Origin of the sequence: Dermacoccus sp. PE3, from assembly GCF_001021715.1 — a bacterium.
GTDB lineage: Bacteria > Actinomycetota > Actinomycetes > Actinomycetales > Dermatophilaceae > Dermacoccus > Dermacoccus abyssi.
In genome coordinates, this window is record NZ_LDCM01000001.1 from 630202 (window position 1) to 742201 (window position 112000).

119 protein-coding genes, 1 pseudogene and 2 riboswitches (1 of these 122 cut by a window edge) are annotated in these 112000 nt (G+C 68.8%); of the genes and pseudogenes, 60 read left to right on the forward strand and 60 right to left on the reverse strand.

What is annotated here, in order from left to right:
* Positions 1-542: 542 nt before the first annotated feature.
* Positions 543-2996 carry an MMPL family transporter gene (locus tag AA983_RS02915; protein ID WP_231579534.1) on the forward strand — a complete coding sequence of 818 codons (2454 nt, stop codon included), beginning with the start codon at positions 543-545 and terminating at the stop codon, positions 2994-2996.
* A 63-nt stretch (positions 2997-3059) separates the two neighbouring features.
* Here the strand turns inward: AA983_RS02915 and rpsN are convergent, their stop codons facing one another.
* Genes rpsN through rpmB form a run of 3 tightly spaced genes read right to left on the reverse strand, consistent with a single transcriptional unit; the run spans position 3060 to position 3765 of the window.
* On the reverse strand, positions 3060-3359 hold the full coding sequence (rpsN, locus tag AA983_RS02920) for a 30S ribosomal protein S14 (protein WP_047310657.1): 300 nt from the start codon (positions 3357-3359) through the stop codon (positions 3060-3062).
* A complete protein-coding gene (rpmG, locus tag AA983_RS02925) occupies positions 3359-3529 on the reverse strand; it encodes a 50S ribosomal protein L33 (protein ID WP_047310658.1) in 171 nt (56 codons plus the stop codon). The genes rpsN and rpmG overlap by 1 nt, the downstream gene beginning before the upstream one ends.
* Complete coding sequence (gene rpmB / locus AA983_RS02930; RefSeq protein ID WP_047310659.1) at positions 3529-3765, reverse strand: 50S ribosomal protein L28; 237 nt, start codon at positions 3763-3765, stop codon at positions 3529-3531. The genes rpmG and rpmB overlap by 1 nt, the downstream gene beginning before the upstream one ends.
* A 66-nt stretch (positions 3766-3831) precedes the next feature.
* Here rpmB and AA983_RS02935 point away from each other — a divergent pair, with 66 nt between their 5' ends.
* From AA983_RS02935 to AA983_RS02965, 7 genes are all read left to right on the forward strand, one after another.
* Complete coding sequence (locus tag AA983_RS02935) at positions 3832-4083, forward strand: type B 50S ribosomal protein L31 (RefSeq protein WP_047310660.1); 252 nt, start codon at positions 3832-3834, stop codon at positions 4081-4083.
* Positions 4080-5186, forward strand: a complete 1107-nt coding sequence (locus tag AA983_RS02940; RefSeq protein WP_047310661.1) for a GTP-binding protein — start codon at positions 4080-4082, stop codon at positions 5184-5186. Before AA983_RS02935 ends, AA983_RS02940 begins: the two co-directional genes overlap by 4 nt.
* On the forward strand, positions 5186-5386 hold the full coding sequence (rpmF, locus tag AA983_RS02945; protein WP_047310662.1) for a 50S ribosomal protein L32: 201 nt from the start codon (positions 5186-5188) through the stop codon (positions 5384-5386). The genes AA983_RS02940 and rpmF overlap by 1 nt, the downstream gene beginning before the upstream one ends.
* Positions 5383-5505 (forward strand): type B 50S ribosomal protein L36, encoded by a 123-nt coding sequence (ykgO, locus tag AA983_RS02950; protein ID WP_047310663.1) that lies wholly within the window; start codon positions 5383-5385, stop codon positions 5503-5505. Before rpmF ends, ykgO begins: the two co-directional genes overlap by 4 nt.
* Before the next feature lie 150 nt (positions 5506-5655).
* Positions 5656-6693, forward strand: a complete 1038-nt coding sequence (gene bioB, locus AA983_RS02955) for a biotin synthase BioB (RefSeq protein ID WP_047310664.1) — start codon at positions 5656-5658, stop codon at positions 6691-6693.
* A gap of 85 nt (positions 6694-6778) precedes the next feature.
* On the forward strand, positions 6779-7012 hold the full coding sequence (locus AA983_RS02960; protein ID WP_047310665.1) for a hypothetical protein: 234 nt from the start codon (positions 6779-6781) through the stop codon (positions 7010-7012).
* 178 nt (positions 7013-7190) lie between these two features.
* A complete protein-coding gene (locus AA983_RS02965; RefSeq protein WP_082128648.1) occupies positions 7191-8090 on the forward strand; it encodes a type IV toxin-antitoxin system AbiEi family antitoxin domain-containing protein in 900 nt (299 codons plus the stop codon).
* 62 nt (positions 8091-8152) lie between these two features.
* Here the strand turns inward: AA983_RS02965 and AA983_RS02970 are convergent, their stop codons facing one another.
* Entirely contained in the window at positions 8153-8527 is a 375-nt protein-coding gene (locus tag AA983_RS02970) for a hypothetical protein (RefSeq protein WP_047310667.1), read from the reverse strand.
* Positions 8528-8839: 312 nt separating this feature from the next.
* Here AA983_RS02970 and AA983_RS02975 point away from each other — a divergent pair, with 312 nt between their 5' ends.
* The 5 genes from AA983_RS02975 to galK are packed head-to-tail and all read left to right on the forward strand — an operon-like array spanning position 8840 to position 14316.
* Positions 8840-10180 (forward strand): adenosylmethionine--8-amino-7-oxononanoate transaminase, encoded by a 1341-nt coding sequence (locus AA983_RS02975; protein WP_047310668.1) that lies wholly within the window; start codon positions 8840-8842, stop codon positions 10178-10180.
* On the forward strand, positions 10177-11325 hold the full coding sequence (locus tag AA983_RS02980; protein WP_047311160.1) for an aminotransferase class I/II-fold pyridoxal phosphate-dependent enzyme: 1149 nt from the start codon (positions 10177-10179) through the stop codon (positions 11323-11325). The genes AA983_RS02975 and AA983_RS02980 overlap by 4 nt, the downstream gene beginning before the upstream one ends.
* Complete coding sequence (bioD, locus tag AA983_RS02985) at positions 11322-12020, forward strand: dethiobiotin synthase (RefSeq protein ID WP_047310669.1); 699 nt, start codon at positions 11322-11324, stop codon at positions 12018-12020. The genes AA983_RS02980 and bioD overlap by 4 nt, the downstream gene beginning before the upstream one ends.
* Positions 12020-13111 (forward strand): galactose-1-phosphate uridylyltransferase, encoded by a 1092-nt coding sequence (galT, locus tag AA983_RS02990; RefSeq protein WP_047310670.1) that lies wholly within the window; start codon positions 12020-12022, stop codon positions 13109-13111. Before bioD ends, galT begins: the two co-directional genes overlap by 1 nt.
* Positions 13108-14316, forward strand: a complete 1209-nt coding sequence (gene galK / locus AA983_RS02995) for a galactokinase (protein WP_082128650.1) — start codon at positions 13108-13110, stop codon at positions 14314-14316. The genes galT and galK overlap by 4 nt, the downstream gene beginning before the upstream one ends.
* 2 nt (positions 14317-14318) lie before the next feature.
* On the opposite strand, the gene AA983_RS03000 is transcribed toward galK, so the two are convergent.
* Complete coding sequence (locus tag AA983_RS03000) at positions 14319-14741, reverse strand: hypothetical protein (protein ID WP_047310671.1); 423 nt, start codon at positions 14739-14741, stop codon at positions 14319-14321.
* 176 nt (positions 14742-14917) lie between these two features.
* On the opposite strand from AA983_RS03000, the gene AA983_RS03005 reads away from it, so the two are divergent.
* The 8 genes from AA983_RS03005 to AA983_RS03040 all read left to right on the forward strand — a co-directional run bounded on the left by AA983_RS03005 (position 14918) and on the right by AA983_RS03040 (position 21238).
* Positions 14918-15718, forward strand: a complete 801-nt coding sequence (locus tag AA983_RS03005) for a VOC family protein (protein WP_047310672.1) — start codon at positions 14918-14920, stop codon at positions 15716-15718.
* A gap of 139 nt (positions 15719-15857) precedes the next feature.
* Complete coding sequence (locus AA983_RS03010; protein ID WP_047310673.1) at positions 15858-16277, forward strand: hypothetical protein; 420 nt, start codon at positions 15858-15860, stop codon at positions 16275-16277.
* A 67-nt stretch (positions 16278-16344) separates the two neighbouring features.
* Positions 16345-17766, forward strand: a complete 1422-nt coding sequence (gene purB / locus AA983_RS03015; RefSeq protein WP_047310674.1) for an adenylosuccinate lyase — start codon at positions 16345-16347, stop codon at positions 17764-17766.
* Between the two features lie 262 nt (positions 17767-18028).
* The gene (locus AA983_RS03020; RefSeq protein ID WP_047310675.1) at positions 18029-18457 is read left to right on the forward strand and encodes a DUF350 domain-containing protein; all 429 of its coding nucleotides are present in this window, start codon (positions 18029-18031) and stop codon (positions 18455-18457) included.
* An 11-nt stretch (positions 18458-18468) separates the two neighbouring features.
* Entirely contained in the window at positions 18469-18924 is a 456-nt protein-coding gene (locus tag AA983_RS03025) for a DUF4178 domain-containing protein (RefSeq protein WP_052946813.1), read from the forward strand.
* Positions 18921-19421: a DUF2617 family protein gene (locus AA983_RS03030; protein WP_047310676.1), complete on the forward strand. Its 501-nt coding sequence runs from the start codon at positions 18921-18923 to the stop codon at positions 19419-19421. Before AA983_RS03025 ends, AA983_RS03030 begins: the two co-directional genes overlap by 4 nt.
* Positions 19418-19654 (forward strand): hypothetical protein, encoded by a 237-nt coding sequence (locus AA983_RS03035; protein WP_047310677.1) that lies wholly within the window; start codon positions 19418-19420, stop codon positions 19652-19654. Before AA983_RS03030 ends, AA983_RS03035 begins: the two co-directional genes overlap by 4 nt.
* Positions 19655-19693: 39 nt before the next feature.
* The gene (locus AA983_RS03040) at positions 19694-21238 is read left to right on the forward strand and encodes a polyamine aminopropyltransferase (RefSeq protein WP_047310678.1); all 1545 of its coding nucleotides are present in this window, start codon (positions 19694-19696) and stop codon (positions 21236-21238) included.
* A 10-nt stretch (positions 21239-21248) separates the two neighbouring features.
* Here the strand turns inward: AA983_RS03040 and AA983_RS03045 are convergent, their stop codons facing one another.
* From AA983_RS03045 to AA983_RS03055, 4 genes are all read right to left on the reverse strand, one after another.
* Positions 21249-21995 (reverse strand): tryptophan-rich sensory protein, encoded by a 747-nt coding sequence (locus AA983_RS03045; RefSeq protein WP_369798756.1) that lies wholly within the window; start codon positions 21993-21995, stop codon positions 21249-21251.
* Positions 21992-22795: a CPBP family intramembrane glutamic endopeptidase gene (locus tag AA983_RS15760; RefSeq protein ID WP_082128653.1), complete on the reverse strand. Its 804-nt coding sequence runs from the start codon at positions 22793-22795 to the stop codon at positions 21992-21994. The genes AA983_RS03045 and AA983_RS15760 overlap by 4 nt, the downstream gene beginning before the upstream one ends.
* 118 nt (positions 22796-22913) lie before the next feature.
* A complete protein-coding gene (locus tag AA983_RS03050; RefSeq protein WP_047311164.1) occupies positions 22914-23567 on the reverse strand; it encodes a VOC family protein in 654 nt (217 codons plus the stop codon).
* A 71-nt stretch (positions 23568-23638) separates the two neighbouring features.
* A complete protein-coding gene (locus AA983_RS03055; protein WP_047310679.1) occupies positions 23639-24451 on the reverse strand; it encodes an RNA methyltransferase in 813 nt (270 codons plus the stop codon).
* Positions 24452-24516: 65 nt separating this feature from the next.
* Here AA983_RS03055 and AA983_RS03060 point away from each other — a divergent pair, with 65 nt between their 5' ends.
* Entirely contained in the window at positions 24517-25077 is a 561-nt protein-coding gene (locus AA983_RS03060) for a DUF1990 family protein (RefSeq protein WP_197078926.1), read from the forward strand.
* Between the two features lie 15 nt (positions 25078-25092).
* Here the strand turns inward: AA983_RS03060 and AA983_RS03065 are convergent, their stop codons facing one another.
* The 7 genes from AA983_RS03065 to AA983_RS03095 form a co-directional block, all read right to left on the reverse strand.
* Positions 25093-25359, reverse strand: coding sequence for a DUF2283 domain-containing protein (locus AA983_RS03065; RefSeq protein WP_052946814.1), 267 nt, complete (start codon positions 25357-25359; stop codon positions 25093-25095).
* A complete protein-coding gene (locus AA983_RS03070; protein ID WP_369798732.1) occupies positions 25356-26234 on the reverse strand; it encodes an HAD family hydrolase in 879 nt (292 codons plus the stop codon). Before AA983_RS03070 ends, AA983_RS03065 begins: the two co-directional genes overlap by 4 nt.
* Before the next feature lie 132 nt (positions 26235-26366).
* A complete protein-coding gene (locus AA983_RS14595; RefSeq protein WP_052946815.1) occupies positions 26367-27758 on the reverse strand; it encodes a DUF4064 domain-containing protein in 1392 nt (463 codons plus the stop codon).
* A 59-nt stretch (positions 27759-27817) separates the two neighbouring features.
* Entirely contained in the window at positions 27818-29026 is a 1209-nt protein-coding gene (locus AA983_RS03080) for an ABC transporter permease (RefSeq protein ID WP_047310680.1), read from the reverse strand.
* 3 nt (positions 29027-29029) lie between these two features.
* Positions 29030-29926 (reverse strand): ABC transporter ATP-binding protein, encoded by an 897-nt coding sequence (locus AA983_RS03085; protein WP_047310681.1) that lies wholly within the window; start codon positions 29924-29926, stop codon positions 29030-29032.
* Between the two features lie 102 nt (positions 29927-30028).
* Positions 30029-30706, reverse strand: coding sequence for a response regulator transcription factor (locus AA983_RS03090; RefSeq protein WP_082128655.1), 678 nt, complete (start codon positions 30704-30706; stop codon positions 30029-30031).
* Positions 30703-32049, reverse strand: coding sequence for a sensor histidine kinase (locus AA983_RS03095; RefSeq protein WP_052946816.1), 1347 nt, complete (start codon positions 32047-32049; stop codon positions 30703-30705). Before AA983_RS03095 ends, AA983_RS03090 begins: the two co-directional genes overlap by 4 nt.
* Before the next feature lie 258 nt (positions 32050-32307).
* On the opposite strand from AA983_RS03095, the gene AA983_RS03100 reads away from it, so the two are divergent.
* From AA983_RS03100 to AA983_RS15370, 3 genes are all read left to right on the forward strand, one after another.
* Complete coding sequence (locus AA983_RS03100) at positions 32308-32490, forward strand: hypothetical protein (RefSeq protein ID WP_047310683.1); 183 nt, start codon at positions 32308-32310, stop codon at positions 32488-32490.
* Positions 32491-32535: 45 nt separating this feature from the next.
* The gene (locus tag AA983_RS03105) at positions 32536-32790 is read left to right on the forward strand and encodes a hypothetical protein (RefSeq protein WP_047310684.1); all 255 of its coding nucleotides are present in this window, start codon (positions 32536-32538) and stop codon (positions 32788-32790) included.
* Between the two features lie 209 nt (positions 32791-32999).
* Positions 33000-33158, forward strand: coding sequence for a hypothetical protein (locus AA983_RS15370; RefSeq protein WP_156170135.1), 159 nt, complete (start codon positions 33000-33002; stop codon positions 33156-33158).
* A 9-nt stretch (positions 33159-33167) separates the two neighbouring features.
* On the opposite strand, the gene AA983_RS03110 is transcribed toward AA983_RS15370, so the two are convergent.
* On the reverse strand, positions 33168-33827 hold the full coding sequence (locus tag AA983_RS03110) for a DUF1345 domain-containing protein (protein ID WP_047310685.1): 660 nt from the start codon (positions 33825-33827) through the stop codon (positions 33168-33170).
* A gap of 140 nt (positions 33828-33967) precedes the next feature.
* A complete protein-coding gene (locus AA983_RS03115) occupies positions 33968-34447 on the reverse strand; it encodes a hypothetical protein (protein WP_047310686.1) in 480 nt (159 codons plus the stop codon).
* 169 nt (positions 34448-34616) lie between these two features.
* Here AA983_RS03115 and AA983_RS15375 point away from each other — a divergent pair, with 169 nt between their 5' ends.
* Complete coding sequence (locus tag AA983_RS15375) at positions 34617-34934, forward strand: hypothetical protein (RefSeq protein WP_156170137.1); 318 nt, start codon at positions 34617-34619, stop codon at positions 34932-34934.
* Between the two features lie 142 nt (positions 34935-35076).
* Here AA983_RS15375 and serS read toward each other — a convergent pair whose 3' ends face one another.
* The 5 genes from serS to AA983_RS03140 all read right to left on the reverse strand — a co-directional run bounded on the left by serS (position 35077) and on the right by AA983_RS03140 (position 38373).
* Positions 35077-36393, reverse strand: a complete 1317-nt coding sequence (gene serS, locus AA983_RS03120) for a serine--tRNA ligase (protein WP_047310687.1) — start codon at positions 36391-36393, stop codon at positions 35077-35079.
* A 135-nt stretch (positions 36394-36528) separates the two neighbouring features.
* Complete coding sequence (locus AA983_RS03125; protein WP_047310688.1) at positions 36529-37386, reverse strand: hypothetical protein; 858 nt, start codon at positions 37384-37386, stop codon at positions 36529-36531.
* Positions 37387-37455: 69 nt separating this feature from the next.
* On the reverse strand, positions 37456-37716 hold the full coding sequence (locus AA983_RS03130) for a hypothetical protein (RefSeq protein WP_047310689.1): 261 nt from the start codon (positions 37714-37716) through the stop codon (positions 37456-37458).
* Positions 37717-37810: 94 nt separating this feature from the next.
* Complete coding sequence (locus tag AA983_RS03135) at positions 37811-38110, reverse strand: ribbon-helix-helix protein, CopG family (protein ID WP_052946817.1); 300 nt, start codon at positions 38108-38110, stop codon at positions 37811-37813.
* Positions 38107-38373, reverse strand: coding sequence for a hypothetical protein (locus AA983_RS03140; protein ID WP_047310690.1), 267 nt, complete (start codon positions 38371-38373; stop codon positions 38107-38109). The genes AA983_RS03135 and AA983_RS03140 overlap by 4 nt, the downstream gene beginning before the upstream one ends.
* Positions 38374-38543: 170 nt before the next feature.
* Here AA983_RS03140 and AA983_RS03145 point away from each other — a divergent pair, with 170 nt between their 5' ends.
* A complete protein-coding gene (locus tag AA983_RS03145) occupies positions 38544-39590 on the forward strand; it encodes a diacylglycerol kinase family protein (protein WP_197078927.1) in 1047 nt (348 codons plus the stop codon).
* An 11-nt stretch (positions 39591-39601) separates the two neighbouring features.
* On the opposite strand, the gene hutI is transcribed toward AA983_RS03145, so the two are convergent.
* From hutI to hutH, 5 genes are read right to left on the reverse strand one after another with little or no spacing between them, the layout of a single operon-like run.
* Positions 39602-40780 carry an imidazolonepropionase gene (gene hutI / locus AA983_RS03150; RefSeq protein WP_047310691.1) on the reverse strand — a complete coding sequence of 393 codons (1179 nt, stop codon included), beginning with the start codon at positions 40778-40780 and terminating at the stop codon, positions 39602-39604.
* On the reverse strand, positions 40777-42096 hold the full coding sequence (locus tag AA983_RS03155) for a formimidoylglutamate deiminase (RefSeq protein ID WP_047310692.1): 1320 nt from the start codon (positions 42094-42096) through the stop codon (positions 40777-40779). The genes hutI and AA983_RS03155 overlap by 4 nt, the downstream gene beginning before the upstream one ends.
* Complete coding sequence (locus tag AA983_RS03160) at positions 42093-43322, reverse strand: allantoate amidohydrolase (protein ID WP_231579507.1); 1230 nt, start codon at positions 43320-43322, stop codon at positions 42093-42095. Before AA983_RS03160 ends, AA983_RS03155 begins: the two co-directional genes overlap by 4 nt.
* 19 nt (positions 43323-43341) lie before the next feature.
* The gene (gene hutU, locus AA983_RS03165; protein ID WP_047311172.1) at positions 43342-45093 is read right to left on the reverse strand and encodes a urocanate hydratase; all 1752 of its coding nucleotides are present in this window, start codon (positions 45091-45093) and stop codon (positions 43342-43344) included.
* Positions 45094-45121: 28 nt separating this feature from the next.
* The gene (gene hutH, locus AA983_RS03170) at positions 45122-46681 is read right to left on the reverse strand and encodes a histidine ammonia-lyase (protein WP_047310694.1); all 1560 of its coding nucleotides are present in this window, start codon (positions 46679-46681) and stop codon (positions 45122-45124) included.
* Positions 46682-46780: 99 nt separating this feature from the next.
* On the opposite strand from hutH, the gene AA983_RS03175 reads away from it, so the two are divergent.
* From AA983_RS03175 to AA983_RS15605, 4 genes are all read left to right on the forward strand, one after another.
* Positions 46781-47536 carry an IclR family transcriptional regulator gene (locus AA983_RS03175; protein WP_047310695.1) on the forward strand — a complete coding sequence of 252 codons (756 nt, stop codon included), beginning with the start codon at positions 46781-46783 and terminating at the stop codon, positions 47534-47536.
* Positions 47537-47769: 233 nt separating this feature from the next.
* Positions 47770-48711 carry an SDR family oxidoreductase gene (locus AA983_RS03180; RefSeq protein ID WP_047310696.1) on the forward strand — a complete coding sequence of 314 codons (942 nt, stop codon included), beginning with the start codon at positions 47770-47772 and terminating at the stop codon, positions 48709-48711.
* 117 nt (positions 48712-48828) lie between these two features.
* Positions 48829-49305 (forward strand): pyridoxamine 5'-phosphate oxidase family protein, encoded by a 477-nt coding sequence (locus AA983_RS03185; RefSeq protein WP_047310697.1) that lies wholly within the window; start codon positions 48829-48831, stop codon positions 49303-49305.
* Between the two features lie 270 nt (positions 49306-49575).
* The gene (locus tag AA983_RS15605; protein ID WP_187036339.1) at positions 49576-49911 is read left to right on the forward strand and encodes a hypothetical protein; all 336 of its coding nucleotides are present in this window, start codon (positions 49576-49578) and stop codon (positions 49909-49911) included.
* A gap of 22 nt (positions 49912-49933) precedes the next feature.
* Here AA983_RS15605 and AA983_RS03200 read toward each other — a convergent pair whose 3' ends face one another.
* The 6 genes from AA983_RS03200 to AA983_RS03230 all read right to left on the reverse strand — a co-directional run bounded on the left by AA983_RS03200 (position 49934) and on the right by AA983_RS03230 (position 60758).
* Positions 49934-50365, reverse strand: a complete 432-nt coding sequence (locus tag AA983_RS03200; RefSeq protein WP_047310698.1) for a pyrimidine dimer DNA glycosylase/endonuclease V — start codon at positions 50363-50365, stop codon at positions 49934-49936.
* Between the two features lie 739 nt (positions 50366-51104).
* Complete coding sequence (locus tag AA983_RS03210; protein WP_047311175.1) at positions 51105-51341, reverse strand: YbdD/YjiX family protein; 237 nt, start codon at positions 51339-51341, stop codon at positions 51105-51107.
* Positions 51334-53595, reverse strand: coding sequence for a carbon starvation CstA family protein (locus AA983_RS03215; protein ID WP_047310699.1), 2262 nt, complete (start codon positions 53593-53595; stop codon positions 51334-51336). Before AA983_RS03215 ends, AA983_RS03210 begins: the two co-directional genes overlap by 8 nt.
* Positions 53596-53712: 117 nt before the next feature.
* Positions 53713-54300, reverse strand: coding sequence for a GNAT family N-acetyltransferase (locus AA983_RS03220; RefSeq protein WP_225911239.1), 588 nt, complete (start codon positions 54298-54300; stop codon positions 53713-53715).
* A gap of 44 nt (positions 54301-54344) precedes the next feature.
* Complete coding sequence (locus AA983_RS03225) at positions 54345-55229, reverse strand: TauD/TfdA family dioxygenase (RefSeq protein WP_047310700.1); 885 nt, start codon at positions 55227-55229, stop codon at positions 54345-54347.
* Positions 55230-55243: 14 nt separating this feature from the next.
* Positions 55244-55359: riboswitch (SAM riboswitch) on the reverse strand.
* Positions 55360-55964: 605 nt separating this feature from the next.
* The gene (locus tag AA983_RS03230; protein WP_047310701.1) at positions 55965-60758 is read right to left on the reverse strand and encodes a type ISP restriction/modification enzyme; all 4794 of its coding nucleotides are present in this window, start codon (positions 60756-60758) and stop codon (positions 55965-55967) included.
* Here AA983_RS03230 and AA983_RS03235 point away from each other — a divergent pair.
* The gene (locus AA983_RS03235; RefSeq protein WP_197078928.1) at positions 60757-61629 is read left to right on the forward strand and encodes an HTH domain-containing protein; all 873 of its coding nucleotides are present in this window, start codon (positions 60757-60759) and stop codon (positions 61627-61629) included. The two genes, AA983_RS03230 and AA983_RS03235, sit on opposite strands and share 2 nt — an antisense overlap.
* 68 nt (positions 61630-61697) lie before the next feature.
* Here the strand turns inward: AA983_RS03235 and AA983_RS03240 are convergent, their stop codons facing one another.
* From AA983_RS03240 to AA983_RS03270, 8 genes and pseudogenes are all read right to left on the reverse strand, one after another.
* Entirely contained in the window at positions 61698-62999 is a 1302-nt protein-coding gene (locus tag AA983_RS03240) for a cyclopropane-fatty-acyl-phospholipid synthase family protein (protein ID WP_047310702.1), read from the reverse strand.
* Complete coding sequence (locus tag AA983_RS03245; RefSeq protein ID WP_047310703.1) at positions 62996-64390, reverse strand: FAD-binding oxidoreductase; 1395 nt, start codon at positions 64388-64390, stop codon at positions 62996-62998. The genes AA983_RS03240 and AA983_RS03245 overlap by 4 nt, the downstream gene beginning before the upstream one ends.
* Before the next feature lie 87 nt (positions 64391-64477).
* On the reverse strand, positions 64478-65734 hold the full coding sequence (locus AA983_RS03250; RefSeq protein ID WP_047310704.1) for an FAD-binding protein: 1257 nt from the start codon (positions 65732-65734) through the stop codon (positions 64478-64480).
* A gap of 34 nt (positions 65735-65768) precedes the next feature.
* A complete protein-coding gene (locus AA983_RS03255) occupies positions 65769-66035 on the reverse strand; it encodes a M15 family metallopeptidase (RefSeq protein ID WP_255352613.1) in 267 nt (88 codons plus the stop codon).
* A gap of 6 nt (positions 66036-66041) precedes the next feature.
* Positions 66042-67007, reverse strand: a complete 966-nt coding sequence (locus tag AA983_RS03260) for an SH3 domain-containing protein (protein ID WP_047310706.1) — start codon at positions 67005-67007, stop codon at positions 66042-66044.
* Between the two features lie 315 nt (positions 67008-67322).
* Positions 67323-67427 (reverse strand): annotated as a pseudogene (locus AA983_RS15965) (NADP-dependent oxidoreductase); the annotation flags it as partial.
* Between the two features lie 293 nt (positions 67428-67720).
* A complete protein-coding gene (locus AA983_RS03265) occupies positions 67721-68098 on the reverse strand; it encodes a nuclear transport factor 2 family protein (RefSeq protein WP_047310707.1) in 378 nt (125 codons plus the stop codon).
* Between the two features lie 8 nt (positions 68099-68106).
* Positions 68107-69123 (reverse strand): NADP-dependent oxidoreductase, encoded by a 1017-nt coding sequence (locus AA983_RS03270; protein ID WP_047310708.1) that lies wholly within the window; start codon positions 69121-69123, stop codon positions 68107-68109.
* Between the two features lie 59 nt (positions 69124-69182).
* On the opposite strand from AA983_RS03270, the gene AA983_RS03275 reads away from it, so the two are divergent.
* Positions 69183-69647 (forward strand): GNAT family N-acetyltransferase, encoded by a 465-nt coding sequence (locus tag AA983_RS03275; RefSeq protein ID WP_047310709.1) that lies wholly within the window; start codon positions 69183-69185, stop codon positions 69645-69647.
* Positions 69648-69660: 13 nt separating this feature from the next.
* Here the strand turns inward: AA983_RS03275 and AA983_RS03280 are convergent, their stop codons facing one another.
* Positions 69661-70830, reverse strand: coding sequence for an acyl-CoA dehydrogenase family protein (locus AA983_RS03280; protein ID WP_047310710.1), 1170 nt, complete (start codon positions 70828-70830; stop codon positions 69661-69663).
* 333 nt (positions 70831-71163) lie between these two features.
* Here AA983_RS03280 and AA983_RS03285 point away from each other — a divergent pair, with 333 nt between their 5' ends.
* The 3 genes from AA983_RS03285 (at position 71164) to AA983_RS03295 (ending at position 74364) form a co-directional block, all read left to right on the forward strand.
* Positions 71164-72567, forward strand: coding sequence for a hypothetical protein (locus AA983_RS03285; protein WP_047310711.1), 1404 nt, complete (start codon positions 71164-71166; stop codon positions 72565-72567).
* Positions 72568-72714: 147 nt separating this feature from the next.
* The gene (locus AA983_RS03290) at positions 72715-74133 is read left to right on the forward strand and encodes a hypothetical protein (protein ID WP_047310712.1); all 1419 of its coding nucleotides are present in this window, start codon (positions 72715-72717) and stop codon (positions 74131-74133) included.
* An 84-nt stretch (positions 74134-74217) separates the two neighbouring features.
* On the forward strand, positions 74218-74364 hold the full coding sequence (locus tag AA983_RS03295) for a hypothetical protein (protein WP_156170139.1): 147 nt from the start codon (positions 74218-74220) through the stop codon (positions 74362-74364).
* Positions 74365-74435: 71 nt separating this feature from the next.
* Here the strand turns inward: AA983_RS03295 and pheA are convergent, their stop codons facing one another.
* From pheA to AA983_RS03310, 3 genes are read right to left on the reverse strand one after another with little or no spacing between them, the layout of a single operon-like run.
* The gene (gene pheA, locus AA983_RS03300; protein ID WP_047310714.1) at positions 74436-75416 is read right to left on the reverse strand and encodes a prephenate dehydratase; all 981 of its coding nucleotides are present in this window, start codon (positions 75414-75416) and stop codon (positions 74436-74438) included.
* Positions 75413-75841, reverse strand: a complete 429-nt coding sequence (locus AA983_RS03305; RefSeq protein WP_047310715.1) for a DUF4446 family protein — start codon at positions 75839-75841, stop codon at positions 75413-75415. Before AA983_RS03305 ends, pheA begins: the two co-directional genes overlap by 4 nt.
* 33 nt (positions 75842-75874) lie before the next feature.
* Positions 75875-76501: a TMEM165/GDT1 family protein gene (locus tag AA983_RS03310; RefSeq protein ID WP_082128657.1), complete on the reverse strand. Its 627-nt coding sequence runs from the start codon at positions 76499-76501 to the stop codon at positions 75875-75877.
* Between the two features lie 73 nt (positions 76502-76574).
* Here AA983_RS03310 and AA983_RS03315 point away from each other — a divergent pair, with 73 nt between their 5' ends.
* Positions 76575-78743, forward strand: a complete 2169-nt coding sequence (locus tag AA983_RS03315; protein ID WP_047310717.1) for a hypothetical protein — start codon at positions 76575-76577, stop codon at positions 78741-78743.
* Between the two features lie 156 nt (positions 78744-78899).
* On the opposite strand, the gene AA983_RS03320 is transcribed toward AA983_RS03315, so the two are convergent.
* Positions 78900-79793, reverse strand: a complete 894-nt coding sequence (locus tag AA983_RS03320; RefSeq protein WP_047310718.1) for a DUF5926 family protein — start codon at positions 79791-79793, stop codon at positions 78900-78902.
* Between the two features lie 186 nt (positions 79794-79979).
* The gene (locus AA983_RS03325; RefSeq protein WP_346029488.1) at positions 79980-80342 is read right to left on the reverse strand and encodes an ATP-binding protein; all 363 of its coding nucleotides are present in this window, start codon (positions 80340-80342) and stop codon (positions 79980-79982) included.
* A gap of 292 nt (positions 80343-80634) precedes the next feature.
* Between AA983_RS03325 and AA983_RS03330 the strand changes: the two genes are divergently transcribed.
* Positions 80635-81171 carry a VOC family protein gene (locus AA983_RS03330; protein WP_047310720.1) on the forward strand — a complete coding sequence of 179 codons (537 nt, stop codon included), beginning with the start codon at positions 80635-80637 and terminating at the stop codon, positions 81169-81171.
* 110 nt (positions 81172-81281) lie between these two features.
* Here the strand turns inward: AA983_RS03330 and AA983_RS03335 are convergent, their stop codons facing one another.
* Positions 81282-82190, reverse strand: a complete 909-nt coding sequence (locus AA983_RS03335; protein WP_231579508.1) for a glycerophosphodiester phosphodiesterase family protein — start codon at positions 82188-82190, stop codon at positions 81282-81284.
* Positions 82191-82284: 94 nt separating this feature from the next.
* On the opposite strand from AA983_RS03335, the gene AA983_RS03340 reads away from it, so the two are divergent.
* Positions 82285-83358 carry an enoyl-CoA hydratase/isomerase family protein gene (locus AA983_RS03340; protein WP_047311179.1) on the forward strand — a complete coding sequence of 358 codons (1074 nt, stop codon included), beginning with the start codon at positions 82285-82287 and terminating at the stop codon, positions 83356-83358.
* Between the two features lie 200 nt (positions 83359-83558).
* Here AA983_RS03340 and AA983_RS03345 read toward each other — a convergent pair whose 3' ends face one another.
* A complete protein-coding gene (locus AA983_RS03345) occupies positions 83559-84242 on the reverse strand; it encodes a hypothetical protein (RefSeq protein WP_129666127.1) in 684 nt (227 codons plus the stop codon).
* Between the two features lie 339 nt (positions 84243-84581).
* A complete protein-coding gene (locus AA983_RS03350) occupies positions 84582-84896 on the reverse strand; it encodes a multidrug efflux SMR transporter (RefSeq protein ID WP_047311180.1) in 315 nt (104 codons plus the stop codon).
* A gap of 14 nt (positions 84897-84910) precedes the next feature.
* A riboswitch (guanidine-III (ykkC-III) riboswitch) is annotated at positions 84911-84975 on the reverse strand.
* 209 nt (positions 84976-85184) lie between these two features.
* Between AA983_RS03350 and AA983_RS03355 the strand changes: the two genes are divergently transcribed.
* Complete coding sequence (locus AA983_RS03355) at positions 85185-86660, forward strand: UDP-N-acetylmuramoyl-L-alanyl-D-glutamate--2,6-diaminopimelate ligase (protein ID WP_047310722.1); 1476 nt, start codon at positions 85185-85187, stop codon at positions 86658-86660.
* A 247-nt stretch (positions 86661-86907) separates the two neighbouring features.
* Positions 86908-87087 carry a hypothetical protein gene (locus AA983_RS03360; RefSeq protein ID WP_047310723.1) on the forward strand — a complete coding sequence of 60 codons (180 nt, stop codon included), beginning with the start codon at positions 86908-86910 and terminating at the stop codon, positions 87085-87087.
* Between the two features lie 76 nt (positions 87088-87163).
* Here the strand turns inward: AA983_RS03360 and AA983_RS03365 are convergent, their stop codons facing one another.
* Positions 87164-87928 (reverse strand): ABC transporter permease, encoded by a 765-nt coding sequence (locus AA983_RS03365; RefSeq protein ID WP_052946911.1) that lies wholly within the window; start codon positions 87926-87928, stop codon positions 87164-87166.
* 104 nt (positions 87929-88032) lie between these two features.
* Between AA983_RS03365 and AA983_RS03370 the strand changes: the two genes are divergently transcribed.
* The 6 genes from AA983_RS03370 (at position 88033) to AA983_RS03395 (ending at position 92513) form a co-directional block, all read left to right on the forward strand.
* Positions 88033-88869, forward strand: a complete 837-nt coding sequence (locus tag AA983_RS03370; RefSeq protein WP_047310725.1) for a uracil-DNA glycosylase — start codon at positions 88033-88035, stop codon at positions 88867-88869.
* A 100-nt stretch (positions 88870-88969) separates the two neighbouring features.
* Positions 88970-89878, forward strand: coding sequence for a TIGR04222 domain-containing membrane protein (locus tag AA983_RS03375; protein ID WP_047310726.1), 909 nt, complete (start codon positions 88970-88972; stop codon positions 89876-89878).
* A gap of 71 nt (positions 89879-89949) precedes the next feature.
* Positions 89950-90396 carry a hypothetical protein gene (locus tag AA983_RS03380; RefSeq protein WP_052946822.1) on the forward strand — a complete coding sequence of 149 codons (447 nt, stop codon included), beginning with the start codon at positions 89950-89952 and terminating at the stop codon, positions 90394-90396.
* Complete coding sequence (locus AA983_RS03385; protein ID WP_047310727.1) at positions 90393-91193, forward strand: TIGR04222 domain-containing membrane protein; 801 nt, start codon at positions 90393-90395, stop codon at positions 91191-91193. Before AA983_RS03380 ends, AA983_RS03385 begins: the two co-directional genes overlap by 4 nt.
* Positions 91136-92050 (forward strand): DUF692 domain-containing protein, encoded by a 915-nt coding sequence (locus AA983_RS03390; RefSeq protein WP_231579509.1) that lies wholly within the window; start codon positions 91136-91138, stop codon positions 92048-92050. Before AA983_RS03385 ends, AA983_RS03390 begins: the two co-directional genes overlap by 58 nt.
* Positions 92043-92513 carry a hypothetical protein gene (locus AA983_RS03395; protein WP_052946823.1) on the forward strand — a complete coding sequence of 157 codons (471 nt, stop codon included), beginning with the start codon at positions 92043-92045 and terminating at the stop codon, positions 92511-92513. The genes AA983_RS03390 and AA983_RS03395 overlap by 8 nt, the downstream gene beginning before the upstream one ends.
* Here the strand turns inward: AA983_RS03395 and AA983_RS03400 are convergent.
* A complete protein-coding gene (locus tag AA983_RS03400; RefSeq protein WP_047310728.1) occupies positions 92510-92971 on the reverse strand; it encodes a pyridoxamine 5'-phosphate oxidase family protein in 462 nt (153 codons plus the stop codon). The genes AA983_RS03395 and AA983_RS03400 overlap by 4 nt on opposite strands.
* Positions 92972-93117: 146 nt before the next feature.
* Between AA983_RS03400 and AA983_RS03405 the strand changes: the two genes are divergently transcribed.
* The gene (locus AA983_RS03405) at positions 93118-93321 is read left to right on the forward strand and encodes a hypothetical protein (protein WP_047310729.1); all 204 of its coding nucleotides are present in this window, start codon (positions 93118-93120) and stop codon (positions 93319-93321) included.
* Here the strand turns inward: AA983_RS03405 and AA983_RS03410 are convergent.
* The gene (locus tag AA983_RS03410) at positions 93306-94379 is read right to left on the reverse strand and encodes an FUSC family protein (RefSeq protein WP_047310730.1); all 1074 of its coding nucleotides are present in this window, start codon (positions 94377-94379) and stop codon (positions 93306-93308) included. The two genes, AA983_RS03405 and AA983_RS03410, sit on opposite strands and share 16 nt — an antisense overlap.
* A 279-nt stretch (positions 94380-94658) precedes the next feature.
* Here AA983_RS03410 and AA983_RS03415 point away from each other — a divergent pair, with 279 nt between their 5' ends.
* Complete coding sequence (locus tag AA983_RS03415) at positions 94659-95177, forward strand: hypothetical protein (protein ID WP_047310731.1); 519 nt, start codon at positions 94659-94661, stop codon at positions 95175-95177.
* A gap of 71 nt (positions 95178-95248) precedes the next feature.
* On the opposite strand, the gene AA983_RS03420 is transcribed toward AA983_RS03415, so the two are convergent.
* Positions 95249-96637, reverse strand: a complete 1389-nt coding sequence (locus AA983_RS03420; protein ID WP_047310732.1) for an NAD(P)/FAD-dependent oxidoreductase — start codon at positions 96635-96637, stop codon at positions 95249-95251.
* 122 nt (positions 96638-96759) lie between these two features.
* Positions 96760-97791, reverse strand: coding sequence for a PDR/VanB family oxidoreductase (locus AA983_RS03425; RefSeq protein WP_047310733.1), 1032 nt, complete (start codon positions 97789-97791; stop codon positions 96760-96762).
* A gap of 156 nt (positions 97792-97947) precedes the next feature.
* Between AA983_RS03425 and AA983_RS03430 the strand changes: the two genes are divergently transcribed.
* Together AA983_RS03430 and AA983_RS03435 are read left to right on the forward strand one after the other, a co-directional pair.
* Positions 97948-98673: a type 1 glutamine amidotransferase gene (locus AA983_RS03430; RefSeq protein ID WP_047310734.1), complete on the forward strand. Its 726-nt coding sequence runs from the start codon at positions 97948-97950 to the stop codon at positions 98671-98673.
* 30 nt (positions 98674-98703) lie between these two features.
* Positions 98704-98937 (forward strand): hypothetical protein, encoded by a 234-nt coding sequence (locus tag AA983_RS03435; protein ID WP_047310735.1) that lies wholly within the window; start codon positions 98704-98706, stop codon positions 98935-98937.
* Between the two features lie 23 nt (positions 98938-98960).
* Here AA983_RS03435 and AA983_RS03440 read toward each other — a convergent pair whose 3' ends face one another.
* Both AA983_RS03440 and AA983_RS03445 read right to left on the reverse strand, forming a co-directional pair.
* Positions 98961-99578, reverse strand: a complete 618-nt coding sequence (locus tag AA983_RS03440) for a PaaI family thioesterase (RefSeq protein ID WP_052946824.1) — start codon at positions 99576-99578, stop codon at positions 98961-98963.
* Between the two features lie 105 nt (positions 99579-99683).
* Positions 99684-100604: a LysR family transcriptional regulator gene (locus AA983_RS03445; protein WP_047310736.1), complete on the reverse strand. Its 921-nt coding sequence runs from the start codon at positions 100602-100604 to the stop codon at positions 99684-99686.
* A 145-nt stretch (positions 100605-100749) separates the two neighbouring features.
* Between AA983_RS03445 and AA983_RS03450 the strand changes: the two genes are divergently transcribed.
* From AA983_RS03450 to AA983_RS03460, 3 genes are all read left to right on the forward strand, one after another.
* Entirely contained in the window at positions 100750-102285 is a 1536-nt protein-coding gene (locus tag AA983_RS03450; RefSeq protein WP_197078930.1) for an aminotransferase class V-fold PLP-dependent enzyme, read from the forward strand.
* A 76-nt stretch (positions 102286-102361) separates the two neighbouring features.
* Positions 102362-102853: a hypothetical protein gene (locus AA983_RS03455; protein ID WP_047310737.1), complete on the forward strand. Its 492-nt coding sequence runs from the start codon at positions 102362-102364 to the stop codon at positions 102851-102853.
* 42 nt (positions 102854-102895) lie between these two features.
* On the forward strand, positions 102896-103369 hold the full coding sequence (locus tag AA983_RS03460) for a nucleotidyltransferase domain-containing protein (RefSeq protein ID WP_047310738.1): 474 nt from the start codon (positions 102896-102898) through the stop codon (positions 103367-103369).
* A gap of 316 nt (positions 103370-103685) precedes the next feature.
* Here the strand turns inward: AA983_RS03460 and AA983_RS03465 are convergent, their stop codons facing one another.
* Entirely contained in the window at positions 103686-104978 is a 1293-nt protein-coding gene (locus AA983_RS03465; RefSeq protein WP_047310739.1) for a cytochrome P450, read from the reverse strand.
* 30 nt (positions 104979-105008) lie between these two features.
* Positions 105009-106361, reverse strand: coding sequence for a glutamine synthetase family protein (locus AA983_RS03470; RefSeq protein WP_047310740.1), 1353 nt, complete (start codon positions 106359-106361; stop codon positions 105009-105011).
* Between the two features lie 217 nt (positions 106362-106578).
* Here AA983_RS03470 and AA983_RS03475 point away from each other — a divergent pair, with 217 nt between their 5' ends.
* From AA983_RS03475 to AA983_RS03500, 6 genes are all read left to right on the forward strand, one after another.
* Entirely contained in the window at positions 106579-107379 is an 801-nt protein-coding gene (locus AA983_RS03475) for an acetoacetate decarboxylase family protein (protein ID WP_047310741.1), read from the forward strand.
* Between the two features lie 232 nt (positions 107380-107611).
* Positions 107612-108631, forward strand: coding sequence for a GAF domain-containing protein (locus AA983_RS03480; RefSeq protein WP_052946825.1), 1020 nt, complete (start codon positions 107612-107614; stop codon positions 108629-108631).
* Positions 108632-108749: 118 nt separating this feature from the next.
* Positions 108750-110273 carry an aldehyde dehydrogenase gene (gene adh, locus AA983_RS03485; RefSeq protein ID WP_047310742.1) on the forward strand — a complete coding sequence of 508 codons (1524 nt, stop codon included), beginning with the start codon at positions 108750-108752 and terminating at the stop codon, positions 110271-110273.
* A gap of 48 nt (positions 110274-110321) precedes the next feature.
* Positions 110322-111365: an alcohol dehydrogenase AdhP gene (gene adhP, locus AA983_RS03490; RefSeq protein WP_047310743.1), complete on the forward strand. Its 1044-nt coding sequence runs from the start codon at positions 110322-110324 to the stop codon at positions 111363-111365.
* Entirely contained in the window at positions 111365-111760 is a 396-nt protein-coding gene (locus AA983_RS03495; RefSeq protein ID WP_047310744.1) for a DUF779 domain-containing protein, read from the forward strand. Before adhP ends, AA983_RS03495 begins: the two co-directional genes overlap by 1 nt.
* Before the next feature lie 125 nt (positions 111761-111885).
* Positions 111886-112000, forward strand: partial view of a MarR family winged helix-turn-helix transcriptional regulator gene (locus AA983_RS03500; protein ID WP_047310745.1) — the 5' end (the start) only. The gene runs 425 nt beyond the window's last position; the window shows 115 of its 540 coding nt (coding positions 1-115); its start codon is at positions 111886-111888; its stop codon lies off the right edge, out of view.

Consider the following 112000-nt stretch of genomic DNA (forward strand, 5'->3'; position numbering starts at 1 on the left):
GGACGACCTCGCCGAGGCCGCCGGCGTCAGCCGCCGCACCCTGTTCAACTACGTGCCCGACAAGGCGTCGGCCGTCCTCGGCCCCGACGGCGTCGGGGACAACCCGCAGGTCGCGCTCTTCCGTGACGGCGGCCCCACCGGTGTCCTCATGCCCGACCTCATCCAGGCGCTCGACAGCGTCATGAGCGAGGTCGAGGATCCCTCCATGGCCAGCGATCAGCACGCCCTTGTCGAACGGGCCATCGCGAGCGACGGCAAGGTGGCCCACCTCGCGTTCGAGCGGTTCACGCACCTGTCCGACACCCTGGCCACCCTGATCTGCGAGCGCGAGAAGTGGGACGCGGGCGACCTGCGCGCCCGCACGATCACTGCAACCTTCCTCGCCATCGTCAAGGTCAGCCTCGAGGAGTTCTCCCTCCGCAAGGCCGACTCCGACTTCATGACCGTCTTCCACGACGTGCTCGACGCGGATGCCGCCGTCCGCTCGATGCGCCGACACCCCACAGACCCCCCTTTCACAAAGGAGTTCCCCAGTGGCAAACATGCTCTACCGCCTCGGAAGGACGGCCTACCGCAAGTGGCCGTTCTTCCTCGTGGGGTGGCTCATCGCCCTCCTCGCGCTCGGCGGATTCGCCGCCGCGAAGTCGCGGCCGATGACGTCGCAGTTCACGATTCCCGGCATCCCCTCGCTGCAGGCCGCCGAGACGCAGAAGGAACTGTTCCCGGATCAGCCCGCCGCCGACAAGCAGGTCAACGGCCAGCTCGTCATCAAGGCACCGGCCGGGCACACCCTCGCCGAACAGCCCTACAAGGGCCAGGTCGACGAACTGATCAAGAAGGTCAGCGGCGTCCAGCAGATGCCGAAGACGAAGCTCGCCAACCCCGCCGAAGCCGGCCCCGCGATGAAGCAGCAGATCGTCGCGCAGGCCACGAAGCAGGGCACGCCCAAGGCTGTCGCGGAGAAGAACGCCGAGGCGCTCTCCCCGCTGAGCAAGGACGGCCGCATCGGCACGGTGTCGTGGAACTTCGCCGTCGACAACATCATGGACATCAAGCCCGAGACGCAGCAGAGCATCCTCGACGCGGCCAAGGCCGCCGAGAAGAACGGGCTCACCATCGCGGCCGGCGGCCAGGGCATGCAGGAGATGATGCAGCCGGGCACCACCTCCGAGCTCATCGGCATCGGCATCGCGCTGCTCGTCCTCGTCCTGACCTTCGGCTCGTTCGTCGCCGCGGGCATGCCGATCCTCAACGCCGTCATGGGCCTCATGCTCGGCATGATGGGCATCACCGGCGCCACCGCGTTCTTCGACCTGCCCGAGACGACGACCGCGCTGGCCTCGATGATCGGCCTCGCCGTCGGTATCGACTACGCGCTGTTCATCCTGTCGCGCTACCGCGCGGAGCTGCGCCACGTCGACATCAAGAGCCAGGCCGACCGTGAGCACGCCATGGGCCGCGCACTCGGCACGGCCGGTTCGGCGGTCGTCTTCGCCGGCCTCACCGTCATCATCGCGCTGTCCGCGTTCGGCGTTCTCGGTATCAGCATGCTGACGGCGATGGGTCTCGGCGCGGCCGGCACCGTCACGCTCGCCGTCATCACGTCGCTGACGCTGCTGCCCGCCCTCATGGGCATGCTCAAGACGAAGGCGTTCGCCGGTCGGGTCCGCGAGGACAAGGCCGCCGACGAGTTCGACCACGACTCGACCAACGGCTCGGTGCGCCTCGCGCGCGGTATCCGCAAGGCCCCGTGGGCGGTCGCACTCGCTGTCGTCGCGCTGCTCGCCGCCCTGGCCTCGCCGGTGCAGCACCTCCACCTCGGCCTGCCGTCCGACGCGACGGCGCAGAAGGGTACGGAGGCTCGACAGAGCGCCGACCTGCTCGCCGAGGGCTGGGGCGCGGGCAAGAACGCGCCGATGATCGCCATCATCGACGGCCGTGAGATCGACGGCGGCCAGAAGGCCCAGATGGGTGCCTACGCCAAGGTCGTCGAATGGGCGGCCAAGGACGAGAACGTGGCCAACGCACAGATCGTGCAGATGGCGAAGAAGGGCGACGGCGCCGTCGTCATGGTGACGCCGAAGACGGGCCCGGCCGACAAGGCCACCGACGAGATGCTGGAGCGTCTGCGCGACCAGCAGGCCGCCACCGAGAAGGCCACGGGCACGAAGCTCGGCATCACCGGCCAGACGGCGATCGCGGCGGACGTGTCGGAGAAGCTCGCCGACGCCCTGCCGAAGTACCTCGCCATCGTCGTCGGCCTCGCGTTCCTGCTCCTCGTGCTCGTGTTCCGTTCGATCGTCGTGCCGCTGCTCGCCACGCTGGGCTTCCTGCTCTCCGTGCTCGCGACGCTCGGTTTCACGACGAAGCTCGTCACCGACGGCACGTTCGGCATCTTCGAGCCGCAGCCGATCATGAGCTTCATGCCTACGCTGCTCATCGGCATCGTGTTCGGGCTCGCGATGGACTATCAGGTGTTCCTCACGACCCGCATGCGCGAGGCCTACGTGCACGGCACGGAAGCGCGTGACGCCGTCATCGACGGTTTCCGCCACTCGGGCCGCGTCGTCGTGGCCGCTGCTCTCATCATGATCTCGGTGTTCGCCGCCTTCGCGGCACAGGACAACGCGCTCATCCGTGAGATCGGTATCGCGCTCGCGGCAGCGATCGTGTTCGACGCCATCCTCGTGCGCATGATCCTCGTGCCCGCCGTCATGCTCATGCTCGGCGACAAGGCCTGGTGGATGCCGAAGTGGCTCGACAAGATCCTGCCGAACGTCGACGTCGAGGGCGAGAGCCTCGCCCAGCACGGCGCTCGCCCGGGGACGCCGGCCGTGGCCGGCGCAGCTGCTGTGTCGGGCTCGGCGGCCGCTGGTGGCGCCACCCCGGCGTCCACGGTGGCGAAGGTCTTCGAAGGCGAGAGCCACAGCGAGCCGAAGCACCTGGCCGATGACAACGACACGGTGCGTGACGACGGCTACAAGCCGAAGCACTGACGCATCGAAGAACTGCGGCGGGCGCGAACCTTCTCTGGGGATGGTTCGCGCCCGCCGTTCGTCTCACCAGCTCGACTTCGTGACTCCCGGTAACTGCCCGTCGTGGGACATCGCGCGAAAGCGCACGCGCGAGAGACCGAATCGCGTGAGGTGGCCGCGCGGCCGCCCGTCGACGACATCACGGTTGCGCAGCCGGGTCGGGCTGGCGTCACGTGGCAACGCAGCGAGCTCACGGACGGCGAGGGCCACCTCGTCGGGGCTGCCCGTGCGGATGCGCTCCTTGAGTTCGGCTCGCCGGTCGGCGTACCGGGCCACGATCTTTCGCCGCTCGGCGTCCTTTGCGATCTTCGACTTCTTGGCCATCAGCGGATCTCCTCGAACACGACGTGCCGGCGCACGATCGGGTCGTACTTGCGCAGTTCGAGCCGGCCGGGGGTGTTTCGACGGTTCTTCTGCGTGATGTAGCGATAGCCGGTGCCGGCGCTCGACTGGACGCTGACCTTCGGGCGTACGTCGCTCCTCTTGGAGGCCATCAGAGCTTCACTCCCCTCGCCCGCAACTCGGCGACGACGACGTCGATACCGCGCTTGTCGATGGTGCGAATGCCGCGTGGGCTGACGGTGAGGCGCACGGTGCGCCCGAGGCTCGGCACCCAGTAGCGCCTCTTCTGGACGTTGACGTCGAACCGCCTCTTGCTGCGCACGTGGCTGTGCGAGATCGAATGGCCGAAGCCCGGCACAGCGCCGCTGACCATGCATTTGCGTGACATGCTGCTCCTCGGATACAAAATGAGAACGGTTTTCATTTCTAACACGAGGAAAGAGGGGTAGCAACCGTGAAGAAGGGCATCCACCCCGCCTACGAGCGCGTGGCGTTCCGGGACTCCACCACCGGCGCCGTGTTCGTCACGCGATCGACGCTGCGCCCGAGCGAGACCATCGACATCGACGGTGACGCGGTGCCGGTCGTCAACGTCGAGGTCTCCAGCGACTCGCACCCGCTCTGGACGGGCAAGGCGCGCGTGCACGACAGCGAAGGGCGCGTGGCACAGTTCAACCGCCGTTACGGACGAGGACGCACGGCGTGAGCGGGCAGGGGAACAGCGCAACGCCCACCGTCGTCATCACCAGCGTCGAACAGAGCGCAGCCGACACCACGGCCATGAGTTTGCTGTTCGACCTGCCGAAGCCTGTCGTCGTCACGCACTCGTTCGGGGCTGACCGGACGAGCCTCGTGCGCACGGTGAGCGACGTGACCGGCCTGCTGGATCGCACGACGATCGACCTCGAACACGCCTGCGTGCCGTGCGCGATCCGCGAGGACGTGCTGCCGACGATTGCCGGCCTCGCGAGCAGCGGCCACTGGTCGAGCATCATCGCGAGACTGCCGATCGGAGCTGAGGCGACGCAGCTGTGCCGGGTTGCCTCCTATGAGCCGAACACGCTCGGCGGAGCACGGATCGCAGCCGTCGTGAACGCGGTCGACGGATGTGACGCCGTCCGACACCTCACCGGGCCCGAGCTGCTGGTCGAACGGGAGTTGCCCACGTTCGAAGGTGACGTGCGCGGCACCGCCGAGGTGGCGACGACCCTGCTCGAGTACGCGGATGTCATCGCCGTCGACGGCGAACTCATGCCCGAATGCTCGACGCTCGTCCGCACGCTGGCGCGCCCGGGCGCGCAGGTGGTCGAGAACTGGTCGCAGTGGGACGCGACAGCGCTTCTGCCCGGCGTGCACGACGTCGAAGCCATCGAGAAGTGGGTCGCCGAGACGCCACCCGCCCAGATCGGGGACTCGTGCGAGGACGGTGTGTGGCGCGTGCGGCTTCGCTCCGAACGTGCCGTACACCCCGAGCGCATCCAGGAGAACGTTCCGGAACTCGGCGGCGGCGCGTTCCGGACGCGCGGCTGCTTCTGGGTGCCGACCCGGCCGGAGACGCTGTGCGTGTGGGACGGCGCAGCGGGTCAGCTCAACATCGGCACGGCGGGGCGCTGGCGCCGTCCGGCCGCGCGGCGCACGGACTTCGTCGTCACCGGGCTCCTCGCGCACGGCGACCCTCGCGACGAATTGCGTCGAGCCTTCGAAGCGGCCCTGTGCACACCCGCCGAACTCGACACGCTCGCAACCGTGTGGAGCACCGACGAAGACGGACTCGAGCCCTGGCTCGGCGACATGAAGGAGTACCACTGATGGCCGTTCCGAAACGAAAAGTCTCACGCGCCAACACCCGCTCGCGACGAGCGAACTGGAAGGCGGTGCTCGCGGCGCGCGTCCCCGTCGCCGTGGACGGGACGTTCTACCGGGTTCCACGGCGTCTCGCCCGGGCCGTCGAACGAGGGCTCATCGACCCGCCCACAGAATCACGCATCGACGACGGAGGACGACGATGAAGGTGCGCAAGTCCCTGCGCTCACTCAAGGACCAGCCCGGCTCGCAGGTTGTTCGCCGCCGCGGCAAGACCTACGTCATCAACAAACAGAACCCGCGCATCAAGGCTCGTCAGGGCTGAGTCGGCCACGTCGACGCTGGGCGGTGCACGCACGTGATCGGTGTGTGCGTCGCCCAGCGCACACGGCGTCGACGTCTGCGTGGCCGAGCCCGGGCAATCGGGCTGCGAGTTACTCGCCCGTCTCGGTTAATCGTCGTTAGCCTAGGCGGCATGACCGCGACGACTGAGGCACCCAACACGCACACCGACGACAGCACCGATATCCTGGCGCGCGCCCGGACGCAGGTGCTCGAGAACGGGCAGCCGCTCGGCTATGACGACCTCGTCGAGGTGCTGCGCACCGGCGACGACCGACTCGAGGAGTTGCTGCAACTGGCCCACGACGTGCGCCTTCGCTACAACGGTGACGAGGTCGAGGTCGAGGGCATCGTCAGCCTCAAGACGGGCGGGTGCCCGGAGGACTGCCACTTCTGTTCCCAGTCGGGCCAGTTCACCTCGCCGGTGCGCTCGGTGTGGCTCAACATCCCGCAGCTGGTGCGCGCCGCGAAGCAGACGCGCGAGACGGGCGCGTCGGAGTTCTGCATCGTCGCCGCCGTGCGCGGGCCCGACGAGAAGCTCATGACGCAGATGCGTGAGGCCGTGAAGGCCATCCACGCCGAGGTCGACATCCAGGTCGCGGCGTCGCTCGGCATGCTCACCCAGGAGCAGGTCGACGACCTGCGCGACATGGGCGTGCACCGCTACAACCACAACCTCGAAGCGGCGAAGTCGTACTTTCCCGACGTCGTCACGACGCACTCGTACGAGGAGCGTTTCGAGACGTGCCAGATGATCCGCGAGTCGGGCATGGAGCTGTGCTGCGGTGGGCTCGTCGGCATGGGCGAGACGCTTGAGCAGCGCGCCGAACTCGCGTCGCAGCTGGCTGAGCTCGACCCGCACGAGGTGCCGCTCAACTTCCTCAACCCGCGCCCGGGAACGCCGTTCGAGAACATCGAGCCGATGGAGTCGAACGACGCCCTGCGCACCATCGCCGCGTTCCGCCTCGCGCTGCCGCGCACCATCCTGCGCTACGCGGGCGGCCGTGAGCTCACGCTCGGCGACCTCGGCACGCGCGACGGCCTCATGGGTGGCATCAACGCCGTCATCGTGGGCAACTACCTCACGACGCTCGGGCGCGACCCGAAGGAAGACCTGTCACTCCTGTCGGACCTCAACATGCCGATCAAGGCGCTCAACGCCACGCTCTGAGCGCCGCCCCGCACCGACTCTTCGTCCGCTCCCGATCGCCTCGCGTTCGGGAGCGGACGTCTCACCCTCCGAGGAGACCTTCCTGATGAGCGCTAAGAGCGACACGGGCGTCGCGGACGTCACCGCGACGTACTGCACCCGGTGCGGCAAGCTGCCCGACGAGGCCGACCACACCGCCTGCGCGCGCTGGCTCGCCGCCGAGGAACCGCCCCGCTTCTGCGCCCAGTGCGCCCGCCGGATGAAGGTGCAGGTCGTCCCGACGGGGTGGTCGGCCGAGTGCTCCCGCCACGGCGCATTGAGCGGCGGCGCAGGAGTCTGACCCGCTGGGGCGGGGGGCTAGCTGGTGACGTTTGCTGCGGTTGGCTGCGTTGCAACGTCACCAAGCGCAGCAAACGTCACCACCCACCGTGTCCACAGCAGTGACGGCCGAGGCTTCTGTCCACAGGCCCCGTCCGAGGCTTCTTGTCACCCCGGCCCAGGCTCCTGATGCTGGCTCCATGAGCACCCATCAACCGCCCGTGCGGAGCGTGACGACGGCGCAACTGACGCGCGCAGGTCTCACCTCACGTCAGATCGATGCCTTCGTGCGCTCGGGCAAGCTCGAGCGAATCGGCCGAGGCGTCTACGTCGAAAGCCTCGACGTAGACGCGGCAAGCCCGGAGTCACGGGTACGGGAGCATCTCGTCCGAGCTGTCGCCCTGTGCCGATCCTCCTCCGGGGCTTACCTCGTGGGACCGAGCGCGTGCCTTGCGCTCGGACTTCCCCTCCTCGTTCTTCCCCGCGACGTTCACATCGCGCGCGCCTCGTCACGTGTCCAAACCCGCAGGCTCGGGGTGCGCGCACACCGCCCGTGGTCGCATGACATCCGAACACTCGACGACCTCGGGGTGGACGTGCAATGCCCCGAAGCAGCCATCGTCGAACTGGCAGCACGCGAGGGTGCGCTCCACGGACTCGTGCCTGCTGATGCCGCGGCCCGGCACGAGGACGTGCGGTTCGAACGTGTCCTGGCTTCCTGGGGCAAGCGCCACGGCATCGCCCAGGCCCGGCTCGTCGCCGAACTCGCCGACGGCCGTCGCGAATCGCCCTTGGAAACGCAAACCGCGTGGCAGGCGCACGGGGAAGGGATCCGTCTTGAGCCGCAGACCGTCATCCGCGACAGGGCGGGCGAGTGGGTGGCCACGGTCGACTTCACCGTTGCGGGATACAAGGTCGTCGTCGAGGTCGACGGTTTGGGCAAGTACCGACGCCCGGACGACCTGAAGAAGGAACGGGTGCGTCACAACCAGATCGAGGAGCTCGGGTGGCTCGTTGTCCGTGTCATCGCAGACGACCTGCGGTTCGGTCGGTTCGTGCCGCGCCTTCACGCGGCAATGGCGCGCGCCGAGCGCCGCTAGCTGGTGACGTTTGCTGCGCTTGGCTGCGTTGCAACGTCACCAACCGCAGGAAACGTCACCAGTTAGGCGTCGGTTGGGGCTGGAGCTGCTGCCGCGTTCGCTTTCCGAATGCAGACCATCACGGCCAGGACGAGGGCCACCACGGCGAGGAGGTGCACGGCGAGGGCCGCGATGTCGCTGACGAAGCTCAGCAGGAGCACGAGGGCCGCGAGTACCGCGAGGATGACGGCGTAGCGGCGCAGGAACGGGGCTGCAGCGCGGTTGCCGACGAGAAGGGCTTCCGGCGAACGACGGGTCGTCGCCGTCCGGATCGACACACGGCCGCCGAACGGGAGGCGTCCGTCGTCGGCGCCGCGCGCCACCCACGTCATGACACCGGCAATGACGAGAAGCGCGACAGCACCGACCATGGCGGCCACCGAGAGGTCCGAAAGCATGCGCCCCAGGGTAGCGAGGAACACCGGCTCCAGAGGCACCGGCTGAGAACCGGACGGCGCGCCCGCGGGCAGCCTGCCACCCTGCCGGCGCAATCGTGCCCCTCGGAGTCAACGGCGTACCGCCAGCGCCGACCCGCGCGACGAAGCGCGGCCTCACCATCCCCGGGATCCAGACGACCCTGCGCGCCAAGAGCGGCCACCGCGACTGGAGCGACCCCGCCTTCCGCCTCCACTCGCCGACGCGCAGAGTCGGGTCGAGTCGGTCGATGCCAGAGGTGCCTCACCCCTTCCCCAGGTGAAAGGATGAGGGCCATGCCCACCCCCGACGTCGCACGGCTGCTCGCCTCGGATCGTGACCACCTGTGGCACCCCTACTCGAGCGCCACGAACCCTGCGACGACGCGGTTCGTCGAGTCCGCGCACGGGCCGCGCCTCACCCTGCGTGACGACGACGGCGCATCGCGCGAGGTGCTCGACGCCATGAGCTCTTGGTGGTGCGCCATCCACGGCTACAACGTGCCCGAGCTCAACGCCGCCGCCGAGGCGCAGCTGCAGCGGATGAGTCACGTCATGTTCGGCGGCCTGACGCACGAACCCGCCGTCCGCCTCGGTGAGAAGCTCGTCGAGATCGCGCCCGCACCAGAGGCCGACCGACCGAAGCTGACGCGCGCGTTCCTCGCCGACTCCGGCTCCGTCAGCGTCGAGGTGGCCCTCAAGATGGCCCTCCAGGTCTTCGCCGCCGACGAACGTCCGCGACGCACCGTCCTCACGATCCGCGGCGGTTACCATGGCGACACCCTGCACCCCATGAGCGTCTGCGACCCCGACGGCGGCATGCACTCCCTCTGGCGCGGCACGCTGCCGCAACAGCTCTTCGCCCCGCTCCCACCTGCAGGCCTTGAAGCCGACCCTGACGAACTCGAGGCATGGAAGCGCGAAACCGCTTCCCTCTACAGGGAACACGCCGACGAGATCGCGGCCGTCATCGTCGAGCCACTCCTGCAGGGCGCCGGCGGTATGCGCATCTACGACCCCGAATGCGTGCGATTCCTCACCACCCTCGCCCGCGAGCACGGCGCGCTCGTCATCTTCGACGAGATCGCCACCGGCTTCGGGCGCACCGGCACCTACTGGGCTGCCGACCGCATCGGCATCACGCCCGACATCCTCTGCCTCGGCAAGGCCCTCACCGGCGGCTACCTCACGATGGCGGCCGTGCTCTGCACCGACGAACTCGCCCGCACCATCAGCGAGCGCACCGGCGCGATGATGCACGGCCCCACCTTCATGGGCAACCCGCTCTCGTGCGCCGTCGCGCTCGCCAGCATCGACCTCCTCGACACCGAACGTCTCACCCGCGCAGCCGGATTCGCCGACACACTCGACACTCACCTCGCTCCCCTGCGCGAACTCCCCCACGTCGCGGATGTTCGCACGCTGGGTGCGGTCGGCGTCGTCGAGCTGACCCACGACGTCGACGTCGACGCGGCCACGGCAGCCGCCCTCGACGCGGGCGCATGGATCCGCCCCTTCCGCCGCCTCATCTACACGATGCCGCCGTTCGTCTGCACCGACGACGACCTGGGCACGATCTGCGAGGCTGTCACCGCCGCGGTCCACGCATGCGCCCCGGCGAGCGAGCAGGCGCCGTGAACCAGTACCTCGACGCCCTCGACGCCGCCGCGAAACGGCGCACCGAGCGCGACCTCACCCGCACGGCCGAGGCCGACCAGCTCGACGGTGTCCGCATCGATCTCGCGGGCAACGACTACCTCGGCCTGCGGCGCCACCCCGCGGTGCTCGACGGCGCGCAGCGAGCCCTCGACGAAGCCGGCGGCGGCGCGGGCGCGAGCCGCCTCGTCACCGGAACGCACGCCGTCCACACGACGCTCGAAGCCGAGCTCGCCGCGCACATGGGGCACGAGTCCGCGCTCGTGTTCTCCACCGGGTACCACGCGAACCTCTCCGCCATGACGGTGCTCGGCACCGCCGACACCCTCGTCATCAGCGACGCTCACAACCACGCGAGCCTCATCGACGGCATGCGCCTGGCCAAAGCTCGCGTCACCGTCACACCGCACCTCGACGTCGACGCCGTGCGTCGCGCCCTCGCCGAACGCACCGAGCCGCGCGCCGTCATCGTCGTCGAGTCGATCTTCTCCGTGCTCGGTGACGCCGCCGACCTGCCCGCGCTCCTCGCGCTCGCCGTCGAGCACGACGCGCTGCTCGTCGTCGACGAGGCGCACGGCCTCGGTGTCGCGGGTGATCGCGGCGAGGGGCTCGTCAAGCCCAGCGGCCTCCTCGACGGCGAGGGCGCCGACCGCGTCGTCGTCACGGTCACCCTATCGAAGTCGCTCGCGAGTCAGGGCGGCGCGGTTCTCGGGCCGCGATCGCTGCGGGAACACCTGCTCAACACGGCACGCCCGTTCATCTTCGACACGGGCCTCGCGCCCGCGTCCGCTGGGGCCGCGCTCGGAGCCCTTCGTCATCTCGTCGCGCATCCCGAGCTCCCTGGTCGAACTCTCGCTGCAGCAGCCGCCATCGCCGACGCCCTCGGCGTCGAGCCGTCGGCCGCGGCCGTGCTGTCCAAGCCCATGCCGTCACCCGCCGAAGCACTGGCCGCCGTCGACGCGGCCCGCGCGCAGGGTCTGCGCATCGGGTGCTTCCGCCCGCCGAGCACGCCGGACGGCATCAGCCGCCTGCGCGTCACCGCCACGGCGGGACTCACGGATGCGGAACTCGACGACGCCAGGCGTATCCTCGGCGCAGTCGCCAGCACGTTCGAAGGAGCACGATGAGCGCCCCCGTCATCCTCGTCACCGGCACCGACACAGAGGTCGGCAAGACGGTGACGACGGCCGCCGTCGCCGCGGCACTTGCCGCGCAGGGCATGCGGATCGCCGTCGTCAAACCTGTCCAGACGGGCCTGGCCCCGGGTGAGCCGGGCGACGTCGACGAGGTCGCCCGCCTGGCCGGCACCGAGGGCGTGACGACACACGAGTTCACCCGCCTGCCCGACCCCCTCGCGCCCGACGCCGCCGCGCGCCTCGCCGGCACGAGCATCCCGACCGTCGCGGAGCACGCCGAGCGCGTCCTCGAGATCGCCGACCGCGACGACGTCGACACCGTCATCGTCGAGGGCGCGGGCGGCCTGCTCGTCCACCTCGACGGCGGGGGCGCCACCCTGGCCGACCTCGCTGTTCACCTGCGCGACAAGGGCGTTCGCGCGGGCTTCGTGCTCGTCGTCGCGCCCCGTCTCGGCACGCTCAACGTCACGGCCCTCACCGCCGAGGCGCTGCGCCACCGGGGCCTCGACCTCATCGGCTACGTCGTCGGCAGCTACCCCGACGAGCCCGGCCTCGCCGAGCGCACGAACCTCGACGACCTGCCGAACGCCGCCGGCGCGCAGCCGCTCGGGCGCCTGCCGGAACGTGCGGCCCAACTCGACCCGAACACCTTCCGAAACAACGCAAGCAAGTGGGTGCACCTGTGATGTTCCGAACCGACGGCCGTCTCGCCGATGGCCGCACGATCCGCTGGTACGACCGCGAGGAGGGCCGAGAAGCCGTGCCCGACCGGCGCGATCTGCCCGAGACGACGCCCATGTCGCAATTGCGCTACGACGTCCTCACCGACGAGTACATCGTGCTCGCCGCGCACCGTCAGAACCGCACCTTCATGCCGCCGGCGAACGAGTGCCCGCTGTGTCCGAGCCGCCCGGACTACGCGAGCGAAGTGCCCTCGGAGGACTACGAGGTCGCTGTCTTCGACAACCGTTTCCCGGCGCTCTCGGACGCCGTCACGGGCGTCGAGGAGATCGACGACCCGCTGTTCGCCTCGGCGCCCGCGTACGGCGCGTGCGAGGTGGTCTGCTTCAGCTCGAACCACAACGCCTCGTTCAAGGACCTGTCGCTCGAGCAGGCCCGCCTCGTCGTCGACACGTGGGCCGACCGGACGCGCGAACTCTCCGCGCGCGAGAGCGTCGAGTACGTCTACCCGTTCGAGAACCGCGGCGCCGAGATCGGCGTCACCCTGCCGCACCCGCACGGCCAGATCTACGCCTACGACATGGTTCCGCCGCGGGCGCGCAAGGAACTCGACGCTGCCCGTCGCCACCACTCGCGCACCGGCCGCAACCTCTTCGGCGACATTCTGAGCCGCGAGCTGGCGGAGGGGTCGCGCATCGTCGCACAGAACGCGACGTGGGTGGCGTTCGTGCCGTTCGCGGCGCGCTGGCCCGTCGAGGTGCACCTCTACCCGCGCCGTCAGACGCCCGACCTCGCGGCCCTCGACGAGGCGCAGCGCGACGGCCTCGCGGAGCTCTACCGCGACGTCCTCGGCCGTTTCGACGCGATGTACGACGCCCCGCTGCCCTACATCTCGGCGTGGCAGCAAGCTCCTGCGAAGGGTGACCACCCGGACCGTCGCCTCGCGTGGCTGCACGTCGAGCTGTTCTCGATCCGGCGCAGCGCGGACAAGCTCAAGTACCTCGCAGGTACCGAGTCCGGCCAGGGCGCGTTCAGCAACGACGTGGCGCCCGAGGCGGTGGCCGAGCGCCTGCGCGAGCTGGGAACGTCGCGATGACGCAGGAGATCACCTCGAGCGACTCGCAGAGCCGCCTGCTCGCCGAAGCAGAAGCGCTGTTCGCGCGCGAGTTCGGCGACGTCACGCCGGACGGCGCGTGGTGGGCGCCCGGGCGCGTCAACATCGTCGGCGAGCACACGGACTACAACGGCGGCTACGTCCTGCCCATCGCTCTGCCGACCGGCACCGTCGCCGTCGCGCGGCGTCGTGACGACGACCTCGTCCGGCTCGTCTCCGAGGGCAAGCGCGTCGAGGTGCGCCTGGGCGACATCTCGCGCGAGGCGTCGCTCGGCTGGGCTTCGTACGCGGCCGGCGTCGGCTGGGCGGCCGCGCGTGACGGCCTCGACGTGCCCGGCCTCGACATCGCGTTCGCGGCCGACGTGCCGCGCGGTGCCGGGCTGTCGTCGTCCGCCTCGCTGAGCTGCTCGACCGCGAGCGCCTGGAACGACCTGGCCGGATGGGGCCTCGAGCGTCCGGACATCGCCCGCCTCGGCCGTCTCGCGGAGAACGAGATCGCCGGCGCGCCGACGGGAACGATGGACCAGATGGCCTCGGTGCTGTGTGAAGCCGGTTCCGCACTACGCCTCGACACGCTGACGAACGACACGGAGCAGGTGCCGTTCGATCTCGACTCGGCCGGGATCGTCCTCCTCGTCGTCAACTCCCACGCGCCGCACGAGCTCGTCGACGGGGCCTACGGCGAGCGCCGTCGCTCCTGCGAGGAGGCCGCTGATCTGCTCGGCATTGAGCGAGGTCACCTGTGCAGTGAGGTCGACGGACGCGACGTCAGTGCGGTCGATGCGCGCCTCGAGGAGTTGCCCGACGTTCCGCGCCGCCGCGCGCGCCACGTCATCACCGACTCGGCGCGGGTGCTTGCCGTGCACGAGGCCCTGGGGGCCGGTGTCACGCGCGAGAGCGCCCCCGCCGTCGGCCGCGTGCTCAGCGCGTCGCACGCCAGCATGCGCGACGACTTCGAGATCACCGTCCCGGCCGTCGACACGCTCGCCGCGGCCCTCAAGGACGGCGGCGCGTACGGCGCACGGATGACGGGCGGCGGCTTCGGCGGCTGCGTCATCGCCCTCATCGATTCGGGCCGTGTCGACGACGCCGTGGAGCTTGCGAAGCAGCGTGCCGCGGAGGGTGGCTTCGCCGAGCCGGAGCCGTTCGTCGCTCTCGCGAGTGAAGGTGCCAAACGTCTGAAGTGACCTCAGACGGCGGGCAGTTCGGCGCGCGCCATGCGTGACGCCCAGCGCAAGAGGACGACGTCGTCGGTGAGGCCGTTGGGCCGCGAGTCCGGGATGACGTCCTCCACGTCGACGAGGTAGACGAGCGCTGCCACGACGAGGCGCAGACGTGCCTTGCCGGTGATGCTGGTGGTGTGTGGGTCGTCGTGGCCGTCCACGGTGAGCATGCCCTCGTCGACGTAGGCGTCGACGACCGAGCAGATGATGTCGAGGTCAAGCCCTTGCGCGCCCTCGTACAGGCGCGGGTTGCTCTCGCGCTTCGACTCGACGCTGGCGAGCAGCCTGTGCAACTCCGTGCGGGAGGCGATGAGTGACGCCGCCCGGAGCCGCGCGCGCCGGAACGCTGCCGACGTGAGAATGCGCGCTTCGGCGGAGGGCTGGGTCACGGCGACAAGAGTAGGCCTCGTCGGGTCTTCGTGGGCACGTATTGGACGCCTTATCCCGAACGTGCGACCTGATCACCGGGATCTGCGCAGGAGCCAGACACCCTGGCGGTTGTCGGTGGCCCGTGGTTGGCTGATGTCGAGCCGCTGAACTCGGCACTTCGAACGAAGGAGCTCCCATGCCCACCCGTGACACGAACTGGCCTGCAGGCACCCCGAACTGGGTCGACTGCTGCTTCGACGACGTGAAGAAGGCCGGCGACTTCTACGCCAAGCTCTTCGGCTGGGACGTGCAGGAGGGCCCGGCCGAGATGGGCGGCTACGCACTGTGCTTCAAGCACGGACGATCCGCCGCTGCCATCACGCCGCGTATGGCGCCAGAGGTTCCCACGGCGTGGTCGACGTTCTTCGCCTCCGACGACGTCGATGCCACCGCCGAGGCGGTGCGCGCCGCGGGAGGCAGCGTCATCGCCGAGCCGATGGGCGTCGCTGGTGCAGGCCGCATGGCGTTCTTCACCGACGCCGAGGGTGCCGCGTTCGGCGCCTGGCAGGGCGGTGAGCACCACGGTTTCGGCATCTTCAACGAGTCTGGCTCCGTGGGTTGGAACGACCTCATGACGCGAGACCTCGAGGGCGCGAAGGCGTTCTACGGCAAGGTCTTCGGGTTCAGCTACGACGAGATGGGCGCCGACTACGTCACGTGCAAGCGCGCCTCCGACGGTGAGGTCGTCGCCGGGATCCATCTCGCGGGGCACCTGCCGGACGAGGTCCCGGCGAACTGGCTCACGCACTTCGTCGTGGCCGACCGCGACTCGAGCGTCGCCATCGTCGAGGAGCTCGACGGCGAGGTGCTCATGAGCTTCGACACCCCGTTCGGCCCCGAGGCCACCATCCGCGGCCCCCAGGGCGAGGTCTTCAACGTCATCTCCTACACCGCGGAAGCCGAGGAGGAGGCGGAGCACGATCGCGACGCCGAGTGACGAGCAGGTGAGGTGAGTCGGCCCTGACCCAGGAAAATCCCGGGTACTTGTCAGGTCTGCCGGTTCCGGACGAGAGCCTTCTCCTAGGTGGACGCGGTTGGCTGTGGGGACACTGCTTCATTCCACGCGAAGGACCATCATGGCGAGCTCCACGCCCGCGAATTCCTCAGCCGCGACGGCACCCACTCGTACGTTCGCAGCACTCGTCGGCGTCGCGTCGCTCGCCGTGCTGCTGCAGGGCCTGTGGGCCGGATTGTTCATGTCGACGCCCGACACCGACCCGGAGAAGACGCCCTGGCTCGAGGTCCATTCGTGGTGCGGGAAGGCCGCCATCGGGTTCGCGCTCCTCGCCACGGTGTGGGCGTTCCTGAAGCTGCGTGAGCGCACCGACCTGACCTTCGGTGCGCTGGCGTTGACGGTGCTGTTAATCCTCGAGGCCGATCCCGGGGGGCTCATCGTGGACGAGGGCAAGGACGTCATGGCCGCCGTCCATGTCCCGCTGGCGATGGCGCTCATGGGCCTGGCGGTGTGGCTCCCGCTGCGGGCCCGCAAGCGCTGACTCCACCGTGAGGACGAGCCTCGGATGCGACACGCGTCCGGGGCTCGTCGTTTGGAACAATGGGTGCATGCGCAGCCTCGCCGACACCCAGCCCGCCATCGCCCTCGGAGCCCTCGACGGCCGCTACCGCGGCGCCGTCGCCCCGCTCGTCGACCACCTGTCGGAGGCCGCGCTCAACCGCATGCGCGTGCACGTCGAGGTCGAGTGGCTCATCCACCTCACCGACGCCGGCATCCTCGACGGCGTACGCGCGCTGGACGACGGCGAGAAGGAGGCGCTGCGCGACGTCGTGGAGCAGTTTGACGGTGACGACATCGCCGAACTCGCCGAGATCGAGCGCGAGACGGTGCACGACGTCAAGGCCGTCGAGTACTACCTCAAGCGCCGCCTCACGCAGATCGTGGCCGCCGCGGGCCACGACGACGCCGAGCAGCTCTCGGAGCTCATCCACTTCTGCTGCACGAGCGAGGACATCAACAACCTCAGCTACGCCCTCATGGTGCAGCGTGCGACGAAGCGGGTGTGGCTGCCGAAGGCGACGACGCTCGTCGAGCAGGTCGCGACGATGGCCCGCGACATGCGTGACGTGCCGCTGCTCGCGCACACCCACGGCCAGCCCGCGACGCCGACGACGATGGGCAAGGAGTTCGCGGTGCTCGCCCACCGCCTGGGCCGTCAGCTGCGCCGCATCGGCGGGCAGGAGTACCTCGGCAAGATCAACGGAGCCACCGGCACGTTCGGTGCGCACACGGCTGCGGTGCCGAGCGCCGACTGGCCGGCACTGAGCAAGTCGTTCGTCGAGGGCCTCGGCCTCACGTGGAACCCGTTGACGACGCAGATCGAGAGCCACGACTGGCAGGCCGAGCTCTACGCCGACATCGCGCGGTTCAACCGCATCCTGCACAACATGTGCACCGACGTGTGGACCTACATCTCGATGGGCTACTTCGCGCAGGTGCGCGGCCAGGGCACCGTCGGCTCGTCGACGATGCCGCACAAGGTGAACCCGATCCGCTTCGAGAACGCCGAGGCCAACCTCGAGGTCTCGAGCGCTCTGCTCGACGTTCTCGCCTCGACGCTCGTCACGTCGCGCCTGCAGCGCGACCTCACCGACAGCTCGATGCAGCGCAACATCGGCACCGCGTTCGGCCACTCCGTTCTCGCGATGGACAACGTCGGCCGTGGTCTCGCCGGCCTCGACCCGGTTCCCGGTGCGATGGCCAAGGACCTGGAGTCCAACTGGGAGGTACTCGGCGAGCCCATCCAGACGGCGATGCGCGCGCTCGGCGCCCAGGGCGTGCCCGGCATGGAGCAGCCGTACGAGCGCCTCAAGGAGTTGACGCGCGGTCGCCGTATCACCGGTGACGACCTGCGCGAGTTCGTGCGCGGCCTCGACCTTCCCTCCGACGTCGAGGCGCGTTTCCTCGAGATGACGCCTGCCACCTACATCGGCATCGCACCTCAGCTCGTCGATTACCTCGAGGTCTGACGAACCTGCGCTCACGCGACGCCCTGCCCGCAGCTGTGCTCCGCGGGCAGGGCGTCGTGCTGCGCGACGACAGGCGGCGTCAGGACACAACGTACGACCGCGCCACCACCGCACCCGAGCCACCCGCGGCTCTCACCCCCTAATCACCCCTTGGGGCGGAGTGCTTCGCCTATAGTTCTTGCATGTTCCGGGGGCACCGCAGGAGTTGCTGCGCGTGGGGAACGGCCCCCGTCCCATACCGTCCGAGAAGGCGATGATTACGATGACCGCATCCGATCTCCTCTACGACGTCGGGGCCATCGCGGCCTTCGCCATCGTCGGTTGTGCCCTCCAGGCACTCGGCTACTTCATGACCGATCTGCTCACACCCGGTCGGCTCGCCGACATCATCTGGCGTGAACGCAACCAGAACGCGGTGATCCTCGTGTCGGCGAACCTCATCGCCGTCGGCCTCATCGTCTTCACCGCCATCCGCTCGTCGCACGACGGCCTCGCGGCGGGTCTCCTGAGCACTGCCGTCTACGGCATCCTCGGCCTCGTCTTCATGGCCCTGAGCTTCTTCGCCCTCGACGCACTGACGCCGGGCAAGCTGGGCGCGCTGCTGCTGCAGGAGGACAGGCACCCGGCGGTCTGGGTGTCGGCGGCGGCTCACATCGCGGTCGCGCTCATGATCTGCGCCGCCATCTCCTGATCGGCGCTCCCATGACCCACGACGCGCTGACCATCCGCCCCGGCTCGCACCTCTCGCTCGCGGGCGCTCCCGCGCGCGTCGAGGAGACCCTCGAACTCACCGTCGACGACTTCACCTGGCACTCGCACCGCCTCAGCGGGCATCCGGACGCCGACTGGCTCACTGTCGAGGACGACGAGGGCACGCTCAGCCTCACCCTGTGGAAGGACCGCCCGGCCCTGCCCGAGCGCGGCGAGCCTGGCGATCGCAACGTCGTCTGCGACGGCACGAAGCTGCGCCGCAACGAGGACGGCACGGGCACCTACCGCAGCCTTCCGTCGGGGCGCTCGGGCCGTTACGCCTACGCCGACTACCGCCTCGGCGGCACGCTCGTCGCCTTCGAGCGCTTCGACGACGGCGCGTGGGAGCCGTCGACCGGCCGTCACATCCCGGCGTTCGGCGTGCAGGTCACCGGGGGTTCGTCGTGACCCTTCACGCCATCGCGTCGCCGTTCGTCGACACCCGCGCCGCCGACCTACGCCTGGGGCTCGGCTTGGCCCCTGTGGAGCCTCTCGCCACCTGCTTCGTGGCGGGTGCCGACCTGCGCGTGCTCGGGGCCTCGCACCAGGTCGTCATCGAGACGGAGGACGAGCCGTTCACCGAGACGATCGCCTACCTCCCCCACGTCCCGATGCCTCTGCCGGAACGCCACACCGCGCCCGGCTACTCGCTGCGCACGAGCGTCACGCACCTGGCTCCGGACGCCTTGCGCGACGCGGTCAACGCGTTCGTCCCTGCGCTCGGCGAGCGTGACGACGCCGTCGTCGCGCGCTTTCCCGGGCATGACCTCGCGTTCGCGGCCCTCGTCGCCGAGCGCCGCGACGACGTCCTCACGTGGCGCACCTGGCACGTCTACCCGCAGCACGGAGAACTGGTCGAGACCGCGTCCTCGCTCGACCTGCAGCGACGGAGGGATCCGGCATGAAGCGCACCGTCAACATACTGCTCGTCGCGGCCCTCGGCCTCGGGTTGAGCGGCTGCGGCACGAGCAAGGAAGAGGAAGCCTGCCGTGAGCAGCAGCGTCAGATGGCGCGAGCGCAGGGCTTCACGCCCAACGAGCGGGCCGTCAAGAGGGCCTGCGACGACGACCACCGCAGCTCGAACTACCGCAGGCACGGCAGTTCGTTCCGCGGCGGCGGTTCGGGCAGCGGAAAGTGACGGAGGCGGCTCACTCGCCCGTCAGGCTCGAGGTGAGCCGTGCGCTCACCGTCTGAGGCTCCCCGCTTCGCCCGCGCCCTCGTCTTCGGCGCCGTCCTGCTGTGCGCCGCATGCGGTCTCGTCTACGAGCTCGCGCTCGTCGCGCTCGGCTCGTACCTGCTCGGCAACTCGATCACGCAGACGTCGATCGTCCTGTCGGTCATGGTGTTCGCCATGGGCATCGGCTCGCTCGCCGCGAAGCGCCTCGTCGGCCAGGCGGCCCGCAACTTCGCCCTGATCGAGCTGGCCCTCGCCGTCATCGGCGGCACGAGCGTCATCGTGCTGTACGCCGCCTTCGCGTGGTGGTCGCTCTACGGGCCAGCGCTCGTCGCTCTCGCCTTCACGATCGGCGCGCTCATCGGTGCCGAGATCCCCCTGCTCATGACGTTGCTGCAGCGCATCCGCAAGCAGGATGCGTCGGACGCCGTCGCCGATCTCTTCGCCGCCGATTACGTCGGCGCCCTCGTGGGTGGCCTGGCGTTCCCGTTCCTCCTGCTGCCCCTCTTCGGCCTGCTCCGCGGCACACTCGCCGTCGGCGCCGTCAACGCCCTCGTCGGTGTTGCCTTGTGCCTGTGGGTGTTTCGTGACTCGTTCACGACGTGGGGGCGGCGCCTCGTCGGCGGCGCGCTCGCCGTGACGCTGGTCGGGCTCGCGGGGCTTGCCTGGTTCTCGGGGAAGTTCGAGCTGTCCGCGCAGCAGCGCATCTACCGCGATCCGATCGTCGTGAGCGAGCGTTCGGCCTACCAGGACATCGTCGTCACGTCCGGCCTCGACGGACGCGACGTGCGGCTGTTCCTCAACGGTGACCTGCAGTTCTCGACGCTCGACGAGTACCGCTACCACGAGGCGCTCGTCGCTCCTGCGATGAACGGGCCGCGCACGAAGGTCCTCGTGCTGGGCGGGGGCGACGGACTCGCGGCACGGCGGGTGCTCGAGTATCCCGGCGTCGAGAAGGTGACGCTCGTCGACCTCGACCCGGCGGTGGTCGATCTCGCGCGCACGCGGCCCGAATTCGTCGCGGCCAACGCCGATGCGATGGACGACCCGCGCCTGACCTATCGCGCCGCCGATGCGTTCACGTGGCTGCGCACCCAGAACGAGACGTTCGACGCCATCGTCGTCGACTTCCCCGACGCCGACGACGTGGCCACCGCGAAGCTGTACTCGCAGGAGATCTACGGGCTGATGAACAGGGCCCTCGCCCCCGGCGGCCGCATGGTCGTCCAGAGCGGCTCGCCGTTCTTCGCCCGCGAGGCTTACTGGACGACGGAGGCGACCCTGCGCCGCGCCGGGTTCGCGACAACGCCGTACCACGTCGACGTGCCGAGCTTCGGCGACTGGGGCTTCCACCTCGCGACGCGCTCGTCGACGCCGCCGTCGCTCACGCTGCCCGATGACGCCCCGGCGCAGCGCTTCGTCACGCAGGACGTGCTGCGCGCCGCTGCGGTCTTCCCGCCCGACCGTGGCCGGATGCCCGTGAAACCGTCGACCCTGCTGTCGCCCACGATCCTCGACGCGCAGAAGGGCGCCTACCGGGGCTACTGAGCCCGAGGTGTCAGCGACGCGGGTTCAAGCGCGCGATGGCACCGGTGAGCACGGCTGCGAAACCGGTCCACGCGGCGTACGGCGCGAGCGCGACGCCGCGCTCCGGGGTGTGAGCACCGGCTCGGCGCACGAGGTCGGCGCTGCTCACGGCGAGTGCAACGGCCTCGAGGCAGGCGGGACGCAACTTCTTTCGGTCGAAGAACAGCACGCTCCATCCCGCGTTGAGCGCGAGATTGCCGGCGAGCGCCGCCGCGTACCGCTTCTGCTCGCGCGTGCGCCCCTGCTCGCCGAGGTCCGCGAGCACGAGGGAACTCGTGAGCGCGATGTCGGCATACAGCGCCGTCCACGCCACGGGGAAGACCCACGCAGGCGGCTGGAAAGCGGGCTTGCGCAGCGTCCGGTACCAGAGCGAATCCGGGTCCGTCGCGAGGCTTCCGACGAGCGCCGTCGCCGCAACCGCTGCGCTCGTCCGTGCGAGCGTGCGCCCCGATCGGCGGGTGTCCGCCTCTCGCACCGCCGCTCGCACCGCATCGCGGAAGGTCGTGTGGCCGCCGTCCGGTGCACCGACGAGGTCGTCGAGATCGCGCTCGTGCACGACGGTGTCGTGCTGCAGGCTGCCGATGAGGGGCTTGGCGAGCGCCGTCGTCACGGGGGTCACCAAGCCCACCCAGTACGCGGCAAGCCCGGGCGTCGTCACGGGTGCCGTGAGCACGAGACGCCGACGCAGCCCGACCGCCTTCGCGTACTCGCTCATCATGCCGGCGTACTCGATGGCCTCGGGTGCCCCGATGTCGAAGGTGCGGTTGACGTGCTCCGGCAGATCGGCCGCCGCCACGAGGTAGTGCACCGCGTCGGCCACCGCGACGGGTTGGATCGTGTTGCGCACCCACCGCGGCGCAACAGCCCCCGGCAGTCGCTCGGCGAGGTGGCGCAGCATCTGGAAGGACGACGACCCGTCCCCGATGACGACGCCCGCCTCGGGGCGTGAAGGGTGCCGGTGCGGCGGCGCAGGAGCGCGCACACCCCGCCGAGCACGAGGCCGGCGAAGGCGAGCATCCAAATGCCCGAGGCAGCCGTGACGACGGTGTAGACGAGGGTGCTCGTGGCGACAGGAGCGTGGCCGCGCAACGCGTCGTAGAGCGCGCCACGGAAGAAGGTCTCCTCCGCCACGCCGTTGACGAGGGTGAGGACGAGAACCACGACGAAGACGCCGCGGTCGGCGTGATCGAGGAGTTGCTGGACGGGGTCGCGTAACGCGGGAATCTGCGTGAGAACAAGCGCACCGACGAGAAAAGCCCCTGCGAGTGCGGCCCCGACGCCGGCGCCGAGAGCCACGTCGGCTGCGGGCCGACGCGCTTCGGTCGGCTTCGGCGCTTCACGCCCACCCGGACGTCGGGCCAGGAACGCGCCGACGAACCACACCGCGGCCAGCAGCGCCGTCGCGGGGTAGAAGAGTGCATCAGCGGGCTCGATCGACAGGCTCCACGCCAGCACGAGCGTGCCGACGACGAGCGTCAGCCCGCAGGCGAGACGTTGCCGTGTCACCGAGTCGCCCATATGTTCATCCGACCACCCGCGCCAGGTGAGGTGAAGCCTCCCCAGGGGTGCAGGACGGCAACGCAACGGGCCGGCATCCGAACGTGGATGCCGACCCGTGATGAGCGTGATGCGTGCGTCAGATCGTGACGTCGCCGCGGGGCGTCGTGAACGTCACCGACAGCACCGACGGGGTGCCGTGCGGGGCGACGAAGGAGAAGTCGATGCTCGGCTCCCACTCCTCGCGGTCGACGCCCGGTTCACCGGAGAGGCCGATCCACTCGCGCACGCGCTCGGGCGCGCCGGCGAGCGTGATGCCCTTGAGGCCCGAGTCGCTGGGGCCGTCCGACGACGGGTGGGTCGCGTCGTCGTCCCACTTGATGAAATAGGGCAGCTGCGGGTCGAGGACGAGGTCGCTGATGCCGATCTGCTGCCAGGTGACCTCGGTGCCGTCGGGGCGGTGACGGCGGCCTTCGGTGGTGCCGCGACCGAGCTTCTCGACGGGGCGGGTCATGTCGTCGAGTTCGACGACCCAACCGATCCAGCCGCCACCGTTGGCGGAGCGAGCCTTGACGGCCTGGCCGTACGGCATCTTGTCGACGCTGGGGTGCTCGAGGGCTTCGACGACCTCGAGGAACCGGTGCTCGGTGAGCGGCAGGATGACGTTGCGGGTACCGAACCGCGGGTGAACGCCGCCGTCGAGTGCTTCCACGCCGAGCTGCTGCGCGAGTCGCTCGGCCGTCGCTTGCAGACCGTCGGACTCGGCCGCATACATCACGTGGTCAATACGCATGTGCACACTGTGCCACGCTCATTGGTGTGGACTGTAATCCGGGTCACTCTCCTTCGACCCGGCGCGCTCCGTCAACCGCGGACGCCGCGCTGACGCATCGCTTCGTAGAGCAGAACGGCGGCGCTCGTCGCGACGTTGAGGGAGTTGACCTGGCCCACCATGGGGATGCGCACGCGGGTCGTGGCGGCAGCGAGCGCCTCGTCGGTGAGGCCGTACTTCTCGGTGCCGACGGCGATCGCGACGGGGCCGCGGTAGTCGACGTCGGTGTGCATGACGTCGGTGTCCGGCGTCGCCGCGACGAGCGGAATGCCGCGCTCTTCGAGCCAGCTCAGGGTCTCGGAGGTGGACGCGGCGGCCACCGGCACGCTGAAGACGGTGCCCTTCGAGCCGCGCACGACGTTGGGGTTGCCCCAGTCGGTGACCGGGTCGGCGGCGATGACGCCGTCGACGCCGACCGCGTCGGCGGTGCGGAGCATGGCCCCGAGATTGCCGGGCTTCTCGACGCCCTCGGCGACGAGAAGGAGCGGACTCTCGGGCAGGTCGAGTTCGCGCGGGTGGGCCTGGACGCTCGGCACGACGGCGAGGAAGCCGTCCGGCCCCTCGCGGTAGGCGACCTTCTCGAACGCGGCGCGCGCCACCGTCACGATCTCGGCGCCGGCGGCGCGGGCGGCGTCGACGACGTCCTGCTGGCGGTCGGCGTCGAGCATGAGGTCGTCGCACGTGTAGAGGGCCCGGGGGCGCACCCCTGCATCGAGCGCGAGCGACAGTTCCTCGTACCCCTCGAGCAGGGTGACGCCCTCGTTCTCGCGGGTACGGCGCTTACGCAGACCGACGAGCCCCTTGAGGCGCGGGTTGGTCGCGGAGGTGAGGTGAAGATCAGCCACCCGCCCATTCTCCCCCACTCAACCCCCACCGCCGAAGCCCCGATCTGCACGTGCAGGATAGTGCTGTGGTGAGGAGTGAGGCGGGGGTCGGGCTGTTGTCCGAGGCGACGGTTCGGACGCTGGCCGGAGCACAGATCACCGCTCCGACGGAGCTTCTCGCCTTCGACTTCGACGACACGGCAGCGCCGGCACCTCGGGGCTTCGAGCGGCTCGCGGAGTCGGCACTGCTGCGCCGTTCGGATCTCGACGCCGTCGGCGACGAGTTGCTTTCGTGGGGTCTCCAACTGGGCTCGGGGATGACGGTGCGGGCGAACGACGTGCCGCTGCGCGCGGGCACCGTCGTCGTGCTCGGTCTCGGCGTCGGGCGGGTGCGCCTGCCGATTCCGTGCCGCGTCACGGAGGTGATCGACGAGCCGCACCGGCGCGGATTCGCCTACGCGACGCTGCCCGGTCACCCCGAGTGCGGCGTCGAACGCTTTCTCGTCGAACGTCGCGGCGACGACGTGTGGGTCCACATCGACGCCCTCAGCCGGCCCGGCTGGCTCCTCACCCGCATCGGCGCCCCCGTCATGCGGTGGGTGCAGCGCTGGATGACGCGCCGCTACCTGCGCGCGTTGGCGCGCTGAACGGACGGAACTGGCCTATCGGTCGAGACGTCGCGCCGCCGCGAGCACCTCGGGCGCGAGCATTCGGCGGGCTCCGAGCACCTCGACGCCCACGAGTCGGCCGTTGGCATCGACGTCGAGCACGACGTCGATGCCCGGCTCACCGCCGGTGTCGACGGGCACGCTGCGCGCCACGCCGCCGACGCCCGGATCGGGGCCGAGGGCGACGTACGCCGCGTCAGCCTCGGCATCGAACGTCAGCCGCACCGCGTCAGCAGGCACCCCGCCGTCGGGCGCGTTCACAAGAGCGAGCGCAGGACGTCGGCGGCCCCGTCGTTCTCGATCGGGCCGGTCACCTCGTCCGCAGCGTCCTTCACCTCGTCGGGCGCCTGGCCCATCGCGACGCCGCGCGCAGCCCACTCGAGCATCTCGAGGTCGTTGCGCTGATCGCCCACGGCCACCGTGTTCGACGGCTCGATGGCGAGCTTGCGGCGCACCAGCTCGAGCGCCGACGCCTTCGAGACGCCCTCGGGGTTGATGTCCATCCAGGCCGTGTACCCGACGGCGTAGTTGACGTGGTGCAGGCCGATGCGGTCGGCGAGCTCGAGGAAGTCCTCGCTCGTGCCCGACGGCGAGCGGAACGTCACGCGCGTCACGGGCTCCGACATGAGCTCCTCCCACTCCACGACGGTCTGCTCGCCGTCGAGTTCCCCGTCGGGGAAGGGCGCGGTGACCTTGAACCCGTCCGGCCCCTCGACCGCGATGACGGCGTCCTCCCACTGTCCGCGCAGCATCGACAGCGCCGGCGCGGGGTCGAACGTCACCCGGTCGACGATCTCGTAGCCCGCGTCGAGCGAGCTGTCGAGACGCAGTGTGATGGCGCCGTTCGAGCACACGACGTAGCCGTGGTCGAGGTCGAGCATGCGCAGGATCGGCGTCGTCGCGACAACGGCGCGCCCCGTCGACAGGACGACGTGGTGGCCGGCGGCGACGGTGTCGCGCACGGCGTCGCGAGTCGCGTCGTGCATGGTGCCGTCGTACTGCAGGAGAGTGCCGTCGATGTCGAGGCAGACCATGAGCGGTGGCCATTCGTGCGAGCCGGCACCTGCGCCGGGTCGGACGCTGTTCGCGGCCGCAGCCTCGGGAATGACGGGCGTCGTGTCGTCGGACGGAGTCACACGCACACCCTACGCGTCGCGCCTTCCCGCGAAGGTCACGGCGCGAGCTGCACGGGCGGCAGGAGGAAGGACGAACAGACGCCCAGGGCCCCTTCCGATCGCTCGGAAGGGGCCCTCGTCAGGCAAGGCAGATCAGTGGTTCTGGCCGAACCCGCCCTGCGGGGCCGAGCCGTACTGCTGGCCGTTGCCCTGGCCGAACTGCTGCTGGCCCTGCTGGTAGCCACCGTTCCACTGCTGGCCGCCGTTCGTCGCCGAGGCGCTCGAGCCCTTGCGGCTCTGCAGGAACGCGACGACACCGACCGCGAGCGCCGCGAGCCCCGCGAGGAGCGTCAACCACACGCCGGCGCCGATCGTCGCCGAGTAACCGGATGCGGCGCCACCGTCACCGACGGCACTGGCCGTGCTCGGGAACTGCAGGATGCCGATGATGAGCAGCACGACGCCGAGGGCGGCCGTGACGATGCCCGTCACCTTCGCGTTGAGCTTGCCCAGAGCGGCGAGCACGCCGGCCACGGCGAGACCGATGGCAAGGATGAGGACGAAGATGCCGCCCGTATTGCTCGACTCACCGAGCGTCGGGTTGGCCGAGTTGCTGTTGCCGCCGATGCCGTTGAGCGCGACGGTCTCACTGCCCGACTTGAACGTCACCCACGCGACGAACGGAGCGATGAGTGCCAGGAGGGCCGGCAGGAACGGGCCGAACTTCGCCACGGGGGACGCGGTCGAGGCGCTCGAGGTCTTCGTCGGCTGGGCCGACTGCGACTGACCGTACGCGGCCGACGTGTACTGGCCCTGCTGGCCGCCGTGCGCCGGGGTCGTGTGCTGGCCCGAGCCGTACGTCTGGCCGCCCTGGGGCGACGAGCTGTACTGACCGGGCTGAGCGTAGCCACCCTGCGGAGCGGAGTTGTACTGCCCACCCTGCGGCGCCGAACCGTACTGCTGGCCACCCTGGGGCGAGGAGTTGTACTGACCCGGCTGCGCATGACCACCCTGCGGCGCGGAACCGTACTGCTGGCCACCCTGGGGCGAGGAGTTGTACTGACCCGGCTGCGCATGACCACCCTGCGGCGCGGAGCCGTACTGCTGGCCTCCCTGGGGCGACGAGTTGTACTGCTGACCCGCGCCGTACTGACCCTGCGGAGCGGAGTTGTACTGCCCACCCTGCGGCGCCGAACCGTACTGCTGACCCGCGCCGTACTGACCCTGCTGGCCGGCAGCACCCGGGTAACCCTGCGCGTAGGGAGCCGACTGCTGCTGGGCGATGGGCGCGCTCGGGTAGGCCTGCGAATGCGCGGACGACGCCTGCGTCGGCGACTCCGTACGCGCGGGGGACTGCCCCGGCTGAGCTGCAGCCTGCGGCTGGTCACGGTAGGCCACCTGCGTGGCATCGTTCTCGAACCGCTGGGTGTGGTCGTGCACCGGGTTCGGCTCAGCCGCTGGCGTCGAACCGCCCGCAATGCGGGTCTGTGCCTCGGAGTCGCCGTCGCCCCAGGTGGAGGCGGGCTTCTCGTTGTTGTCGCTCATGCGACCCTCCCGTTTCGTGGTGGTGAAATCTGATCTGCGCCCAATCTACCGGTGGCCCATCACGCCTGCAGCTTGAAGGCCTCCTTGTAGCTGAGGCGTCCACCCGTCTGCATGACGCTGCGGCTGTAGAGGCGCGTCGCGACCCGAGTGATGGCGATCGCAGCGACACCCGCGATGACGAGCGCGACGAGCGGCTCCCACCAGGCTGCATCGCCGGTGATGACGCGCGCGGGCATCGCCACCGTCGAGACGACCGGCACGAACGAGGCCACCTTGAGGGCCGTTCCGGTGAGCATCATGCCGAGCATGAGCACGACGACGACGAGCATTGTCACCGGCTGGGCGGTCGTTTGGACGTCCTCGCTGCGTGACGCGAGCGCGCCGGCCACCGCGAACATGCAGGCGACGACGAGGAAGCCCGCGAGGAAGAACACGACGAACCACCCCGAGGCACTCGCCACGGTGCCGATGAGCGTGCTCCACCGTGTCTGCGACAGCCCGATGAGCGCTACGCCGACGAGCAGCGTCACCTGGGCCAACGCGAGGACGGCGTTGCCGATGACCTTACCGGCGAGCAGGTGCTTGAGCGGCACCGCGCTGGCCAGGATTTCGACGATGCGTGACTGCTTCTCCTCGACGACGCTCTGCGCGATCGGCATGCCGAAGATGAAGGCGACGAAGTAGAACAGGAACGCGAAGACGAAGGTGACGAGCTTACCCAGCCCGGCGTTGACGGATCCGGGGTCGAGCCGTTCGTCCGTCACGTTCGCTCCGCTCGAGAGCTTGGCGAGATCGACGCCCTGAGCCTTCGCGTTCGCGGCGAGCGTCTGCTCCGCGGCGGCGCTCGTGACGAACTTCTTCACGTCGGCGTCGACGTCCTTGTCACCGACGAGCGTCCAGCCGCCGGAGGTGGGCAGGAGCGCCAGATCGGCACGACCGCTCTTGACCGCGTCGCGGGCGTCGGCGGGCGACGACGCGGAGACGCTCGTGTACTCGACCTTGTCGTGGTCGGCCTTCGCCGCCTTCTCGGCGGCGTCGACGAGTGAGCTTCCCGACAGCCCGGCCGCGTTCTTCTGCGTCACGACGGCGATGGACGACGTAGGCGTCTTGCCCGAGAGCCAGATCTGGACGCCGAACGTGCCTGCGACGAGCAGGAGCGTCACGACGAGCGACATGAGGAAGTTCTTGTCCCGCGCCTTCACGGACAGTTCGCGCAGGGCGACGATCTGCCAGGCGGGGCGGGTCTGGGTTTCTGCGGCGGCGTTCATTCCTCAGGCCACCTCTCGGTAGATGTCGGCGAGTTGGGGCACGATCTCGTGGAACTCGCGCACTCGGCCGCGCTCCATGGCGCTGCGCAGGAGCTCGTCGGCGGCTGCGTCGCCGTTCGTGTGCGGCAGTTCGAGCAGGGCAACCGGTCCGTCGATGTCGACGACGCTGATGCCGAGCGAGTCGGCCACGTCGCGCAGCCAGCCGGCGTCGGTGTCGAGGACGAGGCGGTGGCGGATGCGTCCGCGGCGGCGCAGGTCCTCCGCCCGCCCTTCGGCCACGACCTCACCGCGGGCCAGGATGACGAGGCCGTCGCACAGCCGCTCGACGAGGTCGAGCTGGTGGCTGCTGAACAACACCGGCACGCCACGCGCCGTGTACTCGCGCAGGAGATCGGCCATCGCGTCGACGGCCTGCGGGTCGAGGCCGCTGAACGGCTCGTCGAGGATGAGCGCCGACGGTTCCGCGATGACGGCGGCCGCGATCTGCACGCGCTGCTGGTTGCCCAGCGAGAGCGATTCGAGCTTGTCCTTCGAACGGTCGGCGAGACCGAAGCGCTCGAGGAGGTCGAGGCCGCGCGTGCGCGCCGCCGACGCCGTCACGCCGCGCAGCTGAGCGAGGTAGACGAGCTGGTCGATGAGCGGCTGCTTGGGGTAGAGGCCGCGCTCCTCCGGCATGTAGCCGATGGCCCGACGCTCAGCCGACGTGATGGGCCGGCCCTCCCACAGCACGTCGCCCGCGCTCGGCTCGAGTACGCCCATGATCATGCGCATCGTCGTCGTCTTGCCCGCGCCGTTGCCGCCGACGAAGCCGGTCATCCGAGCGTCCGGCACGCTGAACGACACCTCGCGCACGGCGACCTTGTCACCGAATGCGCGGGTCAAGCCTCTTGCTTCGAACATCCTTCTCGTGACCTCCCGGCTCGTGTGCGTTCCCCGTGGTGGAGCTACGAGAACCATCCTGACCAGCAGCGCGTATGAACGCCTCCGCCGCAGGGATGAACTTCAGGTGTCGGAGCGCTCCCCCGCGCGGACGAGTCCGGTCTCGTACGCGGCGACGACGGCCTGGACGCGGTCGCGCAGGCCTAGCTTCATGAGGACGTTCGACACGTGGGTCTTGACGGTGGCTTCCCCGACGAAAAGGTGCTCTGCAATCTCCGCGTTGGAGCAGCCCCGGCCGAGCAGGCCGAGAACGTCGCGTTCGCGCGGGGTGAGCGCGGCGAGGCGCTCGTCTGCCTCCTGCGGGGTGGAGGCGGAGGCAGCGGCGCGACGTTCGATGACGCGCCGGGTCACCTCCGGCGCAAGGAGGGCGTGGCCGTGGCCCACCGTGCGCACGGCGTCGGCGAGTTCGTCGGCCTCGGCGTTCTTGAGCAGGAAGCCGCTCGCGCCGGCGTCGAGCGCGCTGAAGAGGTAGTCGTCGCGATCGAAGGTCGTGAGGATGACGACGCGGCCCAGGCCCTCCTCGACGAAGCGGCGCGTGGCCTCGATGCCGTCCATGACGGGCATCTGTACATCCATGAGCGTGACGTCGGGGTGCAGCTCGCGCGCGACCGCGAGCGCCTCCTCACCGTTCGCGGCGGTGGCGACGACGTCGAGGTCGTCCTCCACCGACAGGATGAGGGAGAACCCGCCGCTCACCATCCGCTGGTCGTCGACGATGAGGACCCTGAGCGATTCGGTCACGGCGTCTCCTTGTTCCTGGTCGAGGCGGCGAGAGGCAGGCGCACGCGCACACGGTATCCACCGGTGAGGCGCGGGCCGATCTCGGCCGTACCGCGGTGTGCGGTGACGCGCTCGCGCATGCCGAGCAGGCCCAGCCCGCTGCCGGACGTACCCGCGCGGGGGCGGCCGTCGTCGAGCACCTCGACCTCGACGTAGCGGCCGTTGCCCTCGCCACCCGCGCGCAGCGTGACGGTGGCTGCCGTGGCCGTCGAGTGACGCTGGACGTTGGCGAGCGCCTCCTGCACGGTGCGGTAGATGCTGTGCCCGACGTTGGCGGGCACGTCGACGTCGACGAGGTCGTCGAGGCGCACGTCGAAGGTGGGGGTGCGTACGCCCGCCACGAGGGCGGCGACGTCGTTCAGGCCCGGTTCGGGTGCGCGTGCGGCGCCGTTCGTGGGCTCGCCCGAGCCGTTCGCAGTGTGTTGTCCGTCGGCGCGCAGAGTGCCGAGCAGGGCGCGCATCTGCGTGACGGCCTCACGCGACGAGGCCTCGACGTTGCTCAGCGAGTCCGTCGCGCGCTCAGGGTCTTTCACCATCACCTTGCGGGCCGCTGCGGCCTGGATGCCGATGGCCGCTACGTGGTGGGCGACGACGTCGTGCAGTTCGCGTGCGATGCGCAGCCGCTCCTCGACGACGGCCTGCTCGGTGAGTTGGCCGGCCTGACGGGTGATCGTCTGGGCCTGCTGGTGGGCGAACGCGCGGGCACGGGCGCCACGCCACGAGTTTGCCCCGGCCCCGACCGCCGTCGCGAAGTAGAGCACGTTGATCATCAGCCCCTGCAGGACGGCTGCGGCCGTCGCGCCGAACCACGGGTCGCGCGCCTTGGCGGGCTGGGCGTTGTAGGAGTCGAGGAGGTCATCGTTCATCGCCGCCACGGACCACTGCACGCTCAGCCAGCCGAACATGAACAGCACGAGGCCCGCTGCCGCGAGGGTGACCAGCTTGCGGTCGGGCGCCCAGGCGAGCGCGGTGAAGATGGCGAAGAAGTACACGCCCTGCATGGCGATGGACGACATCACCGGCACCTGCGTCAGCCCCATGACGAACATGTGCGCGGCCGTGACGAGCATGACGGTGACGGGGAAACGTCGGCGCAGCACGAGCGGGCCGGCTCCGATGGCGGCGCTCAGATACAGCGCCCAACGCGGCCACAGGGAATCGGCCGAGAAGCCGAGTGCGCGCCACACCTCGAGACCCAGCAGCGCGCCGAGGAAGAACAGAATGGCGATGAGAACATCTCGCCTCAGCCAGGCGTCAGGTCGCCTGCGCACCCATTCGTCGTCGAGGCCGAAGAACTGTTTCACCCGACCGAGGGTAGAGCGCAGTCGCCGGGCGCACCTCCCTCAAGCGGCGGAGATGCTCGCACGGGGCTAGGCCACCCCTGGGGTCGGGTGACAGACGACGTACCTCCTGATTAGCTGAGTGGGTGTCCTACTCGCGGCGGCGCCTGAGCGTAAGCCGCACGCGGGCAGACAATTTCGGCAATCATGGCCGGGGCGGCACTCCCACGTGTGGGCCAGCCGTCCACTGCCTTGCACGAGACTCGATGTGGAGGAACTGACATGACGGTAGCGACTGACGCTGTCTTCGAGATGCCGGACGACGGCGACAACGAGGGCGGGCGCCCGAGCGAGCGCGACAAGCGCAACATCACAGACCCGGAGGCGGGCGGCGAAGCAGACCGCGTCGACGAGGACAACGTGCCCCAGTCCGGCCTCGACAAGGACCGCCTCCAGGGCGAGTGACGGCACCAACCCACCCCGCCGGAACACACGAAAAGGACATCACCCATGAGCCACACCCCCGAAGAACTCGAAGCTGCGCGCGAGGCCGCCCAGGCCGCCGTCGACACCGCGACGTCGTGGGACTACAGCGCTGGCGACGCCAAGATCGACAGCAAGCTGCGGGAGGGCCTCGATGCAGCGGGCGTCACCATCGACGATGACGAGTTCGAGCGCATCGTCCGCGAGATCGACGCGCTCACCGGTGACGAGGACGCGGGCACGCCCCAGGTGAGCGCCGCTCGCCCGACGACCGGCGCCTGAGCGCTCCCCGATCGGGCGGCCGCCGGCTGCGCGGGCGCGCTTGCGAGCCATCGCGACGAAGCGTCGCAAGTGCGCCCCTGCAGCGTCCTCGTGACGCGCTCACCGGCGGCCGCCCGACTGCCTGCCCTTGATGTGCCCGCGCTGGCCGGGCACGGGCACGCCAAAAACCACGCACACCAGAAGAATGCGCACCGAACAAGGGAGATCCCATGGGTATCGACAAGCTCACCGACGCGTTCTCGAACGACGAGGACCACGACGAGGGCGGCGAAGACGCCCGCAACGAGGCTCGCGCGATCGACGAGGGCTCGCCCGAGCGCGAGATCGTCAGCGACGACCCCGGCACGCCCACCGAAACCACCGACTGACGGCGCGGCCTAGATCGACGCGAGCGACACGACGAGGTTGAGCGTCGTCGCGACGACGCCGACGCCCAACACGTAGCTCAACAGCGTGTGGGCGAGCACGAGGCGGCGCATCTGGCGGTTCTTCAGCGTGGTGTCGGAGACCTGGTACGTCATGCCGAGGTCGAACGCGACGTAGGCGAAGTCGTAGTAATCGGGCTCGCCGCCCTCGAAGTCGATGCCTCGCCCGCCCGGCTCGTCGCCGTAATACAGACGCGCGTAGCGGGTCATGTACGTGAGGTGCACGAGGAACCACGACGCGACGACGCTGCCCGCGCCGAGCAGCGCTTCCGGGGTGCCCGAACTCTTGTGCTGCCCCGCCGCGAGCAACAGGCCCACCCCGGCGAGGCTCGCCACGGTTCCACCGATGACGGTCGCCTCGGACAGCGCCACGCTCGGATCTTCCTCGCGCGCGTGCTCGGCGGCCTCGTGCTCGTTCATGGGTCGAACGGTGAGCCACGTCCACAGCCCGTAGATCGTGGTCGCCGCTGTCCAACCCGCTATGACGTGGAAGGCCAGGCTGCGCTCGAGGTACGTCATCGAGGCCAGGGCGACGAGGGCACCCAGTGCCATGCATGCGGCAAGTCGGACGCCGATGCGCTGCGTCAGCGCGCGACGATTGTCTGAAGCCATGGCGGAACGTTATCGCTCGCGCGGGGCGGACGCCGTCGGTCGGCCGTGCACGGACGATGTGAGGTACGGCCCGAGATGTGAGCTGCGCCGGTCACAGACCGGGCCAGAGCTCACACCGTCCGGCCTGCAGCTGCCTCGGGTCAGATGCGCGCGGCAGCCTCACGGTGCAAGCCCGCGAGTACGTCGAGCTGCTGATCGGCGCGTCGGAGCAGTTCTTCGAGTTGCACCGCGTCGAGACGCGGTTCGTTCTCGGCATGGGTGAGCAATGTGAGCCAGCACCGCTTCTTGCCTTCGACGCCGAGGCTGAGGGCCTCGAGCTCGACCAGATCGCTGAGCGGCGAGCGACCCTTCAGCGCCCCGTTCGGCTTGAAGCGGCCGAGGTATTCGCCGATGCGCGCGGCTGCCTGCTGCACCCGCGCCTCGCGCACCCCGAACCTGTTGGCGATGTCGCGCAGGGCCTGACGATCCTCGGTGACCTCACGGGCGAGTGTCGCGAGTTGCTCACGCGCGCGAACGTCGGAGTGGGAGGAGGCGGCGCGGTCGAAGAGGTCGCGGCCCCCGGTCGAGCCCACCCAGTGATGCTGAAGGTAGATCTGCAGAAATTGGTCGTCGCGCGGCAAGGGTCCTCCAAGGTCGTCGGGTTCGTTCCCGACGCTACGGGCTGGCGACCTCCCCGCGGACCACCTCCCGGGGCGGGGGCGCCGACGAGCACACTTCGCGAACACGTGAGTTCGCGACAAGCGTTCGTGCCCGGCGGACAACAACCGGAACATTTACAGGTGGTCACCTGTGCACTCCAAGCTCATCGTCGACAGTTGGCGCGAAGCATCCTTTGTGGCGGGAAAGAACCCGGTCGGAGCGCGTATTACCCACGAGACCACCACAGCGATAGCCCGGTCACTCGACAAGAAGGCAGCTACCGGAATGCCGAGCCTTGGACAGCTCACGGATTGCGATGACACGCGAAACCTCGTGACGGTGCCCGTCCTCACCGACCACTGGCGACGCTGGGCCGACAGATGGCGAGGCACCGCTTTCGTCCAGGTTCAGGGCTTCGTCACGCCGCTGGGTGGGCAGCGGCGTTACCCGGAAGATGCTCCGCACTGAAGCCGGCACGAATCGACGCGGTCAGGGTGGCGTAGGCCGGGGGGGCTGAATCAACGGGGTGCGCAAAGAACGCGCGAGTGCCCGCACCGTCCTCATGACGATGCGGGCACTCGCGCGCGGATCGGCGCGTCAGGCAACCAAGTCAGGCGATGACGGGCAGCACCTCGAGGCCACCCATGTACTTGCGCAGAGCCTCGGGAACGCGGACGGAGCCGTCGGCCTGCTGGTGCGTCTCGAGGATGGCGACGAGCCAGCGCGTCGTCGCGAGCGTGCCGTTGAGGGTGGCGACGGAGCGGGTGGCGCCGTCGGTGCGCTCACGGATGTTGAGGCGGCGCGCCTGGAAGGTAGTGCAGTTCGACGTCGACGTCAGTTCGCGGTAGGTGCCCTGCGTGGGAACCCAGGCCTCGCAGTCGAACTTGCGCGCGGCGCTCGTGCCGAGGTCGCCGGCGGCCGTGTCGATGACGCGGTAGGAGAGTTCGCACTTGGCGAGCATCTCCTCTTCCCAGGCGAGCATCTTGGCGTGCTCGGCCTCGGCGTCCTCGACCTTGCAGTAGGTGAACATCTCGACCTTGTTGAATTGGTGCACGCGAATGATGCCGCGCGTGTCCTTGCCGTACGAGCCGGCCTCGCGGCGGTAGCAGCTCGACCATCCGGCGTAGCGCACGGGCGCGGCGACGTCGATGATCTCGTTCGCGTGGTAGCCGGCGAGGGCCACCTCGGAGGTGCCGACGAGGTAGAGGTCGTCCTCCTCCTGCACGCGGTAGATCTCGGCGTCGTGCTTGACGTCGAAGCCGGTGCCCTGCATGGTCTCGGGGCGCACGAGCGTCGGCGTGATCATGGGCGTGAAGTCGTTCGCGATGGCCTGGTCGAGTGCCATCTGCAGCAGCGCCAGCTCGAGGCGAGCGCCGACGCCCTTGAGGAAGTAGAAGCGCGAGCCCGACACCTTCGTGCCGCGCTCCATGTCGATGGCGCCGACCTTCTCGCCGATCTCGAGGTGATCCTTCGGCTCGAAGTCGAACTGCACCGGCTCACCGACCGTCTTGACCGTGACGAAGTCGTCCTCGCCACCGGCGGGCACGCCGTCGAGGACGACGTTCGGCACGGCGCGGATCAGCTCGTCGAACTTCGCACCGGCCTCGTCGGCGGTGGCCTCGAGCTCCTTGACGCGGGTGCTCAGCGCGGTGGCGTCCTCGCGGGCCTTGTCGGCGTCGGCCTGCAGACGCGCGACCTCGGCGTCGTCACCCGACTTCTTCGCCTTGTTGAGCGCGCCCATCGCGGCACCGACGCTCTTGGAGACCTGCTTCTGCTCGGCACGCACCTTCTCGAACTCGCCGAGGGACGAACGACGCGTCGAGTCGAGTTCGAGAATCTGGTCGACGACGCTCTCGTCGGCGCCGCGAGCCCGCTGGCTCGCGCGGACGGCGTCAGGGTTTTCGCGCAGAAGCTTGATGTCGATCACGAGGTAAGGCTATCGGGTAGGGGCAACCGGGTTGCCCGGAGACGCCCCGACGAGCGCAGAACCCGCCTAAGGGGAGAGCGTTGAACAACTCGTACCGTCCCAACGCACTCGTCACGGGCCTGTGAGGCCCTCCATTCATGGCCTCGACCACACGCGCGAGTCCTCCGCAAACCAGTCCGCAGCATCCAGCAGCATCTCGGCGGCCGGTTCGTTCGGCATGCGCTCACGTGGCGCATCGACGCGTCGGCCGTTCACGAGAAGGTGGACCAAGGTAGACGTCACCAATGCATCGACTCGGATGCCCGCGCGCTCCACTGTCACGGTCGCTTCGGTCGCGCTCGCGGTAACACCTCGCAGCAGGAGAAGGTTCCGCAGATGGGCCGCAGCCGCCTCATCGCTGATGCCCTGGTCAACCGCAAACCGTTCGACGAATCGCTCCACTTCAGTTGCCGGATACCACTCGACGTCCTCCGGCAATCTCGCGTCGTACAGTTCCGACCACGCGCCGGCGAAGCCCGGGCCCCAGCTCACGTTGGGCTCGCGCCCGGGTATCGGCCAGAGATACACGTACGCCAAGCCGAACTCTCCGCACCGTTCCCGCGACCGCCGGACAGCATCACAGAGTCGGCGCATAAGTCCGCGTCGCGGCTGGATGAGCAGGACGGTGACTTCCGTGTCCGCTAGGTCGCCGGAACGCACCCGCCCGGCGAAGAGCGTTTCGCCCCGATTCACCTTGTCGCGCGCCGGTCGACCCTCGCCGCACCGAATCACCCACCCGAAGGCAAGGCGATCGAGCAGATCATCGAACGACCGCAGCTGCATCTCCTCGCGAGAACCGCCCGGGTCCACCACCACCTCATCGCCTTCGGGGGCGACAAGCGCGTGAACGTCGCGTCCTGGCCGCGAAAGGAAGACCTCGTCGAAGGTGCCCGCCACCGCGTATTCGATCTCGACCTGCCATCCGCGAGCCTGCCACCGCTCGACGGATGCCACGCTGCTATCCCTCGATGCCACGTCGGCACCTTATCGATGAGGCACCGACGCGACCTCGTTTCGGTCGGCTCACGGGGGCCATTCCCACAGCGGCCTGGTCCAGGTGATGCGCTGCGTCGGATCGTTCGAGTCCAAGAGTGTGCAGATCAGTCGGAAACGGGCGTAGTCGTGGTCGATCTCCCAACTGACCATCGACGGCGAATCGACCGTCGGCGCGCTCGTCATGCACCGGTCGAGCTCGCGGTGACCCTGCCGCGAGGCCTCGACGAGAAGCGGTGCTGCGAGAACCATCAGCGTCAGGATGACGAAGACAACACGGCGAGGGTTCACGCCCTGACCTTAGGGCGCCTCACGACGGGAGCAGAACCCGCGACGGGCGCGGATTGTGGCGACGGGAGCGCTGCAACACTCCCATCGGCACTGCTCAACCGGCGAGATACTCGTCCAGGGCTCGACGCAGGATGTCACTGGCACTCGTGTGCTCTCGACGCGCCCGCGCGCGGACAGCATCGATGCGCTCAGGGTCCAGCCGTACTGTCACGGTTTCGGCCGGACGCTTCCCCACGGTGCGCGGACGCCCGACCGGAGCCACCCGAGCCTTGGAAAATCCCGCCTCGGCGTCAGCGACGAGGGCCTCGATCGTTTCCTCTGTGATCGGCTGCCCATTCACCGTGCCCCATGAGCCACCGTCGGGTCGGGTTGCCGTGTCGAACTTCTCGTTCATCGCTTTCTCCCCTCTAGTAAGTCGAGCGTGGCCTTGCGTACCGGCATCGCGTGAATGATGAGCGTCCGCTTCTGGTCGAACACCAAGGCGACGACCTCCACGGGCCGCCCTTTCGTGTCGACTCCGATGCGTAGATACCGCTCGGGCTGATCGTCTTCAAGGCGAGCTTGTCGTGCGAAACCAGTCATCCACGCCTGCGTCACGTCCTCGGCGGACAATCCGTGCTTGAAGGCCGAGGGATGGAGTGTGACGGCGTCATCCACAACAATATTGTGTCACGAAACTCGCCCGAGAGACAGAGCCCGCGACGGGCGCCGAAGACGGGGCCCGCAACGCTCCCATCGAGGGTGTTTCGCTCCCACAGCGAGGCATGCTCACGTCGGCAACCAACCGTCGCCCGGCGCCGACGCTCGCTGACCGATACAGTCGTGAGGTGCCGAACTCCTCACCCTCGCAGGGCGCCCGCAAGCGCGCCGGCATCGTCGTCAACCCCACCAAGGTCGACGACCAGGACAAGTTGCGCCGCGAGTGCACCAAGGCCGCCAACGAGGCCGGCTGGGACGAACCGCTCTGGCTCGAGACGACGCTCGAGGATCCCGGCGTCGGCCAGGCTCATCAGGCCGTCAGCGCGGGCTGCGACATCGTTTTCGCCGCGGGCGGCGACGGCACGGTCCGTCTGGTCGGCTCCGCGCTCACCGGCACGGACATCCCGCTCGGCCTCATGCCGCAGGGCACGGGCAACCTCCTCGCGCGCAACCTCGGCGTCTCCGTCGACGGCTCGGCCGCGCAGAACTTCGCACGCTCCCTCGTCGGTCACGACACGCGCATCGACGTCGGCCGCGTGCACGCCACGTTCGACGACGGCTCGGCCAAGAACGACACCTTCCTCATCATGGCCGGGTTCGGTCTCGACGGCGACATCATGGATTCGACGAGCGAAGGCCTCAAGAAGCGCGTCGGCTGGATGGCCTATCCCATCGCCGGCATGAAGTACTTCACCGAGCGCCCCGAGCGCATGCTCGCCAGCTTCGACGACGGCGCCCCGCGCACGAAGAAGACGACGACGCTGCTCGTCGGCAACTTCGGCCGCCTCACCGGCGGGGTCAAGCTCATGCCCGACGCCACGGGCAACGACGGATGGTTCGATGCCGTCTGGCTTTCGGCCGACGGCCCGCTGCAGTGGGGCGCGCTGACGCGCCAGATCCTCACCAAGTCGCGCCGCAACACGAACCGCGTGGAGCGGGTGCGTGCGCGCCGCGTCGAGGCCCGCGCCATGGGCCGCGAGCGCGCCGTCGAGCTCGACGGAGACGTCATCGGTCAGGCCCGCGACGTCAGCATGTGGATCGACTCCGACGCACTCGTCGTGCGCATCGCCGACCCGAAGGACTCCAAGCTCTCCGACCTGCGCAGCCGCCTGCCCGGGCCGTTCGGCCAGGACTTCAAGGGCCTGCCCGCGAAGGCGAAGAAGTCGAGCACGTAGTCGGGTGAACCTCAGGCCGCGAGCGAGCTGACGATCGGCACACCCGGGCGGTAGGCGATGTGCAGGTAGCTCGGGGCGTCGAGCATCGCCAAATCGGCGCGCGCACCGACGCGGATGACGCCGACGTCGTCGCGCCGCAGCGCTGCAGCGCCCCCGGCCGTCGCAGCCCAGAGCGCCTCCGCGGGCGTCATGCCCATCTCGCGCACGGCGAGCGCGATCATGAACGGCATCGAGTTGGAGAAGCACGTGCCGGGGTTGCAGTCGGTCGCGAGCGCCACCTCGACCCCGGCGTCGAGCAGGTCGCGCCCACTCGGGAACGGCTGACGGGTGGAGAACTCGACACCCGGCAAGAGGGTCGCAACGGTCGATGAACCGGCCAGTGCCGCAACGTCCTCCGTCGACAAGAACGTGCAGTGGTCGACGCTGGCCGCGTCGAACTCGACGGCCAGCTGCACACCGGGTCCCTCCCCGAGCTGCCCCGCGTGAAGGCGCGGCATGAGGCCCGCAGCCACGCCGGCAGCAAGGATCTCGCGCGTCTCGTCGCCGTCGAACGCGTGCGCGCTGTGCGGTTCGCAGAACACGTCGATCCAACGCGCGAGGGGCGCGCACGCTTCGAGCATCGCGCCGGTGACGAGGTCGACGTACTCGCGCCGATCCGTGTCGCTCGGCACGACGTGGGCGCCGAGGTAGGTCACTTCGTCGGTGAACTCCCCCGCGATGCGCAGCGCCCGCGCCTCGTCGTCGACCGACAGCCCGTAGCCCGACTTGATCTCCACGAGCCCGGTGCCCTGCGCCCGTGCTTGCTCTACGCGGGCGGCGACCAGTTCGCGCAGACGCTCGTCGGACGCCTGGCGTGTGGGGCGCACCGTGTTCGCAATGCCGCCGCCGTCGTAGGCCTCCCCCGTCATGCGCGCGGCGAACTCGGCCGAGCGGTCGCCGTCGAAGACGAGGTGGTTGTGCGAGTCGACGAACGCGGGGATGACGGTGGCCCCCTCCATGTCGAGGCAGCGGTCGGCGTCCGGGGCGTCGGAGGCAGCGCCCACCCACGCGATGTGTTCACCGTCGATGACGAGCGCGGCGTCACGCAGGAGCGCGATGCGCTCCTCTCCCCGAAGCGCCGCGCCACCCCCGTTCCGCGCGGGATCGTTCGTGACGAGTTCCCCGATGTTCGTGACGAGCGTCGTGCTCATGCGTCCTCCCAGAGTGTGGTGATGGCTTCGGTGAGCAGGGCCCCGACGTCACCGAGGCGGTGACGACCTGCTGTGACGACGTGGGCGCCGTCCGCGACGACGTCCGTGATGTCCTCGGCGGTGGCCGCGAGCAGCACCTGCTCGGGCAGGCACCCGGCGGTGCGGCGCGAATCGAGGCGCACGGCAACGACGTCCGCGCGCATTCCGACCTCGAGGCGTCCGGCGTCCGGCCACCCGATCGTGTCGTGACGCGTGGCCGCGTCGAGCAACTCCTCGGGGCTGAAGCGGCCGCGGTCGTTCGTCACGAGGCGCTCGTGCATCTCGAGCGCGCGGGCGTCCTCGAACGTGTCGACGACCGCGTGCTGGTCGCTGCCGAGGCTGACGCGCACCCCGGCGTCGGCGAGTGCGCGAGCGGGACCGATGCCGTCGGCGAGGTCACGCTCGGTCGTCGGGCAGAAGCACGCGACGGCGTTCGCGGCGGCGAGCAGCGCGATGTCGTCATCGCTCAGGTGCGTGGCGTGGACGGCCGAGAACCGGGAGGTCAACGCGCCTGCGTCGTCCAGAAGCGCCACCGGCGAGCGGCCGTAGAACGCCTCGCACGCCTCGTTCTCCGCGGGCTGCTCCGACAGGTGCGCGTGCACGGGCTGACCGTCACTCGCGGCGAGCACCTCACCGATCTCGTCACGGGCGACGGCCCGGACGGAGTGGACGGCAGCGCCGATCCGCGTCGTTTCGTCGTCGGCGAGCAGGGCGTGTCGCGCGGCCCAGGCGGCCGCGGAACCGTCGCTGAAGCGCTGCTGGTCGTCGCCCAGCGGCGCGTGACCGTCGGCGGTGAGCCCGCCGTGGAGGTAACAGGTGTCGAGGAGCGTGAGGCGGATCCCGGCCTCCCGGGCGGCCTCGCGGAGTGCTTCGCCCATCGCGTTCGGGTCGTCGTACGCCGCGCCGCCGGGGCGATGGTGGACGTAGTGGAACTCGCCCACGCTCGTCATGCCGGCCATGACCATCTCGGCGAAGACGGCGCGCGCGAGCGTGCGGTAGTTCTCCGGCGTGAGGCGCCTCGAGACGGCGTACATGCGCTCGCGCCACGTCCAGAAGGTGCCGCCGTCGCCGTGGGTACGTCCGCGCAGCGCGCGGTGGAACGCGTGCGAGTGACAGTTCGCGAAACCGGGCAGGACAACCCCACCCAACGAGACGTCACCGTCGCCACGCTGGACGCCGGGTTCGATTGCGCTCCAGCGCCCTTCGAATTCCGTCAGGCGAACGTTGTACGCCACACCCTCCGGCAGGAGCGCGTGTTCGGCCCAGTAGGTCGTCATCCGGCGAGGTCCTCCAGAACGCGGACGAGGGCCTCCACGCCGCGCACACAGTCGTCGGTCTCGGCGAACTCCTCGGGCGAGTGCGATGTGCCGGTCGGGTTGCGCACGAACAGCATCGCCGTGGGCACGCCGTGGTTGGCGAGGATGCCTGCGTCGTGGCCGGCGCCCGTGCCGAGCAAGGGCACGCCGCCGAGCGTCGCGTCGAGCTGCTCGACCAGGCCTGCGTCGAAGGGCGTCGTCGGCGTCCACGACTCGGCGCGCCAGGACCCCCCAAGTGCCCTGGCGCGCTCCTCGAGCTCGTCGACGACGGCCCGCACGTCCTCCTCCCGGGAGCCTCGTGCGTCCACCCACGCCGTGACGTGCGACGCGATGGCATTGATGCCGCCGGGCACCACGTCGAGCTTGCCGACGGTCGCGACGACGCGGTCGCCGCCCTCGCCCGAGCGGTCACGCGAGGCCGCCGCGCCCCGCGTCGCCTCGATGAACTGCGCCGCCTTGAGCAGTGCGTCGTCGCGGTTGCCGAGGGCCGTCGTGCCGGCGTGGTCGGCGCGTCCGGGCAGGTCGGCGCGGAAACGGCCGTGCGGCCAGATGTCGGTGCCGATGGCGACCGGGGCGTCGTCGAGGTCGATGAGCGCGCGGCCCTGTTCGACGTGCAGTTCGACGAAGGTGCCGACGCGCGCGAGGGTCTCGTCGTCGCGCCCGAGCGTGCCCGGGTCGCGCCCGGCGCGCTGCCACGCCTCGGCCATCGTGACGCCGTCGGCGTCGGTGAGCGAGCGGGCGCGGTCGGCGTCGAGCGCACCGGTGATGATGCGCGAACCGGCGCAGGCGACGCCGAAGCGAGCGCCTTCCTCGTCGACGAAGTTGACGACCCCGATCGGCTTGCGCGGAGCGAATCCTCTCTCCTGCAACGCCTTCACGGCCAGGAGCGAGGAGACGACACCGAGCGGCCCGTCGAACGCGCCGCCGTCGGGCACCGAGTCGAGGTGCGAGCCGGTGACGACGCCCTCGCCGGGCGCGTCGTCCGGGTTGCCCCACCACGCCCACTGGTTGCCGGCGCGATCTTCGGTGACGTCGAGCCCCAGCGCGGCGCACTCGCCGACGAACCACTCGCGCAGTGTCGCGTCCTCACGCGTCCACGCGAAGCGCCGGTAGCCGCCGGAGCCGCCGTCACGGCCCACGGGGTGCAGGTCGTTCCACAGCGACTCGAATCGGCGGGTCTCGCTCACGTCAGTACCTCGCACTCGCTCAGTTGCCGGCCTTGGGCGCCGTGCGCTCGGCGGCGGCTCGCGTGGCGGCAGCCTGCGCGGCATCGGCGCCGTCGGCGTCACGAACGGTGGGCGTCATCGGAATGCGCGCGCCACGCTCGTCGGCGACCTCGACGGCGCGGGAGTACCCGGCGTCGACGTGGCGGAAGACGCCCATGGCGGGGTCGTTCGTCAGCAGCGCGGTGAGCTTCGCGGCCGCGAGGTCGGTGCCGTCCGCGACGCCGACCTGGCCGGCGTGGATCGAGCGGCCGATACCTACGCCGCCGCCGTGGTGCAGCGACACCCACGTGGCGCCCGAACTCGTGGCGGTGAGGGCATTGAGCAGCGGCCAGTCGGCGATGGCGTCGGAGCCGTCGAGCATGCCCTCGGTCTCGCGGTACGGCGAGGCGACGGAGCCGGAGTCGAGGTGGTCGCGGCCGATGACGATGGGTGCGGAGACCTTGCCCTCGGCGACGAGTCGGTTGAACAGCTGCCCGGCCTTGTGACGCTCGCCGTAGCCGAGCCAACAGATGCGCGCGGGCAGGCCCTCGAACTCGACGAGCTCACCGGCGGCGTCGAGCCAGCGGTGCAGGTGCTCGTTCTCGGGGAACAGTTCCTTGAGCGCGGCGTCGGTGACGGCGATGTCCTGCGGGTCGCCTGAGAGCGCCGCCCAGCGGAACGGGCCGAGGCCCTCGCAGAAGAGCGGGCGGATGTAGGCGGGCACGAAGCCCGGGAACTCGAAGGCGCGCGTGTAACCAGCGGTGCGGGCCTCGTCGCGGATGGAGTTGCCGTAGTCGAAGACCTCGGCGCCCTCGTCCTGGAACTCGACCATGGCCTGCACGTGGGCCGCCATCGACTCGCGCGACTTCTTCGTGAAGCCCACCGGGTCGCCCTCGGCCTCGCGCTGCCACTCGTCGACGGCGACCTCCGACGGCAGGTAGCTCAGCGGGTCGTGCGCCGATGTCTGGTCGGTAACGACGTCGATCGTGATGTCGCCTGCGCGGTGGCGCGCGAGCATCTGCGGGAAGACGTCGGCGGCGTTGCCGACGATGCCGATGGAGACGCCGCGCTTCTCGGCCTTCGCGGCGTTGGCGCGGGCGATGGCGTCGTCGAGGTCGTCGGCGATCTCGGTGAGGTAGCGCTTGGCGACGCGGCGCTCGAGGCGCGTGCGGTCGACGTCGGCGATGAGGCACACGCCGTCGTTGAGCGTGACGGCGAGGGGCTGCGCCCCGCCCATGCCGCCGCAGCCGCCCGTCAGCGTGATGGTGCCGGCGAGCGTCCCACCGAATCGCTTGCGGGCGACGGCGGCGAACGTCTCGTAGGTGCCCTGGAGGATGCCCTGCGTCGCGATGTAGATCCACGAACCGGCCGTCATCTGGCCGTACATCATGAGGCCCTCGGCCTCGAGGCGGCGGAACTCGGGCCACGTGGCCCAGTCCGGCACGAGGTGGGAGTTGGCGATGAGCACGCGCGGCGCCCACTCGTTCGTCGTCACGACACCGACGGGCTTGCCCGACTGCACGAGGAGCGTCTCGTTCGGCTCGAGGTCCTTGAGCGTCTCGACGATGGCGTCGAACGCCTCCCAGGAGCGGGCTGCGCGGCCGGTGCCGCCGTAGACGACGAGGTCGTCGGGGCGCTCGGCGACCTCGGGGTCGAGGTTGTTCATGAGCATGCGCAGCGGGGCTTCGGTCTGCCAGCACTTCGCGTTGAGTTCGGTTCCGCGCGGTGCGCGGACGGGGCGGGCGCCCTCCATGGCGGTCTCCTTCGGTTCGTGCTGGGGGTCAGTTGAAGTCGCCGGCTGCGCGCGTGGCGGCGGCGAGGACGTCGCCGTCGGCGACACGGGCGACGACGGATTCGATCTCGGGCGACAGGTAGCGGTCGGGGCCGGGGCGGCCCGCGCCGTCGAGCGTTTCGATGACGGCGGCGCCGACCGGGCCCGGCGTGAGCGGGGCGCGCATCTGGATGCCGCGCGTGGCGGTGAGCAGTTCGATGGCGAGCACGCGCTTCAGGCCGTCGACGGAGCGGCGCAGCTTACGCGCACCGGCCCAGCCCATGGAGACGTGGTCTTCCTGCATGGCGCTGCTGGGGATCGAGTCGGCGCTGGCCGGGTTCGCGAGGCGCTTGAGTTCGCTGACGATGCCCGCCGCCGTGTACTGGGCGATCATGAGGCCCGAGTCGGTGCCGGGGTCGTCGGCGAGGAACGGCGGGAGGCCGTTGTTGCGGGCGCGGTCGAGGAAGCGATCGGTGCGGCGTTCGCTCATCGAGGCGACGTCGGCGATGACGATGGCGAGGAAGTCGAGCGCGTACGCGACGGGGGCGCCGTGGAAGTTGCCGTTCGACTCGACGCGGCCGTCGAGCGTGACGACGGGGTTGTCGACGGCGGCGGCGAGCTCACGCTCGGCGACGGTGGTGACGTAGTCGAGGGTGTCGCGGGCGGCGCCGATGACCTGCGGCGAGCAGCGCAGCGAGTACGCGTCCTGCACGCGGGTGCAGGCGTGCGGGTCACGGTGCGAATCGCGGATGCCGCTGGCGTCGAGCACCTTGCGCAGGTTGGCGGCCGACTTGGCCTGGCCCGGGTGGGGACGCAGCTTCTGCAGGTCGTCGGCGAACACGTCGTCGGTGCCGAGCAGGCCCTCGACCGAGAGGCCCGCGGCGATGTCGGCGGTCGACAGGAGCATCCGCAGGTCGGCGATGGCGAGGCACAGGGTGCCGAGCATGCCGTCGGTGCCGTTGATGAGGGCCAGGCCCTCCTTCTCCTGCAGGACGACCGGCTCGATGCCCGCGGCCTTGAGCGCGTCGGCGGCGTGGACGACGTCGCCGTCGGCGGTGGCCACCTCACCGTCGCCCATGAGCGCGAGCGCGCAGTGCGCGAGCGGCGCGAGGTCGCCGGAGCAGCCGAGGGAGCCGTACTCGCGCACGAGCGGCGTGATGCCGGCGTTGAGCATCGCGATGTACGCGTCGAGGGTTTCGGGGCGGATGCCGGTGCGGCCGGTGGCGAGGGTGGAGATGCGCAGCAACATGAGGGCGCGCACGATCTCGCGCTCGACGGGTTCGCCGGAGCCCGCGGCGTGGGAGGCGACGAGGCTGCGCTGGAGCTTCTGCCGCTTCTCGGGCGGGATGCTCGTGTTCGCGAGCGCGCCGAAGCCCGTCGAGATGCCGTAGTGCGGGATGGTGTCGCTCGCGAGGGCGTCGATGATAGCGCGGGAATTCGCGACTTCGGCGACGGAGTCGGCGCTCAGCTCGATGGTGGCGCCGTGGCGGGCGACGGCGACGACGTCGTCGATCGTGAGTGGGCCGACGCCGACGGTGACGCTGCCGGTGGGCTGTGCTGCAGAAGTCATGCGCCCATTGCATCGTGCGAGCCCGGGCGCGGCGTGACACGGGCGACGCGAACTGTCCCAGGATTGAGACAGTTGCCCTCGAATGGCTACCGTTGGTGCGTGAGTTCTGCCCCTGCCGCCGCCCAGGTCATTGCCCTGTTGCAGCTGCTCGCGGGGCGACCGTCGCCGCAGCCTGCCGCGACGTTGGCGCGCGAGTTGGGGCTTCCACGGTCGACCACGTACCGGCTGCTCGGGGTGCTCAAGGACGCGGGGTTCGTCACGCACTCGGAGGAGACGCGGCGCTGGGGGCTGGGCATCGCGGCGTACGAGTTGGGCTCGGCCTACTCGCGGCAGCAGCCGTTGCAGCGCATGGCCCGCGCGGTGATGACGCGCCTGGCGGAGAGCACGGGGCAGGCAGCGCACCTCGGGGTGCTGCACGGCTCGGACGTGCTGTACGTCATCGAGGAGCGGCCGCTCGGGATTTCACCGCTCGTGACGGACGTCGGCGTGCGCCTGCCTGCGAACGTGACGGCGAGCGGGATGGCGATGCTCGCGCACCTGCAGGCCGCGCAGGTGCGGGCGCTGTTCCCCTCCGGCGCGGGGCTCGTGCAGCGCAACTCCGGGGCGGATCAGCCGGAGACGGTGGCGGGCCTGCGTTCGGAGCTCGCGCAGGTGCGTCAGCGCGGGTACGCGCGGGAGGTCGGGCGCGTGACGCCGGGCTTCCAGACGGTGGCAGCGGCAGCCCTCGACCTCAACGGCCTGCCTGCCGCGAGCCTCGCCGTCACGTGGCCTCAGGACGCGGGCGACCGCGAGACCGAGTACGCCACAGTGGTCAAGGATGCCGCTACAGAACTGACGTCTCGTCTGGCTGGATGAGGCAGCGGGGTCTCGGCATTGGCGGCTGTGCCCGCTGACCCGCACCTTCGGGTGGCACATGCCACGACCCATTGGCGTGGTCACGACGGCCTGTGACGATCGAACGTGGGCGCCGATGAGGTCGGTGACTGCCGCTGACCACTGCGCACCCGCCGTCACCCGATGGTCTTGGGCTGGGCCGCCCGGCCCCGTCCTGACACCCCGCCCGCTCTCACAGCATCGGAGATGCAACCATGAACGACCGACCGATCGCTCTCGTCGTGGGAGCCTCCCGAGGCTTGGGACTGCTCGTCGCCGCCGACCTCGCGAAGCGCGGGCACCAGGTCGTGCTCGCTGCCCGCTCTCAGGAAACGCTCGACGCGGCGGCCCGCTGGATCACCCGCCAAGGGGTACCAGAAACGTTCGTCCACACGGCCGTGATGGACGCCTCCGATGCGCGCAGTGTTGCCGACGCGGTCGAAGACGTCGAGACCACCGTCGGCCCGGTCGACGTGGCAATCCATGTGGCAGGCATCATCGAGGTGGGCCCGGCCGAGAACACGACGCGTGGGCACATGGAACACGCGATGAACATCATGGCGTGGGGGCCCGTCAACCTCGCGGACGCCGTGGTCGCGCGTATGCGCGAGCGGCAACGCGGCCGCTTCGCAGTCGTCACCTCGATCGGCGGCATGCTGAGCGCGCCACACCTGCTGGCCTACTCGACGGCCAAGTTCGCCGCGGTCGGTTTCACGGAGGGCTTGGCGGCCTCGCTCGCCGGCAGCGGCGTCACGGCCAGCGTCGTCGCGCCGGGTCTGATGCGCACCGGTTCGCACGCCGCCGCCGAGTTCTATGGTGACCGTCAGCGCGAGTACGCCTGGTTCGCGCCCGCCGCATCGCTGCCCCTCGTGAGCATGGATGCCCAACGCGCCGCGCACGCCATCGTCGGCGGGGTCCTCGCCGGCAAGCCCTACGTCATCCTCACCCCCGCGGCAAAGGTGGGCGCGCGCGTCCACGGCCTCGCGCCGGGGCTGACGACCCGCCTCCTCGGCGTCGTCAACAGGTTGCTTCCCGGCCCGGTGGACGGGGCCACGAAGCCGATACCGGGTGCCGAACTCGCGCCGTCCGCCGGGCAACTCGTCAAGGTGCTGACCTCACTCGGCGACCGATCCCGCCGGCGCAACCTGGAGCCGTGAAGCGGCCACCCCACCGGAGGTAGTGACACCCGACGGCGCCTCGTTAGCTTTGCAAGAGAGCAACGTAACGCCCCGACGGAGGTTCGCCCCCGCCGAGACAGCGATAGAAGGTCCGACATGTCCGAGATCACGCAAGAACAAGTCGTCGAGATCATGCGCGGTGAGCGCTTCGTCATGATGACCTCGATCGCCGACGACGGAACGCTGCACAGCCACCCGATGACCCCGAAGCAGGTCACCGAAGACGCCGACGTCTGGTTCTTCATCGGTCTTCAGGGCGAGCAGGCTCAGGCGCTGCGCACCCAGCCGGAGGTCAACCTCGCCTTCGCCGAAACCGGCTCCTGGCTCTCCGTCGCTGGTCGCATCGAGTTCGTTGACGACAGGCGGAAGGTTGAGCAGCTGTGGGACGACGGCGTGGCGGCGTGGTTCGACGGCGGCAAGGAGGACCCGGACCTGGGCGTCATCCGTTTCGTCAGCGACTCGGCCCAGTTCTGGGGGCAGCCCGGCGGCAAGGTCTCAGCGCTCGCGAGTATCATGAAGGCCCGCGTCACCGGTGAGCGCCCGTCCGCCATCAGCGCGACGACCGAGATGTAGATCCGGACGAGCACGCGTCAGAGCTATCGCTCGCCGAATGCTCGGGTGTCGGCCGGGTGCGCGTGGCCCCCGGCCGACGGCTCGTTCGAACCGAGCACTCCGACGCTGACGGCACTTGCCGTCACACCTCGAACCGCGAAAGGTGCTATGAGACGTCCGCCCAGCTTTCGCATCACACGGAGTTCGGCCCAGGCTCGGTCGGCCGTGTGGGACGCACTGTGGGATCTCGAGATTCACTCACGCGTGATCCCGTTCACCACCGTGACCCTCGTGCCCACCGAAGTCGGACACGAGAGCGGCCTGCGAGAAGGGTCACGGTTCGACGCCCGCACGCACCTCGGGCCCCTGACGATCGACGACGTCATGCGCGTCGACCGCTGGGATCCGCCGGCGGAGGCTCGAATCGTGAAGGTCGGGCGAGTGTTCGGTGGCACAATCACCGTGCGCCTGAGTGACGTCGATGGCGGGAGCCGTCTCGACTGGCATCAGACGTACAGCGTTCACGGGCTGCCCGACATCGTCGCGTGGTTGGCGGTGCCTCTCGTTCGTGCCGGATACGTGAGAACTCTGAGCCGCATCATCGGATCTCAGGAACCGGCTGGGTGAGCGCGGCCGCTACCGGCATCGCTCACACTATCTCCCACTCGGCGACGGGGCCGGGAATCAGCGTGAACATCGGATGCGGCCGCGGCGCGCTCGCGGCCAAGTGCGCGCGGAACCACGGCGGGTCTCGCTGCTCGACCTTTCGGCACAGATGGGCCCACTCGTAATCGAGTTGCCCTTGCGCGAGCGTCAGCGATACGGAGGGCTCGAGGGGCCTCAAAAGCTTGTCCGAACGAAACGTGTAGCCACGTCGATCCGCTTCCTCAGCGAGTCGCCAAAGATACGACGTGATGGCGCGGATCGGGTCGTCGGTGGCACGAAACCTCAGCAGCTGCGGGTGGTTCCTGTACCCCGTGGTCTCTCCGGCGAGAACCTTCTGCGCGAGCAGCCCCTCACGCCATCCCGCCACGAGAGCGCGTCTGTCCAGCTGGGCAGGGTGAAGGCTCCATATGCGCATACCCTGAATTTACCGACACTCCTAAGCCGTCGACATTCGGCTCCGAAGGGAAAATCGTGAACTCTACCGCCCGACATCGCTTCGACGGGTACATCCTGGGCGTCGGCACACCGTGTAGTCGCCGATTCGTCGTGGGGTGCTGGCAGCGCTCCCCGTTCGGCGCGTTCGCCGACATCATGGTGGCCCACCCGGACGGCGCGCGAACTCATCGCTCCCAACGAAGAAGTCGGAGCGTACGTCTGCGAGACGTACCAGTTCGATCAGGTCACGTTGTCGGACGTTCACGTCGCGCGCACCTCTTCGAAGTGGGTCATCGCCACCGATCGGTCGAGGCTTAGCGCTACGTTCGGTCGTCGCAGGCTCTTGGGCTACCCCTTGCGCCTGGTCCGTGGACCGCTCATCCACCCTGTGACGGCACGATTGTCGAACCCGCTGGCTCGTCGCCTCGTGGAGGGGGTTCAGAAGCACGGGTCCGCAGGCCACGGGGCGCACGAGTATTACGTCGCCGAGGACCTTCGCCGCGTGGCGACGCTGAGCGGCTCGTGGGAAGGAGAGCCGATCGGCGTCCTGGCCCCCGTGACCCCGGCCCCGCAGTTCGGGTTCAGCTCCACACCGCAGATTCCCTCTGACGCGTGTCACCTCGTTCATTGACCGGCCTGGCGCGTGATCTGAACGAGGCGGAAACGCCGCGGCCCCGCAGAACCTCAGAGGTTCTGCGGGGCCCGGCGTTGTGCGACGTTCAGCAGCAGCGGCTGCGCGGGTTGGTGTCCTGCGCGTCGGTGCGTTCGCGCCAGTACTCCTTCTTCGTCATCGGAGCCTCACCGGGGTGAGTGCGCTCGTGATGCGCGAGGTAGCGCTCGTAGTGGTTGTCGCCCATGACGGACGCCCAGTACCACCGCACCGAGTCGAAGGCCCGACGAAGACCGCCCGGCTGCTCCTGCTCCAGCCGGCACTGCGTGTTCGTCTGCTCAGGCATGGACGCGACCTCCCGCGGGAGCACCCTCCGGGTCGAGACCGGCCTCGCGCCACTGCTCGAGCACGGCCTTCTCGTCGTCCGTGGCCGAGAAACCGGCCGGGGCGAAGATCTTCGAAGGCACCTTCTCGTCGGTGACGCCGTCGTCGGCCTCGCCCGCACGAACCGCCTTGATGGCGGCGATGACACCGGCGATGACGACGATGAGAACGAGACCCGCGAACAGGATCGACAGCGACTGCTGGATGAACGTGTTGCGGATGACCGCGTCGATCGCCTCCGGCGTCTTGGCCGTCTTGAAGCTCGTCAGGCCCTTCTCCTTGGCGTCGACGAACGCCTTGTGCTGCGCCCAGTAGCCGAGCTTCGGGTCGGAGGAGAAGATCTTCTGGTAGCTGGCCGTCATCGTGACGATGACGTCCCACGCGAGGGGAACGCCCGGGATCCAGGCCCACTTCACGTGGCCGCTCTTGACGACGACGACGACCACGACCGTCAGCGCTACCGCGGCGAGCAACTGGTTGGCGATACCGAACAGCGGGAACAGCGTGTTGATGCCGCCCAGCGGGTCGGTGACACCCATGAGGAGGATGGAGCCCCAGCCGGCGACGACGAGGAACGTCGTGATCCAGGCGCCGACCTTCCAGGACGTCTCACGGAAGCGCTTGAGGCCCGGGACGTTGCTGAGCGTGTCGGAGAGCATGAAGCGCGCGACGCGGGTACCGGCGTCGACCGTCGTCAGGATGAACAGCGCCTCGAACATGATCGCGAAGTGGTACCAGAACTGCTTCATCGAAGCGCCGGGGATGACCTGCGAGAACACGTTCGACATACCGAAGGCGAACGTCGGTGCGCCACCCGTGCGGGAGACGACCGACTCCTCGCCGACGTCCTTCGCGGCCTGCGCGATCTCGGTGGCCGACGTCGGGTCGCCGCCGAGGCCGAGCGAGTTCACCCACGCGGCAGCCTTCTCGGGCGTACCGCCGGTGACGCCGGCGGGCGAGTTCATGACGAAGTACAGGTGGTGGTCGATGATGGCGGCCGCGATGAGCGCCATGATCGCGACGAACGACTCCACGAGCATCGAGCCGTAGCCGATGAGGCGAGCCTGGCTCTCCTTCTGCAGCAGCTTCGGCGTCGTGCCCGAGGATATGAGAGCGTGGAAGCCGGAGAGCGCACCACAGGCGATCGTGATGAACAGGAACGGGAACAGCGAACCGGCGAAGACGGGGCCGTTGCCCTCCTTGCCGAACGACGTGATGGCCGGGATGTCGATGGACGGGCGCGCGATGACGATGCCCAGCGCGAGCAGCACGATCGTGCCGACCTTCATGAACGTCGACAGGTAGTCACGCGGAGCGAGCAGCAGCCACACCGGAAGGACGGCGGCGGCGAAGCCGTAGATGATGATGGCCCACGACAGCGCCGTCGGCGACAGCGTGAACATGTCCTTGCCCCAGTCGGTGCCGGCAACCCAGCCACCGGCGACGATGGCGAGGAGCAGCAGGACGACGCCGATGCCCGAGACCTCGGAGACGGCGCCGGGGCGCACGAAGCGCAGGTAGCACCCCATGAAGAGGGCGATCGGGATCGTCATCGCGAGCGAGAAGACACCCCAGGGTGACTCGGCAAGGGCGTTGACGACGACGAGGCCGAGCACCGCGATCAGGATGATCATGATCGCCATGACGGCGAACATCGCCGCCCAGCCACCGACGGGGCCGAGCGTGTCGCGCGCCATCTGGCCGAGGCTGCGACCGCCGCGGCGCGTGGAGATGGCGAGCACCATGTAGTCCTGCACGGCGCCCGCGAAGATGACGCCGAAGATGATCCACAGCGTGCCCGGCAGGTAACCCATCTGCGCGGCGAGCACGGGGCCGACGAGCGGGCCGGCGCCGGCGATGGCGGCGAAGTGGTGACCGAACAGCACGCGCCGGTCGGTCGGCATGAAGTCCTGGCCGTTCTCGAACTGCTCGGCCGGGGTGGCGAGGTCGTCGCGCGGGCGGATGACCTTGTACTGGATGAGGCGGCTGTACAGCATGTAGCCGATGACGTAGCTGCCGACGGCAGCCATGACGAACCAGATCGAGTTGACGTGCTCGCCGCGGACGAACGCGACCATCGTCCAGCCGATGGCGGCGATGACGGCCGCGACGGCGATGACGATCTTCTGACGTCCCGTGATCTGCCGGGGTAGGTCGACCGCGACCGGGGGCGTGTTCCCGTCGCGCTCGGGGGTTTTGGTGCTCGACGCGGGCACGGAGACCTCCCTTTTCGTGTGAGTGTGAGCAGGGCCACGTTATGCGGTGTCGGGTAGGTCACAGGGCTTTGACACCGCGCGCGCAGGTCACACCTGCATCACGAATTTGGGCGAACGTCACGCAGTGGGGCCGGTGGGGCGCGGCCCGTCGCCGAACCAGTAGCGGCGGCTGTCTTCACGAACGTCCTCGAGCTGCCCGCCGCAGGCCTCGATGACGGCGCGCGAGGCGCCGTTCGTCTGCGCGCAGCAGACGAGCACGGGGGCGATGTCGAGCGCGGCGGCTTCGGCGAGCCCGAGCTTCAGAGCCTCCTTGGCGATGCCGCGTCCGCGAGCGGCCGGCCGCACGGAGTAGCCGATGTGGCCGCCGAGTTCGTAGAGGAACTCGTTGAGCGCGTGACGCAGGGCGAGGTGACCGACGAGGGCGCCGTCGTCGACGATCCAGAAGTAGGAGCAGTGGACGAGGCCGGTGTGCGGCGGCCACATCGTGTTGCCCTGGCGGGCGCAGTCTTCGACGTAGGCGGCGAAGCCGTCGGGGGTGATGTCGACGTCGGTGCCCGCGAAGAAGCCCGATCCGTCCATGCCGCCCGCGCACACCCAGCGGTCGTCGCGCGAGTCGGTGGTGGCGTCGCGGAACTCGCGCAGCATGGCCGACCAGTCGTCGTAGCGCGCGGCGTCGGGGGCGATGAGTTCGATCATGTCGGTCATCTCATCACCCCCGACGGTGGAGCGTCGATCAGTTTTCGGTGCGCTTACTGAGCGCGCAGGCCGTCGACGCCGCGGGGCTCGTCGCCGCGCACGGTGACGCGGTGCATGACGCGGGTGTTCGTGTAGTCGCGGTTGGCGTAGTGGGAGGTGGCGCGGTTGTCCCAGATGCCGACGTCGCCGGGCGCCCAGCGGTGACGGATCGTGTGCTCGGGCTGCGTGAGGTGGGCGTAGAGGGCGTCGAGGATGGCACGCGATTCGGCTTCGGAGACGTCGCTGACGTGGGACGTGAAGCCGGGGTTGACGAAGAGGCCGCGGCGGCCGGTCTCGGGGTGGACGCGGACGACGGGGTGTTCGACGGCGGGCAGTTCGGTGACGATCTCGCCCTCCCACTCGTGGCCGCCGTTCTTCTTGAGGAAGGCGCCCCACTCGCGGTTGCCGTCGTGGACGGCGAGCAGCTGGTCGGCGAGCGCCTTGAAGGGTGCGGAGAGGGAGTCGTAGGCGGCCTGGCTGTCGGCCCAGGACGTGTCGCCGCCGTAGGGCGGGAGCGTCACGGCGCGGAGGATGCTGATGGCCGGCGGCCGCTTCATGAACGTGACGTCGGTGTGCCAGACGTCGGAGAAGGAGAACTCGGGGTCGCTCGAGTCGATGTTGTAGATCTCGCTGCGCTCGTGATTGCCAGCGACAGGGTGGCCGGGCGTCAGCTCGCCGAGCAGGTTGCCGAGGCGCACCTGGGCATCGTCGTCGAAGGCGTGCTGGTCGCGGAAGAAGAGCACCTTGTGGGCGAGCAGGGCGCGGCGGATGTCGAAGGCCGCGACCTCGTCGATGGACGCCAAGTCGATGCCGTGGATGACGGCGCCCAGGGCCGGGCCGAGGCGCTCGATGCGCAGGCCGGGCGTCGTGGCGGGAGCGTGGGTGGCGAGAAGTGTCATGACAACCTCTTCGTTCGTTGCGCTTGCGCAGACGCCGGGCGGCGACGCGCCAGGTCGTTACTCGGGGCACCCCACCGCAGCGGAGGGTTGCCGTCCGGCCAGCCGAGACTTGTCGCCGGAACTCGTGACCCACTCATAACGTAAGCGCAGGTTTCGCAGAACGAACAGTTATTGGTTGGTGAGTGTCCGCATCGCGGGATCTAACGGAAGGTCGTGCTGTTGTCGCGGGCAACCTGGACACCCGCAGTCGATCGCCTTCCGATCGTCGCTCACTAGGGAGCTCCGACGAGGGGCCCCTACCGGCGACGACTCCCACTTCAACGCTTCGATCCTGGCGCACCCCCGCCAACGATCCGAACGGCCGCCTTTGGCACTCCGTACCCGCGGCCGGGCAGAACCGCTCGCTTCGCTTTCGATGGCCTTCCATGGCCAGCCAAGCGCAAGCACTCCCTGCACCGCGACATCCGTGAAAGCGCGGCAACCGCGCTCACAATGGCCACACCGCAACGAACCTTGCCTGGCTCACAGCCCCTATCCGCGAGGTGTGCCTCCTTCTCGCCCGGCATCTCTAGCCAAAGGCGAGGGCCGGAGACCTTCCAGGCCTGGCCCATCACACGGTTCCATCCGCAATGACACCCCTAAAGCCCCAAGCTGTTCGAGTGCAGGAGTGCCCGTCAAACTTTTCACCTGCCAGAGCGCAACTGACACTCTCATCCTGGATCTTGCCGGTCACTTTCATGGCTGCGACTTAGCCTTCAAGAAAGGGAGGGAGTCGACAATTTTCATCGTTCCGAGGCTCACTGTGACGATGCGGGCTAGGAGGTCGATGATGTACCGCGGGTCGCCGACCTCCTTCGACCAGTCGTTCGGGTCGTTGACGATGCCCGAGGCCTTGTCCGTCTTGACGTAGTAGCGGTCGATGATCCACTCGATCGCCGAGCGCGAGCCCAGGATGTAGCGGTACGCCTCCTGCGGGATCCCCGAGAGGGTGATATGGCCGTTGTAGTGGATCGTCGAGCGATCGTGACGCTCACCCGCGGCCTTCTGCTCGACCGACGGCTTGCCAAAGCGCATCTTCTTGTCGCCCACCGCGTAGAACGCATACGGATCCTGACCATCGACTGGCTGCGCATCAAGCCCCTCGAGCGGGTACGGCTCGACGGTCTCGTACCCAAGGTGCAACTCGGAAAGCTTGCGCCCTGCGTCGATGAACGGCTGTGCGTCTTCGACGAGCGGGATGCGCGGCAGCATCTTCTTCAAGTCCGCCGCGTACGTCTCGCGGTAGTCGGGCGAGTGCAGTAGCCCGTAGACGTAGAAGAAGATGTCGTCCTTCGTGATCGAGGTTCCGTACGCCGCCTGGAACCTCGTCAGCGCCTCATCGGTGATGTTGTCGATGCGGCGGTATCCGTCGACGACGTCGTGTGCGGCTGAGGTGCCGAGCGACAGCATGCCTTCGTCAGCATCGACCTTCTCGTAGCGGTACCGGGGCACGAACTGGGTCGCATAACCGAACAACGCTGTGTCGGGGACGCAATCGAGCATCTGGACTGCGGGAAGAGCAACGTCCCGCGGGCCCATCGTCACGATTCCCAAATTGTCAACATTGGGAACTGGGAAGGAAACTGGGAGGATTCCTGGACGGTGTAACCAGTCGGGGTCGATCACCAGATTGGCCTTTTCGAAGGGGCGGTACATCGCGTGCCCTAGGCGGCCGGGGTCGAATCCGATGCGTTGTCCGCGGGCCAAACGCGATTCAAGAGAAGAGGACCACTTGATTCTGGCCGGGTCGTAGGACCGCTCGCCAGCGAGGGCTTCTTCATACGTCTGGACGGCACGGCGCATGGCAAGCGCAATGCGCTTTCTGCCCGCGTTATAGACCCAAGCGTCCCGGTTGCTCTGAACACCTGGCCTTCCGACCTGAAAGATTCCTCGCGGACCCTGGTCCGCCGCAAGGGGCAGGAACGCCTCAAAGTCGTCGCGGCGCTGGTTGAGCCAGTCGCCATGCGCGTTCGGGGCGATGGTCACGGCTCCGAGTCCCTTGACATCGACTGCTTTGGCGACTCTGGCAAGCTTCTGCTCGCGGGTGAGGTAGTCGCCGATGTCGGTGTAGTGGATCGTCGCGGAGCCCGACTTGGCAGGGTCCTTTACCACCACCAGTACGGCCGCAGTCGTTCTACCACCGGCGGCAAATACGTTGCCTGCCTCCTTCTTGCGCTGTTCGCCTGCAGTGCGTGCGTTGCCGCGCAGGTTGTAGACGTAGATGTCGCTGAACTCCTCGGCGAGGCTCTTGCGCATCCCGTCGGCGGTGTTCGAATCCAGCCAGCCACCATTCGTCACGTACGCGATGACGCCGCGGTCCTTGATCCGCAGGCTCGCCCACTTGATGGCGCGGATGTAGGAGTCGTACAGCGAGTTCTTGTTCGTCGCACTCGACTTTGCGGCGTAGGTATCACGGATCGCGGCGTCGAGGTCGGGGTACTTCTCGTTCGCGTTGTTGTCGTTCGCCGAGTCCTGCCCCGACGAGTACGGCGGGTTGCCCACAATCACCTGGATATCGAGCTTCTTGAGCTTCTCCAGGCGCTCGTTGTTCTGCACGAACACTTCGGTGTCGAGACGGTCGTCGTTCTCCCACGACTGGAACGTGTCGGTAAGGATCAGCCCCTCGAACGGCTCGTAGTCCGTCGGCTGCTCCAGCGACCCGCGCAAGTCCTGATACGTCGTCTCGATGTTGACGGCGGCGATGTAGTACGCGAGCAGCAGGATCTCGTTGGCGTGCAACTCGCTGGCGTACTTGCGCGCCAGGTCGTGCGGTTCGATGAGCCCGAGCTGCAGCAGGCGCACGATGAACGTGCCCGTGCCGACGAACCCGTCGAGGATGTGCACTCCCTCATCCGAGAGCGTCTGCCCGAAGTGCTCGCGCAGCACAGCGTCCGCAGAGCGCAGGATGAAGTCGACGACCTCGACGGGCGTGTAGACGATGCCAAGCTTGTCGACGGTGCGCTTGAACGCCGTCGAGAAGAACTTGTCATACAACTCGACGATGATCCGCTGGCGCCCCTCGGCGTTGTCGATGCCCTCCACGCGCGAACGCACCGACGCATAGAACCCCTCGAGCGATGAGTTCTCGGTATCCAGCGAGTGCTCGTCGAGCAGGGCGAGCATCTTCTCCATCGCCTGCGCAACGGGGTTGTGCTCGGCGAAGTCGTACCCACCGAACAACGCCTCGAACACGGGACGGGTGATGAGGTGCTGGGCAAGCATCTCCACCGCGTCCTCACGCGTGATGCCCTCGTTGAGGTTGCCGCGCAACCCGTCGAGGAACCGCTCGAACTCCGCCGTCACGGCAGAGTCGGGGCCTGTGAGGATGCCGTTGATGCGGGCGATGTGCTGTTCGGCGATCTTCGCGACATCGGCCGCCCACGATTCCCAGTAGCGGCGTTCGCCGACCTTCTGCACGATCTTCGCGTAGATCGCATCCGACCACTCACCCCAGATGAGGTCGAGCTCGCCCTGAGTGGTTTCCTCATCGGGCGTGTGGACGGTGCCGTCGGCGTCGATGCCCGCGATACCGATCTTCTTCGTCGGCTTCTTCTTGTTCAGCTCGATCTGGTTGACCGTCGAGGTGAATCGGTCGTCGTGGGCGCGCAGCGCGCGCAGCACCTGCCAGACCGTCGCATACTTCTTGTTGTCGTTCAGCGCCTGCTCAGGCGGCGTGCCCGCGGGAACAGCGACGGGCAGAATGATGTACCCGTACTCCTTGCCAGGCGCCTTGCGCATGACGCGCCCGACGGACTGCACGACGTCCACCTCGGACGAGCGCGGGGTGAGGAAGAGCACCGCGTCGAGATTCGGCACGTCCACGCCCTCACTCAGGCAGCGCGCGTTCGTCAGGATGCGACACGTGTTGTCAGCCGGCTCGGCCTTGAGCCAGTCGAGACGCTCGTTCCGGGCCAGCGCGTTGAACGAGCCGTCGACGTGCTTGATCTCGATCAGCAGGTCGTTCGACTGCGCATCGGCGGCGTCGTCGGGCAGATCGACGGCAGCGACGTGCTTGTTCACCACATCCGGGAAGGCCTGAGCGATCGCCTTGGACGTCTTGATGTCCTTCGCGAACGCGACCGCGCGCTTCATCGGCGCGAGGCTCTCCCCTTCAACCGTGTCGAAGTGCTTCGCAAGCCCCTGCCAACAGCCGACCATGCGCGCGGCATCGCCGAGCTGAATCTCGCCGTCCTGCGCAAGTTCGGACTGGAAGTTCTTGCTCACGTACTCCTCGTCGACAGCGAGGATGAGGACGCGGTAATCGGTGAGCAGGTTCTTCTCGACCGCTTCCCCGAACCCGAGGCGGTGCAGCTCCGGGCCGAACTTCGCCTCGTCGTCCATCGACGCGAGCTCCGCGGCACCATCGAGTGCCTTCTTCTTCGAGTCCTCCCCGAAGATACGAGGCGTCGCCGTCATGTAGAGACGCTTGACGCCCTTGATGACGTCGTCGTTGTGCACGCGCACGAACGCGGACTCGTCCTGCCCCGCGACGCTCACACCCGTCGTGCGGTGCGCCTCGTCGCAAACGATGAGATCGAACGCTTCGAAGCCGCCATGCTTCTGCGCGGCAGCGACGACGTCGATCGACTGATACGTCGAGAACACCACCGTCATCGATTCGGAACGCTCGGTTGCGCGCGCCCAACGCTCCTGCACGACCGCGTTGTTCGTCGACGCCGGCAACGCGACGTCCACCGCAGAGATGTCTTCGACCGCGTTGGAACGGCTCGTCGACTTTGGATCCGAGCAGATCGCGATCATGTCGAGCGGCACCTCGGCATTCGCCGCCCACTCACGCACCGTCTGACTCAGCAAGGAGATCGACGGCACGAGGAACAGCACACTGCCGCCCGCGCCGACCTGCTGCTCAGCCAGGCGCAACGACGTGAACGTCTTACCCGTACCGCACGCCATGACCAGCTTGCCGCGATCATGCGTCTTCAACCCGTCGATCACCTTGTCGATCGCGGTGCGCTGATGCGGGCGGGGGTTCTTCTTGCCCACCGTGGGGAGGGTGCCGGGAGCCGACCAGGAGAACTTCGACCAGTCGACGTTCGACTCCTGCAGGTCCGCGAGGCTGATGCGGCGCACCGCAACGGCCTGATCGCGGATGGTGTCCTCAGCGTTCCTCCCCCACGGTGCGCCCGTATCGACAATGATGCGCTGCCCGAACTTCGACGTGCCCGACGCCGACAGGAAAGAGTCGATATCGCCCTTCGACACCGTGTGGTTGTCGGCGTAGAACTTGCACTGGATCGCGACGTTCTCGCCCGTCACCCGGTCAACGGCGACGAGATCAATCCCGGTGTCGCTCTTGCCGTCACGACCCGGCCAGTCCTGCCACAACCACACGTCAGAGAACTGATCGGCGAACAACGGATCCGTCTGCAAGTACGCCGCCATGAGCTGCTCGAACCGCGAGCCCTTGTCGCGCTCAGACGTCGCTTTCTCGCGCAGATCGTCGAGAACCTCATGCACCGTGACAGACATGGGCTCATCCTCGCAGGTACTCTCCGAACGACAGGCCTCTGGCGATCTGTCCGATCGACGCGAGCAGGAGAAGGATTTGACTGACATGGGATGGCGCGACGCCATCATTCGGGTCTTAGAAGTGGAAGGCGGTCCGCTGCACTACGCCTCGGTCGCCCGGAAGATCAGCGACTCGGGCCTTCGCAAGAAGGTCGGAGCCACCCCTGCGGCCACCGTGGCAGCCGTGATCTCAGAGTCGCTGCGCAAAGAGGGGGACGCTTCTCCGTTCCTCAAAGTCGATCGAGGGTTGTACGCGCTCCGAGCGGTCGTTCCGGCCTCCGCGGGCATCGAAGTCACTGACGACGCGGTGGACGACTCCTCCGACATGGGGCTCATTAACGCTTTCGGCATGTTCTGGCAGCGCGGCGAGGTGCTCTGGACCACTGGCCAGGGCGGACCGAGGCTCTTCGGGCAACAACAAACGGGGTCCGTCCGCGTGGACTTCAGTCAGCAGGCGGGCGTCTATCTCCTTCACGATGGCTCCCGCGTGGTCTACGTCGGACAAGCCTCTCCCGGACGACTCGGAGCTCGATTAGGTGAGCACACCCGCGACCGGCTGAGCGGTCGATGGGATCGGTTCTCATGGTTCGGCGTCTGCTCGGTCAAGAACGACGGCACCCTGTCCCAGCCTCCGACGACATTCACCCTCGCAAACCTGATCTCCACGATGGAAGCCATTCTCATCGAGGGACTGGAACCACCGCAAAACCGCCGCCAGGGCGATGGATTCAGTGCTGTCGAGTTCCTCCAGGCCGGCGACCCAGCCCGCGTGAAGACCGAGAAGAAGCGGGTCCTGAGTGAACTCTCCAAGATGCTCGACGACGGTTCCTGATTCATGACCGACAGCGCCTGCTCCCCGCGGGAAGCAGGCGCTGTCGTCAAGCAGCCGAACGAGAAGGCTCAGCCCTTCCAGTGCGAGCCGAGGGGGTAGCCGCCGTTGTCGCCGTTCTCCGTCGTCTTCGTCGCGAGCACCTGGTGCAGGTGCAGCCAGCCCTCTTCGAACGCCAGGCGCGAGCCGGCCATGTAGATGCCCCACACGCGCGCCGTCGGCAGGCCGGCCTCGCCGACGCAGAACTCCCAGTTCGCCTCGAGGTTGCGGCACCACGCGGCCAGCGTGTGCGCGTACGACAGGCGCAGGTTCTCGTCGTGCTGCACCTCGAACCCGGCGTCGTGGCACTCCGCGATGAGGCGCCCCGGCGAGGCCAGTTCACCGTCGGGGAACACGTAGCGGTCCGTGAACGGCTCCGGGCGCGCCGACGCCGTGTCGTCACGACGCGTGATGCAGTGGTTGAGCAGACGCCCGCCGTCACGCAGCTTCGAGTGCAGGAACGTGAAGTAGTCGTGGTAGTTCTTCACGCCGATGTGCTCCGTCAGACCGATCGAGCTCACCTTGTCGAAGCCCGTCTCCGTGGCGTCGCGGTAGTCGCTGTGGCGAATCTCGACGAGGTGCTCCAGGCCCGCCTCGCGCACCGCGCGCTGACCCCACTCCGCCTGCTCGCGGCTCAGCGTCACCCCGAGCACGCTCACGCCACGCTCGCGCGCGGCGTGGATCGCCATGCCGCCCCAGCCGCAGCCGACGTCGAGCAACCGATCGCCCGGCTGCAGGTCGAGCTTGTCCGCGACGAGCGCGAACTTGCGCTCCTGCGCCTCCTCCAGCGAATCCGTCGCCGCGTCGTAAACGGCACACGTGTACGCCATCGACGGGCCGAGCACCTTCTCGTAGAACGCGTTCGAGACGTCGTAGTGGTAGCTGATCGAATCGGCCGCCCGCGACATCGGGTTCACCTTCGCGAGGTGACGCTTCCAGCGCGGCTGGCTCTCGATCTCCGGCAACGGCGGGTGCTTGAGCGCCTTCGTCCCCAGCGCCTTGACGATCGGCGCGAGCACCGACGCCGCGTCACGCTTGCCCAGATCCTTCACGCGCAGATCGCGCTTGATGAGGCTGAACACCTCGTACGGGTCGCCCTCGAAGAAGCCCGTCCCCGTCAGCGTGCCCGTGAGGTAAGCGCGAGCGAGCCCCAGGTCGCCGGGCGCTGTGAGGAGGTAGCGCAGCCCCTCCTCGTTCTCGATCCGCAGCTGGATCGCAGCGTCCTTCGGCCCGACGTCGGTGCCGTCGTACGCGGTGAGGCGCATCGGCAGCGGCTCCTCGAGCACCGCGGTGACGGCCTGCTGAACGAGGGGTGCGCCGGTCGGCGTGGTCATGCGTGGGTCCTTACCTTGTCTGCGAATTCGGGCAGTCGTCCCGAGGGGTCGTACATCGACTTCATACGGCGGTATTCGTCCGCGCCGTAGAGGTCTTCGAAGGTCTGAGCGTCGTAGTAGACGTCGGAGTACAGCGACTTGTGACCGCCCATCGTGGGCAGCACGGCCTCGATGTCGCGGTTGACGTCGCCGTCCGCGCGGCCGGGCTCGATGGCCACCGTGCCCCAGAACCCGACGTTGACGTACGTGCGGTTCGGCTCGAGCCGGTACAGCGGCCACGCCTGATCGCCGCGCAACCGCAGCGGGCAGACCCACACCGGCGTCATGCCGACGTGCTCGTCGAACCACGGCATGAAGTTCACGAGTTCCTCGAGCGGCACCTCGACGTCCTGGACGACGCGCTCACGCGGTAGCTCGCCGCGCATCGAGTCGATCTTCGCGGCCACGCCGTAGCGGTTCTCAAAGCCGACAATGCGGTGGAATACGTCGCTGCGGCGGTACTTGCTCGGCCACAGCCGGCGGACCGTCGGGTTCTGCACACCGAACGCGTTGGAGCACCAGAACCAGTCCGTGTCCCAGCGCCAGATGTAGTCGTGCGCCGTGAGGGTGTCGCGATCGAGCTCTTCAATGCTGCGGTAGAAGATGCGCTGGCCCGTGTAGTCACTCGGGTGACGGCGAACGTCGGGGAAGAAGTTCGCGAGGACGAGGTAGCACTCGCCCGGCGAGACGATCATGCCGTCGAGGCCGTCGACGCGCTCGCCCTCCCACACCTCGTCCGCGACGATGCGATCGATCGCCTCCGTCATCGCCCGGGCGGAGTCGAAGCGCACGTTGCGGGTCTCGACGAGGTCGCCGATCGGCGCGAGCTCGATGCGCAGGCGCGTCGCATAGCCGAGGCTGCCGTAGCTGTTCGGGAAGGCCCGGAAGAGGTCGGCGTGCTCGTTCGTCGGCGTCGCCGTGACGATCGTGCCCTCCCCCGTGAACACGTCCATCTCAAGGACGGATTCGTGCGGCAGCCCGTTGCGGAACGACGTCGACTCGATGCCCAGGCCCGTCACCGCACCGCCGAGCGTGATGGTGCGCAGCTGCGGCACGACGAACGGCATGAGGCCGTGCTGAAGCGTGACGTCGACGAGGTTCTCGTACGTGCACATGCCCTGGACGTCGGCCGTGCGCGCTTCGGCGTCGATGCTGATGACGCCGGCGAGGCCCTCGACGTCGAGCCCGCGGGTGGCGCGCTCACGCGGACGGAAGAGGTTCGAGGTCTTCTTCGCGAGGCGCACCGTCTCATCCGGGCCGAGCGCGGCGAAGGACTCTCGCAGGCGCGAAACAGCCCGCTCGTGAGCCTCGACTCCGACCGGACGCGCGGTCTGAGAATTTCTATTGAACATCGATGTACCTCACGTTCTGACGCTACACCCGGCCCTAGATTATCCGCGACCTCCCGCGGATGAGACGGTGCTCACGCCCTGGGGTGTCTACCCGAACAGGGCTTCGCTCCACGCGTTGCGGAACATCCCGTCGGGGTCGAGACCGCGCGCCTCGGCATCCACCTCCGGCAGCGCCGGGATGAGTTCGAGCATCCGCTCGCGCGACGTGGCGTAGAGCTTGCCCCAGTGCGGGCGCGCGTCGAACGGCTCGAGCGCAGCCTCCAACCGAGGCAGGAAGCGCATGACGGCGTCCGGGTCGCGGTGCCACGTGATGTGCACCGCGACGACGTCCGCGCCGCGCATCGGGCTGAGCGACAGGTCGTCACCGGCGACGGCGCGAATCTCCATCGAGTGCGCCAACGTGGCGAAGACGTCGGCGAACTGCGGCAGCGCTGACAGGGCAGCACCGGCGTGCTCGCGCGGCACGAGGTACTCCGACTGCACCTCCTCCCCCACGCTCGGCTCAAACTCGGAGCGGAAGTGCGTGAGGCGCTCGTAGCTCGGCCCGGCCACTCCGAGTTGCTCCGTGACGGCCACGGGGTCGGCATCCGGCGAGGGATGACGCGCACTCGTGGCGGCGCGGGCTCCGAGGATCTCAGCCGTCGCGGCGTCACCGCCGCGACGCTTGGCGAACAGGAGCGCGCGACCACCGTCCTGCCAGTTCGGGGCGAGGCTGAACGAGTACAGCTCGCCGACGAGCGTGTCGAAGTGCTCGACGGCGGCCGCGTAGTCGAGGCCCTCGTACACCGTCGTCGCGATCTCGAACGCGGGCACGACGTCGAGTTCGAGCTCGACGATCGGCCCGAACAGCCCCAGGTGCACGGGGTAGTGCGCAAAACCTGCGTCACCGCGACGCACGATGCGCAGATCGCCGTCGGCCGTGACGTGCGTGAGGGAACGCACCGCGGACGCAAGGCTCGGCTGCGTGACGCCCGAGCCGTGCGTCGCCGTCGCGATGGCGCCCGCGATGGTGATGTGCGGCAGCGACGCGAGGTTCGCGAGCGCCAACCCGTGCTCGGCGAGCGCCGCGTTCGCCTCGGCGTAGGTGATGCCGCCGTCGACCCACGCACTGCCCTCGTTCGTCACCTCGACGCGGCGCGGCAGGTCGCGCAGGGTGACGTGGACGCCGTCGGTGTCGGCGATTCCGTTGAAGCAGTGCCGGGTTCCGACGACCCGCAGCCGCTTGCCCGACGCTCGAGCCGCGCGCACCGCGTCCTGCACCTGCTCGACGCTCGTGGGCGCGAGGCGCTCACTGGCTTCGTAGACGACGTTTCCGGCCCAGTTCGTCACGGGGATCTCGCTCATGAAACGACGCTATACCCGCGGGCCGAGGGTGAGGTCAGCCGATGAAGTTGTAGTGCCAGGACTCGGGATTCGAGCCGTTCCGGTCGAGGTAGGCGGGCCGGTCCCAGCCGTACTCCTTGCCGTGAGCGGTGATCCACGTGTCGTACGGGCCACCGAAGCCGGAGCGATACGGAGTGCCGGACATGGCGCTGCTGCTGCGGGTCTCCAGGTCGATGGCCACGCCCATCCCGTGGTTGGACGTGCCCGGCCGGGCAGCCCGGGGGTATCCGAGGAAGCCGGCGTACTTCTGCTGCGTCGTCAGGTCGCGTTAGGCCTCGCCGATCTTGATGTCGTAGCCGTACTGAGCGCGGAAGGCCGCGTTCATCTCGACGAACGACTTCGCGGCCGGGCACGCCAGGAACCGGGGCTGCGTGGGGGCCCAGTTCGTCTGGGTCCAAGAGGGCAGGGCGCACATGTCGTTCTTCTTCGCGACGCCGTTGTACGCGGACATGGTGTTGGTCGCGTAGATGAGGGCCGACGAGACGTAGCGACCCGTGTGAGCGCCGGAGGTGATCCTGAACCAGTCGTCGCTCACGTACTTGCCCTTGAGTGCGGTGCCCTTCGGGATGTACGCCACGAGCTTGGAGTGCGTCGTCGCCGCCGAGCGCACCGCGATGGGGTCGCGGTTCGTGATGACGTACCGGGTGACGGTGATGCCGACGGGCGCTTTGTTCGTGCCGAGTGCGGTGGGCCCGGACCGGAGCGGGTCGGTCCACAGCAGGTCGATGTTGCGCAGGTACTTGCCGTTGTAGGGCCCGCCGGTGATCTTGAACAGCTTCGTGCCGGCAATCTTGCCGGTGACCTTGGTGTTCACGGGGATCGTGGTCAGCTGGGTTCCGGCGCTGTTGTACAGGTAGGTCTTGGCGTACCCGACCCAGGCCGGCGTGCCGGTCGGCGCGGGGAGGCTCGGCTTCTTGGCCGGCGGGGCAGTGGCCGTCGTCTTCGCGAGAACGCTGTCCTTGACGTACTTGCCCGCGTACTTGCTGGGGGTGCTGATCTTGACCCAGCCGTTGGAAAGCGTGCCGGTGACCGTGGTGCCAACGGGCATCTTGCCGACGAGGACGGAGCTCGTGGCCGGGCTCGTGCGCACATTCGTGGTCTGGAACGTGGAGCGGGTCACCGTGGTGGAGGTCGCGGCGGGCGCCGCGAGGCTGACGGCGGCGCTCCCCGCGACCGTGCCCCCGAGGGCGAGCGTCACGGCCACAACGAAGCTGCGGGGGTTGGCGAGGATCATGCAGTTCTCCAGGATTCAGGCATGCCCGCTCGCGAGGCGACCGAGGTGGTGGCCGGCGACGGACGACGGGCTCGTCAGGCAGCGCGAGCGCCGAGAATCCCGGCCACCACAGAGTCGCCCACACGACGCTGCGCGATGCCCGAAGGCACCGATCTTCGACGCCCCCGTGGAAGACGTTGCCGCCACGGTGCGTGACGGAGATCTCGCTCTTGGCGTGACGTTATACCCCCTGCACCGACAATCAGCCCGAAGCGCACGAATCCTTCAGACAGCCCCCGGTGACAAGTTCGTGTCGACACCCATGGCTGGCGGGCCTCAGATCGTGACGACCATCTTGCCGGTGTTGCCGCCGGTGAGCAGATCCATGAACGCCTGCGGCGCGTTCTCCAGCCCCTCGACAACCGTCTCGTCTTCGGTCACGAGACATTGCGAGGTGACGAAGATGCCCCGCTCAGTTGACAAGATTCTGGAGCACGCCGACGAACTGACCACCCGATTCGAGACCTAGGAGCCCAGCCCGAACGACGAGGTCGACCCGCGTGCTCCCGTGAACTGCGTTCGGCCGCCGCGGAACGCTCCTCCGCCGAGCGTCACCTCTGGGATCGGAAGCGGTTCGCCTGGCACGCGACTTCGGGATGTCGTGGCGGCCCTCGGAACCTTCATCGGAGCAGTAGCGAGACAGCGCTACTGCCCATGCGACGCATTAACCCGATTCACGAGTGCAGCGGCGCAACTGTCTGCTGGTAGAGCGCCAGGCGCGGTTCGTCGTCGACGAGCCGATAAACGCTCGTCATGAGCGCGGTGAACGGCTCGTCGTCCCCGCGACGTGCCGTGGCGCGGTACGTCAGCGCGGCAGCCGATGCGCCGAGGGGTAGCAGCTTCACGTTGCTGAGCTCGTACATCGACCACGGCGGCGCGCCGTCGAGCGACTCGACCACCCCGCCGCGATCGAGCAGGAGCCCGCCCGCCAGGAGCATGACGCCGTCATCGGTCATAAGGCGGCCGTAGAAGTCAGCACCCGTGCGCGAACACAGCGCCTGCCAACCGCGGTGCTCCAATGTGACGAGGCGTTCTTCGCTCAGGTTCGACACGGTGGGCCTCAGATCGTGACGACCATCTTGCCGGTGTTGCCGCCGGTGAGCAGATCCATGAACGCCTGCGGCGCGTTCTCGAGCCCCTCGACAACCGTCTCGTCCCACGTGACCTCGCCGGAGCCGATCCAGCGCGCCATCTTCTCCTGGAACTCGGGCACGAGGTCGCGGTGGTCGGCCTGGATGAACCCGCGCATCGTGAGGCGCTTTCCGATCATGAGGGCCAGGTTGCGCGGCGCAGCTGGCGGCTCTGCCGAGTTGTACTGCGCGATGGCGCCACACATCGCGATGCGCCCGTTGAGGTTGAGGGCCGAGATGGCCGCCTCGAGGTGGTCGCCGCCCACGTTGTCGAAGTACACGTCGATACCGTCGGGCGCCGCGTCCTTGAGCTGACGACGCACGTCGCCGTCCTTGTAGTTGAACGCCGCGTCGAAGCCGCTCTCCTTGGCGCGCTCCACCTTCTCCGGCGAACCGGCCGAACCGATGACGCGCGACGCGCCCTCGAGCTTCGCGATCTGCCCCACGAGCGAACCGACGGCACCCGCCGCGCCCGAGACGAAGACCGCGTCGCCCGGCTTGAACTCGGCCGTGCGCAGCAGGCCGCCGTACGCGGTGATGCCCGGCATGCCCAGCACGCCGAGGTACGTGGACGGCGAGATCTCGACGCCGTCGATCTCCCGCTCCACCTTGCGCGCGCCCTTCGCCGGGACGACCGCGAGGTCGCGCCAACCGAGACCGTGCAGCACGAGGTCCCCCGCGGCGAACCCGTCAGCCTGCGACTCGACGACCTCACCGACCGCGCCACCGTCGAGCGGCTCGTCGATCTGGAACGGCGGAACGTACGACTTCACGTCGTTCATGCGCCCACGCATGTACGGGTCGACGCTCATCACGACGTTGCGCACGAGCAGCTCACCGTCACCGAGCGCGGGCAGTTCGCGCTCCTCGAGACGGAAGTTGTCGACCGTCGGAGCACCCTCCGGGCGCGACGCGAGAACGATGATGCGGGCCTTGTCGAAAGTCATGCCCTCACCTTGTCACACACCCCTGACAACCCCCTGGCCGCATGGCGCAAGATGGAACCATGACCATCGAGATCTCGTACGCCACCGAGGCCGACATCGACGACGTCGCAAGCCTTTTCGAGCAGTACCGCAGCTTCTACGGCAAGGCCCCGACGCACGACGCCCGCACCTTCCTCGAGGAGCGCGTGGCCGGTGGCCAGTCGCTCGTCCTCGTCGCCCGCGACGGCTACCGCGTCGTCGGCTTCGCCCAGGCCTACCGCGCGTTCGACTCCATCCGCCTCGCCCACGAGTGGATCCTCACCGACCTCTTCGTCGACGGCGCCGCCCGCGGACGTCGCGTCGGCGGTGGCCTCGTCGACGCTCTCGTGACGTCGGCCCGCGACAACGGAGCCCACGCCGTCATCGTCGAGACCGAGGCCGACAACGGCTACGCCCACCGTCTCTACGAATCGCGCGGGTTCGAGCAGGCCCGTGACACCGGCCGCTCCGTCCGCTACGCCCTGCACCTGCGCGACCACCACTGACGTCCGCAACGGGCTACAGCGAGCGCGCGACGAGCTCCTTCATCACCTCGTTGGCGCCGCCGTAGATCTTCTGGATGCGCGCCCCGGCGTACATCTTGGCGATGGGGTACTCGGACATGAAGCCGTAGCCGCCGAAGAGCTGCAGCACCCGGTCGATGACGTTGCACTGCACGTCTGTGGTCCAGAACTTCGCCCGCGAGGCCGTCGCGGAGTCGAGGTCTCCGTTGACGTGCAACCCGATGCAGTGGTCGAGCAGTGTGCGGGCGGCGAGTACGTCCGTCGAGCACTCGGCGAGGACGAAGCGCGTGTTCTGCAGGTCCATGAGCACGCCGTCGAACATCTCGCGCGACTTCGCGTGCTCGACGCCCAACTCGATGGCGAGCTCCGCCGAACCGACGGCCGTGCACGCCAGGCCGAGGCGCTCCTGCGGCAGCTGCTCCATGAGGTGGTAGAAACCGCGGCCCTCCTCGCCGAGAACGTTCTCGACCGGAACGCGCATGTCGGTGAAGTGCAGCTCGCGGGTGTCCTGGCCGTGCTGGCCGATCTTCTGCAGCACACGTCCGCGCTCGAAGCCCTCAAGGCCGTCGGTCTCGACGACGAGCAGCGAAATGCCCTTGTGCCCGGCCTTCGGGTCACGCTCGCCGGTGCGGGCCACGACGACGATGAGGTCCGCGTGGCCGGCGTTCGTGATGAACGTCTTCGACCCGTTGACGACGAAGTCGTCGCCGTCACGCACCGCGCGGGTGCGCACACGCTTGAGGTCCGAACCGGCGCCGGGCTCCGTCATCGCGACGGCGCCGACCATCTCGCCGGTGCACATCTTCGGCAGCCACCGCTTCTTCTGTTCCTCCGTGCCGTAGGCGAGCACGTAGTGCATCACGATGATCGAGTGCACGACAAAGCCCCACGAGTCGTCACCGGCGCGTGCCTGCTCCAGCGCGACGACGGCCTCGTGGGCGAACGTACCGCCCCCGCCGCCGTGCTCCTCGGGGATCGACAGGCCCAGCAACCCGAGCTCACCGGCCTTCGTCCACACCTCGCGGTCCACGGCGTGCTGCTCGTGGAAACGGTCGATGTGCGCGGCGAGTTCGTCCTCGCAGAAACGTCGGGCGAGGGTGCGCAGATCGTCGAGTTCCTCGTTCATCCACGGCGATCGGTAGGGCAGCGGCGCGGTGGGGCTCATGCCTGATCCTTTCGAGCTGACGGGCGGTGCCCCCAGTGTGCCGCACCTCATATGTACGGCGGGCGTTCGCCCCCGCCGAACCTGTCGACCGAAATTCAAACCGAAGGGCGAAAAACAGCGTCGAATATCGCCCAGTTCGGTGCGTCTGAGACAAGCGTTCGGCTACGATCTCGCCTGCAGGGGTGCACACGGGAGCGAAGGTTGCAAAATCGCCACGCAGCCACCGCTTTTGAAACACGTTGCAACCGCCAGGTTGCGAAGTGTCGACACGAGAGAACTCTCGCGTCTACGCAGGACGTCGCCCGGGAGGGCGGCACGAAGGAGTCGACACCGATGGCGAGCCACGACGCCGGATGGGACGCGTTCCGTAGCGAACTGCGTCACTGGATGGAACTGCGTCACTTCACGAGCCGCGCGCTCGCAATGAAGCTGAACGACGCCCTCGGGGCGTCGAGCGACGTCAACCTCGACGAGCACGTGGTCAAGCGTTGGCGCCACTCCACCGCGCCGCCCCTGGCCGCGGTTCGCCACATCGCCGCCATCCTCGAGATGAGCGACGACCCGACGGGTGCCGCTCCGCACGACCCGACCTTCATCCTGCGCCGCATGGGCCTGCTCGACGAGCCCGCGACGACGGGTGAACTCGTCGACTCCAGCTTCCGCCTGCAGGAGCTGCGTCTGCGTCTGCTCGACGTGCGTGCCTCCCTCGGCGAACACTCGGCACGAAGCGGCGCCGGCCGCCTCGTCCAGACGGCGATGTCGCACGGCTACGCCGCGGCCGTCTACCCCGTGTGGGCCGGCCCTGTCGGTTACCCGATGCACGTCTCCGACCGCATCGACTTCCGCCCCGCGCGCCCGGGCCTCGGCAGCATCGACGACGTCCCCGCGATGCGTTCGCTCTTCGTCGAGAACTTCGCCGTGCCCGGCGAGCTCGGCCCACGATTCAGCACCCAACCCGACGACCTCGCGACGCAGGAGCACTGGGCCATCCCGCACATCGGGCGCCCCTCGACGCGCAGCGGGCACATGCTGCACCTCGCCGTGCCGTCGATCGCCGTGTCGGCGCAGACGGCCCGAGCATGGGTCGACGACGTCGCCTCGATGCTCGCCTGGGTTCTCGGCTACGGCTTCGTCAGCACCCGCGAGATCGCTCGCGAACTGACGCGCAACCCGTTCGCCACCGAGGCACTGCGCAACGACGTGCACGAGCAGTTCCTCACCCAGGCGCCCGCGCGTCACGTGTGGTCACACCACGCCGCCGGCCTGCCCAGCGACAACCCGGGCGCGCCCTGGACCGACGCCAGCGGCGCCGTCGCCTCCTCGCTCGTCCACGTCCGCCTCATCGAGACCGACGCCGTCCTCGACCACGAGAGCGACTGGCTCGCCGAGCAGCTCGGCACCACCGAGGAGGAGGCAGCCGTGCTCGCCAAGCGCGACCGCGACGAAGCCGCCAGCCGCCTCGACTCCCCGACCATGCAGCAGGTGCGCCACCGCGTCGTCACCGTGCCGGTCGAACTGCTGACCGACGCCTCGGACCGCTGGGAGCAGGTCTTCCAGACCGTGCTGCTCGTGACGCACCGCCTCCACGAGCTGGGCGTGAACGTCGACCTGTACCCCATCCACGAACGACTCGCGCGCGACGAACCGGACATCGCGCCGACGATCCTGCGATGGCTGGCCGACCACGGCTCGCCGCTCGTCAGCGAGACCTTCTCGTCGTCGCACCATCTCGGCTGAAGTTTCACCGGAAATCTGGCAACGCTGTGCCGTAGATTGAACATTCGACCTGCTTCTCGAGGTCGAAGCGCGAGACGACGGCGCCTCCATGCTGCGCCACCCCGCCCCCGGATCCTTCTCCTCTACCACCAGGAGCACCTTCGACGGATGGCTGCACACGACGCGAGTTGGGACATCTTCCGCTCCGAACTCAAGCATTGGATGGAACTGCGCAGGTACACGAACAAGGCCCTCGCAGACGCGATCAACGCCGACGCCGATGACGCCGGCCTCTCCGCGCCCATCACCGAACAGATCATCAAGCGCTGGCGGCACTCCACGTCGCCGCCGCTGCAGTCACTCAAGGTGATCGGCCGCATTCTCGGCATGAGCAACGACCCCGCCGGGAACGCACCGTACGACCCGACGTACCTGCCGCGCGCCATGGGAATCCTCGAGGCCGCACCGGAGCACTCGGAACTCATCGAGGCGGCCTACCGGCTGCAGACCATCCGCGCGAAGATCACCGACGCCCAGAGCACCCTCGCGAGCGCCACGGCCGACGAAGGTGTCGTCAACATCGTGCGCAGGGCGATGGAGAGCGGCCTCGGTGCCGCCGTCCTCCCGGTGTTCGAGGGGCCGCGCGGTTACCCGATGCACGTGTCGGACCGCATCGATCTGCGTGAACCGCAGCCCGACCGTCCCGCGCCCAAGCCGATCGACCATCCCGGGCTCGCCGACGCTCTGCAGGACTCGTTCGCCGTCGTCAGTCGACGGACGCCGCGTTTCGCGGTCGCAGCCGACGCCGCTCCCCCGGTGACGTTGTCGCCGTGGGCCGTCCAGTACGTCGGTCGCCCCCGCCCCGGCATCGTGCACCGCGCCCACGACGGCGTTCCGGCCGTCGTCGTCACCTCCGTCACGACGACGCCGTGGACCGACGACGTCGGCGCCCTCGTGGCGATGGTGCTCGGCTACGGCTTCACGACGACGCGTGAGTTGGCGCGCGAACTCGTCAAGGACCCGTACCGCAGCGACCACCTGCGCAACGACATCCACGACAACTTCCTGTCCGCGGCGACGCCGACGCGGCGCGTCTGGTCGCACCACGGCTCGATCCTTTCCGGCGACAACCCGTACGCACCGTTCCGCGACGCACAGGGACGCGTCACGAATCAGCTCGTGCAGATCTGCCTCGTCGAGGACGACGCCTCCCTCCTGCACACCGCGCAGTTCCCGCCCGGGCGTCTCGGCGGGGGACGCCCCGTCGACGAGGTGTCCTCGGAGTTCGACGAACTGCGCCGTCAGCGGGACACCATGGTGGCGCGCGCGGAGGAACTCACCGGGAACGTGCGCGTCTTCTCCCTGCCCGTGACCTTCTCCCCGGAACCCGACGAGCGCTGGCTGCAGGTCTTCCGCTGCACCCTCGCCGTGCTGCAGATCATCGCCGGGCTCGGTATCGACGGCGACCTGCGTGACGTCCACGACCGTCTCGTGCGCAGCGACCCGCAGGTGGCGCCGCAGGTGCTGCGCTGGCTCGCCGACCACGACGCGCCCTTCGTCGATCCGCGCTACCGCACGCGCCGCTGACCCCCGCGGGGTGGAGATGCTGGACGCGTGGACGGCGAGGGCGTAGAACAGGAATCGACCTGTACGACGCACGAGGAGGACGCCATGAGCGACATGGGTAACGACAAGAACGCTTCCGACGTGGCCGACACGCCGACGCCCGACGCCGACGAGGCCGTCGACGAGCAGACGGGCTCCGACCTCGAGGGCAACGCCAACGACGACGTCGTCGAGACCGAGGACGCCGGCTGAGCCGACCGATCCGACGAGAAGGGGCTGCCGCAGTTCGACACTGCGGCAGCCCCTTTCGTCACATCTGTGCGTCAGCGCAGGGAGTCGAGCCACTCCTGGGCAGCGACGTAGGCCTCGTCGCTCGCGTCCGGGCGGACGTCGACCGGACGGCGGTCGGCGCGCGCGTAGGAACCGAGGAAGCGGACCTGCGCGGCAACGCGCTGCAGGCCCATGAGCGCCTCGCCGACGCGCTCGTCCGCGACGTGCCCGTCGACGTCGATGGAGAAGCAGTAGCTGCCCATCGCCGCACCGGTCGGGCGCGACTCGAGGCGCGTCATGCTGATGCCGCGCGTGGCGAGTTGTTCGAGCAGTTCGAGCAGACCACCGGGGCGGTCGTCGTGCTGGTAGAGCACGAGCGTCGTCTTGTCGTGGCCGGTCGGCTCCGGCGTCGAGCTTCCCCCGTCCCGCCCACGGGCACGCTTGACGAGGACGAAGCGCGTCACGGCCCCGACGTTGTCACCGATGTCAGTGGCGAGCGTCTCCAGACCGAAGACCTGCGCGGCCATCGGCGCGCAGACGGCCGCCTGGTACTGGCCGAACTCACCGCGCGCGAGACCCTGCGCCGCGGCCGCCGTCGACAGCGTGGGCACGTACGTGGCCCCCGGCAGGTTCTTCGTCATCCACCCGCGCACCTGCGGCCACGCGTGCGAGTGCGAGCCGACGCCGGTGATCGCGTCCTCACGCGTGCCGGGGCGCACCGCCAGGACGAACGTGATCGGCACGAGCACCTCGCCGACGAGCCGCAGCGTGCCCTCGGAGTCCTCCGAGTTGAGGGCGTCGAGCGTCGAACTCACGCCACCCTCGACGCTGTTCTCGATCGGCACCATGACGGCGTCGACCTCACCCTCGCGCACCGCGTCGAGCGCGGCCGGGACGGTGGCGTAGGGCACCGACTCTGCCAGCAGCGCCTCGGCGGCCTCAGCATCGTTGTGCTGGTGGTGCCACTGACGCAGCGCCGCCTGGGTGAACGTGCCCTCGGGGCCGAAGTAGCCGAAGGTCTCGCGTGCGCTCACGGTGTCTCTTTCCCGGCCCGCGCTGCCGCGACGGCCTGCTTCTCCTCGGGCGTGAGCTCGATCGAGCTCCGCCCGTTCTCGATGCTCTTGGCGTAGGTGCGCGACTCGCTGCGCGCGTGGATCGACGAGATGACGAGCCCGTCGCCGTCGTCGTCGAGCAGGGCCGCGGAGAACGACAGGCGCCCCGCGATGTCGCCGAACGCGTCGTAACGCACGAGCGCCACACGCTTGAGGCTGTCGCCTGCGTCGTCGGTTGCGCTGCGAAGTTCGCTTCGCGCGGAAGCGAGTTCTCGCGCAACCTCCTTCGGGCCGTCGCCGTCACCCCAGAGCACCCGGAAGCGCCGTTCCAACGTCACGACGCGCCACAGCGAGACCACCGCGACGAGGCACGCCACGGCGGCGACGGCGAGAGCGGCGATCAGCATTGGTTCAGCCTAGGGAAACTCGGGCAGCCCGCGTCAGGCCGGTACCCAGCTCGGGAACTCGACGCCCGCGAGCCCGGCGATCATGAGCGCAGCGAAGATGAGGCAGACGACACCGCCCGCAGCGCGGATCGTGGACAGGCTGATGCGGTTGAGCAGCGCGCGGCCGACGGCGGCACCGAGGCCCGAGACGAGCGCGAGCGCCGTGAACGCGGCGATGCCGACGGCCCAGGGGTTGCCGCCCCGGGCGACGAACCCGGCCGTCGCGAGCTGCGACAGGTCGCCCCACTCGGCGAGGAAGAGGATGAGGAAGCTCGCGCTGATCGCCTTGGGGCCCTCGGCGGGCTTCGCCTTGCCGGCGAACTCCTCCTCGGCCTCGTCGCCCTCGGCGGCAGCGTCCTTGGCGCCCTTGATGAGCAGGATGCCGGCCACGAGGAAAAGCAGCGCGACGACGACGTGAACCGGCGTCTCCGGCAGCTTGCTCAGCACCGCACCGAACGCGACGGCGACGACCGTCTGGACGAGGAACGCCGACGCCACACCGATCCACACGTACAACGGGCGGTACTTCGTCGCGAGAACGAGCGTCGCGATGAACGTCTTGTCGGGCAGTTCCACGAGGAACAGCGTCGTGAAGACGGTCAGCATGAGGGCGATATCCACGCTGGCCAACGATACGCGAGCCGGGCCGCCGGGGACTCACCTCCGTCTCAGGGCCGACACCTATGCTTGAGCGATGTTCCGCCGGTGGCTCGTCAGCGTCCTCGCGGCCGCGCTGGCGTTCGCGGCAGCGGCGCTCGGCATCAGCACGATCAAGGGCGACCGGCCTCCCACGCACCGCGTTCAGCCCGGCAACCTCGTCGTCATCGGCATGCCGGGCCTCACGTGGAGCGACATCAACGAGGAGACCACTCCGACACTGGCGCAGATGGCCGGTCACGGCGCCATCGGCAACCAACTCGTGCGCGCCATCAGCGCCCACACGTGCAGCGACGCGGCGTGGGTGACGTTGGGCGCCGGCGCCCGCACTCCCATGGGGTACGGGCCCCCGATGGCGTCCAGTTCCGGCACCAACTCGTTCTGCCCCGAGCCCGTCACCGGCGTCCACAACCCGACGACCCAGACCTACACCTTCCACCAGTGGGACACGTGGTCGAAGGTCGCCTTCCGTCGCAACATCCCCTCCCGCATGGGCCTCGTCGCGAGCACCCTCGAGGACGACCAACAGTGCGTCGCCGCCGTCGGCGAGCGCGCCACGCTCGCCGCCGCGAACCGCGACGGCTTCGTCAGCCACTACTCACCGACGCTCACCAAGGACGCCCTCAGCGCCTGCCCGGTGACCTTCGTTTCCCTCGAGAGTCGCAACGACGCAGAGCTGCGCTACGTCATCGACAACGCGCCCATCGACACCACGTTCCTCGTCACCGGTCTCACCGACGACGAGCGACCCGAGTCGCCGCGCGCCATCATTCTCGACGGGCCGAACATCGGCGGAGGCATGCTGCGTTCGCGCTGGACGCGCCAGCCCGGCCTCGTGACGACGACCGACATCTCCGCGTTCATCCTCGAACGTGTGCCGAACCCGCCGACGCTCGGTGAGGGCAGGCCCCTCTCGGTCGAACGCACGTCGACACCCGCGACGATCCGCTCGGTCCACAACATGCAGACCCTGTTGCGCACCGAGCACAACCTCATTGCGCCGTTCTTCACCTGGGTGTTCTCCATCGCCCTGGCACTCGCGCTCGTGGGAGTCGGGCTGTTCGTGCGGGCGCGACGGCTTTCCGGCGGCCACCTGACGCCGCCGTCACGAAAGGACGCCGAGGCCGAGAGCCCACAGGTGACTCGAGCCCGGCGACTCAACCGATGGTGGTGGAGCGTGACGGCCGCGCTCCTCGCCAGCGTGCCGGTCGCCACGTTCCTCGCGAACCTCTACGCCTGGTACCTGCACGAGCACGCCCTCGTGCGCTACGGGTTGAGCGTGCTCGTCGTGCTCGTGCCGACGGCGATTGTCGCCTTCCTCGGGCCGTGGCGCAGGTGGACGCCCGGGCCGGCCGTTTTCCTCGCGGGGTTCACCGCCGTCACGCTCGCCATGGACGTCGTGCAGGGTTCGCGCCTGCAACTCGTGTCGATGCTCGGCCTGCAGCCGGTGTACGGCGGGCGTCACTTCGGTATGGGCAACGTCGGGTACGCGCTGTTCATGACGTCCGCGCTATTCGTGGCCGCGATGCTCGCCGGGCGCTACCGCGCGATGAAGCGGCCTCGTTTGGCGCTGCTCACGGTGCTCGCCATCGGCGTGCCCGCGATCCTCGTCAACGGGGTGCCGCAGTGGGGCAACGAGGGCGGCGGCTCGGCGGCGTTCGTGCCCGCGCTCGTGTACCTCGCCATGCGTGCGCGCGGATGGCGCATCACGTTCACGCGCCTCATCGCGGCCGCTTTCGCTGGTGTTGTCTTCGTCCTCGGCGTCGCGTGGCTCGACTACCTGCGCGGCGAGTCGGAGCGAACCCACCTCGGCGACGTGTTCGCCGGGCTCATCGGCGACGGGCAGATCAACCCCGTCAAGCGCATCCTCTACACGAACTGGAACATGCTCAACCAGCACTGGTTCCACTGGCTCGTGCCCCTCGGGCTGCTCGTCGCGGTCGTCGTGACGGCCTTCCCGACGGGCCCGGGACGCTTCCTCCAGCCGCTCTTCGTGCGTGTGCCGATGCTGCGCCACGGGCTCATCGCCATCATTATCATGCTCGGTTTCGGGTTCATCGCGAACGACTCGGGCACGTCGATCCCGCCCGCCGGCGCCCTCGTCGTCATCCCCCTGCTCGTGCTGACGGCCGCCCGCCTCACGTCGTCGGCCACCTACGAGGCGCCCCGCGTGCCTGCGGCCGGTCGGCTGCCGTCGAAGAAGTGACGCGAGCGCTCAAGGGTGCCGCGCCGAGGCGGGGTTGAGGACTCAACGCGCCCTGACGGCGAGCACGCACCTGGCACCGCGTCACCTCGCCGCCGCGTTCCCCCGAACGCACTGCGCCCCTCGTCCGAACCGGGCGAGGGGCGCAGGTGGCGACGCTCAGCGAAGCGTGATCTGGCGCGAGACGATGCCGTTGCGTGCGCGGCGCTCCTCGGCGTCGAGCGGCGTCGAATCGAGCGAGGCGTAGGCCTCCTCGTAGGCGGCGGCGAGTTCGAGCATCGGCTTGCGCTGTTCCTCGGGCAGACGTGTGGTGACGACCTCCCACACCGGCGTCAGCACACCGCAGGCGCGGAAGGCGCCGAGGAGACGGCCGTCGTCGTCGTTGCTCGGCATGCGGCCCTTGCCCGACGCGGAGAGGCGAGCGAGAGCGTCGGTGGCCTTGTTCTCCTCCTGCGGGAGCACCCAGCGCACGAAAGCGCGGTCGCCGATGAGCACCCAGTAGGCCGAGTCGACGCCGGGCAGTTTGAAGGTGGGAGCGATGGAGTCGTTGGCGTCCTCCATCGAGATGGAGGCCTCTTCGCCGACCTCGTGGTCCTCGGGAATCCAGAAGTCGAACGTGTCGTGCACCGTGGGCTCGAGCGAGGTGCTCGTGAGGATGTCCTGCAGACGCGGGGTGGCGGCGCTGACGGGCGGCATCGCGGCGAGCGGCTGCCCCGGCTCGAGCTGCGTGACGGCGATGAGCTGCGCGGCGACGTCACGGCTGGCGTCGCCGGAGCCGCCGCCGGTCTGCAGCGCGACCATCATCTCGCCACTCTCGCGACGCAGGCCGGGCCACGCCATCGGCAGGATGGTGGCGACGATTGCCTCGTGCTCGGTGCCGTCGACCTCGAAGGTGACCTTCGCGGTGGCGGACGGCACGATCTCGCGCATGGCGACCCAGTCGGTCTCGTTCGCGAGGCCCTCGAAGGGGCGCGCGACGAACGGCGCCGGCTGCTGCGAGGGGTCTTTCGCGACCCGGTTTTCCTTGCCCTTACGGCGTGAAGCCTTACCCATGGGCACGATTCTAGGCGTGACGACGCCGGGGTGCTTGCCCCGCCGTCGCGCGAGGTATCAGCGGCTGATGGGCGGGCGTCGACCCGTGGTGTCCGGGGACGTTGTGTGGATCCGGGGGCGATATATCGCGGCCAGATCGAGAGAAGTGCCCCGGCCAGGAAGTCGGCCTGGCGGCGGAGGCGGGCGTCAGGCGCGGCGGCGGCTCGGGCCGCCGAGGCTGGCCCACACGGTGCGGCCGTTGCGCTCGTCGGTGACGCCCCACTCGTGCGCGAGGGAGCGGACTATGCGCAGCCCGCGGCCCGCGTTGACCCACTCGGCCTTGGGTTTGGGGACGGGAACGTCGTCGCTGCCGCCGTCGGTGACCTCGACCTCGACGCGGGGCGCGCGCACCTTCCAGTGCACGCGGATGCTGCCGTCGGCGAGGGGCTTGGCGTGGCGGATCGCGTTCGTGACGAGTTCGCTGACGACCATCTCGCACTCGCTGATGATGTCGTCCTCGATGGTGCCGTCGGAGAGGTCGTCGACGATCGCGTGGCGAATCTTGGGCACCGACTCCAGGCTCCAGTCGAGGCGGACAGTTCGAACGCGTGCGTCACTCGACACGGTGACTCCTCTCCCTGGGGGTGTGCTCCGTGCATAGTTTCTCACGCGAGTGAAAAACCGACCGGTAGCGCCTGGAGCTCGCGGCCGCAGCCCAGTCGCTGCCGGGCTCGCTTCGTAGACGGTGACGTTCGGTGCGGTTGGTGACGTTGCACCGTCACCAACCGCAGGAAACGCAGCCGGCTGGAACGGGACGTCGGGCCCTTTGTCGAGCGGCGGCGCCGTCGCTAGCGTCGAAGTCATGACGACGAACTCCCCTCTGCCCCGCGGTATCCAGCACATCGGCGTCACCGTGCCCGACCTCGAGGCGGCCACGCGCTTCTTCGTCGAGGGTCTCGGCGCGAAGGTGGCCTTCGACGGTCTCTCCCCGGACGACGAACCCCGCCAGGGCGCCGAGGTGGAGTGTCAGCTCGGGCTGCTGCGCGGCGCGGCCATCCACCGTCAGCGCATGTTCGTCATCGGTGAGGGGCCGGGGCTCGAGGTGTTCGAGATCAGCGGCGAGCAGCGTCCGGCGGCCGGCCTGGCGGACTTCGGCCTCAACCACATCAGCTTCTACTGCGACGACATCGAAGGGTCGCTGCGCCGTCTCGTCGACGCGGGCGGCGAGGCGCTGAGCGAGGTGCACGGCAACAGCCGCTACGAGGATTCCGAAGGCAACGGCAGCGTCTACGTCAAGGCTCCGTGGGGCATGCTCATCGAGCTGCAGACGATCCCCGGCGGCCACTACTACCCCGACGACTCCGAGGCCGAGGTCTGGATGCCGAGGCCCCGCGACTGAGATCAGCGGACCGCGGACCCAAGGTTCCCCACTCGCGTGACATCCCGCGCTTGTGGGGAAATCTCACCCCTGTTGAGCCCCACGTGCGCGACATCTCGCGCGAGTGGGGCTCACCCGTAGAACGCCGCCCGGGCGGCGAGGACCTCTGCAGGCTTGTTGGTGATGATCGCGTCGACGCCGTTGCGCAGACAGCGCAGGACGTCGTCGGGTTCGTCGACCGTCCACACGTGCACCTCGTGACCGCGGCCGTGCTGCTCGGCGACGAGACCCGGGTTGCGGCGCAGTATCCCGACGCTGATCGCCGCGATCGAGATGCCGCTCGGCAGCCGTCCGCCACGGATGCGCTGCGGCATGACGCCCTCCATGAGCCACGCGAGCGGCACCTCGGGCGCGAGCCGCGTCAGCCGCGTGACGGCCGGCAGCGAGAACGACATGACGCGCACGTTCGTGCGCTCCGGGTCGTGCGTGTCCAACCCGAAATCCGCCAAGACCCGCGCGAGTTCGGCCTCCACCTTCCCCGCGTGCCGCGACGGGTGCTTCGTCTCGATGGCGAGGTCGACGCGGCGCCCGGCGGCCAGCGTCGTCCGCAGCAGCTGACGCAGCGTGAGGATCTGCGACGCGTTCCGGTCGGCGAGCTCCAGGTCGTCGGCGCCGACGCGCGCCTTCCACGACCCCCAGTCGAGCTCCTCCAGCTTTGCCAACTCGAGCGCGCTGATCGCCCCGTTGCCGTTCGACGTCCGCTTCGCCGTGCGGTCGTGGACGCAGACGAGGTGCCCGTCGGCGGTGAGCCGTACGTCGCACTCCAACGCGTCGGCCCCCACCTCGATGGCCCGCTCGTACGCCTCCAGCGTGTGCTCCGGCTCGTGATGCGAGGCCCCACGGTGGGCCACGACCTGCGGCGGCCGGCCCGTCAGCGTCGGAATGTCGAGTGGCTCGACAGGCGGGCGTACCGCCCGAAACCCGTGCGCGAGCACCTTCGTCGGCGTCGTCAATGCCGGGCGCTGGGGCTGAACGGGCACGTCGATCATCCTTCCGCGAGGAGCGAACCGGGCGCACCGCCCGCCCACTAGGGTGACGACGACGGCACACGCCCACGATTTCACGAGGAGCCTCATGAGCACCCAGGAGATTCCCGAAGAACTTGCCGCGGCCGGCTTCGCCCCCACGAGCACGCCCGAGGTGCTCGCGGCCCGCACCGGCTCGCTGGCCCGCATCATGCTCAACCGCCCGAAGGCGATCAACGCGCTCACCACCGACATGGTCGACGCCGTGCGCGAGTGCCTCGACGCCTGGCGTGACGACGACACCGTCACCGCCGTGACCATCGAGGGCGCCGGCGAACGCGGCCTGTGCGCGGGCGGCGACGTACGCAGCGTCCGTGAGGCCTTCCTCGAGGGCCAGCACGAGCGCACGTTCAGCTTCTTCGAGCGCGAGTACCGTATGAACGCGGCCATCGCCGACTACCCGAAACTCATCGTGAGTTACCAGGACGGCATCGTCATGGGCGGCGGCGTCGGCATCTCCGCCTACGCCGGTCTGCGCGTCGCGACGGAGCGCACGAAGGTTGCGATGCCGGAGACGATCATCGGCTTCTTCCCGGACGTAGGCGCTCTCTACCTCCTCTCGCGCGCACCCGGTGGCACGGGCGCCTACCTCGCGCTCACCGGCACCACCGTCGACGGGCGCGACTCCTGCTACGTCGGGCTCTCGGACGTCGTCATCGACTCGGCGTCGTGGGCGACCGTCATCGAGCGCCTCGCCGACGGCGCCACCCGCAACGAGGCCGTCGCCGGCCTCGCGACGAGCGGGGACGCCTCGCTCGAGGGCGAACGCGCGTGGATCGACGACGCCTTCGGCTCCGGCGAGCAATTGCGCGCGCCGTCGGACGTCCTGGCCCGTCTTCGCGACTCGGACGAGACGGCGGCCGGCGAAGCTGCTGACCTGCTCGTTCAGCGTTCGCCCCTGTCCGTGGCGGCGACCCTCGAGGCTTTGCGTCGCGCCGCGTCGATGGATTCGGTTCACGAGGTGCTCGAACAGGACAAGCGCCTCGCCCGCGGCCTCGTCGAGCACGGCGACTTCGTCGAGGGCGTGCGCGCGCAGCTCGTCGACAAGGACCGCGCGCCTCAGTGGTCGCAGAAGTCCTTCGACGAGATGAGCGACGAGCAGGTCGCGCGCCTCTTCGACTGAAGAACCGCCCTGTGACGAACGGCCCGGTGTGTGAGCTGCGCAGCTCACACACCGGGCCGTCGGTCACAGATCGTAAAAGCGTCAGTGGCGCACCTTGTGCCCGATGACACAGCCGACGATGCCGTCACTGACATTCGATTCACACGGGCTCCCGCTACCTCGAGAGTCATTCGGCTGACCGGCGATCCGCCGCATGCCCTCTAGACGACGGTGAACGCGGGCGCGGCGAAGCCGAGACCATCGGCGTAGAGGCTCGTGTTCTTGTTCGTCGGGGTGGTGAAGGTCGCCTTGAAGACGTAAGTCCCCGCCACCGCCTTGAAACTGAACGACGTCGACGAGCGAGTGCGGCTGATGGCGCCGGAGGCCACGTACGGCACCTGCACGCCGCTGGTACCGCTCGGCGTCGTATAGGTGGCCGCAGACCCCGAAACGACCACGCCCGAGGGTGAGGTCAGCTGCACTGCAAGCGTCTGCGCACCAATGGGGGAATTCGCAGGGCGAACCGCACCCAGGTCGTACGAGACCCGGTACGTGCACCCCTCTCGCAGACGCGACGCTGAACTCGACGACGGCTGGACCACCACGTTGTAGGTCGCCGTGGTCGTGGCGGGGTCCGTGCTCGTGGCCGTCGTCTGAGCTATGAAGTAACTCTTGCCATCGGCACCGGTCGTCACCTTGTTCGACGTGGGGCTTACAAGCGTGCCGGTGGCGGGACTGGCGAAGACCCACGTCGAGTCGAAGGTCGTCGCCACGGACTGGCACGTCGAGGCAGCTACGGCCGGGGCGGCCGCCCCCACGACGATCACGGGCGCAGCCCACGCCAGCCCCTTGGCCACATTGCGGCGGCTGACTCCACTGCCGTCGGATTGGAACTGGTCTTCCATTACCACAAGCCTTTCGCGCGACAGAAAACTGGCCCCGCAGGGCTCACGAGTAGCCGGAGACATCGAACCTCACGCTGCTGCGGTGGGATCATTGGCAACACGACGTGTCGCGATCACCCTCAGCCCCCGGTGACTCCCTACGGGACATCATCCTACGAATCCCCTAGCAGATCTACCCCCTAGAACCCATCACGGCTCCGCCACCACAGGACCCAGCGCCACGGTTGTGCGTGTACCGGAGTGGTGCCGAAAGTCCTCCGCGCCGATCCACGACGAGCAGGCCGCGCGTCTCCTCGGCTGCCGAACGAGGATGTGACGAACGGCCCTGTCACGGAAGCGTCAGTGGAGCACCTTGAGCCCGATGACGCAGCCGACGATGCCGAGCAGCAACAGAACCTTGGCGAGTGAGACCGGTTCCTCTCCCGTCGCCATCGCGTAGGCCACCGTGAGAACGGCACCGATGCCGACCCAGACGGCGTAGGCCGTACCCACCGGCAGCGACTTCATCGCCGTCGCCAGGCCGATCATGCTGAAGGCGCACCCCACGACGAACACGATGCTCGGGCCGAGCTTCGTGAACCCCTCCGACTTACCGAGCGCCGTCGCCCAAACCGCTTCCATCGCACCGGAAATCACGAGAATCACCCATGCCATCGTCATTCACTCCCGATGGCCGTCTTGTCGCGTTCCGGGTACGGCTCCCTCGTCCGGGCCCCACCAAACGTGGGACTGGGTCAAGCATCGCACTCACACCGACGCGTCACCCACCGGTGGGCCCACCGTCCCCGGCAGTGTTCGGTCCGGCCTGTGAGGTACGACCCGGTCTGTGACCTGCGCAGGTCACACACCAGGCCGAAGCTCACAGACCTTGCAAGACCACCCAGGCACGCAACCCCCGCGCGGCGACGGCGGCGCGAGGTCGCCCGTTGTTAACCTCGGACGGTGTTTGTGAGCCGCGCAGAACTCGAGACAATCCTCGGCACGTCGATCCCCGACGGTGTCGACGGCATCGACGCCGTCACCCACGACTCTCGCGCCGCGGGCCCCGGTGGAGCGTTCGTCGCCGTCCCCGGGTTCACCGTCGACGGCGTGACGTTCGTGCCGCAGGCCATGGCCAACGGTGTCTCACTCGTCGTCGCCGAGCGTGACGTCGACGGCACACCCACCGCCGTCGTGCCCGACGCGCGTGCTGCCCTGGCCGCCCTCGCGACGGCGACGGCCGGCCACCCGAGCCACGACGTCGTCGTCTACGGCATCACGGGAACGAACGGCAAGACAACGAGCAGCTACGTCCTGCACGGCATCCTTTCCGCCGCGTACGGCGAGGAGCACACGGGCCTCCTGACGACGGCCGAGATCGTCGTCGGCACCCACCGCGAGCCGGCCGTGCGCACCACCGGTGAGGCACCGCAGGTGCAGGGCAACCTCGCACGCATGCGCGACGCGGGCGTCGAGCACGTCGTGCTCGAGACGAGTTCGCACGGCATCCACCTTCAGCGGGTAGCCGGAACCCGCTACGCCGCAGCGCTCTTCACCAACCTCACCCGAGACCACATCGACCTGCACGGCACGATGGAGGAGTACTTCCTCACCAAGCGCCGCCTCTTCGAGTGGACCGAGGGGCCCAAGCTCACCAACGTCGACGACACCTACGGTGCCCGTATCGTCACCGAGGTGCCGGGCACGCTCGGCTTCGGCGTGGCCGAGAACGCGGACTACCGCATCAGCGACGCCCGCCCCAGCGAAGGCGGCACCGCCTTCACCCTGACGACGCCCGGCGCCTTCCTCGACGGCCGCGAAGCGCCGGGACGCATCGAGCTGCAGATGCCGCTGCTCGGCGACTACAACGTGCACAACGTCGCCGGCGCCTCCGCGATCGCCCTTGAGATGGGCATGCCGCTCGACACGCTCGTCGACGCCGTGAAGAACATGGGCCAGGTTCCCGGCCGCTTCGAGCGCGTGGCCGCGGCCACCGACAAGGGCTTCGAGGTCGTCGTCGACTATGCCCACACCGAGGTTGGCCTCGAGCTCGTGCTCGACGTGGCGCGCGACGTCATCTCCCCCGAGGGCCGCGTCATCTGCGTGTACGGCGCAGCGGGACGCCGCGACCCGGCCAAGCGCCCCAAGATGGGTGAGGTCGCGAGCCGCCTGGCCGACGTCAACATCATCACGAACGACGACACCTACGACGAGGATCCGCAGGCCATCGCGGACGAGGTCATGGCCGGCGCCGACGCGGCTGACACGACGGTCGTGCTCGGCCGCCGCGAGGCCATTCGTCAGGCCCTCGACCAGGCGCGCCCGGGCGACATCGTCGTCGTCGCGGGTAAGGGTCACGAGCACGTGCAGCACCTGCCGCACGGTGACGTCGACTTCCACGACGCCACCGTCGTCACGGAGTTGCTCACCGAGAGCTGACGAACCGAAGGCACCGACGAAGGGCCGGTACTGCGCAGGACGCAGTACCGGCCCTTCGTCGTGTCCTGGCCACGAAATATCGGGTGTCCATGAACGTGATGCACGAGACAGTCACTGGACTTGCACCCTATTCACTACAGGCGTAGTGTAAAAGACATCGAGGCACTACAGATGTAGAAGAAGCCACGAAGAGCCTCGAAGCGCCTGTCTCAACACCTCGCGCACACGACTTTCGAAGGAGAACATCATGGACAACCTCAACACCGTCTTCTGGATCCTCATGACGATCAGCGCCCTCGGCATCATCGCCTTCGTCGCCACCCTCGCCACCTGGGGCACGCAGTTCTTCGCCGCGAACCGCCCGGTGCGCAAGGAGCGCCGCGAGAGCATCCCGGCCTACTACGGTCGCCTCGCCACGAGCCACTGATCGTTCGCGATCATCGCGAGACCCCGTCACACCTTCGCGGTGTGACGGGGTCTCGCTCTGTCTGTAGACGGGGGCGTCAGTCGAGTAGCGACTCGCGCAGCTCAGGCGGCAAGAGGCGGCGCGCGCAGATCATCTTCTGCTCGACGGCCGACGTCACGGCCTGAGCCGCGAGGATCGACGTCGACACGACAACCTGCGCCGTCGCGGCCTGAACGGCCGAACCGCCACCGAGCATGACGCCGATGAAGGCACCGGGCAGCGTCACCATGCCGGCCGTACGGGTCTGGTCGAGCACGGGGATGAGCGACTCGGGCAGACGCCGTTCGATGACGAGCGCTATGGCGTCCTTGGGCAGCAGACCAATCGAGAGGCCCGCCTCGTACTGGTTCTTCTCCTCGCGCAGGCCGTCGAAGGCGCGACGCGAAACGAGCGTGTGCACGCTCATGACGTTGCCGATGACGATGCCCGCGGTGGGGATGATCGACTCGCCCTTGAGCGGCACGACGCCGGCCGCCGCGACGATGACGAGCACGGGAAGCAGCCCTGACGCCATGGCGATGGCCGCGGCCACGCGGGCGCGATGATCGGTGGCTCCGGAGCGTTTCGTCGTCGTGAGGACGGCGACGAGGAACATCGCGACAACCGCAGCGATGGACGCCCAGAGGTACTTCACGACGCCCGTGATGAGCAGCGCGGCCAGCGTCAACTGCACGGCGGCGCGGGCCACTGCGATAAGCGATGTGCGCGACAGGCGGACACCGGACATCCGGTAGCCGACCTGGATCATGAGGAGCAGGCACACGATCGCGACGACGACGTGCCAGCCGAAACCTGTTGTCACCCGTGCAGTCTGCCCGCGTTCGCCCCCGTCGGCCAGTGAGGCGAGACTGTGCAGACGCCCCATGGCCGGTTCGGCGGCTTGTGACGAACGCAGAGGAGACGCCCATGACGACGCTGCCCCACCCGGGCACCGGCGAGCCGTTCGCCTCCCCCGTGCCGCCGGGCACGGGATGGCCGGCCGACCCCGCTCGACCGCGCACCCGCGTCGCGCGCAGTTCGGACGACGTCGAGCGGCTCGCAGCGTCGTCGCGTTCCCTGGAGCAGCTGGACGCCCGGGTGACGGTGTGCCGCGCCTGCCCGCGGCTCGTCGCATGGCGCGAATCGGTGGCGCGCGACAAGCGGGCAGCGTTCGCGGGCGAGCCCTACTGGGGACGGCCGGTGGCGGCCTTCGGCAGCACCAACCCCCACGGCCTGATCGTCGGCCTGGCCCCGGCAGCCAACGGCGCCAACCGCACGGGCCGGATGTTCACCGGCGACCGCAGCGGCGAGTGGCTCTTCGCGAGCCTGCACCGGGTGGGCATCGCATCGCAGCCGGTGAGCAAACACGCCGGTGACGCACTGGAACTCGACGGCGTCCGCATCACCTCCCCGGTGCACTGCGCGCCGCCGGACAACGTACCGACGAGCGTGGAGAAGGCCACCTGTTCCACCTGGCTCGTGCGTGAGCTGCAGTTGCTCGAGCCGGGGTTGCGCACGGTCGTCACGCTCGGCGGTATCGCGTGGACGCAGACGCTCGGCGTCGCGCGGCGCCTCGGCTGGGAGGTGCCGCGCCCCGCCCCCCGCTTCGGCCACGGCGCCGAGGTGGAGCTACGCACGGCGAAGGGACGCCCGATCAAGCTGCTCGGGTGCTACCACGTGAGCCAGCGCAACACCCAGACCGGAGTGCTCACCGAGGACATGCTCGACGCGGTGCTCGCGCGGCTTCACGACCCGATTCTGTAGACGTTCGACGTCATATACGACGCGCAACGTCGACAGAATCCGCAGGAAACCTCCCAGCGGATCGCCACGTCGAAGGGCTGTGACTGCATATCGTGACGTCGTGACAAGCACAGCTGGCGAGACGTGGGGGATTTCCGGCCCGAACTTCCTCATCGGCTACGTCATTCTCACGTTCGCGGGCTACCTCATCGCCCGCTGGATCTTCGCGCCGCAGCAACGCGGGCCCAAGGACCTCGGCATCCCTCTCGACTCGTTGAGTTCACCCGAATGGGGCCTCATGCGACGGCCGGAGGCCGCAGTGAACGCTGCGATCGCCGACCTGCTCAGCGACGGCTGGTTGGTCGGCACGCCCGGACGGTGCGCGCCGGCCGGGCGCGGTGAACGCCCCCTTCGCACCCCGTTCCACGGGGCGGTCCTCACTGCGGTTGCGAATGCCGGTACCCACCAGCCGACGACGAAGCAGCTCCTCGCCGACCCGACGGTCGTGCGCGAGATGGCGACGATGCGCGGCCAACTCGAACGCCTCGGTGTTCTCACGACCCCTGCCCGCGAACGTCTTGCCTGGGGACTGCCCCTCGTCATGACGGCGGTGATCGCGCTCGGCGTCGCGCGGCTCGTCGCGGGCCTGAACAACGGAAAGCCGATCCTCTACCTCCTCGCCGCTCTGTTCTTCGCCGCTCTGTTCACCATGGCCGCCTACGGCGAACCACGGCACCTCACACGGGCGGGTCAGCGGTTGATCACCGAGAAGGCGAAGGCCAACCCCGACCTCGTCATCTCGAAGGCGACGCGCAAGAGCGGGTACGTCGGGGGCGCCGGGCGCGACATCGGCCTCTCGGTGGCCCTCTTCGGCACCTCCGCGCTCGTCCTCGCCCACCCCGCCGCGGCGTCCGCGTTCGGTATCGAGCACACCACCTACGGCGCCATCCCCACCGCCGGCAGCAGCGGGTCGTCGTACACGGGTTCGTCCTGCAGCAGCGGGGGCTGTGGCAGTGGATGCGGCGGCTGACACCCTGCAGGCCGATTCTGTAGACATTCGGCGTCACATACGCCGCGCGATGTCTACAGAATCCGACGGAGTTGATCGCCACCCGGCGTCAGCAGCACGGTTGGATCCTCTCCTACGCCGGGCTCGTCGCGTGGTTCGCCCTCGGCACGGTGCGCCTCGTCGTCTGGCTCGGGCGCGGCAGGCCCGTCGGCTATCTCGTTGCGGAACTGATCGCCTTCGCCGTTGCCCTCGCCCTGAATTTCACCTTCCGGCGCGACCGCATGACGAAGGTCGGCACCGAGGCGCCGGCACCGCGCGACCTCGGGCTTGCCGTCGGACTCTTCGGCACGGCTGCCCTCTTCGTCGCGGCTCCGGCCTTCGCGGAAACGATCGCCCTCCCGAAACAGGTGTACGGCTCCGTGGCGAGCGACGGCTCCGGCGGCGGCGACTCGGGAGGCTCGGGATCGTCGTGCGGTGGCGGCTGCGGAGGTGGTTGTGGTGGAAGATGGCGCCATCACACCTGGGGAGGGACGAGATGACCACACCTGAGCACATCGCGATGCTGAACGGCCGCACCGCCGCAGTTCAGGCTGCCACCGCCGACCTGCTCGAACGCGGCGCCCTGCGCAGCGACGGCCACACCGTCTCCGCGGGGGCCACCGTTCCCGGCATGACGGACCTGCAGCGAGCCATCCACCGCGCCGTCCACAACGGCGCGCCGCGTGTCGAACAGGACCGCGACGTCGTCGCCCAGCTCGACCTCCTCCAGCGTGACTGCGTGCGCCGCGGCCTCCTGCACCCGCCGAAGCGGGCCAAGAACGGCAGTTCGGTGGGCGGCCTCCTCCTCGGCGGAGTCATCCTGCTCGTCGTCCTCGCCGTCCTGAAGGCGCCGATTCCCCTCGTCGTGGTGACCATGGTCGCCATCGTCGTCGCCCTCTTCTTCGCCATCCGCCGCCCGGCAGCCCCACGTGACCGCCGCACGAAGCAGGGCATCGCCGCCCTCCAGCAGGCGCGCGCGGAAACGGGCGAGGCGTCGCCGCTCGGCGTGCGGGTGGCCGCGTTCGGCACCCGCCCGCTCCTGCTCGCCTTTCCCGCGGCAGCCGTCCTCGGCTGGCCGCTCGTCGACTTCGACGACCCCATGGTGCAGGCCCAGCGCTGGGCCGGTGGAAGCGGTGGCGGCTACTCCTGCTCGTCGTCGTCCGGGAGCGACGGCAACCACGACGCGTGGTGCAGCGGCGGCAACACCTGTGGCTCCGGCGGCTCGTGCAACTCCGGGTCGTGCAGTTCGAGCAGCTGTGGCGGCGGTTCCTCCTGCGGCGGCGGGTGCTCGTCATGACGACGACGCCGGCCACCACGCGCCTGCCCATGCCCTCCGGCGTCGGCATCGGCTGGCGTCAGGAGATCGCGCCCCTGCTCGCGGGGATGCCGGACCTGCGCTGGGTCGAGGTCGTCGCCGAGGGCGTCATGCACGGTATGCCACCGGCCCTGCGTCGGCTGCGTGACGACGGTGTCACCGTCATCCCGCACGGCGTGCGCCTCGGCCTCGGCGACGCCGAAGGACTCGACGCGCACCGCATCGCCCACTTCGCCGACGCGGCCCGCATCACGGGGGCGCCGCTCGTCAGCGAGCACATCGCGTTCGTGCGCTCCGGAGGCGTCGAGGCAGGACACCTCCTGCCGCTGCCGCGCACGCGGGAGGCGGTCGACGTCATGGTCGCCAACGTCAAGCGCGTGCAGGCCGAGCTCGACGTCCCGATCGCCCTCGAACCCATCGCGGCCGTCTTCACGTGGCCCGAGGACGAGCTGACCGAGGCGCAGTTCGTCACCGAGATCGTCGAACGCACCGATGCGATGCTGCTGCTCGACATCGCCAACGTCTACGCGAACGCGCGCAACCACGGCTGGGACGCCCTCGAGCAGGCCCGGGCCATGCCGCTGGAGCGCCTCGCGTACATGCACGTCGCCGGAGGCGCGGAGAACGAGGGCATCTACCACGACACCCACGCCCACCGCGTCGAGCCGGAGGTGCTCGCCCTCATCGCAGAGCTGTCGACGCACACGCAGTTGCCCGCCGCGATGCTCGAACGCGACGGCAACTACCCGCCTGCGAGCGAACTGCTCGGCGAGCTCGACGCCATCGCCGACGCCGCCCGCATGCCGCGCGTCAGCACCCAGGTGTCGGTCGGTGTCTGAGCCGGACGTCAACGCCTCGCTCGCCGCCCGTCAGCGGCAGGTGCTCGACGCCGTCACCGGAACCGCCGCCATCCCCGACGGCTTCGCGGCGTTCAACGTCGACGTCGCACGCCGCGCACTGCTCGACAAGCGGGCGCGCGAACTGCACTACGCGTGGCCGATCCTCGCCGCGTCACTCGGCGAGCACCTGCGACCGCTCTTCGCCGAGTTCGCCGAGCACCGCCCGACCCGCGGCATGCGCAACGACGGGTACGCGTTCGCCACGTGGCTCGAAGCGCGCGGCGACCTCCCCCTGGCCGGCGCTCTCGAACTCGCCGAGGCACGCCTCTGGTGGGTCTGGTCCGATGACGACACCCCACCTCAGCGGCGGACGTCACGGATCGCGAGCGCCCGCTTCCCCGGCGGCCGTCTCGTGCGCACGGGCAACCGCGTTCACACGATCGGCCGACCGCGCACGTCCTAGCCGCGCGTGCTCATGTGCTCCCACGGCTTCGACAGGTCGAAGCGGCGCCCGCTGATCTCCGAGACGGCAATACGCACGATCGTGTGCTTCTGCGTGGGCACCCACGGGCGCAGCGGAAGCTGTTCGGCGCGTGCCTTGTCCTGGCCCTCGAGCACCTCGGCCTCGCCGTGGACGACGACGCTGCACGCCTCGGCGTCGCGCCTGCCGTCCGGCGCAGCCACGAGGTCGTCGACCTCGAACGCGACGGCGTCGTTCATCGTCACGCCGAGCAGCTTGCTGCCCTCTGCGGTGCGGAAGTAGACGGCCTCGTGGTCGGAGACGTAGTTGATCGGCACGATCTGCACGTCGCCCACGAGCGTGTAGGCAAGGCGGCCGAACTCGTGGCGGCCGAGAAACTCCCAGCACTCCTTCTCGTCGAGCGGGTGGACGACGTCACGCGGTTCCGCGAACTCGGGCATGGCTCCTCCTGGTGCTCTGGCGGGGGCTGGTGCGCCCCGCACCTCCAGCCTGCCCTGCCTGCGGGCGCGGTGGGGACCTTCGGCCCCGGGCCCTTCGTCCCTTCCCTGGGCTACTCTCGAAAGGTCAGCCGCGAGGAGGTGCCCACGTGAACGCAGCCATCGGTCTGATGATCGCCTCGGTCGTCGTCATGGCGCTCATCGTCGTCTTCATCGTGCGCGTCAACAATCAGGTGCAGCGCCAGCAGCGCGAGCGCTACTTCGGCGACATCAGCCACGTGCGCATCCCCGACGACACGAGTGAACTCACCGACCGTCGTCAGCGTCCGAAGCCGCCCTACCGCCCGCTCTGACGCGCGCGAACCCGCGTGGCGTAGAGCAGGAGCATCGCGACGACGCAGCCGACGGCGGTCTCGGCGGCACGATCGAACAGCAGCGGTCCGACGGCCACCTCGTGCCCCAACTGCCCCATGAGCAGGGCGAGTGGCGTGACGAAGATCAACGCGATGCCGTAGTTACGACCCACGAACAACTCCGCCGCGGCTTGGAGCACGGTGAGTACGAGCACCGCCACGACGCCCCGGGGGTACAGCGGCAGGATGAGCGCGGCGAGGCCCACACCGGCGAAGGTGCCGATGAGGCGGTGCAGCCCACGCGTGAGGCGGGCGCGACGCGTGGCTCCCGTCAGCCCCGCGACGACGGCGACCATGGCCCAGTACGCGTGCGTGCTGCCGTAGAGCGAACCGACGACTGCGCCGACGAGGCCCGCGACGAGGGCTCCCCCGGCGAACAACATGGCCCGCCGACGGTTCGCCTCAACGCTCAGAACCTGCGCGAGGTCGAAGCGCGGGAGGACGACCTTCTTCGCACCGTCAGCGCCGCCGCGCGACGATTCGACACGCACCCGGCCCACCTGACTGACGACGACGGAGAACGCCGCCGCGAGCGCCGCCACGGCGAAGGCGACCGGCACGTTGCGCGGGTCGTGCGGCAACGACGTCACGGCCGTGAAGGCGAAGACCGGGAACAGCGGGCCGGGCGGGTGCCAACGCATCCCGTCGGAGAGCAGGGAGGTCGCGCCGGCCACGAGCGTGCCGCCGAGGGTGACGGCGAGTTCGCGTTGGGGCATGAGCGAAAGGGCGGTGCCTGCGGTGACGAGCACGGTCAGGACGCTGCCGACGACGATCTGTTCCCCCGCGCGCCGGGCGTGCTGCTGCCCTCGCGCGTACAACGAGGTGAAGGCTCCGAAGGCGGCGAACATCGTCCACTGCGGACGGTCGAGGACGACGAGAACGAGCAGCGGGACGAAGACGGAGACGGCCGCGCGAACCGCGACACGGTGCGCTCCGGCGTGGGGCCCGACGGTGAAGAAATCGGTGAGAAAACCGGAGTTCGAACGCTGGGAGGCCACCGCTCGACGGTACGCCGCACATGAGCCGCACACCTCATCGCGAGCACCCTCGCGGCCCGTGATGTTGCTCATCCTGACGGCGTCGACGCGCGAATGTTCCTCGCGCAGTTGGGCGTTCGACCTGGGCGCCCCGGCGGGGGCTATCCACGCGACAGGCGATCGGTACCACACCGCGAAGGTGGATTCGGGCAATCCGGCGGGCTAATCTCGTGAGCAAGTAGTGGTGGCCGCATCCGAGAAACCTCCCTGACCGCAACACGCCACCCGAGGAGTTTGAACATGTTCGCACTCGCCATCGTGCTGCTCATCGCAGCCGCTGCCCTCGTCCTGTGGGTCATCTTCGGACTCAACGACGCAGGCAACAACAAGATCCACTTCGACGGCTTCGGCATCACCGCCGACCTCAGCCCCCTCACCCTGTTCCTGCTCGGCGCCCTCGCGCTGCTGCTCGTGTGGGCCGCCACGCGCCTCATCGCCGCCGGCACGAAGCGCGGCATGCGCAAGCGTCGCGAGCGCAAGACGCTGGAGAAGGAGCACAAGCTTCACGAGAAGGACCGTCTCGCCGCCGAGCGCGACCGCGACGCCCTGCGTGACGAGCGTGACGCCGAAGCCCACCAGCGTGAGACCGCCGAGGCCCGCCAGCGCGTCGCCGAGCGTGACGTCGCCCGCTCCGAGGACGACCACCGCACGGACGCCAACTACGTGCGCGGCACCGAGCCGCAGCGCGGTGCGCACAGTGACGTGCGAGACGCTGACGTGCGTGACGCCGGCACGGACGGTCGTCACTACCGCGACTGATCCACAGCGTCACTCATGACGAAGGGGTGCCCCACCGATTCGGTGGGGCACCCCTTCGTTATGGGCGAGGGTCAGCTCTTCGCGGGCTCTCCCTTCGGCTCCTTCTTCGGCGCCGGCTTCGAGTTGGCGGCGTCGACGAACGCGTGACGCGGCGACTCGAGATCCATGAGCGCGCTGGCGTCGCGGCCGAACATGAGACCGACGGCCCAGTTACCGAGGATGCGCGCCTTGCGCTCGAACGTCGGCATCGCGTACGCGTGGTAACCGCGGTGCATCATCCACGCCGGCAGGCCGCGCAGGCCGAACTTGCCGACCTGGGCCACACCCTTACCGACACCGAGACCGGCGACCGAGCCGATCGTCTTGTGCTTGTACTGCTTGAGCTCGCCGCCCCCGCGGATGACGGTGAGGATGTTGCTCGCGAGCACCGGCGCGTGACGCAGCGCGTGCTGAGCGTTCGGCACGCAGAAACCGCCGGGGCCCATGCCCGTGACGTCGGGAACGGCCGCGTTGTCGCCGGCGCCCCAAGCGCCCTCGACGACGTTGCCGTCGTCGTCACGCACGCGCAGGTCGGTGCCGACCATGAGGCGGCCACGGTCGTCGATCGGCAGGTCGGAGTCGACGAGCACCGGGTTGGCCTTGACGCCCGCGTTCCACACGATGGTGTCGGCATCGAACTCCTCGCCGGTCGACAGCACGATGTGCTTCTTCTCGCAGCTCTTGAGCTGCGTCTCGAGCATGACCTCGATGCCGCGCTCGCGCATGGACTGCACGACCCACTCGGCCTGCTTCTCGCTGACCTCCGGCATGACGCGGCTCATGGCCTCGACGAGCACGAATCGCGGGTCTTCGGGCGACAGGCGCGTGTAGTGCTTCACCGCGTCCATGACCATGTCCTGGATCTCGGCGACGGCCTCGATGCCGGCGAACCCGCCGCCGACGAAGACGAACGTCAGCGCACGCTTGCGCTCCTCGGGGTCGGTGAGGACGGCGGCCTCGTCGAGGCGCGCGAGGACGTGGTCACGCAGCGTGACTGCTTCCTCGATCGTCTTGAAGCCGATGCCCTCCTCGGCGAGGCCGGGGATCGGCAGCGCGCGCGGCACGGAGCCGGCGGCCATAACGATGTGGTCGTACTCGAGCGTGAAGTCGTCACCGAGCTCGGGGTCGACGTTGACCGTGCGGTTCGCGTGGTCGATCGACGTCACCTTGCCGGTGATGATGTCGGCACCCTTGAGGTGACGGCGCAGCGGAACGAGCGCGTGACGCGCCTCGATGGAACCGGCCGCGACCTCGGGGAGGAAGGGCTGGTAGGTCATGTAGGGGTTCGGGTCGACGACCGTCACCGAACCTTCACCCAGGTTCAGCCCCGCGAGGAGCTTCTTCGCCGTGATGAAGCCGAGGTATCCGCCGCCGACGATGAGGATGCGGGGGCGAACGTTCGTGTTCTGCGAGAAAGGCATGCCTTCACTCTAGAACCGTTCGAGGCACCGGTCGAAATGCAGAGGGCAAACGACCAACTGTAGGTGATGACGCTCGCCCGCGTGTGGTTCCGGCCTCGTCAGTTCAGCTGTCCGAACGCGTCTCAGAGCTCGAGGACGAGTTCCTTGCCCTTGCAGCGGCTGACGCAGATCATCATGACGTCGCCCTCCTCGCGCTCGTCGTCCTCGAGGACGGAGTCGCGGTGGTCGATCTCGCCGGAGACGACGCCCGTCTCGCAGGTGCCGCAGATGCCCTCGAGGCACGAGCCGAGCACCGAGATGCCGTTCTCACGCACGACCTCGAAGATCGACTTGTCGGCCGGCACCGTGAGGCGCATGTCGGACTCCTCGAGGACGATCTCGAACTCGGAGTTGTCCGAGTCGTCGATCTCCTTGGGCGTGAAGCGCTCGACGTGGGCGACGAGCGTCGCGCGCGTGCGGCACTGCTCCTCGACCGCTTCGAGCAGACGCTCGGGGCCACACGAGTAGACGAGTGCAGCACCCTCGGCCTCGATCTGGTCGAACATGCCCTGCAGGTCGAAGGCACCCTTCGGGTCCTTGGCCCAGACCGTCACCTTGTCGCCGTACTGGGCGAGCTCGTCACGGAAGGCCATCGTCGCCTCGCTACGGCCGAGGTAGTACAGGTGCCAGTTCTTCCCGGCGGCCTCGACCTCGCGGATCATCGGCATGATCGGCGTGATGCCGATGCCCCCGGCGACGAAGACGTACTTGGGTGCCTTGCGCAGTTCGAAGTGGTTGCGCGGGCCGTAGCTGACGAGTTCGTCGCCGGCCTTGAGCGTGTCGTGGACGTAGGAGGAGCCGCCGCGCGACTCGACCTCGCGCAGCACCGCGACGCGGTAGGAGGAGCGGTCGGCCACGTCACCGCAGAGGGAGTACTGGCGGATCGTCTCGGCGAACGGGTCATGCTCGGGCATCGCGCCGGCTTCGGCGGCCTGCATCTGGGCCGCGTCGACGCCGCCCAGGACGAGGTCGAGGTGCGAGCCGGGCGTCCACGGCGGCAGGTCGCTGCCGTCCTTGGACCGCAGGGTGAGGAGACGGACGCCGTCGGCAGCTTCGTCGATGGTGTCGACGACGAGCAGGGTCGACGATTCCGGCTTGGTCGATTCCGAGATCATGCGCTTCTCCTTCGGCGGTGCTGACGCTCCGCAGCCCTCTCGTTCGGGTGCGAACGAGTCACCAGTGTACGCACCACATCATGCATTTGTGACCTGCGTCTCAATCCGTTGCCCCAAAGTCTTTCGGGGCCGAACGAAACGTCCTAGCGTAGGGACATGACTCAGCGCGTCCTCATCGTCCAACACGACCACTGCTCCCCTCCCGGCGCCGTCGCGGAGCGTTTCCGCGAGCGCGGCTACGAGGAGACGCTCTTCCAGATCGTGACGGAAGCCGATTTCGAGAACCCGGGCGTCGAGGTGGAGTTCCCCGACGTTCGCGGGTTCGACGCGATCGTCGTCATGGGCTCGTACTGGTCGGCGTGGGACGACGACCTCATCGGCTCCTGGCTGCGCCCCGAGATGGAGATGCTGCGCGAGGCTGACGAAGCCGGCGTGCCGGTGCTCGGCATCTGCTTCGGCGGGCAGCTGCTGGCGCGCACGCACGGCGGCTCGGTGGCGCGCGCCCCGGAGCCGGAGATCGGGTTCGTCGAGGTGACGAGCGAACGTGAGGAGCTGGCTCCGGGCGGACGCTGGTTCGCGTGGCACTACGACCGCTGGCAGCTACCGCCGCAGGGCGTCGAGTTCGCGCGCAACGCGATGGCGTCACAGGGATTCATCCTGCGCAAGAACCTCGCCGTCCAGTTCCACCCGGAGCTGTCGTCGGACATGCTGACCGGCTGGTGCGACAACGGCGGCCGCGAAATGCTCGCCGGCATGGGCCGCAGCGCCGACGACCTCCTCGCGCAGGCGCGCGACTGGGACGAGCGCGGTCGCGAGCGCGCCCACGCCGTCGTCGACGGATTTCTCGACAACGTGGCGTCACAGGAGGCCCGTGCCTCGTGAATGCCGTGATGGGATTGATGGGATGAACCGATGAGCGTTCAGATTGCCGTGAGCCTGCCCAGCACTGCGGTTGCCTTCCTCGACCACTGCGTGGCTGCAGGGGAAGCGCCGAGTCGAGCCGCGCTCATCACGATCGCGCTCGAGCGAGAGATGCGCCATCGTCTGGCCATGCGCGACACGGAAATCCTGAGCCAGGTCGGGCCCGCGGACGAACTGGACGACCTCGTGCTCTGGAGCGGTCGCTCCTTCGACGATCTCGACTGAGCCGCGGCCGCCCACTCACGGGGTCAGGGCTGGCCGGGCTTGAGGGCCACCCACAGCCCCTCGGCTTCGGCACACAGGCGTTCGCCCGCCCACAGCGAGCCGCGGATGAATTGCTTGCGCCCCTCGATGCGATCGACGGTGGCCGTCACCGTCAGCGTCTCGTCGACCGGCGCGACGGAGCGGAAGTTCACGGTGAGGTACGCCGTGCGACTGGGGTCGAGCTCGGCTTCCAGAGCGAGTGCTCCGAGGACGTCGTCGAAGAGCAGACAGATCGCTCCGCCGTGGACGACGGAGTTCTCCCCGACGTGGAACGTGCCGAAGCGGACGCTGCCGGAGAACGAGTCGCCGACGTAGGTGCCGTCGTCGACGGGCGGCACGAGCGCCTGCGCGCGGCCGACGGTGTCGACGCGACCCCAGACGCGCTCGGGTTCGGGGGCTCCGGCGCCGCGCAGAATGGTGCTCACCTCGCGCAGGTGTTCCGTGATTTCGGCGGCCTGAGCGGCGTCGAGGCGAGAAGCGGCCACGAGGTCGAGCAGCTCGCGTATTTGCGTCGCCACCGAATCGTGGGCATCGATCGTCTCGGGCGGCACCGTGTTCTCACGCAGGGCGTGCAGTGCGACGATGGCGTCGCGCTCGGTCATGGGTTCTCCTCTGAGTTCGGCATCGCCGGGGCGGGCACCGGCCTGTGCGCATGATGCCCCGAGCAGGGCGAGTACGTCGAGGGTGCCTGGTGACGAGGGAAAGGTTCAGGCGAGGTCGTCGGTGTACTGACGCGCGCAGAAGTCACGCAGATCCTCCGCCAGCGCGGCTAGCTCGCCCGCTGCGTGATGATCGGGCGACCATGCGGCCCGCAGCGACTGTGTGAGCACCTGGCCGTCGACGTCGAGGACCCGCCGCGGTACGAGGCCGAAGCGCGGGTCGTTCGTCAGCACCGCGATGCCGCGGCCGGACGCGGCGATGGCCTGGGCCGCCTCCGGTGAGTCGACCTCCTGCAGGTGTGCCGGCGCGAGCCCCGCGTCCTCGAAGGCGCGCGCGAGAACCTTCCGCACCGGGTAGCGACCGGGCAGGACGACGAGGGGGTCGGCGGTCGCGAGGGTCTCGAGCGAGAGGGTGCGCGGCGCTTCGTGGCTCTGCGCCTCGTCGTCCGCCGATGGTCGTGAACCGACGTAGGCGCGCACCGGTAGCTCGGCGATGATCATCGACGCGAGGCCGCTCGGGGCGGGCGCCGGGGCGACGACGAAGTCCGCGCCCTCGTCGAGCGCGGCGAAGACGTCCTCGCTGGGGCGTGCGACGACGTTCGGCGTCGGTGAGGCGCCGTCGTCAGCGGGTCGCGAGGCGAGGAACGGGGCGATCACGTCGCTCAGGGTTGTCGGCGGAGCGGCGAACGTCAGCGAGACGAGACGTCCGGCCGCGAGCGAGGTCGAGGTGCGTTTGATGAAGGCCTCGCGCTCGAGGAGATCCCGGGCGAGGGCGAGCAGTTCAGTACCGGCGGCGGTGAGGCGGACGCCACCCTCGGAGCGGGCGAAGAGCGTCACGCCGAGTTCGTGTTCGAGACCGCGGATCTGCCTCGACACCGCCGGCTGGCTGACGTGGACGGCGGCCGAACCGCCCGTCACGGTGCCGGCGTCGGCCACGGCAACGAAATAGCGCAGCGCCCGTAGCTCCACTGGCCGTCCTCCTCACGTCATGGGTCAGTCCACCGCCACGTCATAACCAGAAGGCATGGCAGATAGCCGAAACAAGTATTGGACAGCCTAGCCACCATGCTTCAGCCTGAGTGACGCACACCACTCCCCACCTTCGGAGGTATCGATGTCGTCCGACGAGATCGTCACGAACCCGGCCCCGCTGCCGGGCATGTCCGCGGCGGCCATGGGCCCGCTGCGCGGATACCTCGACGAGGCGATGGGCTTCATCACCGAGTGGATGAACGAGTACGGCCCCTCCACGCCACACCCGACGCAGGAGGTGGACGCCGACGCGTTCCACGGCGCCTTCGAGGAACTGACGACGCGCCTGCGCGCGAACTACCCGTTCTTCCACCCGCGCTACGTCGGGCAGATGCTCAAGCCACCGCACCCGGCGGCCGTCGTCGGCTACCTCACGACGATGCTCATCAACCCGAACAACCACGACCTCGACGCGGGCGCCGCGACGACGCGTATGGAGCAGGAGTGCGTCGACGCCATCGCGCACATGTTCGGCTGCCGCGCGCATCGTCAGGCGATGGAGGGCAAGAACGGTTCGTCGGCGAGCTTCGGTGTGCCGCATGACGACTCGGAACACGAGAGCGGCATGTGCCACCTCGGCCACCTCACGACGTCGGGCACCGTGGCCAACCTCGAGGCGCTGTTCGTCGCACGCGAGACGCACCCGCGCAAGGCGATCGCACACAGCGCCGACGCGCACTACACGCACGGACGCATGAGCCACCTGCTCAACGTGCCGTCGGTCGCCGTGCCCACCGACTCGCGTGGACGCATGGATCTCGTGGCACTGGAGCACCTCATCTCGGCGGGCGGCATCGGCACCGTCGTCCTGACGGCCGGAACGACGGGCTTGGGGGCCGTCGATCCGATCGACAAGGCGATTCCGCTGTGCCGCAAGTACGGCGTGCGCGTGCACGTCGACGCGGCGTACGGCGGTTTCTTCCGCCTGCTCGCCGAGGAGGGTGACGCCCTGCTGGCGCCGGACGTGGCCGCCGCCTTCCGGGCGATCGACGAGGCCGACTCCGTCGTCATCGACCCGCACAAGCACGGGCTGCAGCCGTACGGCTGCGGCGCGGTGCTGTTCCGCGACCCGAACGTGGCCAACTTCTACGACCACACCTCGCCGTACACGTACTTCACGAGCGGTGACGACCTGCACATGGGTGAGATCTCGCTCGAGTGCTCGCGTTCGGGCGCGTCCGCGGCGGCGCTGTGGATGACGCTCCAGCTACTGCCGCTCACGCGGGAGGGCACGGGCGAGATCGTCGCGCCGGGACGTCGCGCCGCGCTGGCGTGGGCCGAGAAGCTGCGCGGCTCGGAGGTGTTCGACCTCTACCAGGAGCCCGACCTCGACATCGTCAGCTACTTCCCGAAGGGCGACTCCCTCGCTGATGTCGACCGCCGTTCGGGCGCGATCCTCAAGAACGGCATGAACGCGCCGCGTGACGAGTCGCTCTTCGTCGCGACATACCAGGTGAAGCCCGACGACATGACGAACCGTGGCCACGACGTGCCCGGCGAAGCGCCCGAGGCGGGCGCGCGCATCCTGCGCAGCGTGACGATGAAGCCGGAGACCGAGCCCCTCATCGACGAGATCCACGCCGCCGTCGAGAAGCTCGCCCGCGCCGTCGACGCCTGACCCGATGTTGAGCGGCGTGCGCGGCACCGGTGCCGCGTTTCCCAGGCAACATCGCGCCACGCCGTAGGGTGGAGGCATGGCACTCAACACGGCCTTTGCGGTCCTGCCCGGTCTGACGATCGACACGCTGCCCAGCGGCATTCTCGACCCGACGACGGACTACGTCACGGGCGAGGAGGCCATCTCCAACGCGCTGCCGGCGGGGTACGTCGGCGCGTTCACGGCGCGCACGGATGACGACGAGGACGCGGTCGTCCTCGTCGGCTACGAGCTCATGCTGCAGCCCGACCTCATCCCCGACATCGCGGACGAGGCCGTCACCGCCGTTTTCGCGGGCAACTCGAAGACATGGCTGCTCATCGTCGACGGCGACGGGCAGAGCCGCATGCTGACGCTCGACGCGTCGGGCGTCACGGCGGAGGACGGCGAGCCCGTCGAGGGCGAACCGACCGCCATCATCGACGGCGACCCCGAGAAGACCCTCAAGCAGGCCGTCGTCGACCTCACCGGCATCGACCTCGACGCCGTCGTCGCCGACAAGGGCGTCCTCGTCATCGTCGAGGACTGAGGATTCACCGATAGGTCTTGCTATCGGCTGTAGTCTGTAGCCATGGCGACGGGCTTGGAGGAGATCGCAGCCGCGAGCGACCGCATGACGCGTGACGCTCGCGCCATGTTGACCGCTGCCGTCCGCGACGCACACCGCGAGGGAATGTCCCAGCGCGAGATCGCCCGGCGTATCGGACGCAGCCAGCCTGAGGTGTCGCGCCTCATCCGCTTTCACGGGTCCGGACCTCTTGCCCGCAGGTTGCGCGCCCACCGCCAAGCGGTGATCCACCTCATCGAGGTTGCCGGGGGACGCAATGTGCGTGTCTTCGGCTCCGTCGCCACGGGCCGCGAGCACGCCGGCTCGGACATCGATCTCCTGGCGGACCTCAGCCTCGCTTACCTCAGCCTGCTCGACCTCGAGCGCCTCCAGTCACGACTCACCGAAGAAGTGGGCGCGACAGTGGAACTCACGCCCGACTCGGGGCTGAGGCCCTACCTACGCGAACGCGTCCTGAAGGAAGCCGTTCCGCTGTGAGCCCCCACCGGACGCACACCCGCCGAGAACGTTGAAGAAGCCCGCTACCACTTGCAGTTCGTCGTGACCTACCTCGACGAACCCGCTACGCAAGTTGCGACGGACGCCTCCTGCGAACCACCGCAGAACGGGATGTCCCAACCCTTCTGACTCGCCTCGCAGCCGAGCTCACCTGACGATCGGACCGCGCGTCAGCGTGCGTCGGGCAGCCCTCGCCCCCCACTCGCGCGAGATGTCGCGCAATTGGGGACAGACCAGGCACAAAGATCCCCACTCGCGCGATTCGTCGCGCAAGTGGGGATCTGTGGCGGTCGGATCACTCCGCCCAGGTCACCTTCACCGGGAACTTCTTCACACCATTGACGAAGTTGGAGCGCACGCGCTTCACGTCGCCGACGAGCTCGATCTTCTCGATGCGCGGCAGCAGCTCCTCGAGCAGCAGGCGGATCTCGAGGCGGGCGAGGTTGTTGCCGAGGCACAGGTGCGGCGAGCCCTTGCCGAACGTCATGTGGTCGACGTTCTTGCGCGTCACGTCGATCTTGTTCGGGTTCTCGAAGACGTCCTCGTCACGGTTGCCCGAGCCGAACCACATGACGACCTTGTCGCCTTCCTTGATCTGCTTGCCACCGAGCTCGACGTCCTTTGTCGCCGTGCGGCGGAAGTGGTAAACCGGCGTCGCCCAGCGCAGCAACTCCTCGAGGCCAGACTCGATGAGCGACGGGTCCTCCTTGAGCAGCTTGAACTGGTCGGGCTGCGCGATGAGGCCCAGCATGATCTGGCTGATCGCGTGGCGCGTCGTCTCGTTGCCGGCGATGACGAGCAGCGAGAAGTAGTTGTTGAAGTCCTGGTCCGAGAGCGGCACGCCGTCCTCGGGCATCTTGTTGGCGAGGATCGAGACGAGGTCCTTGCCCTCGCCGCCGACGCGCTTGTCACGCAGGTCGCGCCCGTAGTCCCAGACGTCCTGCACGGTGGGCGAACGGAACGGCAGGTGGCGGTACTTCTCCGACTCGGGCGAGTCGAGCAGGTGCTGCGTGTAGTCCGGGTCGGTGTTGGCCACCATCTCATTGCCCCACGCGATGAGCTGCGGCGTGTGGTCGCGCGGCACGTCGAGCAGGCGCGCGAGCACCTGGATCGGGAAGTCGGCCGAGATCTTCTCGACGAAGTCGAACTCGCCGTCGGGCGACGTCTTCTTCGCCTCGTCGATCGTGTTCTTCGTCAGCTCGCGCAGGAACGCCTCGTAGTTCTTGAGGAGGTTGCGCGGCGAGAACTCACGCTGGATGAGCTTGCGCAGCGCCGTGTGACGCGCGCCGTCCGTCTCCAGCATGGAACGGCGGAAGTCCATGAGGTCGTCGTCGACGTCCTCGAGGTTGACGAACTTCTCCGACGTGAACGTCTCGGAGTCCTTGTCGACGGCCCAGATGTCGTCGTACTTCGTGACGGCCCAGAAGCCCTTGCCGTCGGACTCCTCGTTCCAGTGCACCGGGTCACCGGCGCGCAGGGCGGCGAACTGGGCCCAACCCTCGTTGTCGCGGAACCGGTCGAGGTTCGCGAGGTCGACGTCTTCGAGCGTGTACTGGCTGCTGGGTGCGGCACCCACGTCAGTGGTCATGTCGGTCTCCTTCGATCGCTGAGGTCTGGATCACAGGTGGTAGGTGTACTCACGGAACTCCCAGTCCGTGATGAAGGCGTTGAAACGCTCGATCTCGTTGCGCTTGTACGCGAGGAAGGTCGTGACGAAGCCCTCGCCGAGCACCTCGCGCATCTCCGAGTCGGCCTCGAGGGCGTCGAGCGCCTCGCACAGGGACGAGGGCAGCTTGGGCGAACGCTCCGGGTCGTATCCGTAGCCCTCGAGCGCGGGGCCCGGGTCGATCTCGTTCTTGATGCCGAGGTAGGCCGCGGCCAGCGTCGCCGCCGTGAGCAGGTAGGGGTTGGCCGACGCGTCGCCGAGGCGCAGCTCCAGGCGCGACGCCGAGCCACGCTCCGGGGGGATGCGCACCATCGCGCTGCGGTTGTCGAGACCCCAGTCGATGAGCCACGGGGCGAGCGTGTCCGGGCCGAAGCGCTTGTAGGAGTTGATCGTCGGGTTCGCGAGCGCCGCGAGGGCCGGGGCGTGCTTGAGGATGCCGCCGATCGCGTGGTGAGCGACGGCGGAGAGGCCGTTGTGGCTGTTCGGGTCGTCGAAGAGGTGGTTGCCTGCGGCGTCCTGCGTCGAGAAGTGCAGGTGGAAGCCCGAGCCGCCCTCGTCGTTGAACGGCTTGGCCATGAACGTCGCGAGCTTGCCGCCGGCGCGCGCCATCTCCTTGACGGCGGCCTTGAAGCGGAACGCGCGGTCGGAGGCGTCGAGTGCGTCGGAGTGCCAGAGGTTGATCTCGAACTGGCCGGAGCTGAACTCGTGGTTCGCGGCGATGACGTCGAGGTCGTAGGCGCCGAGCTGACGCAGCGAGGCGAGCAGGACGTTCTCGGGGTCGCCGCGCAGGCCGGAGACGTAGACGTTGCCGGGGCTCTCGCCGTAGCGCGCCCAGCCGGAGTCGTTCGTGTCCGACTCCTCGAGGAGGTAGAACTCGAGCTCCGGGCCGCAGATCGGGGTGCCCGCGATGGAGCTGAACTTCTCGATGACCTGCTTGAGGACGTAGCGCGGGCTCTCGGCGGACGGCGAACCGTCCGGGTTGAACACGTCGGCGATGACGTGGGCGACGCCCGGCTCCCACGGCACGGTCTTGATCGTCTCGATGTCGGGGTAGGCCACGATGTCGGGCAGACCCGCGGCGAGGCCGCCCTCTATGTCGACGACGTCACCCATGGGCGTCGTGCCGTAGACGCTGCGGCAGAACGCGACGCCGTGGCCGGTGGTGCGCTCGAAGCGGTTGACGAGCAGATCCTTGCTGCGGTCGGTGCCGATGATGTCGGAGTAGCCGAGGCGGACGACGTCGATGCCCTCCGCCGCACACTTCTCCATGGCTTCGGCCATGAGCCTCGAGTCGATCTTCGTCATGCCATCGCCTTTCACGCCTTTGTGAGCGAACGCCTCCCCCGACGGTTGCCGTGCCGGGAGTGAGTCAAAAGGTCGTTCGGATCCGAACAGTAGCCGTGTGACTCAGGCCACACAACCCCTCTTGATCGGGTAGCCTAGCCGGTGTCGTACGGACACGAACGATTTCTCGGCAACAAACTTGCGGCACGGGCCGCAGACGGTGAAAGGGTGCAGGCACATGAGCGACCAGAAGGGCTTCTTCTACCCCCGCACCGCCGGCGGAACCTCGGGCATCATCCCGAGCCCGCCGTGGTACTACTCGGGCGACCTGCTGACGGTCGAGTACCGCACCAACCCGGAGCGTGTGCGCGAACTCCTGCCCGCCCCACTGGAACTCGCTGACGAGGACCCGGGCGCCGTTGCCCTCATCTGGGCCGACTGGCAGAGCTGCTCCAGCTCCCGCGAGGAGCTGCTCGACCCGGTGCGCGCCCAGTACAAGGAGGCGTTCGTCGTCGTCCGCTGCTCGTACAAGGGCAAGACGTTCAGCCGCTGCGTCTACATCTGGGTCGACAAGGACTTCGCGATCGGCCGCGGCCTGCACCAGGGCTACCCGAAGAAGCTCGGCTCGATGTGGCAGACGCGCCCCCACCCCTTCGCGCAGGGTGCGCCGCAGATCGCCGAGGGCGGCATGTTCGGTGCGACGCTCGCCGCCGGCGACCGTCGTCTCGCTGAGGCCGTGCTGACGCTGCGTGAGCCGAGCGAGACGAACGGCTTCGTCAACGGCCACCCGATGGCCCACCACCGCATCTACCCCGACATCGCCCGTGGGGCGACGGGCGACGCCTACAGCGAGCTCATATCGTCCGGCGCGGCCGAGTTCGAGGGCGGGCAGGCGTGGCGTGGTGACATCGATCTGCGCCTGTTCGAATCGCCCACGGAGGAACTCGCCGCCCTGGAGGTCGACGAGATCATCGGCGGCTACTACCGGCAGATCGGCGTCGTCTGGAACGGCGGCGAGACGCTCGAACGTCTCGTGTGAGCCAGGCGGCCGCGAAGGGCGGCAGCCTGCGTCGCAGATGAGTTCGTGGACACACGGCACGCAGCGTCACGCCGCCGACCACCCCACCCCGGACGGGTGTAGTGTGAGGTGGATCACTACGAGGGGGGAAGGGATGCGGCACAAATCCCGTCCACAGGGTTGCGCCTGCGGGTGCGGCCCCGGCTGCGTCCACGCTCGGCTCGCCGACGCGATCCCCCTCGTCAGTTCGCTGTTGAGCTCGACGGCACGCGACGAGGGTCTCGTCATTGCCATCGCGGACCGCGAGGCACGCCTGCACTACGTCGACGGAGACTCCCGCGCCCGCAGCCGCGCCGAGAGCATCGGCTTCACCGCGGGGGCGAACTGGTCGGAGGCGCAGGTCGGCACGAACGCGCCGGGCCGAGCTGTGGCCCGCGGCGAGGCGGTCTCGATCCATCGCGAGGAGCACACGCGCCCGGACGTCCACCCGTTCAGCTGCTCCGCGGCGCCGCTCGTCGACCCCGTCACCGGCGAGGTGCTCGGCGCTCTCGACGTGACGGGAGGTGACGCTGCGGCAGACCGGCGCACCCTCGCACTCGTGCAGGCCACCGCGGCCGCGGTGGCTCGTGAACTTCGCCTCGCCGGGGTGCCGGTCGGCCCTCCACCGCACACGAGCGCGCGGCTGCGCCTCGTCCACCACGGCCGCCCCTGCATCGAAACGGGTACGGCCACCCACGCACTCACCGACCGCCACGCCGAACTCCTCGCGACACTCGCGCTCAAACCCCAAGGCCTCAGCGCCGACGAGATCGGGGCCCTCGTCTACCCGGACGGCACGCCGCCCGCCACCATCCGCGGCGAGTTGCTGCGGCTTCGTCGACGGCTCGACACGATTCCCGGCGCGCCGAACCTCGAAAGCCGCCCCTACCGCCTCACGGGGCCACTGCTCATCGATGCCGTCCAGGTCACGGAGCATCTGCGTCGCGGCGAGCACGATGAAGCCCTCGAGCTGTATCGCGGAGCCTCGCTGACGCACAGCGAGGCGGAGCCCGTCGTCGACCTGCTGCGTTCGACGTCCGGGTCGCTGCGCGAAGCGATGCTCAGTGACGCCACTCCCGAGACCCTTCTGCGCTACCTCGACCTGCCCGAGGCCGCCGATGACGTCGAGTCGTGGCACATGGCACTCACCGTCCTGCCACCGCGCGCGCCACAGCGGGCCATCGTTCTCACGCATCTCGAACAGCTCGACACTCGTCTGCGCCAGGCGAACTGACGCCCGCACAGCGCGTTGCACGGGCAGTGCAACGTTGATGCAACGCAGCCCTTCGTAACGTGACGCACATCACGCAACCCCGCGTCACATTCCGCGGGCTCAGGGAAAGGAAGCTGCGATGACGGTCTACGCCAACCCGGGAACCGAGGGCTCCAAGGTCGAGTTCAAGAAGCGCTACGAGCACTTCATCGGCGGCGAATGGGTCGCGCCGAAGAAGGGGCAGTACTTCGAGAACCCCACCCCGGTCACCGGCAAGACGTTCTGCGAGGTGGGCCGCGGCACCGCCGAGGACATCGAGGCCGCCCTCGACGCGGCATGGGCGGCGGCACCGACGTGGAACAAGACCTCGCCCGCGGAGCGGGCACTCATCCTCAACCGGATCGCCGACCGGATGGAGGAGAACCTCGAGAAGATCGCCGTCGCGGAGACGTGGGACAACGGCAAGCCGGTGCGCGAGACGCTCAACGCCGACATCCCCCTCGCGATCGACCACTTCCGCTACTTCGCCGGTGCCATCCGCGCGCAGGAAGGCAGCCTCTCGCAGATCGACGAGGACACCGTCGCTTACCACTTCCACGAGCCGCTCGGCGTCGTCGGGCAGATCATCCCGTGGAACTTCCCCATCCTCATGGCCGTGTGGAAGCTCGCGCCGGCGCTGGCGGCCGGCAACTGCGTCGTCCTCAAGCCCGCCGAGCAGACGCCCGCGTCGATCATGGTGCTCATCGAACTGATCGAGGACCTCCTCCCCGCAGGAGTCGTCAACGTCGTCAACGGGTTCGGCGTCGAGGCTGGCGCGCCGCTCGCATCGAACAAGCGCATCCGCAAGATCGCGTTCACGGGTGAGACGACGACCGGCCGCCTCATCATGCAGTACGCCTCGGAGAACCTCATCCCGGTGACGCTCGAGCTCGGCGGCAAGAGCCCCAACATCTTCTTCGAGGACATCGCGCAGGCCGACGACGCGTTCTACGACAAGGCGCAGGAGGGCTTCACCCTCTTCGCTCTCAACCAGGGCGAGGTGTGCACCTGCCCGTCACGCGCGCTCGTCCAGGAGTCGATCTACGACCAGTTCATGGCCGACGTCGTCGAGCGCACGAAGAAGATCAAGGCCGGTAACCCGCTCGACGACTCGACGATGATCGGTGCGCAGGCCTCCAACGACCAGTTGCAGAAGATCCTGTCCTACCTCGACATCGGCCAGAAGGAAGGCGCGAAGGTGCTCACCGGTGGTCGGCAGGCCGAGTTGGACGGCGATCTGGGCGGCGGCTTCTATGTCGAGCCGACCATCTTCGAGGGCACGAACAACATGCGGATCTTTCAGGAGGAGATCTTCGGGCCGGTCGTGTCCGTGGCGAAGTTCGGCACGTACGACGAGGCACTGAAGATCGCGAACGACACCCTTTACGGCCTCGGCGCCGGCGTGTGGTCGCGCAACGGCAACACCGCCTACCGCGCGGGCCGCGACATCCAGGCCGGCCGCGTGTGGGTGAACAACTACCACAACTACCCGGCGCACGCGGCGTTCGGTGGCTACAAGAGCTCGGGCATCGGGCGGGAGAACCACCTCATGATGCTCGACCACTACCAGCAGACGAAGAACCTCCTCGTCTCCTACTCGGAGAACAAGCTCGGCTTCTTCTGAGCCGACCCGCATCACCGATCAGATCGCAACCACACGAAGGGAAGAGTCATGAGCACCATGCAAGCTGCAGTCGTGGACGTCTTCGGCGAAGACCTGAACGTCAAGGATGTGGAACTGCCGGAACCCGGGCCGGGTCAGGCGCTGGTCAAGCTCATCGCATCGGGGGTGTGCCACACCGACCTGCACGCCAAGGACGGTGACTGGCCGGTCAAGCCCGAACCGCCGTTCATCCCGGGCCACGAGGGAGTCGGCGTCGTCGAGAAACTCGGCGAAGGCGTCACCGAACTCGCCATCGGCGACATGGTGGGCAATGCCTGGCTCGCCTCCGCGTGCGGCACGTGCGAGCACTGCCGCAACGGCTGGGAGACGTTGTGCGAGGAGCAGACCAACGGCGGGTACAGCGTCAACGGCTCGTTCGGGCAGTACATGCTCGTCGACGCCACGTTCGCCGCCCGTATCCCCGACGGCGCGGACCCCCACGAGATCGCTCCCGTGCTGTGCGCCGGTGTCACCGTCTACAAGGGGCTGAAGGTCACGGAGGTGCGCCCCGGCCAGTGGGTCGTCATCTCCGGCATCGGCGGTCTTGGGCACATCGCCGTCCAGTACGCCAAGGCCATGGGGATGCGGATCGTCGCCGTGGACGTCGCCGACGACAAGCTGGAGCTCGCGAAGAAGCACGGCGCGGAGGTCACGGTGAACGCCGCGGTCGAGGACCCGACGCAGGCCGTCCTCGACGCCACCGGCGGCGGCGCTCACGGTGTGCTGGTCACGGCGGTGCACCCCAAGGCGTTCGGTCAGGCCATCGGAATGGCGCGCCGCGGGGGAACCATCGTGTTCAACGGCCTTCCCCCGGGTGATTTCCCGGCGCCGATCTTCGACGTCGTCCTCAAAGGCCTGACGATCCGCGGATCGATCGTCGGCACCCGGCAGGACATGGTGGAGGCCCTCGACTTCTATGCCCGAGGCCTCATCCACCCGACGTTCAGCAAGCGGAACCTCGACGACATCAACGCGGTGTTCGACGAGATGCACCACGGCAAGATCGACGGGCGCGTCGTCATCGACTACACGACGGAGCGCGAGGAGAAGTGATGAACCTCGAGTCACGAGCCGCTGTGGCCGGCGAGAGCGTCAGCCGGGTCGCATTGACGCCGGACGCTGTCGCTCTGCTGCAGCAGCTCGTGGCCCAGCACGGTCGTCTGATGTTCCACCAGTCCGGCGGGTGTTGTGACGGGTCGACGCCGATGTGCTATCCGGCAGGGCAGTTCCGCACGGGTCAGGCCGACGTCCTGCTCGGCACGTTCACCCTTCCGGACGTGGCGGGTGACGATGCGGAACTGGAGTTCTGGATGAGCCGCGAACAGTTCGAGACGTGGAAGCACACTCACCTCACCGTTGACGTCGTCGACGGACGCGGTGGCGGCTTCTCCGTGGAGAGCCCGACCGGAAAGCGCTTCCTCATCCGTTCGGACATGCTCGGAGGCTGACGGCTCGATCGTCGAGCGCGGGGGCCGTGGTTCGCCACGGCCTCCGCGTTCGGCGTTGTCGGTGTGAGCGTCGGGCGAGGCCGTGCCAGAGGAGATCGTCGTGGCGTGACGGCTAATCTGTCCGCATGCCAAGCCATCACACGCTCGTCGAGACCGAGACCGCCGTGACCGGTCGCTTGGCGAACGTCGACATCAACGCTGACGCGATGCACGCCGTCTCGAGCATCCACCGCGCCGCGA

Excerpts from the sequence above, each read along its gene's own strand:
- AA983_RS03420 (WP_047310732.1), bottom strand. The coding sequence starts at position 96,637 with ATGCCTTTCTCGCAGAACACGAACGTTCGCCCCCGCATCCTCATCGTC.
- AA983_RS03435 (WP_047310735.1), top strand. The coding sequence starts at position 98,704 with ATGAGCGTTCAGATTGCCGTGAGCCTGCCCAGCACTGCGGTTGCCTTC.
- hutU (WP_047311172.1), bottom strand. The coding sequence starts at position 45,093 with ATGGAGGGCGCCCGCCCCGTCCGCGCACCGCGCGGAACCGAACTCAAC.
- AA983_RS15370 (WP_156170135.1), top strand. The coding sequence starts at position 33,000 with ATGGGTATCGACAAGCTCACCGACGCGTTCTCGAACGACGAGGACCAC.
- AA983_RS03045 (WP_369798756.1), bottom strand. The coding sequence starts at position 21,995 with ATGATGAGCGAGTACGCGAAGGCGGTCGGGCTGCGTCGGCGTCTCGTG.
- AA983_RS03320 (WP_047310718.1), bottom strand. The coding sequence starts at position 79,793 with ATGGGTAAGGCTTCACGCCGTAAGGGCAAGGAAAACCGGGTCGCGAAA.
- AA983_RS03315 (WP_047310717.1), top strand. The coding sequence starts at position 76,575 with ATGTTCCGCCGGTGGCTCGTCAGCGTCCTCGCGGCCGCGCTGGCGTTC.
- AA983_RS14595 (WP_052946815.1), bottom strand. The coding sequence starts at position 27,758 with ATGAGCGACAACAACGAGAAGCCCGCCTCCACCTGGGGCGACGGCGAC.
- AA983_RS03210 (WP_047311175.1), bottom strand. The coding sequence starts at position 51,341 with ATGCCTGAGCAGACGAACACGCAGTGCCGGCTGGAGCAGGAGCAGCCG.
- AA983_RS03245 (WP_047310703.1), bottom strand. The coding sequence starts at position 64,390 with ATGTTCAATAGAAATTCTCAGACCGCGCGTCCGGTCGGAGTCGAGGCT.
- AA983_RS03370 (WP_047310725.1), top strand. The coding sequence starts at position 88,033 with ATGACGACGCTGCCCCACCCGGGCACCGGCGAGCCGTTCGCCTCCCCC.
- AA983_RS03455 (WP_047310737.1), top strand. The coding sequence starts at position 102,362 with ATGGCACTCAACACGGCCTTTGCGGTCCTGCCCGGTCTGACGATCGAC.
- AA983_RS02965 (WP_082128648.1), top strand. The coding sequence starts at position 7,191 with ATGAGCACCCATCAACCGCCCGTGCGGAGCGTGACGACGGCGCAACTG.
- rpmF (WP_047310662.1), top strand. The coding sequence starts at position 5,186 with ATGGCCGTTCCGAAACGAAAAGTCTCACGCGCCAACACCCGCTCGCGA.
- AA983_RS03330 (WP_047310720.1), top strand. The coding sequence starts at position 80,635 with ATGACGACGAACTCCCCTCTGCCCCGCGGTATCCAGCACATCGGCGTC.
- galT (WP_047310670.1), top strand. The coding sequence starts at position 12,020 with ATGTTCCGAACCGACGGCCGTCTCGCCGATGGCCGCACGATCCGCTGG.
- AA983_RS03440 (WP_052946824.1), bottom strand. The coding sequence starts at position 99,578 with ATGACCGAGCGCGACGCCATCGTCGCACTGCACGCCCTGCGTGAGAAC.
- AA983_RS03240 (WP_047310702.1), bottom strand. The coding sequence starts at position 62,999 with ATGACCACGCCGACCGGCGCACCCCTCGTTCAGCAGGCCGTCACCGCG.
- AA983_RS03460 (WP_047310738.1), top strand. The coding sequence starts at position 102,896 with ATGGCGACGGGCTTGGAGGAGATCGCAGCCGCGAGCGACCGCATGACG.
- AA983_RS03010 (WP_047310673.1), top strand. The coding sequence starts at position 15,858 with ATGGCGAGCTCCACGCCCGCGAATTCCTCAGCCGCGACGGCACCCACT.
- AA983_RS03050 (WP_047311164.1), bottom strand. The coding sequence starts at position 23,567 with ATGCGTATTGACCACGTGATGTATGCGGCCGAGTCCGACGGTCTGCAA.
- AA983_RS15760 (WP_082128653.1), bottom strand. The coding sequence starts at position 22,795 with ATGGGCGACTCGGTGACACGGCAACGTCTCGCCTGCGGGCTGACGCTC.
- AA983_RS03345 (WP_129666127.1), bottom strand. The coding sequence starts at position 84,242 with ATGGAAGACCAGTTCCAATCCGACGGCAGTGGAGTCAGCCGCCGCAAT.
- AA983_RS03260 (WP_047310706.1), bottom strand. The coding sequence starts at position 67,007 with ATGATCCTCGCCAACCCCCGCAGCTTCGTTGTGGCCGTGACGCTCGCC.
- AA983_RS03400 (WP_047310728.1), bottom strand. The coding sequence starts at position 92,971 with ATGCCCGAGTTCGCGGAACCGCGTGACGTCGTCCACCCGCTCGACGAG.
- AA983_RS03080 (WP_047310680.1), bottom strand. The coding sequence starts at position 29,026 with ATGAACGCCGCCGCAGAAACCCAGACCCGCCCCGCCTGGCAGATCGTC.
- AA983_RS03185 (WP_047310697.1), top strand. The coding sequence starts at position 48,829 with ATGTCCGAGATCACGCAAGAACAAGTCGTCGAGATCATGCGCGGTGAG.
- AA983_RS03385 (WP_047310727.1), top strand. The coding sequence starts at position 90,393 with ATGACCACACCTGAGCACATCGCGATGCTGAACGGCCGCACCGCCGCA.
- AA983_RS03495 (WP_047310744.1), top strand. The coding sequence starts at position 111,365 with ATGAACCTCGAGTCACGAGCCGCTGTGGCCGGCGAGAGCGTCAGCCGG.
- adhP (WP_047310743.1), top strand. The coding sequence starts at position 110,322 with ATGAGCACCATGCAAGCTGCAGTCGTGGACGTCTTCGGCGAAGACCTG.
- hutI (WP_047310691.1), bottom strand. The coding sequence starts at position 40,780 with ATGAGCACGACGCTCGTCACGAACATCGGGGAACTCGTCACGAACGAT.
- adh (WP_047310742.1), top strand. The coding sequence starts at position 108,750 with ATGACGGTCTACGCCAACCCGGGAACCGAGGGCTCCAAGGTCGAGTTC.
- AA983_RS03100 (WP_047310683.1), top strand. The coding sequence starts at position 32,308 with ATGACGGTAGCGACTGACGCTGTCTTCGAGATGCCGGACGACGGCGAC.
- AA983_RS03270 (WP_047310708.1), bottom strand. The coding sequence starts at position 69,123 with ATGACTTTCGACAAGGCCCGCATCATCGTTCTCGCGTCGCGCCCGGAG.
- bioB (WP_047310664.1), top strand. The coding sequence starts at position 5,656 with ATGACCGCGACGACTGAGGCACCCAACACGCACACCGACGACAGCACC.
- AA983_RS03305 (WP_047310715.1), bottom strand. The coding sequence starts at position 75,841 with ATGCTGATCGCCGCTCTCGCCGTCGCCGCCGTGGCGTGCCTCGTCGCG.
- AA983_RS03340 (WP_047311179.1), top strand. The coding sequence starts at position 82,285 with ATGAGCACCCAGGAGATTCCCGAAGAACTTGCCGCGGCCGGCTTCGCC.
- AA983_RS03230 (WP_047310701.1), bottom strand. The coding sequence starts at position 60,758 with ATGTCTGTCACGGTGCATGAGGTTCTCGACGATCTGCGCGAGAAAGCG.
- AA983_RS03430 (WP_047310734.1), top strand. The coding sequence starts at position 97,948 with ATGACTCAGCGCGTCCTCATCGTCCAACACGACCACTGCTCCCCTCCC.
- AA983_RS03295 (WP_156170139.1), top strand. The coding sequence starts at position 74,218 with ATGAGCGACATGGGTAACGACAAGAACGCTTCCGACGTGGCCGACACG.
- AA983_RS03470 (WP_047310740.1), bottom strand. The coding sequence starts at position 106,361 with ATGACGAAGATCGACTCGAGGCTCATGGCCGAAGCCATGGAGAAGTGT.
- AA983_RS03280 (WP_047310710.1), bottom strand. The coding sequence starts at position 70,830 with ATGAGCCCCACCGCGCCGCTGCCCTACCGATCGCCGTGGATGAACGAG.
- AA983_RS03415 (WP_047310731.1), top strand. The coding sequence starts at position 94,659 with ATGTTCGCACTCGCCATCGTGCTGCTCATCGCAGCCGCTGCCCTCGTC.
- AA983_RS02915 (WP_231579534.1), top strand. The coding sequence starts at position 543 with ATGCTCTACCGCCTCGGAAGGACGGCCTACCGCAAGTGGCCGTTCTTC.
- AA983_RS03180 (WP_047310696.1), top strand. The coding sequence starts at position 47,770 with ATGAACGACCGACCGATCGCTCTCGTCGTGGGAGCCTCCCGAGGCTTG.
- AA983_RS03155 (WP_047310692.1), bottom strand. The coding sequence starts at position 42,096 with ATGACGACCTACTGGGCCGAACACGCGCTCCTGCCGGAGGGTGTGGCG.
- AA983_RS03020 (WP_047310675.1), top strand. The coding sequence starts at position 18,029 with ATGACCGCATCCGATCTCCTCTACGACGTCGGGGCCATCGCGGCCTTC.
- AA983_RS03350 (WP_047311180.1), bottom strand. The coding sequence starts at position 84,896 with ATGGCATGGGTGATTCTCGTGATTTCCGGTGCGATGGAAGCGGTTTGG.
- AA983_RS02960 (WP_047310665.1), top strand. The coding sequence starts at position 6,779 with ATGAGCGCTAAGAGCGACACGGGCGTCGCGGACGTCACCGCGACGTAC.
- AA983_RS03290 (WP_047310712.1), top strand. The coding sequence starts at position 72,715 with ATGGCTGCACACGACGCGAGTTGGGACATCTTCCGCTCCGAACTCAAG.
- AA983_RS03285 (WP_047310711.1), top strand. The coding sequence starts at position 71,164 with ATGGCGAGCCACGACGCCGGATGGGACGCGTTCCGTAGCGAACTGCGT.
- AA983_RS03220 (WP_225911239.1), bottom strand. The coding sequence starts at position 54,300 with ATGACCGACATGATCGAACTCATCGCCCCCGACGCCGCGCGCTACGAC.
- AA983_RS03250 (WP_047310704.1), bottom strand. The coding sequence starts at position 65,734 with ATGAGCGAGATCCCCGTGACGAACTGGGCCGGAAACGTCGTCTACGAA.
- AA983_RS03085 (WP_047310681.1), bottom strand. The coding sequence starts at position 29,926 with ATGTTCGAAGCAAGAGGCTTGACCCGCGCATTCGGTGACAAGGTCGCC.
- AA983_RS03225 (WP_047310700.1), bottom strand. The coding sequence starts at position 55,229 with ATGACACTTCTCGCCACCCACGCTCCCGCCACGACGCCCGGCCTGCGC.
- AA983_RS03135 (WP_052946817.1), bottom strand. The coding sequence starts at position 38,110 with ATGAACGAGAAGTTCGACACGGCAACCCGACCCGACGGTGGCTCATGG.
- AA983_RS03025 (WP_052946813.1), top strand. The coding sequence starts at position 18,469 with ATGACCCACGACGCGCTGACCATCCGCCCCGGCTCGCACCTCTCGCTC.
- hutH (WP_047310694.1), bottom strand. The coding sequence starts at position 46,681 with ATGACTTCTGCAGCACAGCCCACCGGCAGCGTCACCGTCGGCGTCGGC.
- AA983_RS03035 (WP_047310677.1), top strand. The coding sequence starts at position 19,418 with ATGAAGCGCACCGTCAACATACTGCTCGTCGCGGCCCTCGGCCTCGGG.
- ykgO (WP_047310663.1), top strand. The coding sequence starts at position 5,383 with ATGAAGGTGCGCAAGTCCCTGCGCTCACTCAAGGACCAGCCCGGCTCG.
- AA983_RS03450 (WP_197078930.1), top strand. The coding sequence starts at position 100,750 with ATGTCGTCCGACGAGATCGTCACGAACCCGGCCCCGCTGCCGGGCATG.
- rpmG (WP_047310658.1), bottom strand. The coding sequence starts at position 3,529 with ATGGCCTCCAAGAGGAGCGACGTACGCCCGAAGGTCAGCGTCCAGTCG.
- AA983_RS03105 (WP_047310684.1), top strand. The coding sequence starts at position 32,536 with ATGAGCCACACCCCCGAAGAACTCGAAGCTGCGCGCGAGGCCGCCCAG.
- bioD (WP_047310669.1), top strand. The coding sequence starts at position 11,322 with ATGAGCGCCCCCGTCATCCTCGTCACCGGCACCGACACAGAGGTCGGC.
- AA983_RS03005 (WP_047310672.1), top strand. The coding sequence starts at position 14,918 with ATGCCCACCCGTGACACGAACTGGCCTGCAGGCACCCCGAACTGGGTC.
- galK (WP_082128650.1), top strand. The coding sequence starts at position 13,108 with ATGACGCAGGAGATCACCTCGAGCGACTCGCAGAGCCGCCTGCTCGCC.
- AA983_RS03110 (WP_047310685.1), bottom strand. The coding sequence starts at position 33,827 with ATGGCTTCAGACAATCGTCGCGCGCTGACGCAGCGCATCGGCGTCCGA.
- AA983_RS03235 (WP_197078928.1), top strand. The coding sequence starts at position 60,757 with ATGGGCTCATCCTCGCAGGTACTCTCCGAACGACAGGCCTCTGGCGAT.
- AA983_RS03275 (WP_047310709.1), top strand. The coding sequence starts at position 69,183 with ATGACCATCGAGATCTCGTACGCCACCGAGGCCGACATCGACGACGTC.
- rpmB (WP_047310659.1), bottom strand. The coding sequence starts at position 3,765 with ATGTCACGCAAATGCATGGTCAGCGGCGCTGTGCCGGGCTTCGGCCAT.
- AA983_RS03475 (WP_047310741.1), top strand. The coding sequence starts at position 106,579 with ATGAGCGACCAGAAGGGCTTCTTCTACCCCCGCACCGCCGGCGGAACC.
- AA983_RS02975 (WP_047310668.1), top strand. The coding sequence starts at position 8,840 with ATGCCCACCCCCGACGTCGCACGGCTGCTCGCCTCGGATCGTGACCAC.
- purB (WP_047310674.1), top strand. The coding sequence starts at position 16,345 with ATGCGCAGCCTCGCCGACACCCAGCCCGCCATCGCCCTCGGAGCCCTC.
- AA983_RS02970 (WP_047310667.1), bottom strand. The coding sequence starts at position 8,527 with ATGCTTTCGGACCTCTCGGTGGCCGCCATGGTCGGTGCTGTCGCGCTT.
- rpsN (WP_047310657.1), bottom strand. The coding sequence starts at position 3,359 with ATGGCCAAGAAGTCGAAGATCGCAAAGGACGCCGAGCGGCGAAAGATC.
- AA983_RS03360 (WP_047310723.1), top strand. The coding sequence starts at position 86,908 with ATGGACAACCTCAACACCGTCTTCTGGATCCTCATGACGATCAGCGCC.
- AA983_RS03465 (WP_047310739.1), bottom strand. The coding sequence starts at position 104,978 with ATGACCACTGACGTGGGTGCCGCACCCAGCAGCCAGTACACGCTCGAA.
- AA983_RS03200 (WP_047310698.1), bottom strand. The coding sequence starts at position 50,365 with ATGCGCATATGGAGCCTTCACCCTGCCCAGCTGGACAGACGCGCTCTC.
- AA983_RS03425 (WP_047310733.1), bottom strand. The coding sequence starts at position 97,791 with ATGATCTCGGAATCGACCAAGCCGGAATCGTCGACCCTGCTCGTCGTC.